General features: G+C 68.4%; 107 protein-coding genes, 1 pseudogene and 2 riboswitches (1 of these 110 cut by a window edge). Of the genes and pseudogenes, 58 read left to right on the forward strand and 50 right to left on the reverse strand.

The genetic code is table 11. The features are described 5' to 3' along the window. Positions 1-121: 121 nt before the first annotated feature. The 5 genes from ACSGC5_RS07900 (at position 122) to ACSGC5_RS07920 (ending at position 5,694) form a co-directional block, all read left to right on the forward strand. Entirely contained in the window at positions 122-1,465 is a 1,344-nt protein-coding gene (locus tag ACSGC5_RS07900) for a DUF222 domain-containing protein (RefSeq protein ID WP_434970100.1), read from the forward strand. Positions 1,466-1,604: 139 nt separating this feature from the next. Beyond that, complete coding sequence (locus tag ACSGC5_RS07905) at positions 1,605-2,834, forward strand: alanine racemase (protein WP_434970101.1); 1,230 nt, start codon at positions 1,605-1,607, stop codon at positions 2,832-2,834. Beyond that, on the forward strand, positions 2,831-4,144 hold the full coding sequence (locus ACSGC5_RS07910) for a D-arabinono-1,4-lactone oxidase (protein ID WP_434970102.1): 1,314 nt from the start codon (positions 2,831-2,833) through the stop codon (positions 4,142-4,144). The genes ACSGC5_RS07905 and ACSGC5_RS07910 overlap by 4 nt, the downstream gene beginning before the upstream one ends. Before the next feature lie 68 nt (positions 4,145-4,212). Continuing rightward, positions 4,213-4,782, forward strand: a complete 570-nt coding sequence (locus ACSGC5_RS07915) for a LemA family protein (protein WP_434970103.1) — start codon at positions 4,213-4,215, stop codon at positions 4,780-4,782. 21 nt (positions 4,783-4,803) lie between these two features. Then, the gene (locus ACSGC5_RS07920; RefSeq protein ID WP_434970104.1) at positions 4,804-5,694 is read left to right on the forward strand and encodes a M48 family metalloprotease; all 891 of its coding nucleotides are present in this window, start codon (positions 4,804-4,806) and stop codon (positions 5,692-5,694) included. Positions 5,695-5,720: 26 nt separating this feature from the next. On the opposite strand, the gene ACSGC5_RS07925 is transcribed toward ACSGC5_RS07920, so the two are convergent. Then, entirely contained in the window at positions 5,721-6,632 is a 912-nt protein-coding gene (locus tag ACSGC5_RS07925) for a hypothetical protein (RefSeq protein WP_434970105.1), read from the reverse strand. Between the two features lie 59 nt (positions 6,633-6,691). On the opposite strand from ACSGC5_RS07925, the gene ACSGC5_RS07930 reads away from it, so the two are divergent. Both ACSGC5_RS07930 and ilvA read left to right on the forward strand, forming a co-directional pair. Next, positions 6,692-7,885, forward strand: a complete 1,194-nt coding sequence (locus ACSGC5_RS07930; RefSeq protein WP_434970106.1) for an AI-2E family transporter — start codon at positions 6,692-6,694, stop codon at positions 7,883-7,885. After that, the gene (ilvA, locus tag ACSGC5_RS07935) at positions 7,882-9,108 is read left to right on the forward strand and encodes a threonine ammonia-lyase (protein ID WP_434970107.1); all 1,227 of its coding nucleotides are present in this window, start codon (positions 7,882-7,884) and stop codon (positions 9,106-9,108) included. The genes ACSGC5_RS07930 and ilvA overlap by 4 nt, the downstream gene beginning before the upstream one ends. Positions 9,109-9,117: 9 nt before the next feature. Here the strand turns inward: ilvA and greA are convergent, their stop codons facing one another. Further along, entirely contained in the window at positions 9,118-9,609 is a 492-nt protein-coding gene (greA, locus tag ACSGC5_RS07940; protein ID WP_434970108.1) for a transcription elongation factor GreA, read from the reverse strand. A gap of 79 nt (positions 9,610-9,688) precedes the next feature. After that, positions 9,689-10,108, reverse strand: a complete 420-nt coding sequence (locus tag ACSGC5_RS07945; RefSeq protein WP_434970109.1) for a DUF4307 domain-containing protein — start codon at positions 10,106-10,108, stop codon at positions 9,689-9,691. 63 nt (positions 10,109-10,171) lie between these two features. Between ACSGC5_RS07945 and ACSGC5_RS07950 the strand changes: the two genes are divergently transcribed. After that, positions 10,172-10,474: a hypothetical protein gene (locus ACSGC5_RS07950; RefSeq protein WP_434970110.1), complete on the forward strand. Its 303-nt coding sequence runs from the start codon at positions 10,172-10,174 to the stop codon at positions 10,472-10,474. A gap of 26 nt (positions 10,475-10,500) precedes the next feature. Here ACSGC5_RS07950 and trhA read toward each other — a convergent pair whose 3' ends face one another. After that, a complete protein-coding gene (trhA, locus tag ACSGC5_RS07955; RefSeq protein ID WP_434970305.1) occupies positions 10,501-11,190 on the reverse strand; it encodes a PAQR family membrane homeostasis protein TrhA in 690 nt (229 codons plus the stop codon). Positions 11,191-11,371: 181 nt separating this feature from the next. On the opposite strand from trhA, the gene ACSGC5_RS07960 reads away from it, so the two are divergent. From ACSGC5_RS07960 to ACSGC5_RS07970, 3 genes are all read left to right on the forward strand, one after another. Further along, positions 11,372-12,163 (forward strand): isoprenyl transferase, encoded by a 792-nt coding sequence (locus ACSGC5_RS07960; protein ID WP_434970111.1) that lies wholly within the window; start codon positions 11,372-11,374, stop codon positions 12,161-12,163. A gap of 72 nt (positions 12,164-12,235) precedes the next feature. Next, positions 12,236-13,360, forward strand: coding sequence for an aminotransferase class V-fold PLP-dependent enzyme (locus ACSGC5_RS07965; RefSeq protein WP_434970112.1), 1,125 nt, complete (start codon positions 12,236-12,238; stop codon positions 13,358-13,360). Positions 13,361-13,548: 188 nt separating this feature from the next. Next, positions 13,549-14,913: a PhoH family protein gene (locus ACSGC5_RS07970; RefSeq protein ID WP_434970113.1), complete on the forward strand. Its 1,365-nt coding sequence runs from the start codon at positions 13,549-13,551 to the stop codon at positions 14,911-14,913. 211 nt (positions 14,914-15,124) lie between these two features. Here the strand turns inward: ACSGC5_RS07970 and ACSGC5_RS07975 are convergent, their stop codons facing one another. Genes ACSGC5_RS07975 through xseA form a run of 7 tightly spaced genes read right to left on the reverse strand, consistent with a single transcriptional unit; the run spans position 15,125 to position 21,197 of the window. Further along, the gene (locus ACSGC5_RS07975; protein WP_434970114.1) at positions 15,125-15,781 is read right to left on the reverse strand and encodes a response regulator transcription factor; all 657 of its coding nucleotides are present in this window, start codon (positions 15,779-15,781) and stop codon (positions 15,125-15,127) included. Further along, entirely contained in the window at positions 15,778-16,875 is a 1,098-nt protein-coding gene (locus ACSGC5_RS07980) for a sensor histidine kinase (RefSeq protein WP_434970115.1), read from the reverse strand. The genes ACSGC5_RS07975 and ACSGC5_RS07980 overlap by 4 nt, the downstream gene beginning before the upstream one ends. A gap of 46 nt (positions 16,876-16,921) precedes the next feature. Continuing rightward, entirely contained in the window at positions 16,922-18,316 is a 1,395-nt protein-coding gene (locus tag ACSGC5_RS07985; RefSeq protein ID WP_434970116.1) for a class II fumarate hydratase, read from the reverse strand. 50 nt (positions 18,317-18,366) lie between these two features. Beyond that, positions 18,367-19,002 carry a carbonic anhydrase gene (locus tag ACSGC5_RS07990; RefSeq protein ID WP_434970117.1) on the reverse strand — a complete coding sequence of 212 codons (636 nt, stop codon included), beginning with the start codon at positions 19,000-19,002 and terminating at the stop codon, positions 18,367-18,369. Next, entirely contained in the window at positions 19,002-19,643 is a 642-nt protein-coding gene (locus tag ACSGC5_RS07995) for a DUF4245 family protein (RefSeq protein WP_434970118.1), read from the reverse strand. Before ACSGC5_RS07995 ends, ACSGC5_RS07990 begins: the two co-directional genes overlap by 1 nt. Further along, on the reverse strand, positions 19,643-19,891 hold the full coding sequence (locus ACSGC5_RS08000; protein WP_434970119.1) for an exodeoxyribonuclease VII small subunit: 249 nt from the start codon (positions 19,889-19,891) through the stop codon (positions 19,643-19,645). Before ACSGC5_RS08000 ends, ACSGC5_RS07995 begins: the two co-directional genes overlap by 1 nt. 10 nt (positions 19,892-19,901) lie before the next feature. Beyond that, positions 19,902-21,197, reverse strand: a complete 1,296-nt coding sequence (xseA, locus tag ACSGC5_RS08005; protein WP_434970120.1) for an exodeoxyribonuclease VII large subunit — start codon at positions 21,195-21,197, stop codon at positions 19,902-19,904. Positions 21,198-21,278: 81 nt separating this feature from the next. Between xseA and ACSGC5_RS08010 the strand changes: the two genes are divergently transcribed. Both ACSGC5_RS08010 and ACSGC5_RS08015 read left to right on the forward strand, forming a co-directional pair. Continuing rightward, positions 21,279-22,298 carry a 4-hydroxy-3-methylbut-2-enyl diphosphate reductase gene (locus ACSGC5_RS08010; RefSeq protein ID WP_434970306.1) on the forward strand — a complete coding sequence of 340 codons (1,020 nt, stop codon included), beginning with the start codon at positions 21,279-21,281 and terminating at the stop codon, positions 22,296-22,298. Then, positions 22,295-22,852: a DUF6264 family protein gene (locus ACSGC5_RS08015; protein WP_434970121.1), complete on the forward strand. Its 558-nt coding sequence runs from the start codon at positions 22,295-22,297 to the stop codon at positions 22,850-22,852. Before ACSGC5_RS08010 ends, ACSGC5_RS08015 begins: the two co-directional genes overlap by 4 nt. 32 nt (positions 22,853-22,884) lie before the next feature. On the opposite strand, the gene fbaA is transcribed toward ACSGC5_RS08015, so the two are convergent. Then, entirely contained in the window at positions 22,885-23,916 is a 1,032-nt protein-coding gene (gene fbaA, locus ACSGC5_RS08020; protein ID WP_434970122.1) for a class II fructose-bisphosphate aldolase, read from the reverse strand. 182 nt (positions 23,917-24,098) lie between these two features. On the opposite strand from fbaA, the gene ACSGC5_RS08025 reads away from it, so the two are divergent. The 4 genes from ACSGC5_RS08025 to ACSGC5_RS08040 all read left to right on the forward strand — a co-directional run bounded on the left by ACSGC5_RS08025 (position 24,099) and on the right by ACSGC5_RS08040 (position 26,262). After that, the gene (locus ACSGC5_RS08025; RefSeq protein WP_434970123.1) at positions 24,099-24,428 is read left to right on the forward strand and encodes a hypothetical protein; all 330 of its coding nucleotides are present in this window, start codon (positions 24,099-24,101) and stop codon (positions 24,426-24,428) included. A 99-nt stretch (positions 24,429-24,527) separates the two neighbouring features. Then, entirely contained in the window at positions 24,528-24,881 is a 354-nt protein-coding gene (locus ACSGC5_RS08030) for a hypothetical protein (RefSeq protein ID WP_434970124.1), read from the forward strand. A 99-nt stretch (positions 24,882-24,980) separates the two neighbouring features. Beyond that, complete coding sequence (gene glpX / locus ACSGC5_RS08035) at positions 24,981-25,970, forward strand: class II fructose-bisphosphatase (RefSeq protein ID WP_434970125.1); 990 nt, start codon at positions 24,981-24,983, stop codon at positions 25,968-25,970. A gap of 67 nt (positions 25,971-26,037) precedes the next feature. Then, positions 26,038-26,262, forward strand: coding sequence for a UDP-N-acetylmuramyl pentapeptide phosphotransferase (locus ACSGC5_RS08040; protein WP_434970126.1), 225 nt, complete (start codon positions 26,038-26,040; stop codon positions 26,260-26,262). On the opposite strand, the gene ACSGC5_RS08045 is transcribed toward ACSGC5_RS08040, so the two are convergent. Together ACSGC5_RS08045 and ACSGC5_RS08050 are read right to left on the reverse strand one after the other, a co-directional pair. Beyond that, on the reverse strand, positions 26,243-27,580 hold the full coding sequence (locus ACSGC5_RS08045) for a DNA recombination protein RmuC (protein WP_434970127.1): 1,338 nt from the start codon (positions 27,578-27,580) through the stop codon (positions 26,243-26,245). The genes ACSGC5_RS08040 and ACSGC5_RS08045 overlap by 20 nt on opposite strands. A 72-nt stretch (positions 27,581-27,652) precedes the next feature. After that, positions 27,653-28,252, reverse strand: a complete 600-nt coding sequence (locus ACSGC5_RS08050; protein ID WP_434970128.1) for a 3'-5' exonuclease — start codon at positions 28,250-28,252, stop codon at positions 27,653-27,655. 83 nt (positions 28,253-28,335) lie between these two features. On the opposite strand from ACSGC5_RS08050, the gene ychF reads away from it, so the two are divergent. The 5 genes from ychF (at position 28,336) to ACSGC5_RS08075 (ending at position 32,987) form a co-directional block, all read left to right on the forward strand. Next, the gene (gene ychF / locus ACSGC5_RS08055; RefSeq protein ID WP_434970129.1) at positions 28,336-29,409 is read left to right on the forward strand and encodes a redox-regulated ATPase YchF; all 1,074 of its coding nucleotides are present in this window, start codon (positions 28,336-28,338) and stop codon (positions 29,407-29,409) included. Positions 29,410-29,684: 275 nt separating this feature from the next. Continuing rightward, positions 29,685-29,996: a TetR family transcriptional regulator gene (locus tag ACSGC5_RS08060; RefSeq protein WP_434970130.1), complete on the forward strand. Its 312-nt coding sequence runs from the start codon at positions 29,685-29,687 to the stop codon at positions 29,994-29,996. Positions 29,997-30,164: 168 nt separating this feature from the next. After that, positions 30,165-31,133, forward strand: coding sequence for an alpha/beta hydrolase (locus ACSGC5_RS08065; RefSeq protein WP_434970131.1), 969 nt, complete (start codon positions 30,165-30,167; stop codon positions 31,131-31,133). An 84-nt stretch (positions 31,134-31,217) separates the two neighbouring features. Next, complete coding sequence (locus ACSGC5_RS08070) at positions 31,218-32,174, forward strand: hypothetical protein (RefSeq protein WP_434970132.1); 957 nt, start codon at positions 31,218-31,220, stop codon at positions 32,172-32,174. Positions 32,175-32,312: 138 nt separating this feature from the next. Beyond that, positions 32,313-32,987, forward strand: coding sequence for an alpha/beta fold hydrolase (locus ACSGC5_RS08075; protein ID WP_434970133.1), 675 nt, complete (start codon positions 32,313-32,315; stop codon positions 32,985-32,987). A 29-nt stretch (positions 32,988-33,016) separates the two neighbouring features. Here ACSGC5_RS08075 and ACSGC5_RS08080 read toward each other — a convergent pair whose 3' ends face one another. Then, positions 33,017-33,727, reverse strand: a complete 711-nt coding sequence (locus ACSGC5_RS08080) for a DUF981 family protein (RefSeq protein WP_434970134.1) — start codon at positions 33,725-33,727, stop codon at positions 33,017-33,019. A gap of 188 nt (positions 33,728-33,915) precedes the next feature. Here ACSGC5_RS08080 and ACSGC5_RS08085 point away from each other — a divergent pair, with 188 nt between their 5' ends. The 4 genes from ACSGC5_RS08085 (at position 33,916) to ACSGC5_RS08100 (ending at position 36,363) form a co-directional block, all read left to right on the forward strand. Beyond that, a complete protein-coding gene (locus ACSGC5_RS08085) occupies positions 33,916-34,542 on the forward strand; it encodes a flavodoxin family protein (RefSeq protein ID WP_434970135.1) in 627 nt (208 codons plus the stop codon). Positions 34,543-34,571: 29 nt separating this feature from the next. Next, a complete protein-coding gene (locus ACSGC5_RS08090) occupies positions 34,572-34,988 on the forward strand; it encodes a hypothetical protein (RefSeq protein WP_434970136.1) in 417 nt (138 codons plus the stop codon). Continuing rightward, on the forward strand, positions 34,985-35,959 hold the full coding sequence (locus ACSGC5_RS08095; RefSeq protein ID WP_434970137.1) for a cation transporter: 975 nt from the start codon (positions 34,985-34,987) through the stop codon (positions 35,957-35,959). Before ACSGC5_RS08090 ends, ACSGC5_RS08095 begins: the two co-directional genes overlap by 4 nt. Before the next feature lie 86 nt (positions 35,960-36,045). Continuing rightward, positions 36,046-36,363: a hypothetical protein gene (locus ACSGC5_RS08100; protein ID WP_434970138.1), complete on the forward strand. Its 318-nt coding sequence runs from the start codon at positions 36,046-36,048 to the stop codon at positions 36,361-36,363. A gap of 10 nt (positions 36,364-36,373) precedes the next feature. Here ACSGC5_RS08100 and ACSGC5_RS08105 read toward each other — a convergent pair whose 3' ends face one another. From ACSGC5_RS08105 to ACSGC5_RS08115, 3 genes are read right to left on the reverse strand one after another with little or no spacing between them, the layout of a single operon-like run. Beyond that, the gene (locus ACSGC5_RS08105) at positions 36,374-37,360 is read right to left on the reverse strand and encodes a carbohydrate ABC transporter permease (protein WP_434970139.1); all 987 of its coding nucleotides are present in this window, start codon (positions 37,358-37,360) and stop codon (positions 36,374-36,376) included. Continuing rightward, complete coding sequence (locus ACSGC5_RS08110) at positions 37,357-38,322, reverse strand: carbohydrate ABC transporter permease (protein ID WP_434970140.1); 966 nt, start codon at positions 38,320-38,322, stop codon at positions 37,357-37,359. The genes ACSGC5_RS08105 and ACSGC5_RS08110 overlap by 4 nt, the downstream gene beginning before the upstream one ends. Before the next feature lies 1 nt (position 38,323). Beyond that, a complete protein-coding gene (locus ACSGC5_RS08115; protein ID WP_434970141.1) occupies positions 38,324-39,709 on the reverse strand; it encodes an ABC transporter substrate-binding protein in 1,386 nt (461 codons plus the stop codon). A 163-nt stretch (positions 39,710-39,872) separates the two neighbouring features. Here ACSGC5_RS08115 and ACSGC5_RS08120 point away from each other — a divergent pair, with 163 nt between their 5' ends. Then, complete coding sequence (locus ACSGC5_RS08120) at positions 39,873-40,034, forward strand: hypothetical protein (RefSeq protein ID WP_434970142.1); 162 nt, start codon at positions 39,873-39,875, stop codon at positions 40,032-40,034. Here ACSGC5_RS08120 and ACSGC5_RS08125 read toward each other — a convergent pair. The 3 genes from ACSGC5_RS08125 to ACSGC5_RS08135 form a co-directional block, all read right to left on the reverse strand. Next, positions 40,009-40,275: a DUF7218 family protein gene (locus ACSGC5_RS08125; protein WP_434970143.1), complete on the reverse strand. Its 267-nt coding sequence runs from the start codon at positions 40,273-40,275 to the stop codon at positions 40,009-40,011. The two genes, ACSGC5_RS08120 and ACSGC5_RS08125, sit on opposite strands and share 26 nt — an antisense overlap. A gap of 71 nt (positions 40,276-40,346) precedes the next feature. Beyond that, positions 40,347-41,237: an SDR family oxidoreductase gene (locus tag ACSGC5_RS08130; protein ID WP_434970144.1), complete on the reverse strand. Its 891-nt coding sequence runs from the start codon at positions 41,235-41,237 to the stop codon at positions 40,347-40,349. A 71-nt stretch (positions 41,238-41,308) separates the two neighbouring features. Continuing rightward, complete coding sequence (locus ACSGC5_RS08135; protein ID WP_434970145.1) at positions 41,309-41,734, reverse strand: hypothetical protein; 426 nt, start codon at positions 41,732-41,734, stop codon at positions 41,309-41,311. Between the two features lie 246 nt (positions 41,735-41,980). Between ACSGC5_RS08135 and ACSGC5_RS08140 the strand changes: the two genes are divergently transcribed. Genes ACSGC5_RS08140 through ACSGC5_RS08150 form a run of 3 tightly spaced genes read left to right on the forward strand, consistent with a single transcriptional unit; the run spans position 41,981 to position 44,913 of the window. Then, complete coding sequence (locus ACSGC5_RS08140; protein ID WP_434970146.1) at positions 41,981-42,316, forward strand: ATP-dependent DNA ligase; 336 nt, start codon at positions 41,981-41,983, stop codon at positions 42,314-42,316. Continuing rightward, positions 42,303-42,557 carry a hypothetical protein gene (locus tag ACSGC5_RS08145; protein WP_434970147.1) on the forward strand — a complete coding sequence of 85 codons (255 nt, stop codon included), beginning with the start codon at positions 42,303-42,305 and terminating at the stop codon, positions 42,555-42,557. The genes ACSGC5_RS08140 and ACSGC5_RS08145 overlap by 14 nt, the downstream gene beginning before the upstream one ends. Beyond that, complete coding sequence (locus ACSGC5_RS08150; RefSeq protein WP_434970148.1) at positions 42,526-44,913, forward strand: phosphoketolase family protein; 2,388 nt, start codon at positions 42,526-42,528, stop codon at positions 44,911-44,913. The genes ACSGC5_RS08145 and ACSGC5_RS08150 overlap by 32 nt, the downstream gene beginning before the upstream one ends. A gap of 15 nt (positions 44,914-44,928) precedes the next feature. Here ACSGC5_RS08150 and surE read toward each other — a convergent pair whose 3' ends face one another. From surE to ACSGC5_RS08205, 11 genes are all read right to left on the reverse strand, one after another. After that, positions 44,929-45,681: a 5'/3'-nucleotidase SurE gene (gene surE / locus ACSGC5_RS08155; RefSeq protein WP_434970149.1), complete on the reverse strand. Its 753-nt coding sequence runs from the start codon at positions 45,679-45,681 to the stop codon at positions 44,929-44,931. Then, positions 45,653-46,678 (reverse strand): PfkB family carbohydrate kinase, encoded by a 1,026-nt coding sequence (locus ACSGC5_RS08160; RefSeq protein WP_434970150.1) that lies wholly within the window; start codon positions 46,676-46,678, stop codon positions 45,653-45,655. Before ACSGC5_RS08160 ends, surE begins: the two co-directional genes overlap by 29 nt. An 11-nt stretch (positions 46,679-46,689) precedes the next feature. Continuing rightward, positions 46,690-47,238 (reverse strand): type 1 glutamine amidotransferase domain-containing protein, encoded by a 549-nt coding sequence (locus ACSGC5_RS08165; protein WP_434970151.1) that lies wholly within the window; start codon positions 47,236-47,238, stop codon positions 46,690-46,692. A gap of 123 nt (positions 47,239-47,361) precedes the next feature. Further along, positions 47,362-48,900 (reverse strand): DHA2 family efflux MFS transporter permease subunit, encoded by a 1,539-nt coding sequence (locus ACSGC5_RS08170; protein ID WP_434970152.1) that lies wholly within the window; start codon positions 48,898-48,900, stop codon positions 47,362-47,364. A 166-nt stretch (positions 48,901-49,066) separates the two neighbouring features. Next, the gene (locus tag ACSGC5_RS08175) at positions 49,067-49,276 is read right to left on the reverse strand and encodes a hypothetical protein (protein WP_434970153.1); all 210 of its coding nucleotides are present in this window, start codon (positions 49,274-49,276) and stop codon (positions 49,067-49,069) included. 2 nt (positions 49,277-49,278) lie between these two features. After that, positions 49,279-50,187 carry a glycosyltransferase family 2 protein gene (locus ACSGC5_RS08180; protein WP_434970154.1) on the reverse strand — a complete coding sequence of 303 codons (909 nt, stop codon included), beginning with the start codon at positions 50,185-50,187 and terminating at the stop codon, positions 49,279-49,281. After that, positions 50,184-51,320 carry a cysteine desulfurase family protein gene (locus ACSGC5_RS08185; protein WP_434970307.1) on the reverse strand — a complete coding sequence of 379 codons (1,137 nt, stop codon included), beginning with the start codon at positions 51,318-51,320 and terminating at the stop codon, positions 50,184-50,186. The genes ACSGC5_RS08180 and ACSGC5_RS08185 overlap by 4 nt, the downstream gene beginning before the upstream one ends. Positions 51,321-51,322: 2 nt before the next feature. Continuing rightward, on the reverse strand, positions 51,323-52,198 hold the full coding sequence (gene nadC, locus ACSGC5_RS08190) for a carboxylating nicotinate-nucleotide diphosphorylase (RefSeq protein ID WP_434970155.1): 876 nt from the start codon (positions 52,196-52,198) through the stop codon (positions 51,323-51,325). Beyond that, positions 52,198-53,751, reverse strand: coding sequence for an L-aspartate oxidase (gene nadB, locus ACSGC5_RS08195; RefSeq protein WP_434970156.1), 1,554 nt, complete (start codon positions 53,749-53,751; stop codon positions 52,198-52,200). The genes nadC and nadB overlap by 1 nt, the downstream gene beginning before the upstream one ends. Further along, positions 53,748-55,097 (reverse strand): quinolinate synthase NadA, encoded by a 1,350-nt coding sequence (gene nadA / locus ACSGC5_RS08200; RefSeq protein ID WP_434970157.1) that lies wholly within the window; start codon positions 55,095-55,097, stop codon positions 53,748-53,750. The genes nadB and nadA overlap by 4 nt, the downstream gene beginning before the upstream one ends. Continuing rightward, positions 55,094-55,885 carry an NUDIX hydrolase gene (locus tag ACSGC5_RS08205; RefSeq protein WP_434970308.1) on the reverse strand — a complete coding sequence of 264 codons (792 nt, stop codon included), beginning with the start codon at positions 55,883-55,885 and terminating at the stop codon, positions 55,094-55,096. Before ACSGC5_RS08205 ends, nadA begins: the two co-directional genes overlap by 4 nt. 137 nt (positions 55,886-56,022) lie before the next feature. Here ACSGC5_RS08205 and ACSGC5_RS08210 point away from each other — a divergent pair, with 137 nt between their 5' ends. The 4 genes from ACSGC5_RS08210 to gcvP all read left to right on the forward strand — a co-directional run bounded on the left by ACSGC5_RS08210 (position 56,023) and on the right by gcvP (position 62,089). Beyond that, entirely contained in the window at positions 56,023-57,207 is a 1,185-nt protein-coding gene (locus tag ACSGC5_RS08210; RefSeq protein ID WP_434970158.1) for a MarP family serine protease, read from the forward strand. Positions 57,208-57,272: 65 nt separating this feature from the next. Beyond that, a riboswitch (glycine riboswitch) is annotated at positions 57,273-57,364 on the forward strand. Position 57,365: 1 nt separating this feature from the next. After that, positions 57,366-57,480: riboswitch (glycine riboswitch) on the forward strand. Positions 57,481-57,528: 48 nt separating this feature from the next. Continuing rightward, the gene (locus tag ACSGC5_RS08215) at positions 57,529-58,797 is read left to right on the forward strand and encodes a glycine cleavage system aminomethyltransferase GcvT (RefSeq protein WP_434970159.1); all 1,269 of its coding nucleotides are present in this window, start codon (positions 57,529-57,531) and stop codon (positions 58,795-58,797) included. After that, positions 58,794-59,177, forward strand: a complete 384-nt coding sequence (gene gcvH, locus ACSGC5_RS08220) for a glycine cleavage system protein GcvH (protein ID WP_434970160.1) — start codon at positions 58,794-58,796, stop codon at positions 59,175-59,177. Before ACSGC5_RS08215 ends, gcvH begins: the two co-directional genes overlap by 4 nt. A 56-nt stretch (positions 59,178-59,233) precedes the next feature. Then, entirely contained in the window at positions 59,234-62,089 is a 2,856-nt protein-coding gene (gene gcvP / locus ACSGC5_RS08225) for an aminomethyl-transferring glycine dehydrogenase (RefSeq protein ID WP_434970309.1), read from the forward strand. Between the two features lie 154 nt (positions 62,090-62,243). On the opposite strand, the gene ACSGC5_RS08230 is transcribed toward gcvP, so the two are convergent. Together ACSGC5_RS08230 and ACSGC5_RS08235 are read right to left on the reverse strand one after the other, a co-directional pair. After that, positions 62,244-63,212 carry a hypothetical protein gene (locus tag ACSGC5_RS08230; protein ID WP_434970161.1) on the reverse strand — a complete coding sequence of 323 codons (969 nt, stop codon included), beginning with the start codon at positions 63,210-63,212 and terminating at the stop codon, positions 62,244-62,246. A gap of 203 nt (positions 63,213-63,415) precedes the next feature. Continuing rightward, positions 63,416-64,210, reverse strand: coding sequence for a CPBP family intramembrane glutamic endopeptidase (locus ACSGC5_RS08235; protein WP_434970162.1), 795 nt, complete (start codon positions 64,208-64,210; stop codon positions 63,416-63,418). Positions 64,211-64,392: 182 nt separating this feature from the next. On the opposite strand from ACSGC5_RS08235, the gene ACSGC5_RS08240 reads away from it, so the two are divergent. The 3 genes from ACSGC5_RS08240 to ACSGC5_RS08250 all read left to right on the forward strand — a co-directional run bounded on the left by ACSGC5_RS08240 (position 64,393) and on the right by ACSGC5_RS08250 (position 69,221). After that, positions 64,393-66,276: an ABC transporter family substrate-binding protein gene (locus ACSGC5_RS08240; RefSeq protein WP_434970163.1), complete on the forward strand. Its 1,884-nt coding sequence runs from the start codon at positions 64,393-64,395 to the stop codon at positions 66,274-66,276. 202 nt (positions 66,277-66,478) lie between these two features. Beyond that, positions 66,479-68,014 (forward strand): ABC transporter permease, encoded by a 1,536-nt coding sequence (locus ACSGC5_RS08245; RefSeq protein WP_434970164.1) that lies wholly within the window; start codon positions 66,479-66,481, stop codon positions 68,012-68,014. Position 68,015: 1 nt separating this feature from the next. Continuing rightward, positions 68,016-69,221, forward strand: coding sequence for an ABC transporter permease (locus tag ACSGC5_RS08250; protein WP_434970165.1), 1,206 nt, complete (start codon positions 68,016-68,018; stop codon positions 69,219-69,221). Here ACSGC5_RS08250 and ACSGC5_RS08255 read toward each other — a convergent pair. Further along, positions 69,212-69,823 (reverse strand): hypothetical protein, encoded by a 612-nt coding sequence (locus ACSGC5_RS08255; RefSeq protein WP_434970166.1) that lies wholly within the window; start codon positions 69,821-69,823, stop codon positions 69,212-69,214. The genes ACSGC5_RS08250 and ACSGC5_RS08255 overlap by 10 nt on opposite strands. Positions 69,824-69,852: 29 nt before the next feature. Between ACSGC5_RS08255 and ACSGC5_RS08260 the strand changes: the two genes are divergently transcribed. Together ACSGC5_RS08260 and typA are read left to right on the forward strand one after the other, a co-directional pair. Further along, a complete protein-coding gene (locus ACSGC5_RS08260) occupies positions 69,853-71,592 on the forward strand; it encodes a dipeptide ABC transporter ATP-binding protein (RefSeq protein ID WP_434970167.1) in 1,740 nt (579 codons plus the stop codon). Between the two features lie 113 nt (positions 71,593-71,705). Continuing rightward, positions 71,706-73,619, forward strand: coding sequence for a translational GTPase TypA (gene typA / locus ACSGC5_RS08265; RefSeq protein WP_434970168.1), 1,914 nt, complete (start codon positions 71,706-71,708; stop codon positions 73,617-73,619). A 31-nt stretch (positions 73,620-73,650) separates the two neighbouring features. On the opposite strand, the gene ACSGC5_RS08270 is transcribed toward typA, so the two are convergent. Then, on the reverse strand, positions 73,651-74,781 hold the full coding sequence (locus ACSGC5_RS08270) for a serine hydrolase domain-containing protein (RefSeq protein ID WP_434970169.1): 1,131 nt from the start codon (positions 74,779-74,781) through the stop codon (positions 73,651-73,653). Between the two features lie 72 nt (positions 74,782-74,853). On the opposite strand from ACSGC5_RS08270, the gene ACSGC5_RS08275 reads away from it, so the two are divergent. From ACSGC5_RS08275 to ACSGC5_RS08300, 6 genes are all read left to right on the forward strand, one after another. Next, positions 74,854-75,633, forward strand: coding sequence for an AzlC family ABC transporter permease (locus ACSGC5_RS08275; protein ID WP_434970170.1), 780 nt, complete (start codon positions 74,854-74,856; stop codon positions 75,631-75,633). Beyond that, complete coding sequence (locus ACSGC5_RS08280) at positions 75,630-75,944, forward strand: AzlD domain-containing protein (protein ID WP_434970171.1); 315 nt, start codon at positions 75,630-75,632, stop codon at positions 75,942-75,944. The genes ACSGC5_RS08275 and ACSGC5_RS08280 overlap by 4 nt, the downstream gene beginning before the upstream one ends. A gap of 33 nt (positions 75,945-75,977) precedes the next feature. Beyond that, complete coding sequence (locus ACSGC5_RS08285; protein ID WP_434970172.1) at positions 75,978-76,361, forward strand: histidinol dehydrogenase; 384 nt, start codon at positions 75,978-75,980, stop codon at positions 76,359-76,361. 10 nt (positions 76,362-76,371) lie between these two features. Next, positions 76,372-76,692, forward strand: coding sequence for a ferredoxin (fdxA, locus tag ACSGC5_RS08290; RefSeq protein WP_434970173.1), 321 nt, complete (start codon positions 76,372-76,374; stop codon positions 76,690-76,692). A 15-nt stretch (positions 76,693-76,707) separates the two neighbouring features. After that, the gene (gene dapC / locus ACSGC5_RS08295) at positions 76,708-77,814 is read left to right on the forward strand and encodes a succinyldiaminopimelate transaminase (protein WP_434970174.1); all 1,107 of its coding nucleotides are present in this window, start codon (positions 76,708-76,710) and stop codon (positions 77,812-77,814) included. 207 nt (positions 77,815-78,021) lie between these two features. Next, complete coding sequence (locus ACSGC5_RS08300; RefSeq protein ID WP_434970175.1) at positions 78,022-79,317, forward strand: citrate synthase; 1,296 nt, start codon at positions 78,022-78,024, stop codon at positions 79,315-79,317. A gap of 11 nt (positions 79,318-79,328) precedes the next feature. Here ACSGC5_RS08300 and dapD read toward each other — a convergent pair whose 3' ends face one another. Beyond that, positions 79,329-80,288, reverse strand: a complete 960-nt coding sequence (gene dapD, locus ACSGC5_RS08305) for a 2,3,4,5-tetrahydropyridine-2,6-dicarboxylate N-succinyltransferase (RefSeq protein ID WP_434970176.1) — start codon at positions 80,286-80,288, stop codon at positions 79,329-79,331. Positions 80,289-80,367: 79 nt separating this feature from the next. On the opposite strand from dapD, the gene dapE reads away from it, so the two are divergent. From dapE to ACSGC5_RS08320, 3 genes are read left to right on the forward strand one after another with little or no spacing between them, the layout of a single operon-like run. Next, positions 80,368-81,432: a succinyl-diaminopimelate desuccinylase gene (dapE, locus tag ACSGC5_RS08310; RefSeq protein ID WP_434970177.1), complete on the forward strand. Its 1,065-nt coding sequence runs from the start codon at positions 80,368-80,370 to the stop codon at positions 81,430-81,432. 23 nt (positions 81,433-81,455) lie between these two features. Continuing rightward, on the forward strand, positions 81,456-82,658 hold the full coding sequence (locus ACSGC5_RS08315; protein ID WP_434970310.1) for a hypothetical protein: 1,203 nt from the start codon (positions 81,456-81,458) through the stop codon (positions 82,656-82,658). 35 nt (positions 82,659-82,693) lie between these two features. After that, on the forward strand, positions 82,694-82,867 hold the full coding sequence (locus ACSGC5_RS08320; RefSeq protein WP_076490128.1) for a DUF3117 domain-containing protein: 174 nt from the start codon (positions 82,694-82,696) through the stop codon (positions 82,865-82,867). A gap of 90 nt (positions 82,868-82,957) precedes the next feature. Here the strand turns inward: ACSGC5_RS08320 and ACSGC5_RS08325 are convergent, their stop codons facing one another. After that, the gene (locus ACSGC5_RS08325; protein ID WP_434970178.1) at positions 82,958-83,590 is read right to left on the reverse strand and encodes an O-methyltransferase; all 633 of its coding nucleotides are present in this window, start codon (positions 83,588-83,590) and stop codon (positions 82,958-82,960) included. 79 nt (positions 83,591-83,669) lie between these two features. Here ACSGC5_RS08325 and ACSGC5_RS08330 point away from each other — a divergent pair, with 79 nt between their 5' ends. After that, complete coding sequence (locus ACSGC5_RS08330; RefSeq protein ID WP_434970179.1) at positions 83,670-84,074, forward strand: Sec-independent protein translocase TatB; 405 nt, start codon at positions 83,670-83,672, stop codon at positions 84,072-84,074. Positions 84,075-84,087: 13 nt separating this feature from the next. Here the strand turns inward: ACSGC5_RS08330 and ACSGC5_RS08335 are convergent, their stop codons facing one another. The 3 genes from ACSGC5_RS08335 to ACSGC5_RS08345 are packed head-to-tail and all read right to left on the reverse strand — an operon-like array spanning position 84,088 to position 87,111. Beyond that, on the reverse strand, positions 84,088-85,245 hold the full coding sequence (locus ACSGC5_RS08335) for a P-loop NTPase (protein ID WP_434970180.1): 1,158 nt from the start codon (positions 85,243-85,245) through the stop codon (positions 84,088-84,090). Between the two features lie 16 nt (positions 85,246-85,261). Next, entirely contained in the window at positions 85,262-85,831 is a 570-nt protein-coding gene (locus tag ACSGC5_RS08340) for a DUF1003 domain-containing protein (protein WP_434970181.1), read from the reverse strand. Further along, positions 85,831-87,111, reverse strand: a complete 1,281-nt coding sequence (locus ACSGC5_RS08345) for a magnesium transporter MgtE N-terminal domain-containing protein (RefSeq protein WP_434970182.1) — start codon at positions 87,109-87,111, stop codon at positions 85,831-85,833. The genes ACSGC5_RS08340 and ACSGC5_RS08345 overlap by 1 nt, the downstream gene beginning before the upstream one ends. Before the next feature lie 91 nt (positions 87,112-87,202). Here ACSGC5_RS08345 and ACSGC5_RS08350 point away from each other — a divergent pair, with 91 nt between their 5' ends. Beyond that, positions 87,203-87,877 (forward strand): general stress protein, encoded by a 675-nt coding sequence (locus ACSGC5_RS08350; RefSeq protein WP_434970183.1) that lies wholly within the window; start codon positions 87,203-87,205, stop codon positions 87,875-87,877. Positions 87,878-87,901: 24 nt separating this feature from the next. Here ACSGC5_RS08350 and ACSGC5_RS08355 read toward each other — a convergent pair whose 3' ends face one another. Together ACSGC5_RS08355 and ACSGC5_RS08360 are read right to left on the reverse strand one after the other, a co-directional pair. Further along, on the reverse strand, positions 87,902-89,329 hold the full coding sequence (locus ACSGC5_RS08355; RefSeq protein ID WP_434970184.1) for an aminopeptidase P family protein: 1,428 nt from the start codon (positions 89,327-89,329) through the stop codon (positions 87,902-87,904). A 33-nt stretch (positions 89,330-89,362) separates the two neighbouring features. Further along, positions 89,363-90,385, reverse strand: a complete 1,023-nt coding sequence (locus ACSGC5_RS08360; protein WP_434970185.1) for an endonuclease/exonuclease/phosphatase family protein — start codon at positions 90,383-90,385, stop codon at positions 89,363-89,365. Positions 90,386-90,468: 83 nt separating this feature from the next. Here ACSGC5_RS08360 and ACSGC5_RS08365 point away from each other — a divergent pair, with 83 nt between their 5' ends. Further along, positions 90,469-91,332 carry a PHP domain-containing protein gene (locus ACSGC5_RS08365; RefSeq protein ID WP_434970186.1) on the forward strand — a complete coding sequence of 288 codons (864 nt, stop codon included), beginning with the start codon at positions 90,469-90,471 and terminating at the stop codon, positions 91,330-91,332. 168 nt (positions 91,333-91,500) lie between these two features. On the opposite strand, the gene ACSGC5_RS08370 is transcribed toward ACSGC5_RS08365, so the two are convergent. Both ACSGC5_RS08370 and ACSGC5_RS08375 read right to left on the reverse strand, forming a co-directional pair. Continuing rightward, positions 91,501-91,935: an SHOCT domain-containing protein gene (locus ACSGC5_RS08370; RefSeq protein WP_434970187.1), complete on the reverse strand. Its 435-nt coding sequence runs from the start codon at positions 91,933-91,935 to the stop codon at positions 91,501-91,503. Positions 91,936-92,049: 114 nt separating this feature from the next. Beyond that, a complete protein-coding gene (locus ACSGC5_RS08375) occupies positions 92,050-93,477 on the reverse strand; it encodes a DEAD/DEAH box helicase (RefSeq protein WP_434970188.1) in 1,428 nt (475 codons plus the stop codon). A 182-nt stretch (positions 93,478-93,659) separates the two neighbouring features. On the opposite strand from ACSGC5_RS08375, the gene ACSGC5_RS08380 reads away from it, so the two are divergent. Beyond that, the gene (locus tag ACSGC5_RS08380; RefSeq protein ID WP_434970189.1) at positions 93,660-94,379 is read left to right on the forward strand and encodes a ferritin-like fold-containing protein; all 720 of its coding nucleotides are present in this window, start codon (positions 93,660-93,662) and stop codon (positions 94,377-94,379) included. Between the two features lie 15 nt (positions 94,380-94,394). Here ACSGC5_RS08380 and ACSGC5_RS08385 read toward each other — a convergent pair whose 3' ends face one another. Further along, positions 94,395-94,619 carry a DUF3107 domain-containing protein gene (locus ACSGC5_RS08385; protein WP_434970190.1) on the reverse strand — a complete coding sequence of 75 codons (225 nt, stop codon included), beginning with the start codon at positions 94,617-94,619 and terminating at the stop codon, positions 94,395-94,397. 98 nt (positions 94,620-94,717) lie between these two features. Here ACSGC5_RS08385 and ACSGC5_RS08390 point away from each other — a divergent pair, with 98 nt between their 5' ends. Next, positions 94,718-97,945 carry an ATP-dependent helicase gene (locus tag ACSGC5_RS08390; protein ID WP_434970191.1) on the forward strand — a complete coding sequence of 1,076 codons (3,228 nt, stop codon included), beginning with the start codon at positions 94,718-94,720 and terminating at the stop codon, positions 97,943-97,945. Further along, positions 97,942-101,523 carry a UvrD-helicase domain-containing protein gene (locus ACSGC5_RS08395; protein WP_434970192.1) on the forward strand — a complete coding sequence of 1,194 codons (3,582 nt, stop codon included), beginning with the start codon at positions 97,942-97,944 and terminating at the stop codon, positions 101,521-101,523. Before ACSGC5_RS08390 ends, ACSGC5_RS08395 begins: the two co-directional genes overlap by 4 nt. A 344-nt stretch (positions 101,524-101,867) precedes the next feature. On the opposite strand, the pseudogene ACSGC5_RS08400 reads toward ACSGC5_RS08395, so the two are convergent. Beyond that, positions 101,868-102,617 (reverse strand): annotated as a pseudogene (locus ACSGC5_RS08400) (phosphotransferase); the annotation flags it as partial. 68 nt (positions 102,618-102,685) lie between these two features. Here ACSGC5_RS08400 and nudC point away from each other — a divergent pair. Both nudC and ACSGC5_RS08410 read left to right on the forward strand, forming a co-directional pair. Continuing rightward, complete coding sequence (nudC, locus tag ACSGC5_RS08405) at positions 102,686-103,597, forward strand: NAD(+) diphosphatase (protein WP_434970193.1); 912 nt, start codon at positions 102,686-102,688, stop codon at positions 103,595-103,597. Continuing rightward, positions 103,573-105,315 carry an ATP-dependent helicase gene (locus ACSGC5_RS08410; RefSeq protein WP_434970194.1) on the forward strand — a complete coding sequence of 581 codons (1,743 nt, stop codon included), beginning with the start codon at positions 103,573-103,575 and terminating at the stop codon, positions 105,313-105,315. Before nudC ends, ACSGC5_RS08410 begins: the two co-directional genes overlap by 25 nt. 769 nt (positions 105,316-106,084) lie before the next feature. On the opposite strand, the gene ACSGC5_RS08415 is transcribed toward ACSGC5_RS08410, so the two are convergent. Next, positions 106,085-107,479: a zinc-dependent metalloprotease gene (locus ACSGC5_RS08415; protein WP_434970195.1), complete on the reverse strand. Its 1,395-nt coding sequence runs from the start codon at positions 107,477-107,479 to the stop codon at positions 106,085-106,087. Positions 107,480-107,600: 121 nt separating this feature from the next. On the opposite strand from ACSGC5_RS08415, the gene ACSGC5_RS08420 reads away from it, so the two are divergent. Together ACSGC5_RS08420 and ACSGC5_RS08425 are read left to right on the forward strand one after the other, a co-directional pair. After that, a complete protein-coding gene (locus ACSGC5_RS08420; protein WP_434970196.1) occupies positions 107,601-108,719 on the forward strand; it encodes a YlbL family protein in 1,119 nt (372 codons plus the stop codon). 93 nt (positions 108,720-108,812) lie between these two features. Then, entirely contained in the window at positions 108,813-111,731 is a 2,919-nt protein-coding gene (locus tag ACSGC5_RS08425) for a UPF0182 family membrane protein (RefSeq protein ID WP_434970197.1), read from the forward strand. Positions 111,732-111,737: 6 nt separating this feature from the next. On the opposite strand, the gene ACSGC5_RS08430 is transcribed toward ACSGC5_RS08425, so the two are convergent. Next, entirely contained in the window at positions 111,738-112,652 is a 915-nt protein-coding gene (locus ACSGC5_RS08430) for a prenyltransferase (RefSeq protein ID WP_434970198.1), read from the reverse strand. Then, positions 112,639-112,795, reverse strand: partial view of a lycopene cyclase domain-containing protein gene (locus ACSGC5_RS08435; protein WP_434970199.1) — the 3' end only. Its footprint extends 167 nt past the window's final position; 157 of the gene's 324 nt are visible here — the last part of the coding sequence; its start codon lies beyond the right edge, outside the window; the stop codon is at positions 112,639-112,641. Before ACSGC5_RS08435 ends, ACSGC5_RS08430 begins: the two co-directional genes overlap by 14 nt.

Consider the following 112,795-nt stretch of genomic DNA (forward strand, 5'->3'; position numbering starts at 1 on the left):
GGAACGTCTCGAGCTCATCGATGTGACCCACGCGACACGGCTCGAATCCCACGCGCCAAGTCAATCACCGACGGGATGGATGGGCGCGTGAATGTCGGAGCCCCCTCGTAGTGTCGGGGGTATGGAAGAGGTTGGCGTGGGTGAGTCGGGGACTGGGGCTTCGGATGCTGACGCGTTCCTGTACGAGCACGATGTGTGTGAGTGGGATGGTGAGGCCGGGTGGGTTCCGCCGCGTCCGGATGCTGTCGCTCTGGTGCTCGAGGCGGCTGATCTGGAGGCGGTGCTCGCGGCGCAACGGTTCGCGCGGGTCGATGACCTGCGCCTGGAGGCTTTGGATGATGTGACCCGGTTTGGGGGTGGGTCGCGGGAGCTGGTGATGCGCTCACTCCGGTTGGAGTTGGCGTCGGCGTTGCGGGTGACGGAGAGCGCGGCGGGGATGATGCTCGCCCGTGCCGAGTCGCTGGTGCACTCTTATCCGAGCGTGTTGGAGTCGCTCTCGCACGCGGGTGTGACGGTCCGGCATGCGGAGATCCTCGTTGATGACCTGGATGTGCTCGACCCCGATCTTGCGGCACGCCTGGTGGGGCGGGCGTTGGGGTTGGCGGAGTCGTTGCCGGTGGGGTCTTTTCGGCGGGCGTTGCGGCGGTTGATTGACCGGGAAACCGCCCCGACTCTGACGGAGCGCCATGAAGCCGCGGTGCGGGGGCGTCGGATCGTGGTGGAACCGGTGGGGGATTCGATGGCGTGGGTGCATGCGTTGGTTCCGTCGGTGGAAGCTCACGCGATCTACACCCGGGTCACCCAGCAGGCGGTGGTGATCCGTGACCACGACCGCGGTTCGACCCGCGGCGGCTCGCCCGAAGGTTCGGGGGAGCGGTCGTTGGATGAGATTCGTGCTGACGTGTTCTGCGACCTGCTCATCGATGGGGTCGTGGCCCAGCACCCGGAGGGTGCGCGGGGGATCCAAGCGACCGTGGTGGTCACCGTCCCTGCCCTTGCCCTGCTCGGGGTCGAGGGTGTGACCGATCCGGCGGAGGTGGAGGGGGTTGGTCCGATCCCGATCGAGACCGCCCGGCAGCTGGCCGGTAATGCGTCGGGGTGGATGCGGGTCCTGACCCACCCTGAAACCGGGGCCGTGGTCTCGGTGGGCCGCACGAGGTATCGGCCACCGCCGGAGCTGGTGAAGCTCGTGAAGTGGCGGGCTGACCGGTGTATGGGACCGGGATGCGGGAAACCGGCCTCGCAGTGTCAGATCGACCATACGATCGCGTGGGAACACGGGGGCGAGACGAGTGTGACCAACACGGCCCCGCTCTGTCAGGGCCACCACACGGTGAAACATCATGGCGGGTGGCAGATCACCCACCTCGATGACGGGTCCCTGGAATGGGTATCCCCACACGGGCGCAGGTATGTCGTCCAGCCTGAACGACACCTCCCCACCTTCTACCCCCACGCCGCCTAAGCGCGCTTGGCGCCGGGCAACGGTCGGGTTGTGCCTGGGCGCCGCGATCAGTCCGCGAGCGGGGGTCGGTCCAGCGGCTAGCCGTCGGCACCGCGCTGAGCCGCCAGAGTCAGAACGACAGTCCGAGTAGAGTGCCGTCATGGTGTCGTTTGGTCAGGCGATGGCGGATGCGAAACAGCCGGCTCACGACTCCGCCACCTTCTGGCAAAGGCAGACGGATGCCGTAGCCGACGTCTCCGGCCCCGTGGCGACGCTTCACCTCGGGGCGCTGCGGCACAATGCGCTGGACATGGCGGTGCGTGCTGCAGGCGTCCCGATCCGGGTTGCCAGCAAGTCCATCCGCGTGCGGGAGGCCATCGACGCCACCCTCGCGCTCCCGGGCTACGCCGGGATTCTCGCCTTCACACTGCCCGAAGCGCTCTGGCTCGCCGAAACGCACGACGACGTCGTTCTCGGGTATCCGACAGTTGACCGCGCGGCGATCGCTGCCCTGGCCCAGAGCGACCAGGCATGCGCGCGCGTCACGCTCATGGTCGATGATCTTGCCCAACTCGACGTCGTCGATGCTGTCGTGCCGCCGGGCGCGCGGCCCGTCATCCGTGTCGCAATCGACGCCGACGGGTCGTGGCGTGCTCCCGCTCTCGGTCACATCGGCGTCCGCCGCTCACCCGTGCATGAACCGGGCGAGGTGGCGAGCCTCGCCCGAGCGATCACACGCCGCGACGGTTTCCGACTCGTCGGACTCATGATGTACGAGGCGCAGATCGCCGGCCAGGGGGATGCCACGGGCTCGGGCGATGGCCTCATTCGATGGATGCAGCAGCGCTCGTCCGCTGAGCTTCTGCAGCGGCGTCAGGCGATCGTCTCAGCCCTGCGACCGATCGCCCCCCTCGAGTTCGTCAACGGCGGTGGAACCGGATCGCTCGAGTTCACGGCATCCGACCAGGCAGTCACGGAAGTGACGGCGGGAAGCGGCCTGTTCGCCGGCCACCTGTTCGATGGATACCGCGCCTTCGCCCCCCAGCCAGCGGCCGCCTTCTCGCTCGAGGTCGTGCGCAAGCCCACCCCCGACATCGCGACGGTCCTCGGTGGTGGATGGATAGCGTCGGGCCCGTCCGTCGCGTCGCGCCAGCCCCGGCCGGTCTGGCCGACCGGTCTTCGAACGCTGCCTCGCGAAGGAGCGGGGGAGGTGCAGACCCCCCTGCAGGGCGAAGCGGCTCGACACCTGCGCGTGGGGGATCGGGTGTGGTTCCGGCATGCCAAGAGCGGCGAACTCGCCGAGCGAGTCGAGCATTACCTGCTCGTCGACGACGACACCGTCGTCGGCGAAGCACCGACGTATCGCGGCGAAGGGAAGGCGTTCCTGTGACACGACCGGGTGGCACCTGGCAGAACTGGGGGCGCTCGGCACGCGTGCGACCGCAGAGCGTCGAGTTCCCGGCATCCGCAGATGCCGTGCAGCGGTCGGTGCAGGCGGCGCTCTCCCGCGGCCGTCGTATCAAGGCGGTGGGCTCGGGCCACAGCTTCACCGGGATCGCCATCGCCCCGGACGTCCTGCTCGATCTGAGCGATCTGACAGGGCTCGTGTCCGTCGACGCGCAGCGGCGTCGCGTGACGCTGCGTGCCGGAACGCGGCTGCACCAGATCCCGGGATTGCTCGCGCCACACGGCCTCGCGATGGAGAACCTCGGTGACATCGACCGGCAGACGATCGCCGGCGCCATTTCCACGGGAACACACGGCACCGGTGCCGCCTTCGGAGGGATTTCCACCCAGATCGTCGGGGCGACGCTTGTCACGGGGACCGGCGAGCTACTGCGGGTCACAGAAACCGAGAACGCGGAGTTGCTCCCGGCCGTCGCGCTCGGACTCGGTGCTCTCGGCATCCTGGTCGAGGTGACGGTGCAGTGTGTCCCCGCCTTCCTCCTCGACGCGACTGAGCGTCCGGAGCCGCTGCTCGATGTGCTGGACGGCCTGGACGACCGGGTCGCGGCGACCGATCATTTCGAGTTCTACTGGTTTCCTCACACGGATGTCGCGCTGACGAAGTCGAACACACGACTGCCCGAGTCTGCGGTGCGCTCGCCGCTGCCGGTGGTCGGGAAGTGGGTCGATGAAACCCTGCTCGCCAACGGCGTCTACCGTGCTGTCTGCGGCCTCGGTGCGCGGGTTCCGGCGATCGTGCCGCCGTTCTCCCGCCTCGCGGTCAACCTCACCGGCAATCGCGACTACACCGACCGGTCGAACCGCGTCTTCACGCAGCGCCGGACGGTGCGGTTTCGCGAGATGGAGTACGCCCTCCCGGCCGCGGCGGCCCGCCCCGCGTTCGACGAGATGCGGGCGCTCATCCGTGCCCGAGGGTGGCGGATTTCGTTCCCCGTCGAGGTGCGCTTCGCGGCCGCCGATGACCGGTGGCTCTCGACCGCGCACGAGAGAGACTCCGCGTACATCGCGGTGCACCGCTACTGGCGGGAGGACCCCACCGAGTACTTCACCGCCGTCGAGCAGATCATGCTCGCGCACGACGGCCGGCCGCACTGGGGAAAGATGCACACGCTGGATGCCGAGGCGCTGCGTGTTCGCTATTCGAGGTTTGACGACTTCGTGACACTGCGCGATCGGCTCGATCCGCAGCGGGCCTTCCAGAACGCCTACCTGGAGCGCGTGCTCGGAAGCTGAGTGTGCCGCGCGCGAACACCCGACGCACTCACAGTCAGCGGTGAGGCCCGTCCCCTAGGATGGCTGGCATGTGGGAGTGGCTGATCCCGGTTCTGATCATCGTGGCGCTGGTCGTCATCGTTGGCATCTATCTGTGGGCGACGTACAACTCGCTCGTGCAGCTCAATGTGCGCGTAGACGAGGCCTGGAGCGACATCACCGTCCAGCTCAAGCGCCGCGCGGATCTGATACCCGGGCTCATCGAGACCGTGAAGGGCTACGCAGCCCACGAGCGGGCCGTGTTCGAGAACGTCACTCAGGCGCGAGCCGAGACGCTGTCGGCGTCCGGCCCCGCAGAGGCCGGTGTCGCAGAGGGGCACGTGCAGCAAGCGCTGAAGTCCCTGTTCGCCGTCGCGGAGGCCTACCCGCAGCTGCAGGCGAGCACGAACTTCCTGCAGCTGCAGCAGGCTCTCGTCGACACCGAGGACAAGATCCAGGCATCCCGCCGCTTCTACAACGGCGGTGTTCGCGAACTGAACACCAAGATCAAGGTCTTCCCGAACAATCTCTTCGCCAAGAACCTCGGGTTCACCGAGCGGGAGTTCTTCGAGGTCGTCGACGGGGCAGCGATTTCCGAGCCGCCGCGTATCCAGTTCTAGTCGGCTCCGGCGAGAGGCCGCATGTACAGCGCCATCGCGCGGAACAAGCGCAACACCTGGTTCATCCTGATCCTGTTCGTGCTGGGACTGGGCGCCGTGGGCCTGCTCGCGGGCTGGCTCATGGGCAACAACTGGTGGGTCACCGCTTTCGTGCTGATCTTCGCCGTCGGATACGCAACGGTGCAGTACTTCGCCGCAGACCGCGAAGCGCTCGCGTTGGCAGGCGCGATCGAGGTCTCGCGGGAGGAGGCCCCGCGGTACTACCGGCTGGTCGAGAACCTGTGCATCACGACCGGTACGCCCATGCCGCGGCTCTACGTCGTTGAGGACTCAGCTCCGAACGCCTTCGCCACGGGCCGCAAGCCCGAAGAAGCGGCGATCACGGTGACGACGGGACTGTTCGAGATCATGACCGACCGGGAGCTGGAGGGAGTGCTCGCGCACGAACTCGGACATATCCGCAACTACGACATTCGAGTCTCACTGATCGTGTTCGGCCTCGTCGTCGCGGTGGGGCTGCTCGCCGACATCCTCATGCGCATGGCCTTCTTCGGCGGACTCAGGCGCTCAGGAGGCAACAGCCAGGCGCAGCTGTTCTTCCTCATCTTCGGCATCGTCGCGGCGATCGTCGCGCCGCTGCTGGCCGGCGCGGTGCAGGCGGCTATCTCCCGTCAGCGCGAGTACCTCGCCGACGCCACCGGAGCGCTCACCACGCGCGACCCCGACGGTCTGGCATCCGCGCTCGCCAAGCTCGAGTCCCACGCCCAGCCGCTGAACCGAGCCAATACGTCGATGGCGCACCTGTGGTTTGCGAATCCGCTGAGCGCAAAGGGCATGTCCCGCCTGTTCGCCACGCACCCACCGATCCCCGCGCGGATCGAACGCCTGCACACGATGGGCGCAGAATTCTGACGGACAGCTCGTGCTGCCGCCCGTTCTCAGTCCACCGACAGGACCAGCCGATTGCCGGTGAAGGTCATGCCGCCGCGGAGCGACCATTCATCCGTGCGATAGGTGAAGCTTCCCGCTGAACCGTCGCGGGTCGTGCCGCTGGCAGTCGCGACCAGCACACCGCCGGTCGCCGCGAAGCTCGACAGGTCGTCCGAGAAGGCGAGCGTCGGCGCGGATTCGACGCGAAACGCCAGCGAGGCCAGAGCGGCGAGGTCGGCTGCCCACGGCACACGGATGCCGCAGCTCTCCGGTACCGAGTCGGTGGGCGCGACGCACGCGTCGAGGTACGCCTGGACCTGCGTGGCCGCCGCCTCGACCGCGCCGTCCGCGACCCGCGGCTGCAGGTCCACGGCCGCGGCGCCGCCGGGAACTACCGCCGCGGACGCCTCGCCGGTCAGGATGCCGACAGGAGCGGGGATGACGTCATAGCGCGCGGGGAGGAGGAGCATCGGCTCGTCCGCCGCGACGATCGCGGTGCCGAGCGCCGCGGCGTCTCCGAGCGTTGAGCTGATCGCCATCGATCCGAGCCCGCTCTCGGTCACCTTCCATCCGTCGGCGGTGCGAACGAGCCCCACCGCCGCCGTGCCGGGCTGGGAGTCGAGGGAGAACGCAACCGACACTGTCGCCGTTTCGCCGTCCTCGTCCACCCCTGAGACGGTCACTCCCGAGATCCTCCCCGACGCGCCCTCGAACGCCGCCTGGGCGACGGTGGCATCCACATCCTCAGCGGCGACGAGGGCGAGCGCTGACGCGGCGTCGCCACGGGTGAGAGCCTCGAAGTAGTCCTCCGCGACCGCCTGCGGCCCCGCCGGGCGAAGCAGTACCCAGACCAGTGCGGCGCCCAGCGCAAGCAGCAACGCACCCCCCGCGACAACGGCGATGAGAGGACCACGTTTCACACCCCCACGCTAGTGGGCCTGCTGCCGGCTGGCGGTGCGCCCGGTTCTAGACTGAGCGGATGAGCGCTCCCGACGACAAGCCCAAAGGATCGTTCTTTGACGCGATCCGGGACCGACGTCGGATCGTGTCGATGGAGGCGACGCGCGGCATCCCTCCCGGGTACCATCTCGCCGCGGCGTACGCATGGCGATTCCTCGTGATCGCGGCCGCCGTCGGCGTCGGTGTCTGGATCGTCATCCAGCTCAAACTGCTGGTGATCCCGCTGCTGATCGCGATCCTGCTCACGGCCCTGGTATGGCCTGCGTTCACCGGAATGCTACGCCTTCGCTTCCCGAAGTGGCTCGCGATCCTCCTCACCGTCGTGGGCACTGCCGCCATCATCACGGGCCTGCTGTGGCTGGCGATCTGGCAGATCACGCGCGAGTGGCCGTCGGTTCAGCAGCGCACCATCGAGGCCGTGCAACAGTTTCGCCAGTACCTGATCGATGGACCGCTTCACTTGACGGCCGAACAGATCGACGACCTGCTCGCGCAGGCGTGGACCTTCATTCAGCAGCAGGCCGAACTCTTGTGGACCGGCGCTCTGGCGATCGGGACCACCGTGGGACACGTGGCCACGGGCGCTCTGCTGACTGTCTTCATCCTCCTCACCCTCCTCGCTGACGGATCAGGGATCTGGCGGTGGACCACGCGGCTGTTCCCGCGGGCGTCCCGTCCCGCGGTCGACGGCGCCGGGCGCGCCGGCTGGGTCACCGTCGCCAACTACGCACGGACGCAGTTGCTGGTCGCGACGATCGATGCGGTCGGTATCGGTCTGGGGGCGTTCCTGCTCGGGGTGCCCCTCGCGATCCCCGTCGCCGTCCTGGTCTTCCTCGGCTCCTTCATCCCGATCGTCGGTGCGGTCCTCACCGGAGCGCTCGCCGTCTTCCTCGCGCTCGTCTACAACGGCCCATGGATCGCGCTGTGGATGCTGGTGGTCGTGCTGGGCGTCCAGCAGCTCGAGGGGCACGTTCTGCAGCCGCTTCTGATGGGATCCGCGGTGAAGGTCCATCCGCTGGCCGTCGTGCTCGTCGTCGCGGGCGGCGCGCTCATCGCGGGCATCCCGGGCGCTCTGTTCGCGGTCCCGTTGGCCGCGTTCGTCAACGTCGTGGCCGTCTACATCGGTGACCGGGCATGGGAGACCGGCGCGAGACCCGACGCGCCCGACCTGATTTGGTCGACGGTTCCCCGGCCGAGGAGAATCGGGAGGTGAGCATCCCCACCCTCGCCGACGTCGAGGATGCGGCCGCAACTCTTTCGGGCGTCATCCGCCGCACGCCGATGGACGAGTCCCTGCATCTGACTGACCTGCTCGGCGTTCCCGTCGCCCTCAAACTCGAGAACCTGCAGCGCACCGGCTCGTTCAAGATCCGTGGCGCCGCGAACCGGCTCTCGCGGCTGACCGACGCTGAGCGCGCGCGCGGCGTCGTCGCGGCCTCCGCAGGAAACCACGCGCAGGGCGTCGCCCTGGCCGCACAGGAGCTCGGGATCGCGGCGACGATCTTCATGCCCCTCGGGGTGCCGGTTCCGAAGCTGCTGGCCACACGCGGGTACGGCGCCGATGTGATCCTCGAAGGTGCGACGGTGGAGACCCCCCTTCGCCTGGCCGCCGAGTTTGCGGAGCGCACGGGGGCGGTGCTGATCCACCCGTTCGACCACCCCGATATCATCACGGGCCAGGGAACGCTCGGGCTCGAGCTCATGGACGACGTCCCCGACCTCGACACGGTCATCATCGGCATCGGAGGCGGGGGACTGATCTCCGGTGTCGCCGCAGCGGTCAAGGCGCGCGCAGCGGCCGTGGGCCGGTCCGTCCGCGTCATTGGAGTGCAGGCCGAGAACTCTGCCGCCTACCCCGCGTCACTGGCGGCCGGGCACCCCATCGAGGTCGCCACCCGCGCAACGATCGCCGACGGGATCGCGGTCGCGCGCCCAGGAGACCTGCCCTTCGAGATCATCAGCCAACTGGTCGACGAGGTCGTCACCGTGTCCGAAGACGACATCGCTCGGGCGCTGCTGGTGCTTCTGGAGCGCGCCAAGCAGGTTGTGGAGCCAGCCGGAGCCGTCGGTGTCGCCGCCATTCTCGCCGGCAAGATCACCGCTCAGGGCCCGACGGCGTGCGTGCTGTCGGGGGGCAATATCGACCCGCTGCTTCTTCAGCGCGTCGTCGCCCACGGGCTGTCGGCGTCGGGTCGATACATGACGATGCGCATCCCGCTGCCGGATCGGCCCGGACAGCTTGCGCGCGTGTCAGAGCTGCTGGCGCTGGCCGGAGCGAACGTGATCGAGGTGCTGCACACGCGCCACGGGCAGGGGCTTCAGATCAGCGAGGTGATACTGCAGTTGAGCGTCGAAACCCGAGGCGAGGAGCACAAGGCGCACGTCATCGCGACGCTCGAGAACGCCGGGTTCGTCGTTCATGTCGCCGCGGACTGACAGGGCGACTCACTGTCCGTCGTAGGTCTCGACCTTGACGATCTCCACGGTGATCTCCCGGCCATTGGGCGCGGTGTAGGAGGTCTTGTCTCCCTCGCTGAGGCCGAGGATGGCGGCCCCCAGCGGCGACGCCTCGCTATAGACATCCAACTCGGAACCCGCACCGATCTCGCGATTGCCCAGGAGGAACACCTCCTCGCCGCCCGCGATGATCGCGGTGACGACAGTTCCCGACTCGACGACCCCCATGCTCTCGGGTGCTTCGCCGACCTTGGCGTTCTTGAGCAGCGCCTGGAGGGTACGGATGCGGGCCTCCTGCTTGCCCTGCTCGTCCTTGGCGGCGTGGTAGCCGCCGTTCTCCTTGAGGTCTCCCTCTTCGCGCGCCGCCTCGATACGCTTTGCGATCTCTTCGCGGCCGACCGTGGAGAGGTGCTCGAGTTCGGCGCTGAGGCGATCGAACGCCTCCTGGGTGAGGAAGGTCACCGGGGCATCGCTGGACACGAGCGTCTCCTTTCGTCGGCGCCGATATGGCAAGACGCCCCGGCAGCGCCAGGGCGTCGTGGATTACGGTCTGGCTAGATTACGTCACCCAGCAGGAGTTGATCAAACCCGTCGTGGCGCCGGCCGTCGTGGGGATCGTCTCGACGAATCCCCTCGTGTGTTCGGTCGAGGGCGGGATGACGAGCACGCGCCACCCGACGATCCCGTGATCCTCGTCCTGCGCCTCCAGCACACACGCGACCTCGCGTCCGACGGGAGCCGTCACCTGGAAGCGAAGGTTCACGACCCGATCGTCGATCACCTCGAACCCCGTGGTGTCGGCATCCACGCTCTCGAGTGAGCCCGCGACCGTCATCCATGCGAACCAGCCGATCGCGGCGCCGACCGCCACGAGCCCGAGAGCGATCGCCCAGCGCGGCGCGCGACCGCGCGATCTCCCGTAGCGGTCATCGAGCTTGGCGCGGATCGCGTCGGCGGATGCAGAGGAGGCGGTCGTCATGGGGGTGTCTCGAGGGTCGTAGGCTGGAACTCCAGGCTAGACGCTGGCCACCCGAAACGAGACATGATGCGCATTCCGATGGTCACCGCGACCCCCGTACCGAGTCCGTCATCGACGGTCGATCCGAACCTGGTCACTCCCGGTCCGTGGGGCTTCCTGGTGATCGCGCTGCTCGCGGTGGCAGTGATCCTGCTCATCACCGACATGATGCGACGGATCCGACGCGGCCGCGTGCGCGCCGACATCCGGGATGAACTCGACGCCGAGGCCCGAGCGGAGGCGGAGGGCCTCGGCGTTTCGGACGAATCCGCGACCGAGACGGACGAGGTCGATCCTGAGCGAAACTCGCGGCCCGAAGGCTCCTAACGCGGCGTTCTCGAGGCCGGCGGGGTCTACCCGTGATAGGCCGGGCTGAGCCCGATGAGAAGACACGCGGTCCAGTGGCACAGGAACGCGAGCACGGTGCACACGTGGAAGATCTCGTGGAACCCGAAGTGGTTCGGCCAGGGATTCGGGCGCTTGAGCGCGTAGACGACAGCGCCGAGCGTGTAGAGAACACCGCCGACGGCCACGAGCACCATCATTGCGGCGCTCGCCTGGAACAGCGGAACGATGTACATGACGGCTGCCCAGCCGAGCACCAGGTACAGGGCGACGTAGAGCCAGCGCGGCGTGTCGATCCAGAACACCCGGAACAGGATGCCGAGCACAGCGCCGCCCCACACCAGGGAGAGCAGGATGGTCGCCTCCCTCGTCGGGAGCGCGAGCACCGCGATCGGGGTGTACGTCCCTGCGATCAGCAGCAGGATGTTCGCGTGATCGATGCGCTTGAGAACAGCGCGGGTCGCGGGCTTCCACCGGAACCGGTGGTACAGCGCGGAGTTTCCGAACAGCAACAGCGACGTCAGCATGAACACCGTCGCCGACCACTTCGCGGCGGCACCCTGCGACAGGACGATCAGGACGATGCCGGCCGCAAACGCGATCGGGAAGGTCGCCGCGTGGATCCACCCGCGCCAGGAGGGCTTCAGTTCGTCGCGCGTGACGGACTCGGCTTCTTCGACCAGCGGGATCCGCGGCATTTCCGCGCCCTCGACCGCCTCGTCCCAGTCGGGGGTCGGGGGAGGGGGCTGATGGTCCGCGCCGGATGGGGTCACTCTTCGAGCCTACGAGTCCGCGTATGCCAGTGGGAGTACGCTCGCGGCCTCTCGTCGGCGACGTGCCTCGCAGATGAGTCCGCGGCGGCAGGAGTAACGTTGCCGTGTGGCATCGGGAGTGCGGGCAACGGCGCGCGGTAAGGGGCCGTTGTATCGGCTCTACACCGCTCGACTTCGCCGTCAGCTGACGCCGGAGAACATGCCGCATCACATCGCGATGATGATCGACGGCAATCGCCGCTGGGCGCGCCAGCTCGGCTACGAGACCGCGGCGCACGGCCATCGCGCGGGCGCCGCCAAGATGCGGGAGTTTCTCGAGTGGTGCGACGACCTCGGGGTTCGTGTCGTCTCCCTCTACCTCCTCTCGACCGACAACGTGCGAAAGCGCGACGCCGCGGAGCTGAACGATCTGCTGCAGATCATCGCCGGTCTCGCCGAAGAGCTCTCGCGAGTCCGCGATTGGCGGGTCAAGCACGTGGGGCGGGCTGACCTGCTCCCGCCGGAGCTGAACACCGTGCTGGGTGCTGCCGAAGCCCGCACGGCGGGCAATACCGGGCTCCACGTGAACCTCGCGGTCGGGTACGGGGGAAGATCCGAGATCGTCGACGCCGTGCGAAGCATCATCGCCGCCCACGACCGCGACGGAGGTTCGCTCGAAGAACTCGCGGCGAGCCTGACCCCGGAGCAGATCGGCGAGCACCTCTATACCGGCGGACAGGCCGACCCCGACCTCGTCATCCGCACCTCCGGAGAGCAGCGCCTGAGCGACTTCCTGCTGTGGCAGAGCGCGCACAGCGAGTTCTACTTCATGGAGGCCCTTGGACCCGACCTGCGCGAAGTGGATTTCCTACGGGCGCTGCGTGACTACGCGAGTCGGGAGCGTCGGTTCGGCGGCTAAGCCCCTCTCCCGGGCGTCCTGTCGACGCATCGCGCACGCCCCGTCGGTGCCAGGCCGTGCCAGAATGTGACCGTGACGGGTGACATCACAACGTATATCGAATCGTTCGATTCCGAGCCCGGCTACCTCGACTGGGCCGCGTTCGGTCCGCTTTCGCCCGTCGTGCGCAGTGAAGTGCACGCGGATGCCGAACTCCTTGGAACGGGGCGCCGCTCCAGCGTCGACCTCGTGAACGAGCACGTCGACCAGTCGCGTGCTCACGCGGCATCCGTGCTGGGTGTGCCTGCCGAGCAGGTCGTCATCCAACCCTCTACCAGCCACGGCTTGCAGCAAGCCATCTATGGCCTCAGCGGAACCATCCTGCTCTCGCGTGCGGAGTATCCGGCGCTGACGATTGCCGCCGCGCGCGCCGAGGCCTCGATGGACACCGTTCGCGCAGCCTGGCTCGACCCCGAGCACGGGTACATGACGCCGGATGCTGTGCGCGATGCGCTCACCGACGAGATCACGGCCGTCGCGGTGAGCCTCGTCGACTTCCGCACCGGATTTCGTGCCGATCTGACCGCGTTGCGCGAGGTCATCGGTGACCGTCTTCTGATCGTCGACGCGATCCAGGGACTCGGGATCGTGGATGCCGACTACAGTGCTGCCGATGTCGTCTGCGCGAACGGCTACAAGTGGCTTCGCGCGGGACGCGGTACCGGAGTGGCCAGCTACAGCCAGCGCGCGGTCGACAGGCTGACCCCCGTGCTCTCGGGCTACGCGGGAGTGGCCGACGGGCTCCCCGTCGACGCCCTCCCCGCGCCGGCCCCTGACGCGCGAGCCTTCATCGTCTCGAAGGCTGACTCGCTTGCTGCCGCGCGGCTCGGGAGCGCGCTGCAGGAGATCCATGACGTCGGTGTCGCGACCATTTCCGAGGTCGTCGCCGACCGGGCGACGCGAGTGATCGAGATCGCCGACGAGAACGCCATTCCCGTCCTCACCCCTCGAGAGCCCGAACGTCGCGCGGGCATCGTGACCCTCGCTCCCGATCCGCAGGACGCCGGGCCCCTCGCGGCGGCGCTGGCCAACGCGGGCGTGACCATCACGCCGCGCGGCGGCACGATCCGGGTGTCGGCTCACGCCGGAACGGACGATGAATCGCTCTCGCTGTTCGCGTCCGCCGTGTCGGCGTTCGCGGCATCCCGGTCCTGGTAGCGGTCGAGGGAAATTTACCTCGACGTAACGGTGCCGACAGCGTGTCGCCGCCCGCGGCACCCGGGTGGCGTCGTACGTTCAACTCGTCGGGCAAGGCGCCCGACCGGGTCGGCCGTCAGGATCGCGACTCGTGACCCCTGGTCGACTCGCTGGGTACCGGGATTTACCACCCGGGGCGGGAGTGGGTTGTGACCACACGGGCAGCACAGGCACAGGATCGGGCCCTCCAGGACCACCGGATCGAGGATGCCGAGCAGGATCAGACGCTGCGCACCTACGTGCTCGACACATCGGTGCTGCTGAGTGATCCTCGCGCGTTCTTCCGATTCGCGGAGCACAACGTCGTGGTTCCGGTTGTCGTGATCACCGAGCTCGAAGGCAAGCGGCACGATCCCGAGATCGGCTACTTCGCGCGACAGGCGCTGCGTCACCTCGACGAACTCCGGGTAGAGCACGGGCGACTGGACTTCCCGGTTCCGGTCGGTGCGGGCGGCACGCTGCGCGTCGAGCTCAACAACACGAACCCCGACGCTCTGCCCTCAGGGATGCGGCTGGGCGACAACGACAGTCGAATCCTTGCCGTCGCGATGAATCTCGCCTCCGACGGTCAAGAGGTGACCGTCGTGTCCAAGGACCTGCCGATGCGCGTCAAGGCCGCTTCGCTGGGGATCTCGGCCGAGGAGTACCTGGCCGAGCAGGCAGTGGATTCCGGATGGACGGGCATCGCAACCATCGACATCTCCGGCGACGAGCTGAGCGATCTCTACGAGAGCGAGGTGGCCACCAGCGAGCAGGTCACCGGACTGCCCGTAAACACCGGCCTCATCATCCACTCCGAACGCGGATCGGCCCTCGGGCGAGTCACCGGCGACGGGGGCTTTCGCCTCGTCCGCGGCGACCGGGAGGTCTTCGGACTGCACGGCCGCTCCGCGGAACAGCGTGTCGCCATCGATCTTCTCCTGGATCCCGAGGTGGGCATCGTGTCCCTCGGGGGCAGGGCGGGCACCGGCAAGTCCGCGCTCGCGCTCTGCGCGGCGCTCGAGGCAGTGCTCGAGCGGCAGCAGCAACGCAAGATCATCGTGTTCCGCCCTCTGTTCGCTGTCGGCGGTCAGGAGCTGGGCTACCTCCCGGGTGACCAGAGCGAGAAGATGAACCCCTGGGGGCAGGCGGTCTTCGACACGCTGGGTTCGGTCGTCTCGGGCAATGTCCTCGACGAGGTCGTCGAGCGCGGCTTGCTGGAGGTCCTGCCGCTGACCCACATCCGCGGGCGCTCGCTCCACGACGCGTTCGTCATCGTCGACGAGGCGCAGTCGCTCGAGCGGAACGTCCTCTTGACGGTCCTCAGCCGCATCGGCCAGAACTCACGGGTTGTCCTCACCCATGACGTCGGTCAGCGCGACAACCTCCGGGTCGGTCGGCACGACGGCGTGGCGTCGGTCATCGAGACGCTCAAGGGCCAGGAACTGTTCGGTCACGTCACGCTCGTACGGTCGGAGCGTTCGGCGATCGCGGCGCTGGTCACGGACCTTCTCGAATCCGGAGAGTTGTCCTGATCTGACGGGATCGGCGCGCTCACAGCAGACCCGTATCCAACCATGAGAAGAGTCTCATCGAGGGGCGGGTCTGTGGTGACCGGGTGTCTGACACCATGGAGCTAAAGGGTTCCGCGAGCCCCCCAGATCGCGAGGCCCCCGGTCGGTGACCCCCCAATAGCCGACCCGCCCCCGGCGACTCCCCAGACGCCGGGGGCATTCTCGTTGGTCGTCACTCCCAGCGGTAGCCTGCACCGCGGACGGTGGCGATGTGGTGCGCCCCGAGTTTGCCGCGAAGGTACCGCACATAGACGTCGACGACGTTCGAGCCCGGATCGAAGTCCATCTCCCACACGCGGCTGAGCAACTGTTCGCGCGAGAGCACTGTGCCGGGGCTGCGCAAGAATTGCTCGGCGAGGGCGAACTCCCGTGCTGACAGCTCGACTTCGCGGCCGCCGACCAGCGCTCGCCGGGAGAGCAGGTCCAGCGACACTTCGCCGTGAGAGATCTTCGTCCCGGGGCTGGTCGGCAACTCCCGAAGTCGGGACCGGACACGCGCGAGAAGCTCCTCGAAGGTGAAGGGCTTGCGAATGTAGTCGTTCGCGCCCGCTTCCAGGCCCTCCACGGTGTCCCGCGTGCTCGTGCGGGCGGTGAGCATGATGATGGGCACGGTGCCACCCTCGCGCCGGATCTGACGGAGGACGTCGAAACCGTCCAGCGTCGGCAGACCGATGTCCAGGAGCACCAGGTCGATGCCGCCCGCGCGCAGCAGTTCGAGCGCGGGCGGACCGTCGTCCACGATCACCGTCTCGTACCCCGCGGCGCGCAATCCGCGCGCCACGAAGGCCGATATCTGCGGCTCATCCTCGGCGATGAGAATCGTCGTCACCGGCTCCCCCCTTGGTGAATCACGTCATCGGCGCGTACCGGCGCCGGGTAGGCCGCGCCGCTGGTGTGCGGCACATGGATGGTGAACGTTGCCCCACCCCCGGGGCTGTCGCTCACCTCGCATCGGCCACCGTGGCCTTTTGCGATGGCGTCGACGATCGCCAATCCCAACCCTGATCCTCCTACACTACGGCGTCGCCCCGCGCGGTCGAAACGGCGGAAGATCCGATGCCTCATCGCCGGCGGGACACCGGGGCCGTGGTCGCGGACCCAGAGCCGAACCTCGACAGCATCCGTCTCGCTCCCGATTTCGATCGGAGTTGTCTCGGGGGAGTACTTCGCCGCGTTGTCGGCGAGCTGGAGCCACGCCTGCAGGAGGCGATCGGCGTCGCCCCGCATCCGTCCGGTCGCCCGCGCGGCGACACGCCAGTCGTGCCCGGGGATGACCGCGACCATGTCACCCATCCGCGCGGTGAGCACGGCCAGGTCGATGTCGCCGTGCTCGTACGTGTCGGTCTCGGCCGCCGCGAGCAGATCGATGTCCTCGACCAGACGGGAGAGGCGATCGAGCTCGGCGATCCCGATCGCCCGGGTCGCATCGACATCCGCCTGATCGAAAGCGTCCATGATCTCGAGGTGCCCGCGCACGATGGTGATCGGGGTCTTCAGCTCATGACGGACATCGTCCAGAAGCTGACGATGCGAGTCGACCGAACCTTCGAGTCGGTCGAGCATGGAGTTGACGGTCTGGGACAGTTCCGCGAGACCGTGCTCGCCGTCGGAGGGGAGCCGGCGGCTCAGATCGCCCAGAGTCATGCTCTCGGCGGCGGTCCGCACGCCCTCGATCGAACGGACGGCTGCGCCGACGACGTACCACCCGACGATCGCCACGATCCCGATCGCCACGAGCGATGCCGCGCCGAACACGACCATCGGAAGCAGGAGGTCATCGAGCCGCGCCGGATCGTTCCAGACACCGACCGCCTGAACCGTGAACGTGACGCCTCCGACAAGCGCGAGCGCGACAGCGCACGCCACCGTCGACCCCGTGACGATGCGACGCCGAGCAGTACTCGGCCGTTGCGACCGCGCCATGTCGTGATTATCGCGCGGCACTCGTGCCGAGCGCATCCACGCGCTGTCAGCCCGCGCGGGTCATCGACAGGAGGTCGAGCTTCTCATCGAGCTGCTCGAGGGTGAGCTCGCCCCGGTCGATGTAGCCCAGAGCGATGACCGCCTCGCGGATCGTGATGCCCTCAGACACCGAATGCTTGGCGATCTTCGCGGCGGCCTCATAGCCGATGAGCTTGTTCAGCGGGGTGACGATCGACGGCGACATGCCGGCGAATGCGGCAGCGCGCTCGACGTTCGCCTCGAGGCCGACGATCGTCTTGTCGGCCAGGACCCGAACCGTGTTCGCGAGCAGCCGGATCGACTCCAGAAGCGCGGTACCCATGACAGGGATCGCGACGTTGAGTTCGAAGGCTCCGGAGGCGCCCGCCCACGCGATCGTCGCGTCGTTGCCGATGATCCGTGCGCAGACCATGAGTGTGGCTTCGGGAACCACCGGGTTCACCTTGCCGGGCATGATCGATGACCCGGGCTGGAGGTCGGGGATGCGTAGCTCGGCCAGCCCCGTGTTGGGACCTGACCCCATCCAGCGCAGGTCGTTGTTGATCTTGGTCAGTGACACCGCGATCGTCCGGAGCGCGCCCGATGCCTCGACGAGCGCGTCACGGTTTGCCTGGGCTTCGAAGTGGTCCTTGGCCTCCGTGATCGGCAACTCGGTCTCCGCCACGAGGATCTCGAGGACCCGCTGAGGAAAGCCCAGCGGAGTGTTGATACCGGTGCCCACCGCCGTGCCTCCCAGCGGCACTTCAGCGACATGAGGGATCACCGCCTGCACCCGCTCGATGCCGAGACGGATCTGGCGCGCATAGCCGCCGAACTCCTGGCCGAGCGTGACCGGAGTGGCATCCATGAGGTGCGTGCGTCCGGACTTGACGACGCTCTTCCACTGCTCCGCCTTTTCCTCGAGCGCGACCGCCAGATGGTCCAGAGCCGGGATGAGGTCGTCGATGAGCTCCTGTGTGACGGCGACGTGCACCGATGTGGGGAAGACATCGTTGGAGGACTGCGACGCGTTGACATGGTCGTTCGGGTGCACCGTCTGGCCGAGGCTGCGGGATGCGAGGGTCGCGAGCACCTCGTTCATGTTCATGTTCGACGAGGTCCCGCTGCCGGTCTGGTAGACGTCAATGGGGAACTGGTCGGCGTGAGCGCCGCCGATGATCTCGTCGGCCGCGGATGCGATCGCGTCCGCGATCTGCGGATCGAGCGTGCCGAGGTCCTTGTTGGCAAGCGCGGCGGCCTTCTTGATGCGCGCCAGCGCGACGATCTGCGCGGGGTCGAGCGCGTCGCCCGAGATGGGGAAGTTCTCGACCGCGCGCTGCGTCTGCGCGGCGTAGAGCGCGTGCGTGGGGACCCGCACCTCGCCCATCGTGTCGTGCTCGATGCGGTACTCGATGTCAGTCACGTCCTTGTTCCTTCGCTTCGGTTCTGTCTGGGGCATCCGCCCCGCGGTGATCAGGAGTTCTCGGCGGCGCCCACGATGACGTCGGGTACCGCCGTCCCCTCGGAGAGTCGATAGTTCGCTCCGACGATCGCGAGCGTGCCCGCGGCCACGGCGTCGCTGATCAGCTCGGACGAGTGGAGGAGCTCGGCGACCGTGTCTCTCAGATGCTCGCGGCCGACCTCTTCGGCATCGACAGCGCCGCCCTCGGATGCTCGGATGACCCGTCGTACCGCGGGGACGATGGGGGCGATCTGCCGCCAGATGTGCGGGGGAAGTGAGGGAGCATCGACCGTCGTGGATTCGATGGCTGCCGCAACGGCGCCGCACTCGTCGTGGCCGAGCACGACGATCAGGGGAACCTCGAGCACCGCCACCGCGTACTCCAGGCTCCCGACGACAGAATCCGAGATCACTTGTCCGGCGTTTCGGACGACGAAGAGGTCGCCAAGGCCCTGATCGAAGATGATCTCCGCGGCCAGGCGCGAGTCTGCGCACCCGAACAGTGCGGCACGGGGGCGCTGGCCGCTGGCGAGTTCATGACGACGCTCGACATCCTGCCGGGGGTGGGAAGGATCTCCCGAGACGAACCGGGCGTTGCCCTGGCGCATCTCGTTCCACACCTCGGCGGGCGTCGCGGTCGGCGTCATCAGCTCTCCTCCCGGGCAGCGATGATCTGTTCGGTGAGCCCCTCGGCGACCACGCGCAGCGTTGCGGCATCCGTGGCGCCGTAGACGAGCACGGTGTCGTCGCCGAGCGTGGTGCTGATCGCCGCCGAGATGTTGCCCGCCCTCGCGGGGTCGGGGATGTCGTACTCCACCCATTCGACGCCGTCGATGACGATCGTGCCGGCCGGATCCGCGCCCGAGAGTTCCCGGGTCGCCCACGTCTGGTCGGCGCCGAATCCTTGCGCGACGCGAACGAAGCCGGCATCGCCATCGGGGACATACAGCACCGTCCAGGTGCGCGGGTCCTCGCCCGCGACTGTTGCGGAGGTGACCAGCCAGCTGTCGGGTACCGCTGGAACCAGCGCGGTCGACCCGTCGAGGGTCAGCGATACCTCTCGTGCCACCGCTTCGACATCGATCGGTTCCTGCGGAGCCGGCTCGCCGCGCGGCACCGCGAAGATGACGATCGCGACGACGCCGAGAGTGATGACGAGAGCGGCGATGAGATTGCGGAAGGTCTGGCTCGAGCGGTAGACACGCGAGGACTCGGCCTTGCGCGCTGCCGCCTCAGCGGCCGTTTCGGGTCGGCCGAGTTCGGCGACGATCCGTTCACGCTGCGCCATTACCCCTCGTTCCCGCTCTCGGTACGGCTGGATGATGCGCGCGCCGCATCCAGCCGTTCCTTCGCACCGACGAGCCACTGCTCGCACCGTGCCGCGAGCGCTTCGCCGCGCTCCCACAGTCGGAGTGACTCCTCGAGGGTTGGGGCACCCTGCTCCAACTCCGCGACCACGCGCACGAGCTCGTCGCGCGCCTGCTCGAAAGACAGGCCGTCGATGTCCCCCGAAGCGGAAGGGTTCGCGGCGGTCATGGACTCCATCCTAGAGCGGCGGATCGGGCGTGCTCGCCTCGGCGATCTCACCCGCGGAGCGGGCCGCAAACGATCCCCGTCCGACAGTGACCGTGACGTCGGAGCCGGGGGGTGCCTGCCCGGCGTCGCGCACGATGACGCCGCCAGCGAGGTGCGCGATCGCGTACCCGCGGGCGAGGGTGGAGGCCGGAGACAGCGCCCGTACCGCCGCCCGCAGCTCGGCGGTACGCCGGGACTGCGTCGCCACGGCGCGTTCCGCGTGATCGCGACCTCGCGCAACCAGCAGCTCGATGTGCTGGGCGCGCTGCGAGAGGGCATGCTCAGGATTGCGCAGCACAGGCCGGGAGCGCAGCTGTTCCAACTGGGAGATGTCGTGGGACAGTCGCTGCGTCACCCGCGTTCGCGCTCGACTGAGCAGCTGCGCCACCAGCGCTCGTTGTTCGGCGACATCCGGGACGACGCGCTTTGCGGCATCCGTCGGCGTGGACGCACGAAGGTCGGCCACATCGTCGAGGATCGGGTGGTCGTTCTCATGACCGATCGCGCTGACGATCGGGGTGGATGCCGCAGCGACGGCGCGCACGAGCCGCTCATCGCTGAAGCCGAGGAGTGTCTGTGGGTCGCCGCCGCCACGCGCGATGATGATGACGTCGACCTCGGGGTCGGCGTCGAGGGCCTTCAGCGCGGCGATGGTCTCGGGGACGCAGCGGTCGCCCTGGACTGCCGCGTAGCGCGTGCGGAACCGGACCCGCGGCCAGCGCAGCTCGGCATTTCGGTGGACGTCCTTCTCGGCATCGGAGTTCTCACCCGTGATCAGTCCGATCAGATGCGGCAGGAAGGGAAGCGGCCGCTTGCGGGCGGGATCGAAGAGGCCTTCGCCGCGCAGCTGGGCTCGCAGCCGCTCGAGCCGTTCCAACTGATCCCCCAGACCCACGTGCCGCATAGCCGACACGGCGAAACTGAAGTCACCGGTCCGGGTGAAGTAGTCGGCCTTGACGCACGCGACGACCCGATCGCCGACCGCGAGGTCGGACGGGAGTCGTTGGCGTGTGCTCGACCAGATGCGGATCGAGATCGTGGCGTCGGTCGTCAGATCTTTGATGCGCCCGAAGACGTTCCCGCCGCGAAGGTTCCATGACGTGATTTCGCCCTCGACCCACACCGAGCCCCACGTCTCGACGAAGCCGCGGATCGTCTCGCCGAGACGAGCGACCGACGTCGGAGACTGGGCGTTGGAGTCTCGGGGGTGCACCGAATCCGGGGGAGGGGACTGCCCAGGAACTGCCTCGGGCTGAAACGTCGTCATAGTCCCTCTCGGTTTCCCCGTCCCCGCTCAGACCACGCCCGTAGAATCGGAGCGATGAGCACTCCCGCGGTCCACATGCCCATGCCCCGCGTCCCGCGGCGCCGAGAGCGCCTCCAGGATATCCCGGTCGACCGACCCAAGCGGGTGCTGCTCGCTGCGCCCCGGGGATACTGCGCCGGCGTCGACCGTGCCGTGATCGCGGTCGAGAAGGCCCTGGAGCGGTTCGGCGCCCCCGTTTATGTCCGCAAGCAGATCGTTCACAACATCCACGTCGTGACCGAACTCGAGCAGAAGGGTGCGATCTTCGTCGACGAGGTCGACGAAGTGCCCGAGGGAGCTCACGTGGTCTTCAGTGCGCATGGCGTTTCCCCAGCCGTCGTCCAGTCCGCGGCGGACCGCCAGCTCCAGGCGATCGATGCGACGTGTCCGCTGGTCACCAAGGTGCATCGCGAAGCCGTGCGGTTCGCCCGCGATGACTTCGAGATCCTGCTCATCGGGCACGTCGGTCACGAAGAGGTCGAGGGGACCGCCGGCGAGGCACCCGAGCACATCACGGTCGTGAATTCGCCCGAGGAGGCCGACACTGTGCAGGTGCGGGATCCATCGCGCGTCGTGTGGCTATCGCAGACGACACTGTCGGTCGACGAGACGATGGAAACGGTACGTCGACTGCGTGAGCGTTTTCCCGAGCTGCAAGACCCGCCCTCCGACGACATCTGCTACGCCACGCAGAACCGCCAGGTCGCCATCAAGAAGGTCGCCCAGGACGCTGACCTCGTGATCGTCGTCGGCTCCGCGAACTCTTCGAACAGTGTGCGACTTGTCGAGGTCGCGCTGGAGTACGGTGCGAAGGCCGCGTACCGCGTCGACTATGCCGACGAGATCCGGCAGGAGTGGCTGGAGGGTGTCGCCAGCGTCGGCGTGACCAGCGGCGCATCCGTGCCCGAAGTTCTCGTTCAGCAGGTGCTGGAAGACCTTGCCTCGGCGGGCTACCGAGACGTGGCCGAGGTTCGTACGGCTGAGGAGGACCTGATGTTCTCGCTCCCCAAGGAGCTTCGCCAGGGTGCCGCCGGTCACCGGGGCGGGCGAGTGCGCGCATGAGCGAGGACGAGCGGCCGGAGCCGAGGTACGGCGTCTACGCGACTCCCGAAGAGCAGCGTGCCCGGATCCAGAAACCGGATGCGACGTGGTCGCTTGAGACCGGCGAATCGGTGACCGATGCCGCATCGGCGGCGTCCCCCGACCGTGCTGCGCCCGGGTCCGGCGCCTCGAGCGTCGGGGCGCGCTCCGGCGCGATCGATCGCATCGTCACGTTCGCGCTGCTGGCCTACGCGCTCGTGAATGTCGCGGTTGCGGCGCTGGCGCTTCTCGACTTTCCGCAGTACGCCGCCACGGTCTTCGAGGTGATGGGGATCCCCGGCGAGTACACGAATCTCGACGGCGGACGGGTCTGGGGGACTGCGGCGGCGATCTCGCTCGTGCTCGGCTACCTCATCACCGCGTGGTTTTCGGTGCGTCGCACGATGGCCAGGAAACTCGCGTGGTGGGTTCCGCTGGTCGGTGCGGTCGTCACACACGTGATCGTGGGAGCCCTTGCCGTCGTGCCGCTGATGTCCGACCCGGCGTTCACGGCGTACCTGTCCTCGATGGGGTGAGCGCAGGTACGCCGTGAACGGCGTACACGACCTCAGGCGCCGTGCGACTTGCCTGCCGACCCGAGCTGCTGCGTCGCCTCCACGACACGGGCGGCCATCGCCGACTCGGCGATCTTGCCCCACGCTCGCGGGTCGTAGGCCTTCTTGTTCCCGACCTCGCCGTCGACCTTGAGCACGCCGTCGTAGTTGCTGAACATGAAACCCGCGACCGACCGCGTGAACGCGTACTGGGTGTCGGTGTCGATGTTCATCTTGATGACGCCGTTGGCAACGGCCAGGGCGATCTCCTCATCGGTCGAACCGCTGCCGCCGTGGAAGACGAGATCGAGCGGCTTTGCCGAGGTGCCGAACGCGGCGGCGATACCCTCCTGGATCTCGCCGAGCAGCTCCGGCTTGAGCTTGACGTTCCCCGGCTTGTAGACGCCGTGGACGTTCCCGAACGTGAGCGCCGCGATCCAGCGCCCCTGCTCGCCCAGGCCGAGCGCTTCCACGACCTGCGTCACGTCGCCGGTGGTGGTGTAGAGGGCGTCGTTGGTGCCCTCGTGCTTGACGCCATCCTCTTCCCCGCCGACGACACCGATCTCGACCTCGAGGATCGCGTTGATGTTCTTGAGCCGCGGGAGAAGTTCCTTGGCGATCTCGATGTTCTCGGCGAGCGGCACCGCCGACCCGTCCCACATGTGGGACTGGAAGATGGGCTCGCCGCCTGCCTTCACCTGCTCTTCGGATGCCGCCAGCAGCGGAAGAACGAAGTCCTCCAGCGCGGGCTTCGGGCAGTGGTCGGTGTGCAGAGCCACGGTAATGGGGTAGTTCTTGGCGACTTCGGTCGCGAACTTCGCCATCGCCAGCGCGCCCGTTGCGCGCGCCTTCACGGTGTGGCCGGCGAAGTAGTCCGCGCCGCCGGTGGTGACCTGCAGGATGCCGTCAGAGCCAGCCTCTGTCAGACCCTGGAGCACCGCATTGATCGACTGCGAACTGGACACGTTGATGGCCGGATATGCGAACCCGCCCGCTTTCGCGCGATCGAGCATCTCGGCGTACTGGTCGGGGGTTGCCACGGGCATGAGTGCGCTCCTTGTCGGGGGGATTCACCTCGGTGGGGGTCACGGTCACTCTAGCGAAGCGCGTGCGCGCTCACGCAGACGGGAGCCGTGAGATTGATCGAGCCCGCACAGACGCTGAACCGGAACATGAAGGTTCTGCCATCTTGGCGCGAACTCGCCGCTCGACGCCTAGGGTGGCGCACATGGGAACTGTCTACTACGGAGGGTCGGCGACCCCGATCTACATCGATGACCTCGCGCTCGCGCATCTCAAGGTCGTGATCGCGACCAAGCTGCGCCGCGGCGAAAGTTTCACGGTGTCGTGGCAGCACCCCGATGATCAAGAACCCGGTCGCACCACGCTGTGGCTGCATCCGTCCATTCCGCTCCGGTTCGTGTTCGATGAGCCCGAGCCCCCGCCGCTGAGCCGCGAGTGGATCGAAGACCTCGCCAACTCCGCGAACTCCTCTGGCGGGATTCTCTTGGTCGCGCAGCACTTCGATGCGAAAAGCGAGCCCGTCGTGCGATCGTGAGTCGCGCGGTCGTGAGCCGTGCGGCCGGGTGATCGAGAGCCGACGGGGGCTCTGTCAAGGGGTGTGCGGACTGCGGCCGGCGGTTCTACCGTCACAACGGTGACTGATCCGAAGGAAGACGACCCCACCAGCCTACGCAACCAGCCCGCCATGCGGGAGGGTAGCGAGAAACGGTGGCTGATCGCCGGCGGCATCCTGCTCGTCGTTGCCGGAACCGTGTTCGCGTTCCTCATGCCGTTGCAGTTCGCCTCGGCGGGGATGGCGTTGGCGCTCCTGGTTGCCGGATACCTCGCGATGATCACCAGTGCGATCTACATCCGTTCGCCGCGGGCCAAGAGCATGACCCTCGCGTGGCTCATGGGCGCGATGGCGCTTTCGGCGGTCATCGGCCTCATCGTGCTGATCGCGCTCGAGTGGGCGGCGGGAGTCTCGAGCGGACACAGCGGCGCATAGCCGGCGCGCGGTTTCGCGAGCGGAAAGAACCGTGATTGTTGCGCGCGACGGCGCGCGAAAGAGGGCGGAGAGCGCAGGTGCCGTCGCTAGGGTGAAGGCATGGTGAGCCTGACCGCAGACATGAGCCCCTTGCATCCTGATCGGAACCTCGCTCTCGAGCTGGTACGCGCGACGGAGGCCGCCGCGATCAGATCCGTTCCCTTCATCGGCCGCGGTGCCAAGGAGGCCGCCGACGGGGCGGCCGTTGACGCGATGCGGGCCTTTCTCACGACGGTGAGCTTCGATGGCACGATCGTCATCGGCGAGGGCGAGAAGGACAACGCTCCCATGCTCTTCAACGGCGAGAGCGTCGGGAACGGGCGCGGCCCTCAGTGCGATGTCGCCGTCGATCCGATCGACGGGACATCCCTGACCGCGGCGGGACGCAACAACGCCCTTTCTGTGATCGCCGTGTCCGATCGCGGCACGATGCTTGACGCGTCCTCGGTCTTCTACATGGACAAGCTCGTCACGGGCCCGGCGGGCGTCGGCGTCGTCGACATCCGCCTGCCGATCGGTGAGAACATCCGGCTTCTCGCGAAGGCGCTGGGAAAGCCTGTCGACGAGATCGTGGTGTCGGTCCTCAACCGCCCTCGCCATGACCAGCTCATCGCTGACATCCGCGAGGCGGGGGCGGGCACTCGGCTCATGACCGACGGTGATGTCGCGGGCGGGATCAATGCGGCGCGCCATAACGCGCGCACCGATATGTGCGTCGGGATCGGCGGCAGTCCCGAGGGAATCGTGACCGCGTGCGCGATCAAGGCTCTGGGAGGACACATCCAGGGCAGGCTCTGGCCGCGCGATGACGACGAGTCGCAGCGCGCGATCGATGCCGGACTCAAGATCGGCGGGCACGTGTACGAGGCAGACGACATGGTGCAGGGCAGCAACACGATCTTCGTGGCGACCGGGGTGACCAACGGTGAACTCGTCGCCGGTGTTCGACGCGAGGGCGGTTATGTCTACACCGAGAGCGTCGTGCTGCGCGGGGCATCGGGAACACTCCGGCGCTTGTCTTCGGAGCATCTCGTGTCGAAATGGCTGTGATCGGCCGGCAGAGCTGTGATCGGCTGGCAGAATCGGGGGAGGCCGAACAGAAGCGAGGAGTGACGCGATGTCGACACCGCCGAGCGAGGACCGGAACCCGCGTACGGGTCCGCACACCGGGGCGCAGGCCGTGATCGCCGATGCCAGCGATCCCGCGCGACGACCCGACGTGTTCTTCCGGGTCCGTCGGCCGGAGGGTCACCAGCCGTCGGTGTGGTGGTCGATCGGCGCCTTCATCCTGGTGTCAGGCACCGTCATCGCGCTGCTCAGCCTCATTCCGGGCGGCGCGTAGGCGACTGGATCCGGCCGCGGATGTCGCCGAGATCGGCGGCGATGCGCACGCGAGTATCGGTGTCCGCAACGGTGCCGCCCGGTTCGTCGCCATCGCGGTCGTCAAGGAACTCGATCGCGGTCAGGTGACGCGGGGCCGACTCGATGGGGGCGGGTCCTGTCGCGGCATCCAGCTTCGTCTCATCGATGCCGGGGAACTTGCGCGCCGTGACGAGAACCCGAGACTCGAGCGTTCCTGCGAAGCGGTTGAAGGACTCGACAGTGCGCTCGATGGAGCGACGGAGATCGTTCGCGTGTGAGGCAAGGCCACCCAGACGCGCGAACAGCTCGTTGCCGAGATCGAACAGGCGACGTGCATCCGCGGTGACGTCCTGTTGGGTCCAGGTGTAAGCGACGGTCTTCAGTACGGCCCAGAGGTTGACCGGCGAAGCGAGGGCGACCCGCCTGCCGAACGCGTAGTCCAGCAGCGCCGGGTCGGCATCCAGTGCTGCCGACAAGAGCGATTCGCTCGGAACGAAGCAGATGACGAACTCCGGGCTCGAGGAGAGCCCTGCCCAGTAGGTCTTCTTCGCGAGCGCGTCGACGTGGGCTCGCACCGCCTTGACATGCTTGTCCATGAGCGTGCGCCGGGTCGCTGCGTCAGCGCCGGTTGCGGTGTCGGGGACGGCGACGGCCTCGAGGTACGCGTCGAGGGGGACCTTGGCGTCCACCGCGATCGCCTTGTCTCCGGGGAGCCGGATGATCATGTCGGGACGGCCGGTGCCGGCATCCGTGTCGATCGTCGACTGGATGTCGAAGTCGACGTGGCGTGTGAGACCGGCCGCTTCGACGACTCGGCGTAGCTGCGTCTCTCCCCACACGCCGCGCGTGCTCCCCGATCGCAGCGCGCTCGCGAGGCTCTCGGTGGTCGCACGCAACGCTTCGTCGGATTGCTGCGCCCGGCGCAGCTGCTCGGCGATCGTGCCGTACTGGCTCTGCCGCTCGCGCTCGAGCTCTGCGACAGTCAGCTGCATCGACTGGAGCGTCTCGCGTACCGGCTCCAGGGCGCGAAGCACCGACTGCTCTCGGCGTTCCCGTTCCTCGCGGGCTGCCTGATCGGCCCTCGTCTGTGCGATGAGCTCCCGGTACAGTTCCTTCTGCCCGTCGAGCTGCGCGAGCGCCGCCGAGTGCGCGGCTTCGGTCGCGGCGAGCCGCTCTCGGAGCGCGCTCAGCTGCACGGTTCCGCGCGCTCGCGCCCCTGCCGCGCCGAAGACCCACCCCGCGATGAGCCCGGCGAGCAGACTCCCGAGGATGATCGCCGACATCAGTAATGCGTCCATGTCGTCAGGATGCCGCGAGCCACCGACATCGTCGCCTCACCGCGCCGCGGCGTACTCCAGCCGGCCGGGGCCTCAGCTCAAGACCGTCTCGGTCGCTGCAGCAAACCCTTCCAGACGACCGAGCCGCACGCCGAGCGTCTCGGCAAGAGTGGTGATGTCGTGCGCACCCGCACGGCGCGCCGCGTCGATCGCGATGTGCGCGCACGCCACGGCATCCGCCGTCGCCTCGTGGTGCACAAAACCGGTGTATCCCGCCGCCGCCGCGGCAGCGGGCAGGCGATGAGAGGGGATGTCGTACGTGCGCCGGGACATCTGGACGGTGCAGGCGTAGACGAGATCGGGACACGGCGTCCCGGTCGCCTCGCACGCGCGGCGGATGACGCTCATGTCGAACCCGGCATTGTGCGCGATCGCGATGTCGCCTCCGATGAAGGCGACCACATCCGGAAGCTGCTGCGCCCACGTCGGGGCGTCGGCGACGTCCTGCTCGCGGATTCCGTGGATCCGGGTGTTGATCTCGAAGAATCGGTCATGGGGGAACGGGGGCCGGATGAGCCACCCCGCCGTTTCGACGACGACGCCGGCGCGCACGCGTGCCATGCCCACCGCGCACGCGGAGGCAGTACTGGAGTTCGCCGTCTCGAAATCGATAGCGGTGAAATCCAGTGGCACGGGTTCAGCTTCGCGCGCACCGCCGACATCCGCGCTCAGGCACGCCGGGGTCTGCCTGCCCCGCCCACGTAGACTGGTCCCTCGTGGCTCTCACCATCGGAATCGTCGGACTCCCCAACGTCGGCAAGTCGACCCTTTTCAACGCGCTGACCAAGAACCAGGTGCTCGCGGCGAACTACCCGTTCGCCACGATCGAGCCCAACGTCGGAGTCGTGAATCTGCCTGACCCGCGGCTGGCGACGCTCGCGGAGATCTTCGGTTCCGAGCGGATCCTGCCGGCTGCTGTGTCGTTCGTCGACATCGCCGGCATCGTGCGCGGGGCATCGGAGGGGGAGGGGCTGGGCAACCAGTTCCTCGCGAACATCCGTGAGGCGGACGCGATCGCGCAGGTGGTCCGCGGGTTCGCCGACTCCGACGTGGTCCATATCGACGGGGCGGTCGACCCCAAGAACGACATGGAGACCATCAACGCGGAGTTGCAGCTCGCCGACCTGCAGACCCTCGAGAAGGCGATCGTGCGCTACGAGAAGGAGGTCAAGGGCAGAAAGACCGAGCCGGTCGTGCTCGAGACCGCCCTGGCCGCCAAGGACGCGCTCGAGCGCGGCGCGCTGCTGTCGGCATCCGGCATCGACCTCGCCCCCATCCGGGAACTGGGACTGCTCACCGCCAAGCCGTTCATCTTCGTCTTCAACGTCGACGAGTCGGTGCTCACGGATGCCGCCCGCAAGGCCGAGCTCGAAGCCCTCGTCGCTCCCGCGAAGGCCGTCTTCCTCGACGCGAAGATCGAGTCCGAGCTGATCGACCTCGACCCCGAGGATGCCGCGGAGCTGCTGGCCTCGACGGGGCAGGAGGAGTCGGGGCTCGACCAGCTCGCCCGGATCGGCTTCGACACCCTGGGGCTGCAGACGTACCTCACTGCGGGGCCGAAGGAGGCGCGTGCCTGGACGATCGGGAAGGGCTGGAAGGCCCCGCAGGCGGCGGGCGTCATCCACACCGACTTCGAGAAGGGCTTCATCAAGGCCGAGGTCATCTCGTTCGCCGACCTCGTCGACGCGGGGTCGGTCGTCGAGGCCCGCGCGCGCGGCAAGGCGCGCCTCGAGGGCAAGGACTACGTCATGCAGGACGGCGACGTCGTGGAGTTCCGCTTCAACAATTGAGTTTCGCCCGGGCGAGAGTCCCCGGCATCCGCTCATGAACTTCGGAGAATGTCACCAAACTCGGAAGACTGCGCGTGAATCCTCCGATCTTGGTGACACTGTCCGAAGCTCGTGTCTGTCTGGTCCACCCTTCCCAGGTCGATGTCCGTGCCGGACTCGCCGCGCACCATGCTCCGGCCGGTATCAGCTCGCCCCGGCCTCTTCGGCAATGCCAGCGCACGAGGGACGGCGCGGGCATCGAGCAGCAGCCAGGCCAGGATGACGGTGTTCACGCTGTGACCAAGGCCCTGTCCGACGAGGATGCCGCGGCCGACCTGGCGGACAAGGTCCGGCTCGATGCCACCAGCATGCGGAGGGTCGCGGACTCGCTCAGGGTCACGGCGACGGCGCTTTACAAGCACGTCGCGAACCGCGAAGAGTTGATCGGTGGCATGCTCGACCGGCGCGTGGCGAGAATCGATGTGCCCGCAGGCCGCGTTCCCTGGCAGAACGCGCTGCGGGCGCGCATCCGGTCGCGGCGTGCGACGAGGATGCAGAGTCGCGTTTGCGCCGGATCTCCTCATCGACCGATTCGCGAGAATGCATGAGCAGGGATGGAGCCCCGGTCCGTAGCAGAGTCTCCCGCGATGCGGGCACGCGCGCCGCATGGCGGGTCCAGGACCTCTGATCCGCCGCGTTCGGCGGTCGCAATGACGTCTTCGACGATGGATCCTTGGGGGCACAACCCTATTCCGTCGGAGAACAAAGGAGTTCCCATGGCAACCACGCTCGCACGCCCGCCGTTCGACCCCGAGCTGGAGGCGGTGCTGGCCGTCCTGGCCGACATGCTGCCCCCGGCCATCACGCCGGAGATGATCCCGATGCTCCGGCAGGGGCTCCCCGGTGCTGTCCCGATCGAGGATGTCCTCGCCGAGGCCGGCGTTGAACGCGTCGACCACACGATTCCCGGTCACGGGGGCGACCTCATCGACGTGAGCGTCCTGCGAAAGATCGGCCACGCTGGCCCCGGCCCCGGCATCTTTCATACACACGGCGGCGGCATGATCATCGGTGACCGCTTCACGGGTATCGGCGGAGTCCTCGCGTGGGTCGTGGAGCACGACGCCGTCGCCGTCACCGTCGAGTACCGTCTCGCGCCAGAGTTCCCCGACCCGTACCCGGTGGAGGACTGCTACGCGGCCCTGGTGTGGACGGCGGATCACGCCGAAGAGCTCGGTATCGACCCCGAACGGCTCATCATCGCCGGTGCGAGTGCGGGCGGTGGTCTCGCGGCGGGCACCGCCCTCCTCGCGCGGGACCGTCGGGGCCCCGCGCTGGTCGGTCAGGTGCTCATCTACCCGATGCTCGATGACCGCGATGCCACGGTGTCGACAGCCCAGGTCGACGGCGTCGGCGTGTGGGACCGCACGAGCAATGTGACCGGGTGGTCGGCACTCCTGGGCGACCGTCGCGGGACCGACGACGTCTCGATCTACGCTGCGCCCGCCCGGGCGACCGACCTGTCGGGTCTCCCGCCTGCGTTCATCGACTGCGGGTCGGTCGAGGTGTTCCGCGACGAGGACGTCGCCTACGCGACGTCCCTCTGGCACGCGGGCGTACAGGCCGAGTTGCACGTGTGGCCCGGTGGGTTCCATGGCTTCGACCAGATGGCGCCCCAGTCCGCAATCGCGCAGGCGATGATCGCCGCTCGCGACGCGTGGGTGGCCAGGCTCCTCGCCCGGTAGCACCCGCGGTGGCCCCGCGTTCGCCCGGCGGGCTAGGGTGAGCGCGGAGCCTCATCGCGGAGGACTCCGAGGCAGGTGAGGCGTATGCAAGAGCTCGTTGGCCGCATCACGGCCCTCGATCCCGAGGTGAGCGAGACACTCAAGGTCATCACGTACTTCGACGCCCTCGTCGGCGCGGGAGCCGGGATCGATGCACTCCTGCGGGCTGCGGCCACCCTGTCCGGAGTCACCGCGGGCATTGTGCACCACGACCGAGTTCAGCGCCGTGACCCGTCCGGTCGGCGCGTCGACGGTGATCCGGTGATCCAGGCGCCGACGCGGGGCATCCCGGGTGGCCGCGTGTGGCTGGAACGCGGTGACACGCACATCGTCGGCGACGAGATGGTGGTCGAGCGGCTTGCGCTTGCGGTGACCCTGACTCTCGCCCGCCACGAGCCTGACGCGGCGGTGGAAATCGTCGTCGACGCCGATCGCCCGTTGGTCGATCGCGTCGCTGCACTCGCGCGCCTCCGGATGGATGGCTCGCGGCGTGTGCGCGCGGTTGCCTTGCCGCTTGACGACGACGCACCCGGTTCGGTGCCGCTGACCGCCGCGGCGGGTATCGTCCGAGTCCTCCTCGATGACGGCACCCGGGCAGCGCCCGCGCGCGGAGGGGTGGGCCCGTGGGTGTCTGCCGACCGACTGCCGGAATCGTGGGACGCGGCGACGACGGCTCTCCGCCTCACCGACTCCGCGCACCCGATGGTCGATGCCGGCGAACTCGGCGCTCTCCTGCTCGTTGCCAAGGCGTTCGATCCGGCTGCCCCGCCCGAAGACGTCACCGTGCTCGCGGGTCTCCCACGGCGCTCCCGCGAGATCCTCGACGCCCTGGTCAACACCGAAAGTCTGCGCGCCGCATCCGCCGCGCTCGGCATGCATCATTCGACGGTACAGGCGCGGCACGGGGCGCTCACCCAAGAGCTCGGCTACGATCCTCGTTCGTCGCTGGGTCGCGCTCGTTACCTCACGGCGGAATTGCTGCTGCGACTCTCGGAGCGCTGACGATCACGTCGGCGCCCTGGACGAACCCTGCGGCATCGCTCACGCGAGTCCGTTAGGGTCGTCCAGGATGCACGCCGCGCCGGGACTCCCCTCCCGACGGCGCGACGACAGGCACCCACCGCGAGAGGACTGAGACGGATGGCCGATACCGAGACGTTCGAGCCCGACGGGCGGGCGATTCCATACGCGGATGATCGTCGAGATGGACCCTCGCTCGTGCTGGTTCCGGGTGAGGGACTCAACATCGCCTACCTGGGTCCGCTCGCCGAGGCGCTCACGGAGGAGGACTTCCGTGTCGTGCGGATCGGTGCCCGTCGCCCCGAACCGGGAGCGAGCGTCACGATGCGCGAGCTCGCTCAGGATGTGGTCGATGTCATGGATCATCTCGGGCTCGAGTGCCCGTGGGTAGGTGGGCACGGCTTCGGCGGGACTGTCGCTCGTTCAGTTGCGATCGACCACCCGACACGCGCTGCGGGTCTGCTTCTGCTCGGCGTCGAGACCGGCGTGGATGCGTCGCCGGCCACATCGGAGATCCCCGCCTCGGCGCGGAACACGCAACTCGTGGCAATGCAGCGCACCGCGCGGGCGGAGTGGTCGCGAACGGAGGGGATCCCCTTGCCCCCGGCGATCCCGATCCTCGTGATCCAAGGCGCGATGGATGAGGTGATGCCGCCCGCGAACGCCGAGGCGCTTCGCGCGACCGCGCCGGAGCGGGTCAGCGTCGTCACGATCGACGGTGCGCGTGACCTCTTTCCCCTGACCCACGTCGGGGAAACTGCCTGGCCCATCGAGGACTACCTCGACTGGGACTGACCCGGCGTCGTCCCGTTGTCTCGTTGTCCTCACATCGTGTTCACGATGAGGCCGATGTGCGTGTAGAAGTTCAGCGCTCCGAAGAGCAGGAACGCGATTCCCGACAGGCCCAGGGCGATCCCGGTCACGTATTGTGCCGCGGTGCCGGCTCGCCCCCGACCGGTGTCGCGTGCCGCGAGCGGGAAGGTCAGCGCGCCGAGGCCGGTGATCGCGTACAGACCCGAGATGAAGATTGTCTCGACCCACGGCCACTGCGCGAAGAAGCCGGTCAGCGGCTCTTCGGGCGGTGCGGTAAACAGTTGGAAGGCGATGCCGGCGGCGGCGATCGCGATGAGTGAGAGCCCGAGGCCGACGATGATGATCGCGAGCGGTGCGGCCACCGCGGCGAGTGCCGCGCCGGGTCGTTCCGCCTCGCCCAGGGCTGTGCGCCTGCGCCACAGCACGATCGCGGCCGCCAGCAGCAGGACGCCCAGCGCCAGGCTCGGCTCCCCGAAGATGATGTTGTCGAACGGGAAATAGGCAGCGAACGGCCAGGTGAGGGTCATGTGCGCTCCCGTGATCGTCAGGATCGCTCCGAGCACCCCGAAGTTCACGGCGTGGCCTTCGGCCGAGAACGCCTGCCCGCGCGAGACCCGCCAACCGAGCAGGACGATCGAGAGCAGGCCGGCCCCGGCGGCGACAGCCATGATGGTGTTGTAGGTCGGCATCACTGTCCAGTCGATGGTCAGTCCGTCATCCATTTCGCCTCCTCAACGGGTGGGGTTCGCAGCGCCGGGTGACGCGGCGAACGAAAACCCTCCGCACGATACGGATGCCCCTCCCCGCTGTCAGGGGGGCTTGACAGTCCTCGCGCACCGTGAAGAGTACGGTGAGCGCAGCCCTGTCAAGGCCCGAGACGGCTCACTCGGCGGCCGGTTGACTGGCCGGTATGACGGACGCCACTACTGACACGACCGTGCGCGCCATCGCGCTCAACTGCACCCTCAAGCCATCGCCCGCCGCGTCGAGCACCGAACTGCTCAGCGAGCTGGTGATGGATGCGCTGACGGACCAGGGCGTGACCAGTTCGCGGGTGCGCGTGGTCGATCTCGACATCCGACCCGGGGTGGAAGCCGACATGGGCGACGGGGATGAGTGGCCGCGGGTTCGCGAGCAGATCATGGCTGCCGACATCCTCATCCTCGCCACCCCCACATGGGTAGGCCACATGTCCAGCGTCGCGCAGCGGGTCATCGAGCGGCTCGACGCCGAGATCTCGAAGACGGATGACGAGGGCCGGGCTGTGCTGGCCGGCAAGGTCGCCGTCGTCGTCGTGACGGGCAACGAGGACGGCGCGCACGCGATCATCGCGAACGCGTTCCAGGCGCTCAACGACGTGGGCTTCACGGTGCCCAGCCAGGGAGGTCTGTATTGGAACGGCGAAGCAATGCACTCGACCGACTTCAAGGATCTGGATCAGACCCCCGAGAACGTCGTGACGACGGCGAAGACGGTGGCGATGAACGCGGCTCATCTCGCGCGCACGCTACGGGCCAGGCCGTATCCCGCGCCCTGAAGCGCGCGTGGCTGCTCTGCCTGGGAGCTGTGCTGTGCGTCGCGCTCGTCGGATGCAGCATTCCCGCCGACCCCGACGGCACGACCGACCGCGTGCGGCACGGCGTGCTCCGGGCCGGGGCCTCCGCGGCCGGCGATATGGTCGTCATCGCCGGGGATGAGGTATCCGGGCCCCTTCCTGAGCTCATCGAGAGCTTCGCGACCGAGCTCGGCGCACGGGTCAGCTGGTCGATCGGCAGCGAGGAGCAGTTGGTTGATGCGCTCGAGCGCGGCGTTCTCGACGTGGCGATCGGCGGGATGAGTACCCACACGCCGTGGATGGACCGTGCCAGCGTGACCAGAGAGTACTGGTTGCCGTCCGGCGAGTCGTTCGTCGTTCTTCTTCCGCTCGGGGAGAACCGCTTTCAGTTGACGCTCGAAACCTACCTCGACGGAGTCGCGCCGTGAGGACTCTCGGTCGCACCGACCTTCCCGAGCAGCAGCAGACCGCGCTGCGTGCGGCGGTGCGATGGGAGTGGTTCACGATGGGCTTCACCGTCGTGACGATCACCCTGATGGCGTTCATCCTGGGCGGCTCGCAGGCCATGCGCACCGCGTGGATCGAAGACATGCTCTCGCTGCTGCCGCAGATCTCGTTCCTGCTCGGTCTGATCCTTGTGCGTCGGCGCCCGAACAAGGCCTTCCCTTTCGGGTACCACCGCATCATGGGGGTCGGTCACCTCGTGGCCGGCGTTGCATTGCTCGGCGTCGGCGGCTCGCTCGCAACCCAGTCCGTCATCGGTCTGATCACGGGCGAGCATCCGGCCATCGGAACGGTGCGGATCGCCGGCCACACCATCTGGCTCGGCTGGATCATGATCGCGTTCATGGCGCTCATTGCCGCTGTCCCGCCCCTCTACGGGCGCGCCAAGGCGCGGCTCGCCCAAACCCTTCACAACAAGGTCTTGGCCGCGGATGCCGACATGGCCAAGGCCGATTGGACCAGCAATGCCGCGACCATCGTCGGCGTGCTCGGCGTGGGGATCGGATGGTGGTGGCTCGACGGGGCTGCGGCGCTGTTCATCTCGCTCGGGATCGTCCGCGACGGGTGGACCAACTCTCGCGGCGCGATCGTTGACCTCATGGATCAGCGGGCGCGCTCCACGGACGACGCACGGGTCCATCCGCTTGCTGCGGAGTGCGCGGCACGGCTTCGTTCCCTCCCGTGGGTCGCGGATGCGGCGATACGCATGCGGGACATGGGGCAGGTCTTCCACATCGAGGCGTTCGTCGTTCCCCGCCGCGGCCGAGTCACCCTGTCCCAGTTGGACGACGCCCATGAGCAGCTGGTGGCAGCAGACTGGAAGGTCCAGGATGTCGTGGTGATCCCGGTACGCGTCCTTCCGGCGGAGGCGACCCGGGCTCTCGGCGAGCGCTGAACGCTCGCTGCCGGACGATGAGTGTCGCGCGCGCGGTTGTCAACCGCCTGCCGCATCACCGGTGATCCCGCGTAGGTTCTGGGCGTATGAAGCATGTGCATTACGCCGGTAGGTCGCTGTTCATGCACGACGACACGGCCCAAGCCCTGATCGATTACGCCCGTGTGCTCAGCGAGCACCAGACCGCGGATGCGATCACGGTGCCCGCGGTGAGCGCGGAGGGCAACCGGGTGAGCGCCACATTGCTCCTCAGCGAGGCAACCGCGTTCATCGTCGAATCCGTCGCGGGCGGCATCACTGTCGAGCCCGATCATGCGGCGCTCGAGGAGATTCAGCGGCGCACCGCGCGACTCGACGGCGCGCAGGGAGCAGCCCCCGACGACCCCTGGCCGCTCGAACTGTGATCGCGGGCGCTCATCCCTTGACGGCGCCGGCGCTGACTCCATCGATGATCTGACGCTGAGCGAAGAAGAACACCACGATCATCGGGATCGTCGCGATCACACTGGCGGTGACGATGATCTCCCAGTGCCACTCGCCGCCGAAGCCGTAGGCGTCCACGAGCCACTTCAGGCCCCGGGGAATCGTGAACGTCGTCGAGTCCCGCAGATAGATGAGCGCCCGCATGAGGTCAGTCCAGACCGCCTGAACCTCGAAGACCATCGTCACGGCCAGCGCAGGGCGCGTGAGGGGGAGTGCGATCCGCCAGAACACTGTCCACGCGTTCGCGCCGTCGACGCGCGCCGCATCGAACAGGTCCCGCGGTAGCCCGAGCATGAACTGTCGCAGCAGGAAGATGTAGAACGCGCTGCCGAAGAGGTTCTGCGCCCACAGCGGATAGAGAGTGCCCACGGCTCCGAGCGAGTTCCAGATGAGGAACGTCGGAATCATTGTGACGGCGCCGGGCAGCATCATGGTCGCCAGGACCAGTCCGAACAGCAGACCCCGCAGGGGGAACCGGTAGTAGGAGAATCCCCACGCGACCATCGCGCTCGAGACGGTGACGGCGACCGCTGCAAGAACCGTGACGATCACGGTGTTGAGGATCCACAACGCCAGGGGCGCCTCCTGCCACACGGTGATGTAGTTCTCGAGCGTGAAGGTCTTCGGGATGAGCGCATTGTCGAAGACCTCGCCGCGGGGCTTGAAGGATGCGCTGACGAGCCAGATGAAGGGGTAGGCGAAGATGCCGGCGAGCACCGTCAGGGCCGCGGTGATGCCGATCCGGGAGGCGCGCGCTCGTGGCTGCCGCCGACCGAACCCCTGAGGGCGACGGGTGCGTGGACGCTCGTCGGGCCTTCCGTCGGTATCGGCCGAGGTCCACAGCTCAACCGCCCCGGCACCGGGGGCTTTCTGCGCATCCGTCTCGGACTCGCTCGGCGGCGGAAGGACCTGGGTCATCGTGCGTCCTCGGCTTCGTAATAGACCAGCCGCCGCGAGACCACGAGCTGGATGACCGTCACGAGCATGATGAGCGCGAACAGCAGCCACGCCATGGCTGAGGCGTAGCCCATCTGGAGGAATTCGAACGCCTGTTGGAACAGATAGATGACGTAGAACAGGGCGGCGTCGTTGCTGTAGGTCGTGTTGCCCGCGCCGAAGAACGCCGTGTATGCCTCATCGAAGGTCTGCAGTCCGGCGATCGTGTTGACGACGACGATGAAGAAGATCGCGGGACTGATCAAGGGAAGAGTCACCGACAGCGATTGCCGCCAGAATCCGGCCCCGTCGATCTTGGCCGCGTCATACAGGTCATCGGGTACGCCCCGCAGGGCCGCGAGCAGGATGATCACAGAGGCCCCGATCGTCCACAGGCTCATGATGATGAGCCCCGGCTTGACCCATGCCGGGTCGGTGGTCCACGACGGACCGTCGATTCCGAACCAGCCCAACACCACGTTGATGAGCCCGTTCTGCCCGTTGAACAGCAGCAGGAACAGAACGCCGACGGCGACGGGGGGAGTCATCTTCGGGAGGAAGAAGACGGTGCGGAAGAACCCGGCGCTACGCCCCGCGCGATTGAGCAGGAGAGCGAGAACCAGCGCCACGATGATGTACAACGGCACCTGGAGTGCGGTGAACAGCACCGTGTTGCCCAGGGCCAGGGCGATCTTCGGGTCGGAGAACAGCTGCACATAGTTCTCGAGGCCGACGAAGCCAGGATCGTTGATCACGTCGTAGTCGGTCAGGGAGAGATACGCGCTGTAGATCAGCGGCCACGCGGTGAAGACACCGAAACCCAGAAGCCAGGGGCTCAGGAACAGGAACGCGGCTGCCGCGTTCCGGCGTCGTGCGCGCCGACGAGACCGTGCGCGGTCAGGTGGACGTGGCGGGAGCGAGACCCGGGAGGCGGCCAGTGCCACCTCACTGCTCCCCGTCGATCGCAGCCCATCCCGCGTCCAGTGCGTCCTGCGCGGTCCGCTGAGCTTGCGCGAGAGCGTCGGCCGGCTCAGCCTGATCGTTCAGGACACGGTTGATCGCGTCGAACAGGGCAGTTTCGAACTCGGCGTCGGCGGGGTTGGCCGGGAGCGAGAAGGTGTGGTCATTCGCGTCGTACATCGCGTCGATGCCCGAGTCCCAGGGTTCCCCCGCGGACGTCGTCAGCTCTCGGATCGCCGCATCCGCCTCAGCGTTTCCGGTGAGGATTCCGGTGAATGGCTTCCCCTCCGCCTCGCGCGCCGTCAACCGTGCGTCGGCCGCGGCCATCCACGCGTCGAGAGAGGTCATGCCGCGCGCGAATCGGCACGCCGCCTCGGGGTTCTCGGCGCCCGCAGGGATCGCCCAGGCCGAGCCCGACGCGTAGGCAAGCGGCTCTCCCGTGCGGTCGCGCACCGCATCGAAGGTCATCGGAGCGTCCGGGGACACATCGTTGAGCACGTTGATGTACCACTGCTCCATGGGCATCGCCCCGAGCGTGCCGCTGGCGAACTGGTTGCCGCTGCCGAAGAAGTCCGCCGAGTCACGGTACGCCTTGACGGCGCTGAACCCGCCTTGAGCGTCGTAGATCCCGGCAGCCCACTCGAGAGCTTCGACGGCCGCGGGATCGTCGAGCATCGCGGTTCGGCCATCGTCAGAGATCAGCGGCGCCCCGTTAGCCCGTGCCCACAGGGGGAAGAACTCGGGCAGTTTGCTGTCGAAGCCGATGACGCTGAGCGAACCACCGGTGCCGCGCGTGAGAGTCTCCGTCGCGGCCGTGACGGCGTCCCAGTCGGATCCGTTCACGTCCTCGATCGAGAGCCCCGCCTGCTCGAGCAGAGCCGAATTGGCCATCGTGACCTGCACGGAGTTGAACTCGGGAATCCCGTAGACCTGCCCGCCCAGTGTGACCTGCTCCAGCGCCGCATCCACGTAGGAGTCGGTGGGGATCTGCTCACCCTCGATACAACGGTCGAGAGGCAGAATGGCTCCCCGCGCCGCCAGCGAGCCGATCTGATCACGATTGGCGTAGACGATGGCAGGCGGGGACCCGGTAGCGACCGCGGAGAGGAACTGCTGCATGTCCAGTTCTCCCTCGATGAGCGAGACATTCACGCCGCTGAGGAGCCCCTTCGTGTACTCGAGGCGCGACGTTGCCACCTCGTCCACCCCGGAGAACCCCATGACACTCAGTTCGCCGGACAGCTCGGCATCCCTGTCGTACGAGGCATTGTCATCTCCGGCGCCCGCCGTGCCGACCGCGCAGCTCGAGAGGGTCAGCGCGGCCGTCGTCAGTCCGGCGACAGCCAGCGCCAGGGTCCGCGGTGCTCGCATGATTCTCCTTGCTTCCGGGCGGTCTCCGGTCGCGAAACGCGGCCGGAGAAGTGGGCAATAGAGCGACCGTAGAGCCGCGAAGCGTCTCTCTCCCCGGGGATTGACACCGCCGAGAAGACGGCGTAGCGGCGCCTGCACACTGACAGCGCGCTAGCCTGGGCACATGAAGGCACTCCGAACCGCCGGAATCTGGGCAGGCGTCATCGCCGCGATCATCACGGTGCTCGGGGTTCTCGCGACCGAACTCGTGTCGCTGCTTGCGGCGGTGTTGGGCGCGGTCGTGAAGACCGTGCCCAATCTCAGTGGTTCCGCAGCGCGTCGATGAGTTCGCCCTTGCGCAACGACGAGTAGCCGGAAAGCCCCAGCTCCTTCGCGCGCTTCTTCAGCTCATCGACGGTCCAGTCCTCGTAGCTTCCTGACTCGCCGCCCTTTCGACCGACGTCTGAGCGACCGCGATTGGCTGCCGCGTTGGAGATCCGTGCTGCCTTCTGCTTCGAGGCGCCGTCGTCGCGCAGCTCCTCGTACAGGTCGGGATCCTTCAGACTCGAGTTCCGACGTCCAGGCATGATGTCCTCTTCTCTGTCGGTGGCCGTCCGGCCACGGATGGCGGAGACGGGTGCGGTTTCCGCGTCCCCCGTTACAGTGCTCGTCCTCCCGTCACGGGGAAGACACCGCCTGACACGTACGACGCGTCGTCGCTGGCCAGGTACACGTAGATCCCTGCGAGCTCCGCGGGCTGTCCCGCACGGCCGAGCGGGGTGTCGCTTCCGAAGGTCGTGAGCTTCTCCTCGTCGAAATCCGTCGCCGGAATCAGGGGCGTCCAGATCGGACCCGGGGCAACAGCATTGACCCGGATGCCGCGTGGCCCGAGCTCCTGTGCCATGGCCCGCACGAAGGCAACCTGCGCCGCTTTCGTCATCGCGTAGTCCACGAGGCCGGGCGACGGATCGAAGGCCTGAATGGACGAGGTGACGATGATCGCCGACCCCGCCCCCAGGTGCGCCATGGCGGCCCGCGCGGAAAAGAGCATCCCGTAGAGGTTCGTGCGGAACGTCCGATCGAACTCTGCCGTCTCGAGATCCGCGAGGCTGTCGCGGTCACGCTGGTACGCGGCGTTCAGGACCAGGATGTCGATTCCGCCGAACTCGGTGACGGTGTCGGCGACGATCTCCTCCGCGAACGCCTCGTCGCGCACATCACCGCTGAACGACGCCGCGCGCACTCCTGCGTCTCGAACGAGGGACACGGTCTGCTCGGCATCCTCGTGCTCCTCCGGCAACGACGCGATGGCGACATCGGCTCCCTCGCGAGCAAACGCGATCGCGACCGCGCGGCCGATCCCCGAGTCGCCGCCGGTGATGAGGGCGCGACGGCCAGCGAGCCGGCCGTGCCCGACGTAGGTCTGCTCGCCGTGGTCGGGGACCGGGGCCATCTCGGTCTCCAGCCCGGGCTGTTGCTGTTCCTGCTCGGGGAAGTCGTCGGCGGTGTGGGCGGTCCGAGGGTCCTGGGGGGTGTCGTGTGAAGTCACGGGGCGACGATATGACCGGTCGGAAGGCCTCGCGCAGGGACTTGACCATTCCGCTTGACCCGGCTAGCGCATCACCGCGGGAGCACGTCGTCGGGGAGGTCACCTTCCTCAACGAGCGAGGTGGCCAGGCATACCGCCGAGAGGGCCGCGGTAACGGCGACCTCGGGCAGCGCAACCCCATGGGCGAGTGTCCCGAACCCGTGGGGGTCCACGAGCGTGATCGCGGCCAAGGCGCCGGCGACAATCGCGACGAGCCGGAGGCGGACACGCAGCGAGGATGGCGGGCGGCGGAGCCCGTCAAGGAGCATGACGACGAGGACGATGCGGGCCAGCGTCAGGGGAGGGTCGGCGCTGAGGAGCCCGAGGAAGACCGTGGCGCCGGGCAGGATACCCGCGAAGGCCGCAGCGGCCAGCCACGCCGCCACGGTGATCGCGACGATCCGCTGGATGTTCCGCGCCACCTGTGCGGGCGAGAACGAGCGGCTAGAATCGGACATGAGACCTCCCCGTGTCAAGACGTGACGGTACGCCGGGGACAGTCGAGTAGTTCGGGGGTTGCGCGCTAGCCAGGAGCGTGCCATCGTCCGCGGGAAACGAGTGGTCCGAACAGTGCCATAGGGGGTCCCGGGGGTCCTGGTCAAGACCCTCGCGCGCCGGCGCTTGCCGTGCGACGGTCAACCAGATCCGCACCACGGGGCGTCCCGATACGTCGGGCTGCATCCACCAATGGGAGAAGAAGCGGAATGGGAAAGTTCATTTACGACGGAAACGTCAAGGTCGATTTCGATGATCGGACGTTGGCTCACCTGCAGGTGGTCATCGGGACGAAGCTCAGACGCAACGAGGCCTTCCACTTCACGTGGAAGGACGACGCGAGCATCGGCAACGGCCGCACCACGGTGTGGGTCCACCCGCGGTGCTCACTGGTCTACAAGTTCTATGGCGGTAGGCGTCCGCAGCTGAACATGGCGTGGGTCGATGCCCTTGCGTACACGGCCAACTCTCCATCCGGCTTGTACGTCGTGCCCGAACCGAAGGAAGGCGACCCCGTGCCCGGAGGGAACCATGAAGCGCATTGACATCGTCTACGGCGGAGAGCTCTACAGCGTCGGCGGAAGAGAGTTCGAGGAGGTGCGCCAGGAGGTCGCCGACGGGATCGCCGACGGGTCGAGTTGGCTCCGAGTGAACGACGGTGAGGGCATGCGCCGCGAGGCGTATCTCTTGCTTTCTCCGGGGGTGCCGATCGCCCTCATCCCGGTTCCGGACGACGATGTCGAGGTGGCAGGCAATGGCGAGTGGAGTTCTGGCGACGATCGCTGAGCAGGACGGGACGGATGTCTTCGCCAGGCTCGACGCGTGGTGGCGAGCGGCCACGTACCTGAGCGCCGGGCAGATCTATCTGCGCGAGAACCCGCTGCTTCGCCGGCCTCTCACGCCGGCCGACATCAAACCGCGGCTTCTCGGGCACTTCGGCACCGTCCCCGGCTTGACTCTTGTCTACGCCCACCTGAACCGGGTGATCGTGGAGCGCGGGGCGGAGATCCTCTTCATCGCAGGACCCGGGCACGGCGGTCCCGCCCTGAACGCGGCAAGTTGGCTCGACGGCACCTGGAGTGCAACCTACCCGGACACGCCCCGGACGGAGGAGGGAATGCGCCGCCTGTTCGCGCAGTTCTCGGCGCCCGGCGGTATCCCCAGCCACACGTCCCCGCACGTTCCCGGGTCCATCCAGGAAGGCGGGGAACTCGGGTACTCGCTGGTGCACGCCTATGGTGCGGCCCTGGACGATCCCGATCTCGTCGTGGCGTGCGTGATCGGCGATGGTGAAGCCGAGACCGCCGCGCTGTCGGCGTCGTGGCAGTCGACGGGGTTCCTCGACCCGCGCACCGACGGTGCCGTGCTGCCGATCGTGCATCTCAACGGCTGGAAGATCGACAACCCCACCGTGATGGATCGGATGCCCGAGCATCAGCTGCGCGATCTCATGAGCGGTCATGGGCATGAACCGATCGTCGTCGACCTTCGCGACGCGGCCGACTCGCGCGAGACCCACGGCGTGCTCGCGCACGCGATGGACCGTGCATTCGACCTCATCGCGCAGATCCAGCGTCGCGCGCGAGGTGGGGGCGCACCGACATCCCCTCCGCCGCGCTGGCCCATGATCGTCCTGCGGACACGCAAGGGGTGGACCGGACCGGACGAGGTCGACGGCGAGCCCGTCGAGGGGACCTGGCGGTCGCACCAGGTTCCCCTGGAGGACGTCGCCTCCTCGCCGGAGCGGCTGGCGCTGCTGGAGCGGTGGCTGCGCTCGTACCGTCCGGAAGAGCTCTTCGACGAGCGGGGCACGCCCGCGCTCGCGGTGCGCGCGCTCGTGCCCGGGCCGATGGAGGCGACGATGAGCGGCACGCCCCGGGCCAACGGCGGTCTGCGACGACGAGAGCTCACCGTCCCTGCTCTTGCCCAGGAGGCCGTTGACGCAGGGCCGAGCGGCTCGGAGGCGTCGGCGACGACGGTCCTGGGGGACTGGCTCGGCGACCTGCTGAGAGCAAATCCCCGAGACTTCCGTATCTTCGCCGCCGACGAGTTGCGCTCCAATCGGCTTGCCCAGGGGGTACTGTCGGCCACCGCGAAGCAATGGAACGAGGGTCACCGGGAGGTCGATCAGGACCTGGCGACGCACGGCCGGGTGCTGGAGGTGCTCAGCGAACATCTGTGCCAGGGGTGGCTCGAAGGCTACCTCCTGACGGGCCGTCATGGCCTCTTCACCTCGTACGAGGCCTTCGTCCATGTCGTCGACTCGATGTTCAACCAGTACGCCAAGTGGCTCGAAGCTGCGGACACCTACCCGTGGCGCGCGCCGCTCGCGAGCTTCACGTACCTGCTCACCAGTCATGTCTGGCGTCAGGACCACAACGGGTTCACTCACCAGGACCCGGGGTTCCTCGACCTCGCCGCTCGCAAGAGCTCCGACATCGTGCGGCTTTCGCTTCCCGCCGACGCCAACACCCTGCTGGCGACGATGGAGCGCGCGGTGACCGAACCGGGCCGGATCAATGTCATTGTGGCGGGGAAGCACCCCGAAACGCAGTGGTTCTCGCTCGAGGCCGCGCGTCGGCTCGTCGAGGACGGCGCCGGCATCCTGTCCACCGCGAGGGATGACGACGCGCCGGACGGTGACGCCGACGACCCCGACGTGGTCCTCGCCTGCGCCGGAGACGTCCCCGCCCAGGAAGCGGTAGCCGCCACGGCGTTGCTGCGGGACGTTGCTCCCGCTATCCGGGTGCGGGTCGTCAACGTCGTCGACCTGCTGCGGCTTCGACCGGGTGAGCCCCAGAGCCTGGACGACGATGCGTTCGCGGCCCTCTTCGGCGTCGGCATCCCTGTGGTGTTCGCCTTCCATGGCTACCCGCATCTGATCAGGGAACTGCTGTTCGATCGGCCGCTCACCGGGGGCGTCACGATTCGGGGCTACCAGGAGCGGGGGTCGACGACGACGCCGTTCGACATGTTGCTGCAGAACCGGATGGACCGCTTCACCCTCGCCGCCGACGTTCTCGAGCGCTGCCGTGACGATGACGCGGACCGAGCGCAGGCCGTGCGCGTTCTCGCACAGCGGCGGCAGAACGCCGCTGAGTACCTCCACCGGCACGGAACGGACGATCCCTCGCTCACCTGAGCGGATCCCGCGTGATCACCCGTGAGACAGGCCGCGGGTCAGAGGAACGCCCGTGACGGACGCGAGGCTCGTGACGGTCACCCACCCGGCGGCCAGCAGCGCGGCATCCGTCCCGGGCTCAGGCGTGTTCGGGAGATCCTCGACCGCCAGGCTGATGTGGTGCTCGTCGCGCTCTGCGAGGGTCGTCTGAACGATGCCGAATGGCGCGAGGGCAGCCTCGACCACCCCGAGTGGATGTTCCCGGTTGGGGACGTTCACGTTCAGGATCGTGCCGACCGGCTCGGCCATCAGGTGCGGCAACAGGTCGTCCACAACGGAGACAGCGGTCTCCCACGCGAACGTCTTGGGCGCCAGCCCGACATCCAACGACACCGCGATCGCCCGGGCGCCGTGCAAGCCCCCGGTGAGCGCTGCGCCGACCGTCCCGGAGTGGATCACGGCACGTCCGACGTTCGCGCCGTGATTGACCCCCGAGATCACGATGTCCGGAGGTGTCCCGAACGCGCCACGGGCGGCAATGAGTGCGATCAGACCCGGTCCTGCGTGCACCGCGTGCGCCGGCACACCGTCGGCGCCAGCGAGCTCACGCCGGTCGACTCGGATGCGCCCATCGGACCGCGCCGCCATGATCGACGCGCTCGATCCGCTGGACTGAGCCGCGGGCGCTGCGATCACCGGATCGAATCCGACTCGACGAAAACGGCGTGCGAGGGGAGCGAGCCCCGCAGCGTCGATGCCGTCATCGTTCGTGATCAGGATGCGTGTCATTGGACTGCGCCCCGTTCGCGGTGTCTTCGGGGGTTGTCATGGAAGCGAGTTCGTCGGGCGTAACGCGGCCATCGGCGGGGGTGTGAGCGGACTCGAGCGCGCGAACGCTCACGTGCTCGCGAAGCCCCTCGATCGCATCGCGGTGCCCCGTCCCCAAGCCGTGTCGCGTGACATTGAGCGCGCCGGCTGCGGCGCCCAGCGTGAGGGCATCGCGGATGGTCTCACCACGCGCAATGCCAGCCACTACGCCGGCAGTGAGGGAGTCGCCCGCGCCGCGGTGATCGGCGATCTCGAATCGCGGCACAGAGATCTCCGCGAGTCCCTCGGCGTCCAGCAGAAGCGCCGGTTCGCTGGCCCGGGTGAGGATGACCGTCTGCGCGCCGCGCGCGCGCAGCTCGTGCAGGCGCTCGGTGACCGTGGCCGCTGAACCGCGCGCCTCGGTAGCTGCGAGCTCCTCGTCGCTGATCTTCAGAACACTCACACCCCCGCGCAGCGCGGCATCGAGTCGTGGACCCGCGAGATCGACGACGACTGTTGCTCCACCCCGCCGCAGATCGGAGGCGAGCCGATGGTAGATCTCCGCGGGGATCTCGTCGTGCGGCGGGCCGCTGAGGACGGCGAGCCCGCTCTCGATACCTCGGCTCAGCGCGAGCGAGTACAGCTCGTCCATCTCGTGACGGCCGGGTGCTGTCGCGTGCTGCTCGGCGATCGTGCGGCGCTCCCCGTCCCGTCGGTCGTGCACGTACGCGCCCCCGTGGTCGCCGCGGACGACAGCTTCGACGGTGATCCCCTCCCGCTCGAGGAGTGTGCGGATCACGAGACCGCTCTCCCCGCTCAGAAGTGCGCACAGCGTGACGTCCACACCGAGCAGAGTCAGCATCCGGGCCTGCCACACGCCCTGGCCTCCCGCGTGGAGGTGGATGTCATCGCCCGAGGCGTGGCTCTCGATCGTGACGGTGAGGCTGGGGGAGGGGGCGAAGACGGTCGCCGCGTTCACCGGCGCTGCCCTCAGGCGGTCTGGCCCGCGTGTGTGCCCTCGCCGATCTCTTCCACGAGCTTGTCGTTGAATGCCGGAAGGTCGTCGGGCGTGCGGCTCGAGACCAGACCCTGGTCGACGACGACCTCCTCGTCGACCCAGTGCGCCCCGGCATTTCGGAGGTCGGTCTGCAGGCTCGGGTAGCTTGTCAGGGTGCGGCCTTCGACGACGTTCGCCTCGATGAGGGTCCACGCGCCGTGGCAGATCACGCCCACCGGCTTGTGCTGCTCGAAGAAGTCCCGTGCGAAACCGCAGGACGCGGCATCCATGCGCAGATGATCGGCGTTCACGACGCCGCCCGGCAGGACCAGAGCGTCGAAGTCGGCAGCGTTCGCAACGGAGCTGTCGACATCGACGCTTTGCGTATGACCGTTCTTGCCCGTCACACTGTCCCCCGCGGGGGAGACGAGGCGTGCCTGTGCTCCGTGGGAGGTCACCGCTTCCCACGGTGAGGTCAGCTCGCTGTCTTCGAAGCCGTCGGTGACCAGGAACGCGACAGTGGTGCCGGTGAGATGCGACATGGGGATCCTCCGTTGTGCGAGAGTTCGTACTCAGTTGTGCGTGAGTTCGTACGCACACGACGGTAGGCAACCTGACCAGCGCGGGGCAGGGGCTTGCACGCGAGTGACCCACTCGCTACGGGGTCAGTGCGCGGGGATGGCGCCTTCCGGCTGATCCGCGGGCTTACGGATGAGGAACGCGCCCACAAGGATCGGAAGCGCCACGATCGCCGAGACGAGAAAGGCGCCCCGCGCCCCGGCTGCGGCGGCTTCGTCTGCCGCAACGCCCGCCTCGACCGCGGAGGCGGCGATGGCCGACATCGTGGTCACCATGACCGCGACACCCGCCGCTCCAGCCACCTGCTGGACAGTCCCCAGCACGGCCGAGCCGTAGGAGTAGAAGCGCGGCTGGAGAGAAGCGAGGGAGGCCGTGAACAGCGGCGTGAACGAGAGGGCGAGACCGAGCGAGAGCACGATCTGGGTGACGAGGATGACCCAGATCGAGGTGCCCGCGCCGTAGGTCGCGTATGCCCACAGAGCCGCCACGGCAAGGATCGCGCCGGGCACGAGCAGGACTCGCGTGCCGGATGCGTCATAGATCCGACCGACGATCGGTCCGGCGAACCCCATAGCGAGCGAACCGGGCAGCAGCAGGAGGCCGCTTTCGAGAGCCGTCGCCCCGACTGCCTGGCTGAGATACAGCGGCAGGACCGTGATCGCGCCGAAGAAGGCCATCGACAGCACACCCATCTGGGCGATCGAGAGGGAGAAGTTCAGGGAACGGAACACACGCAGATCCATGAGCGCATCGTCCTTGCGCTGCAGCACGAGCTGGCGCCACACGAACAGCGCGAGCGCGATGATGCCGATCGCGATTGCGATCACCAGTGTCATCGTCGAACCCGCCTCTGCGGCCGCGTCGGCCTCCGTCCCACCATGGCTGGCCGCGCCACCGATCTGGCTGAGCCCGTAGACGAGACCGCCGAATCCGAATGCCGACAGGATCACCGAGAGCACGTCGATCGGCGCTCGCGTCGTCTCACCGAGGTTGCGGACCCAGATCGCGCCGGCCACCAGAGCAGCGATCGAGATGGGCAGCACGATCCCGAAGATCCAGTGCCAACCCAGCGAGTCGAGGATCAGTCCCGACAGCGAAGGCCCGATCGCGGGGGCGAGGGCGATGACGATGCTGACGCGTCCCATCATCCGCCCGCGCGCGTGCGGCGGCACGATGGTCATGAGGGTCGTCATCAGCAGCGGCATCATGATCGCCGTACCGGACGCCTGGATCACGCGCGCCGCCAAGAGCACCTCGAAGCCCGGAGCGACGAACGCGACAGCGGTTCCCGTCGAGAAGAGGGTCATCGCTGCCAGGAACACCTGGCGGGTCGTGAAGCGCTGCAGCAGGAAGCCGCTGATAGGGATGACGACGGCCATCGTGAGCATGAACGCTGTGGTCAGCCACTGCGCGGCAACACCCGTGATACCGAGGTCGACGATCAGGTGCGGAATCGCGACGCCCATCGTGGTCTCGTTCAGGATTGCGACGAAGGCAGCGGCGAGCAGGAGCCAGATGATGCGGCTCTCCTCGGGGCGCAGATTCATGCCGCGCGACGCCGGCGCAGGAGCTGCGGCCGGCGTCGGGATCGATCCGGTCTGCGGAGTCGCGTTGATCGCTGCCACGGGGCGGTTCCTCACTATCCAGGCACGTGTCGTCAGCCGGTTTCACCGGGGAGACACCGACAACACAGGCGTCATTGAGCCACGCTCGGTGGCGGCATTCACCCTAACGGCCGGAGCCGACATTCGATTCCCCAGCGGGGGAAGGAGTTTCGCCCGTCGAGGCGACTCAGTCGTCGAGGGTCTCCTCGTCCACCGACTTGTCCCACTGCTCCGACCCGATGGCGTTGGTCGGATGCGGCGTGGGCTCGTCCTCCAAGAGGTCTGCCGGCGTGGGCGAGATGAGCTGCTCCTCGGGGATCGACGACAACTCGTCGATCTCCTTGCGAAGCGCGTCGAGGTCTTCGCGTCCGGTGCCGGCGCCGTCGTTCGCAGTCATGTTCACACCCTATCGGTGTCATCTGTGGCGACGTGATCCAGGCGTGCCTCGAACGCCCTCAGCAGGTCGCGGTACTGCGGATCAGGGTGGTTGGCCGCGATACCGCGAAGGCGCGGGAGGTCCATCGCGTGAATGAGATCTCGCCGCGCACGGTAGGCCCCGTCGTGGTCTGCGAGGACCTCCAGACCGGCGGCCATCGCGTCCAGGCAGTCGCGGAGCACGGTGAGATCCGACTCACGCTGCGTGATGGAGGAGCCGTCGGGGCGCATCCGCCACCGCACCACCACGTCGGGGATCGTGTCGAACGCGGTTGCCGAGACCAGCATCCGTTGCGCGACGACCTGGTCTTCATACAGGCGGCCCTCGGGGAAGCGCAGGGTGTCCCAGACGTGCGCGCGGCTGACCTTCGCCCAGGCGACGATGCTCCCCGTCGCCGCCGGATGCTCACTCAGTCGGACGCGGTGGCGCTCCGGGGCCGTTGCGGCGACGACCCACGGTTGGACGGAGCCCTCGCGGTAGGTGCCGTCGGCTTCCGGCCGCAGTCGCGTGTAGGCGCCGATGACGAAGTCGCTCCCGGTGCGTTCGAGTGTTCCGATCATGCGCTCAAGGGCTCGGGGCGTGAACTCGTCGTCGGCGTCCAGGAACCCGACGAACGGCGTCGTCACGAGATCGAGACCTGCGTTGCGTGCCGCCCCGAGGCCCCGCGTGCGAGGCTGCCGCACAACCTGGAACCGGTCATCGCGGGCTGCGGCATCCGCGAAGAGGTCTCCTGTCGCATCGACTGATCCGTCATCGACGAGGACCGCTCGCCAGTCGCTGCGGGTCTGACGTCGAAGCGAGTCGAGCGCGGCCGGAACGTAGGGGGCCACATCAAGGCCCGGAACGATCACGGTGATCGCCGGGTCTGTCATACCCCGGATCTTACGGCTGCGACCGCTGCCTCTATCGCATCCACGATGGGTGCGACGGAGCCCTCGGCATCGTGCCCGAAGGTCACGCGCACGGCCGTGCGGGCCTGGTCGGGAGGGACGCCCAGGGCGAGAAGCACGTGGGAGGCCTCGTCGCTGCCCGCCGCACAGGCGGAGCCGCTGGAGGTGACAAGTCCCCGCCGTTCGAGCTCGAGCAGCACAGTCTCACCGTTCACGCCGGCGAATGTGAAGCTCGCCGTTCCCGGGAGGCGATGCATCGGATGGCCGGTCAATCGCGCGACCGGGATCCGCTCGAGCACTCCGGTGATCAGTTCGTCCCGCATCGCCGCGACCCGCGCGGCGCCCGAGGCGCGCTCGGATTCCGCGAGCTCGAGCGCGCGCGCGAGTCCGACCGCACCCGCAACGTTCTCCGTGCCGCTGCGCCGCTCGCGCTCCTGTCCGCCGCCGTGCAAGACCGGCTCGAGCGGGATGCGGGCGCGGATGCCGAGCACACCGATCCCCTTGGGAGCGCCGATCTTGTGACCGGCGATCGACACGGCGTCCGCGCCGGTGGCGGCCAGCGGGAGCCAGCCCGCGGCCTGCACCGCATCCAGATGCAGCGGAGCGCGTCCCCCGACGGCCCGGACGAGGCCCGCGACATCCTGAACCGTGCCGATCTCGTTGTTCGCGTAGCCGATGCTCACGATCGCGGTGTCATCGCGCAGCGCGTCGGCCACCGCCGTCGGGTCGACCCGTCCCGTCGCGTCGACGGGGACGAGGCTCGCGTCGAATCCGTGGATCCGGACGAGGTAGTCAATCGAGGCCAACACCGACTCGTGTTCAATCGGGGTGGTCACGATGTGCCGGGCGCCACGACGCTGTTGCGCGGCGATGGCGACCCCTTTGATCGCGAGGTTGTTGGCCTCCGTGGCGCCCGAGGTGAAGACGATGTCGGTGGAGCGCATCCCCAGGACTGCGGCGATGCGAGCTCGGGCGTCGGCCAGTGCACGAGCCGCCTGCTCGCCGATCGTGTGGTGGCTCGACGGGTTGCCGAAGTGCGACGTGAGATACGGGGTCATCGCCTCGAGGACCTCGCGACGCACGGGCGTTGTCGCCGCGTTGTCGAGGTAACGGATGCTCACGACGTGGCGGCTTCGGGCGCGGCGTCGACGCGGATGTCCAGACCGAGATCGATCGCGCGGGCCGAGTGCGTCAGCGCACCGACCGAGACGACGTCGACCCCGGTTGCGGCGATGGCTTCGACGGTCTCCAAAGACACGCCGCCGGATGCTTCGACCACCGCCCGCCCGGCGATGAGGGCCACGCCTGTGCGCAGGTCGTCGAGGGCGAAGTTGTCGAGCATGATGATGTCGACTCCCGCGGCAAGGACCGCCGGGATCTGCTCGAGCCGGTCGACCTCGACCTCGACGCGCATCGTGTGCGGAACGCTCTGCATACCCGAGCGCAGCGCGTCGGTGATCGAGGTCCCCGCAGTGGTGAGGACCGCGAGGTGGTTGTCCTTGACCATGACGGCATCCGAGAGCGAGTGCCGGTGGTTGTGGCCGCCGCCACAACGCACCGCGTGACGTTCGATCGCGCGCAGCCCCGGGGTCGTCTTGCGCGTGTCGGCGATGCGCGCGCCCGTGCCGGCGACTGCCGCGACATATCGCGAGGTCAGCGTCGCGATCCCCGACATCCGTTGCACGAAGTTGAGTCCGATTCGCTCGGCCGTGAGCACACCGCGCGCGGGACCGGTGACGGTCGCGAGCACGTCGCCGGCCGCGAAGGTGTCGCCGTCCGCGACATGGACCGTCACGGCGATCGCCGCATCCGTGAGGGCGAACGCGGCAGCGAAGACGTCGCCGCCGCTGAAGGTGCCGGCTTCACGCGCGACGAGCTCGGCTCGGGCCTGCGCTGCGGCGGGCACGAAGGCTTCTGCCGTGACATCGCCCCACGGTGCGTCCTCGGCAAGCGCCGCCGCGACGACGCGTTCGATCTCGGGCCGCGTCAGCATCAGCCCACCGCCGCGAGTTCGGCGTCGCGCCGATAGTGGGCCCCAGCCGAGGCTGTTCGTCGGCGTGCCGCCGCGACGACGTGCTCGGCGACCAGAAGCAGATTCTCGTCCTCGTATTCGCGCTCGGTACGGGCAGATCGCGCCTGTGAGCGCCACCCGGCGATCACGCCGGCGGCGTGTGCGAGGCCGGCTTCGTCGCGGACGAGCGAGGCGCACTCCCACATGAGCTCCTGCAGTGCGGCGCGGGAGAATGTCGGCCGCGAGCTGTCCGCGGCCGAGCTGGTGGTCGCCGCCGGGGCGGGCGGCGGGCAGACGAACGGCGGCCATGCGCCGGATGCGGCATCCGCGGCGATCGTGTCTCCGGCGCGCGCCCCGAAGACGGCTCCCTCGAGGAGGGAGTTGGATGCGAGCCGGTTCGCGCCGTGGACTCCCGTGCGGGCGGCCTCGCCCACCGCGTACAGTCCCGGCAGCGACGAGCGGCCGTCGGGATCGGTGACGATCCCGCCCATGAGGTAATGGGCGGCAGGGGTGACCGGCACCGGAGTCCGCGCCCAGTCCAGGTTCCGCTCACGCATTGCGGCGTCGATCGTCGGGAACCTCTCGCGCAGCCACGCGGCGCGCATATCGGCATCCGTCGAGTGGATGCCGGTGGCATCCAGCAGTACGGGCCTACCGTCCTGCTGCCGCATGACCCGGGCGATCGCCCGGGCGACGACGTCGCGGGGGGCAAGCTCCCCGTCCGGGTGATCGTCGAACACGAACCGGCGCCCATCCTCGTCGATCAGAACAGCGCCTTCGCCGCGTACCGCCTCGGACACCAGGAATGCGTCGCCGGCGGCGAGCACGGTCGGGTGGAACTGGACGAACTCGAGATCCGCGACCGCCGCACCCGCGCGAAGCGCCGCGGCGATGCCGTCGCCGGTGGCCACAGCGGGATTGGTCGAGTGCGCGAACAGCTCGCCGATCCCGCCGGTGGCCAGCACGACGGCATCCGCTCGCAGGGTCTCGAGCGCGTCCCCGTGACCGTCCCGCGAGGTCCGCAGGATCCGAATGCCGCGCACGCGCCCGCCCTCCACGACGAGGTCGACGAGGAAGGCGTGTTCGATCACGGTTGCTGCCGTCGCGCGTACGGCAGCAACGAGGGCCCGCTCGATCTCGGTGCCGGTCGCATCCCCGCCCGAGTGCAGGATGCGCGGGTAGGAGTGTGCCGCCTCCAGGCCCTTGCGGAACTCCCCGTGCTCGTCGCGGTCGAAGGCGACTCCGAGCGTGACGAGCTCGCGAATGCGGGCGGGCCCCTCGGTCGCGAGCACCCGCACGGCGGCTTCGTCACCAAGGCCCGCGCCCGCAACGAGGGTGTCGCGGATGTGGTCCTCCACGCGGTCGTCGTCGAACATGACCCCGGCGATCCCGCCCTGCGCGTAGCGGGTGTTCGCGTGCTCGAGCACGTCCTTGGTCACGACGGTCACGCGGCATCCGCTGGCGGCGGCGTGAAGGGCGACAGTCAGGCCCGCGATCCCGCTTCCGACGACGATCACGTGCGCGGGGGATGTCATGACGCCTGCTCCCAGGCAGCGGCGGGAGCTCCCGGAGGCTTGGCTGCGAGCATCCGTTCGAGGGCGACCCGGGCGGGATCGGCGACCTCGTCGGGCACCGTGATGCGGTTGACGACCTCCCCGGCAACGAGGGACTCGAGCACCCAGGCCACGTATCCGGGGTGGATACGGTACATCGTCGAGCAGGGGCACACGACCGGGTCGAGGCAGAAGATCTCGTGCTGCGGATGCTCGGCCGCGAGCCGCTGGACGAGGTTCACCTCGGTGCCGATCGCGAAGGTCGTCGGCTCGGTGGCAGCCTCGATCGCCTTGCGGATGTAGTCGGTCGAGCCCGACTCGTCGGCGGCGTCCACGACCTCCATGGGGCACTCCGGATGCACGATGACGCGCACCCCCGGGTGCTCGGCGCGGGCCTTGTCGATCTGGGCGACCGAGAAGCGCCGGTGGACGGAGCAGAACCCGTGCCACAGGATGACGCGCGCGTCCTCGAGAGCTGTCTCGTCGTTGCCGCCGAGGGGTCGGCGGGGGTTCCACATCGGCATCCGCTCGAGGGGGACGCCCATCGCCTTGGCGGTGTTGCGCCCCAGGTGCTGGTCGGGGAAGAACAGGACGCGACGGCCGCGCTCGAACGCCCACTCGAGCACCGTCCGGGCGTTCGACGAGGTGCACACGATGCCGTGGTGGCGTCCGACGAATCCCTTGATGGCGGCGGAGGAGTTCATGTAGGTGACCGGGATCACCGGCAGCAGGCCCTCGGTATCCGGGGTGTCGAGGTCGCCGTAGACGTCGGTGAGCTCCTCCCAGGCCTGCTCGACCTCGTCGATCGAGGCCATGTCGGCCATCGAGCATCCGGCCGCGAGGTTGGGGAGGATGACGGCCTGATCGGGTCCCGAGAGCAGGTCGGCGGTCTCGGCCATGAAGTGCACGCCGCAGAACACGATGGCCTCGGCATCCGTTCGTGCTTTCGCGGCGTTGGCGAGCTGGAACGAGTCCCCGACGTAGTCGGCGTGACGGACGACCTCTTCGCGCTGGTAGAAGTGGCCCAGCACGACGACGCGGTCACCGAGCGTCTTCTTCGCCGCGACGATGCGCGCATCGAGCTCTGTCTCGCTCGCCTCGCGGTACTCGCGCGGCAGCTCGCCCTGGCGCGGCGAGCCGGTAGGGATGACGTCGCGCTCGGACGCGCCGGGACCGTAGCCGGGCACCGCGTCGAAGTTCCACGGCGCGGTGGCGAGGTCGGTGTTGCAGGTCTCACCGGGTTGGGAGCCCTCCACGATCGCGCGGATCTCGTGATCGATCGACGGGTCGATGGTGCGGGGGGTGAGGGCGATGTTGACAGCGGTCATGAGGTGCTCGATTCGGGCGAGGGACGGCGGGCGCCGCCGGCCACGGTCTCGGGCGGGCATGCGCCGAGCGTGGACAGCTCCGCCGCCGAAGGGCTTAGAGGCCCCCGGTCGGCGAGTTCGACGTCCTGGTTGTATCGGTAGAGACGGGCGGGGCGGTGGCTTCCCGTGCGGAAGCGGTCGGTGGGGATGAGGGTTCCGGAGTTCTCGACCTGGCGCCGGAAATTCGCGGGGTCGAGGCGCCGATCGAGGATCGCTTCGTACACCTCACGCAGGTCGGCCAGCGTGAACAATTCGGACAGAAGGCCGTGTGCGATGCGGCTGTAGCCGACCTTGTTGCGAAGTCGCCAGAGGGCGTACGACACGATCTCGTTGTGGTCGAACGCCAGCACCCCCGGTGCGCCCGCGTCGAACCATGCGACGTTCTCGGGAGCATCGCCAGCGGCCTCGTGCGCCGCGCGCTGCGCATCCACGTCATCGGCGCGTAGGAGCGCCCAGTACACGATCGACACGACTCGGGTGGGGGAGCGGTCAACGTCGCCGAATGCGTACAGCTGTTCGAGGTAGCTCGGGGTGAGTCCGGTCGTCTCCGCCAGCGTGCGGGACGCCGCGGCATCCAGCCCCTCGCCGGCGTCGAGCCACCCGCCGGGCAGCGCCCACAGTCCTTCATGGGGTTCGCGAGTGCGACGCACGAGAGGCATCATGAGGCGCGCGGATGCCTCGCCCGGCGCGCGGCGGACCGTGAAAATGACGGTCGACACGGCGACGCGGATGGCATCGGTGGAGGCCATCCGTCGGGGACCGGGAGCGAGGCTGGTTTGTGTCATGGTGACCCTAAGTTCTGCGACGATCTTAGAGTCACCCTGACCCGAACCGCAACTCCGACCCGTGTGAAGAAATCCCTCAGGGTGATGGACAGACTTGATACGTGGTCCTGGGCATCCTCACCGACGTTCTCGTCGTGATCGTGCTGCTCGGCGCGCTCGCGTGGGGTATCGGAAGTGGGGTGCTGGCGATTCTCGGCGCGGCAGCGGGGCTTGCCGCGGGCGGCGTCGCGGTGTGGTGGCTGCTCCCGGTCGTGGCGCCGCTGCTGCCGGAATCCGAATGGCGGGGGCCGGTCCTGATCGCGGGGGTCATCGCGCTCCTGGTCGGTGGTGCCATCGTGGGCGGCGCGATCGGGGGCGCATTACGTCGTGGCGCCGAGAAACTGCATCTCCACGTGTTCGATCGGCTGTTCGGGGGTGCCGTCGCGGTCGTCGTCACAGCGCTCTCGTTCTCGCTTGTCGCTCAGAGCGCCGCGGTGTCGGGGGTTCCCGTGGTGACCGCGGCCACCTCGTCCTCGCGCGTACTCTCGGCCATCGATGCACTCACTCCCGAACCGGTCAGCGCCGCGCTGGCGCACCTGCGACAGGCGGTGTTCGTCGATGCGCTCCCGCGGGTGGGGACGCTCCTGGACCTGCCCACGACCGCACCCACCGCGCCGCCGGTCGCCCTCGACGATCCTGCGCTCAGCACCGCAGCCCAGTCCGTAGCCCGTATCTCGGGGACCGCGTTCAGCTGCTCGCGGGGCATGACCGGTTCGGGCTTCGTCATCGCCGACGATCGCGTGCTCACCAACGCCCATGTCGTTGCCGGGATGGAGCAGATCGTCATGGAACTACCGGGACGCACGGCGCAGGCGGGACGGGTCGTGTGGTTCGATCCCGATCAGGACCTCGCAGTCGTCGCGGTCGAGACCGACGACGCCGCACCGCTGACAGTGTCCCCCGCACTGGCGGCGGGGGACACTGCGGCGGTCGCCGGCTACCCCTACGGCGGTCCGTTCACGCTCGGACAGGCATCCGTCCTCTCGGTCGGCACCGCCCGTGTGCCCGACATCTATGACCGCGGGGAAGCGACCCGCGAGATCTATGCCCTCAGCGCGCGGGTGGCGCCGGGCAACTCGGGAGGACCCGTGCTGACCGCCCGTGGCGAGGTGGCGGGAGTCGTGTTCGCGCGCGCCGACGACGGTGCCGAGGTCGGCTACGCGGTGACCTCGGGCGTGCTCGCCCCGCTTGCGCAGCAGGCGCCGGGCCTCGCTGAGCCCGTTTCCACCGGTTCGTGCACGCCGTGACGCGCGTTGCCGGCCGCAGCGGCATGCCTGGGATATGCTGGCCGCGCAACTGAAGATCCGGCCACATGACGGGTGCGGGAGAGCCCCGGGTCGCACCGGGCACCGAAGGAGCAAGCCTCCCCGCCAATCTCTCAGGTCCGCGTACCGCGCACGTCCGGCCACTCTGGAAAGCGACATCTCCCGCCAGGCGGAAGATGCCCGCCGACGGTGAAAGCGCAGCATCCGTGTGCATCGGGTGCCGGGCGAAGCTCTCAGGCCACAGACAGAGGGGGAGTTCACGGGCGTCGTACGGCGTCCCCCGTCCGACGACCGGGAGAACTCATGTCACACCCCGCTCCACCAGGGAACGCCTCGACACCACCGGAGCCGAGACGCTCGCCGCTGCACGATCGGCACGTCGCGCTCGGCGCCGCCTTCACGGACTTCGGCGGCTGGCAGATGCCCGTGCGCTACGCATCCGACCTCGCCGAACACCGCGCCGTGCGTGAGGCGGCTGGCCTGTTCGATATCTCCCATATGGCGGAGTTTCTGGTCACCGGACAGCCCAGCGGCATGTTCCTCGACTACGCCCTTTCGGGTGATCACTCGGGCATGCGGGTCGGCAAGGCGAAGTACTCGCTCGTCCTCGCCGAAGACGGCGGCATCATCGACGATGTCATCGTCTACCGCACCGCCGAGGACCGATACCTGGTCATCGCCAATGCCGGGAACCGGGATGCCGTCGCCGAGGCGTTCGCGCAGCGCGCCGCGCGCGCGCCTGTCGCGGCATCCTTCCTCGCGCCCCGTGAGCGCGGCGAGGGAGCCGCGTCGTTTCTCTTCGTCCCGGGCCCGTCCGACACCGCACAGATCGAGGACGTGACCGATCAGCTGGCGCTCATGGCGGTCCAGGGTCCCGCAGCGCAGGAGATCCTCGAGGCGACGCCCGGGATCGACGACCTCTCTCCCACACTCGCGGCCGTCGGCTACTACGCCTGGGCGGCCGGGTCGTTCCGCGGAGAGCCACTTTTTCTCGCGCGCACCGGCTACACCGGCGAAGACGGCTTCGAACTGCTCGTGTCCCACCGCGCGGCGGGAGCTCTCTGGGACGCTCTGTTGACCGCGGGAGCGCCGCGTGGTCTCGTCCCAGCGGGACTCGCCGCCCGCGACACGCTGCGGCTGGAGGCCGGCATGCCGCTGTACGGCCACGAGCTGTCCCGCACGACGGCGCCCGCGCAGGCGGGGCTCGGCTGGGCCGTCGCCGCCGGCAAGGCCGAGTTCGTCGGCAAGGATGGGGCGCTGGCCGCGGATGCCGACGCTCGCGTCCTCGTCGGGCTCGTGTCCGAGGGCCGTCGCGCGGGGCGGGCCGGCTACCCGGTCGTCGCCGTGCCCGAGACGGATGCCGCGGGTCCCGGCGCGACGGATGCCGCGGGCCCCGTCGTCGTCGGTGAGGTGACCTCGGGCGCGCTGAGCCCGACCCTCGGGCATCCGATCGCTCTCGCCTATGTCGACCCCGCGTACGCCGCACCCGGCACCGTGCTCGCGATCGACGTGCGCGGCACCCTCATTCCCGCATCCGTGACGACCCCGCCTTTCTACCGGAGGAAGAGATGACCGACCTGACGGCCCTGAAATACACCGCCGAGCACGAGTGGCTGCGCCTGGACGGCGACGAAGCCGTCATCGGGATCACCGACTACGCCGCCGAGAAGCTCGGCGACGTCGTGTTCCTCGAACTGCCCGAGGTCGGCGCAGACGTGTCGGCCGGACAGGTGTGCGGCGAGATCGAGTCGACGAAATCGGTGGGGGAGCTGTTCGCACCCGTCAGCGGCGAGGTGCTCGCCGTCAATCACGAGGCGGTCGACGACCCGTCCGTCGTGAACTCCGACCCGTTCGGTGCGGGGTGGCTCATGAAACTGAAGGTCTCGCCCGCCGACGTCGACGCGCTGCTGGACCGCGACGCGTACGTGGCGCTCACGGGCGGCGACGCGTGACCGGCGGCTCCTTCGCCGAACGCCACATCGGCACCGACGACGCCGCGCAGCGCGCGATGCTCGAGGCCCTCGGGTACGAGAGCGTCGATGCCCTCGTCGAGGCGGCGGTTCCGGCATCCATCCATGCCACATCTCTGGAGTCCTCGCGGATTCCGCACGCGGCGACTGAGGCCGAGGCGCTGGGGGAACTGCGCGCGCTCGCCGGGCGCAACCGCGTCTCGCGCTCACTGATCGGGCTCGGGTACTACGACACCGTCACGCCGGCCGTCATTGCGCGGAACGTCTTCGAGAACCCCTCGTGGTACACGGCGTACACGCCCTACCAGCCTGAGATCTCGCAGGGGCGGCTCGAGGCGCTCATCACGTTCCAGACGATGGTGACCGACCTCACCGGGATGGCGACGGCGGGCGCGTCGATGCTGGACGAGGCCACCGCCGTGGTCGAAGGGATGCTGCTGGCCCGGCGGGCGTCGAAGAGTGCGTCGAACGTCTTTCTCGTCGATGCCGATGCACTGCCGCAGACGGTCGCGCTGCTGCGTCACCGCGCCGAGGCGCTCGGGATCGAGATCCGTGAGGTGCGGTTCGGCGCGTCCGAGGCCCTTCCCGAGGCCTTCGGCGCGTTCATCCAGTACCCCGGTGCCTCGGGGCGGGTGTGGGACCCGACCGACGCGATCGCCGCCGTGCACGAGCCCGGCGGGCTCGCCATCGTCGCGGCGGACCTGCTTGCCCTCACACTGCTGCGCTCGCCGGGTTCGATGGGCGCGGATGTCGCCGTCGGCACGACGCAGCGCTTCGGGGTGCCGATGGGCTTCGGCGGTCCGCACGCCGGCTACCTCGCCGTGCGGGCGGGCCTGGAGCGTCAGCTCCCGGGGCGCCTGGTCGGAGTGTCGGTGGATGCCGCCGGGCATCCGGCCTACCGGCTCTCGTTGCAGACGCGCGAGCAGCACATCCGGCGTGAGAAGGCGACCTCCAACATCTGCACCGCCCAGGTGCTGCTGGCGGTCATGGCGGCGATGTACGCGGCGTATCACGGGCCGGAAGGGCTGCGCCTGATCGCTCAGGCCGTGCACACGCGGACGGCGCTCGTCGCCGGTCTGCTGCGTGCGCGGGGGGTCGAGGTGCTGACCGAGGCATTCTTCGACACGCTCGAGGTCCGGGTCGCGGATGCCGATGCCGTCGTGTCGGCGGCTGCCGGGCTCGGCATCCTGCTGCGACGGACTGATGAGCGCACGGTCGGGATCTCGTTCGACGAGGTCAGCGCTGTGGACCCCTCGATCGAGACCGATCTGCTCGCGGTGTTCGGAGCGACGGGTGATGCCCGCGCCGGGGACGTGCCCACCGAGCTTCCCGAGGGCTGGTCGTGGACCGCACTCGACGCGGTGCGCCTGTACCCCGAACAGCTGCGGCGCACGGATGCCTACCTCACCCACGAGGTGTTCCACGCGCACCGGTCCGAGACGGCGATGATGCGCTACCTGAAGACCCTCGCCGACCGCGACTACGCGCTCGACCGCGGCATGATCCCGCTCGGGTCCTGCACGATGAAGCTCAACGCCGCCACCGAGATGGCGGCGGTCTCGTGGCCGGAGTTCGCGCGGATGCATCCGTTCGCCCCCGCCGCCGACGTCGACGGCTATCTCGCGCTCATCGATCAGCTCGAGACCTGGCTGGCCGACGTGACCGGATACGACGCGGTCTCGGTGCAGCCCAACGCCGGGTCGCAGGGCGAGCTCGCCGGTCTCCTCGCGATCCGCGGCTACCACCGCTCCCGCGGCGACGAGCAGCGCACGGTGTGCCTCATCCCGTCGTCGGCGCACGGCACGAACGCGGCATCCGCGGTGCTCGCCGGGATGCGGGTGGTCGTGGTCGCGTGCGACGAGGCCGGCAACGTCGACCTCGGCGATCTGCGCGCGAAGATCGCCGAGCACGCCGACACGCTCGCGGCGCTGATGATCACCTACCCCTCGACGCACGGGGTGTACGAGCACGACGTCCTCGAGATCACGGGGGCCGTGCACGACGCGGGTGGCCAGGTCTACGTCGACGGCGCGAACCTCAACGCTCTCGTCGGATACGCCCGGCTGGGCGATCTCGGCGGCGACGTGTCGCACCTGAACTTGCACAAGACGTTCGCCATTCCGCACGGCGGCGGCGGCCCGGGCGTCGGTCCGGTGGCGGCAAAGGCGCACCTCGCGCCGTTCCTGCCGTCGCATCCGATGGCGCAGCGGGATCGGCATCCGTCGCTCGCAGATGCCGAGGGCGCGGTGTTCGCCGGGGGGCCGATCTCGGGCGCGCCGTACGGTTCGGCGTCCATTCTGCCGATCTCGTGGGCGTATGTCCGGATGATGGGCGCCGATGGCCTTCGGCGTGCGACCGGCGCTGCCGTGCTCGCCGCGAACTACATCGCGGCGCGGCTGCGGGCGCACTTCCCCGTGCTGTACGCGGGCGAGAACGGTCTGGTCGCGCACGAGTGCATCCTGGATCTGCGCCCGCTGCGCGAGGCGACGGGGATCACGGTCGACGACGTGGCCAAGCGCCTCATCGACTACGGCTTCCACGCGCCGACGATGTCGTTCCCCGTAGCGGGCACACTCATGGTCGAGCCGACCGAATCCGAGGACCTCGGCGAGCTCGAGCGGTTCATCGAAGCGATGATCGCGATCAAGGCCGAGGCTGATGCCGTCGCGGCAGGGGAGTGGCCCGCAGACGACAACCCGCTCGTGAACGCGCCGCACACGGCCGAGTCGATCGCGGCCGGCGACTGGCAGCATCCGTATTCGCGGGAGCGCGCCGTGTACCCCGTGCGCTCTCTGGTGCGCTCGAAGTACTGGCCCCCGGTGCGCCGGATCGACCAGGCCTACGGCGACCGCAACCTCGTCTGCGCCTGCCCCCCGCCCTCCGCCTTCACCTAACCCCGCCCCCCGCGCCGCCGCCCCGCCCCCGCCCCCGCCCCACCCACCCCGCCCCACCCACCCCGCCCCACCCACCCACATCCGCGAACAAGCCGCTCGTTGCCGAACCAGCCCGCATTGCCGGCTTGTTCGCGGGAGGCCGGCTTGTTCGGCGTCAGTGTCCGACGGACCGAACCCGCCGGAGCGTCGCGAGGAGAGCGTGGTCGGGTGGGGCGATCGGGGTGAGCCCGGCTGCGACGAAGCGATCGCGCAGTGTCAACCCGGCGAAGAGGTCAGCCCAGGTCCACCGGGTGAATGCGCGTACGCGGGCACGGACGCGGTCCTCTCGCCGTTTTTCTTCGATGAGGCGGCGGGCGGCGAGATCCGGAGCTACCGAAAGGTATTTGAGGTAGCCGTCGGATTCTCCGACGAATGATGCGTCCCGCCACCAGAAGTCGACCCGGTCGATTCCCTCGCGGTGAGGGAATTCCGCCTGCAACTGAGGAGCCGGAAAGCCGAGCCATCCGATGACTGCGCGGCTCACCGACTCGCCCGCCGACTCAGCGAGTGTTGTGGCGTGCGCGAAAAGCCAGGTCAGCTGCCGTGCATTGCGTGCTCGGGCTTGGCAACGCGCGAGGAGCCGGAGGTCGGAGATGGTGGTTCGGTCTCGGCGCTCACCCTGAATCGCCGCATCGACGACGGCGAGGGCATAGGCCGGGCTGAGGACGCGTGCCAGATCGAGAGCCGTCGTTGCGACATCCGCAACGCGAACCCCATCGCGAGTGATGGTTGCCCTGTCGATTTCTCCGGCGTGCTCGACGATCCCCGACCGTCGCCGCGTCGCGGACCCGGGAGGCAGAAGGATGTGGATGTCTCGCGGTTCACCGAAGATCGGCAGACCGAGGCAGACGGCCGCGGACTCGAATCCGAGGGTGTCGCCTGGCCGCACAAGCGTGTGGGCGCGTACTCGCTCGGTGTACCGCTCGTGCGCGGCCAGAGCGCGCCACTCGTCGGGGGCAGCGTATACGCCCGGACGGACGCGAATGAACCGTCCCGATGCGAGGCCATCGCGAAGCCGGCGGGGAAGCAGCGGATCCGGGTTGGCGCTCAGCATCCATCCGTCTCGGTGAGGTAGCGCGTGCATCGCCCCACCCTCCTGCCGCGCGCCACCACACCCGCCGCCCCTGGGCCCACGACCCGAACAACCCGCCCGAAACCCACCCTGGGGAGGGGTGGGTCCAACGCGAACGAGCCGCGCTACGCCGAAGCATCCGGCAATGCGGGCTCGTTCGCGACGACGTGGCTTGTTCGCGGTTCTTTGCGCGAGGGGGCGGCGCAGGCGCGGGGTTAGAAGACGGAGGGGAAGAGGGTTACCGCTAGGGGGTAGCCGATGAAGGCCACGATGTCGATGAGGGTATGGGCGATCACGAGGGGCATGACGCGGCCCCAGCGGCGATAGCACCAGCCGAAGACGACGCCCATCGCGAAGTTGCCGATGATCGCGCCGAAGCCCTGGTAGGCGTGGTAGGCAGCGCGCAGGCCCGCGGTGGTGAGGATGATGGCCCACCAGTTCCAGCCGAACCGGCGGAGGCGATCGAACAGGTAGCCCAGGAAGATCACCTCTTCCGTGAGTCCAGCTCGGAGGGCGGCGAGGATCAGCAGCGGAACTGTCCACCACGCGGCATCCAGCGGCGACGCGCTCACCTGAAGTGTCACGCCGAGCGCGCGCCCGACGATGTAGAGTGCGAGCCCCGGGATGCCGATCGCGGCGCCCAGCAGCAGGGCGCGGCCGAGGTCTCCGCCGAAGCGAGAGAAGTCCAGACCGATCCGCCGCAGGGCGTTGGACCCCGGCTCCCACAGCAAATAGACGACCAGCGCCACGAGTGCCACACCGAAGAAGATGTTCAGGAACTGGTACAGCGCATTCCACAGCGCCTCAGCGTCCCGGTTGGGGTTCAGCTGAGTCTGCTGTTGCGCGAGCGTCTGGTTTTCCTGAGCGGCGCGAATGAGCGAGCGGATGAAGGACAGCACGCTGTAGAGCGCGGACTGGCCGACGGTGATCGCGAGAACGATCCACAGTTCCCAGGTCAGCCGCAGACGCGCCTGCCCCTCCACCCGAGGAACGTTCAGCACTTCGCTCACAACAGGAGGCCGCTTCGGGGGGTTCACCTTGTCAGATTGCCACATACAACTGCTGTCGAGTTAAGGGTATGTAACTTTTCGGCCTCAGGTTTTGAACAACTCACAGCCCGCGCTTAGGGTTTTTCCATCCGTGCCGGGGTCGATCGCGCCCCCGGCACACAACCCCTTGCACAGGAGGAAATGTGAAGATCGCACGTCTTGCGGCGGGCGTAGGCGTCGTTGCGGTGGGAGCCCTCGTGCTCGCCGGCTGCAGCAACCCCTATCAGTCGGATGTCGTGGAGAACACCGAGGTCACCGTTGCGTACAACGAGGGCTTCTTCCACTTCAACGACGACAGCTCGGCTGGCAACAACACGGCCAACGGCAACATCAAGTACATGACCGACACCCCGTTCGGGTACTACAACAACACCCCGGAGTTCGTATCGAACACGGACTTCGGTACATATGAGAAGGTGAGCGATGACCCGCTCACCGTTGAGTACACGATCACCGCCGATGCGGTGTGGTCCGACGGTGTGCCGATTGACGAGGCCGACATGCTGCTGCAGTGGGCAGCGATGTCGGGCAATGTGAGCGACGCATTCTCGCCTGCCTCAACGACCGGGTTCAATCTCATCACCTCGACGCCTGAAACCGGCGACAAGACGATCACCCTCGTCTACGACGAGCCGTACGTCGACTGGGAGCTGATCGGCGGCGCCTCGGGTGGAATCCTCGGCGTCTCGGCGCACGGCACCTACGCGCTCGCGTTCCCCGAGGAGTACGCAGACGTCCAGGCAGCGTGGGACACCTACTCGGCTTCGGGCGAGCAGGGCGACTGGGATGCCTACAGCGAAGCGGCAAAGAGCTTCGCCGAGACCGCGAAGCAGAACGTGGTCGACGCGATCACCAACGGTGACGACGCGGTTCTCGACGCTCTCGGCACCGCGTGGAACGACGGCTACGCCTACACCACGCTGCCCGATAGCCCCGCGGCCGCCCTGACCAGCGGTGCGTACACGATCGAGGAGACCGCTGAGGACCAGTACACGACCCTCATCGCGAACCCGCTGTACACGTGGGGTCCCTCGCCGAAGTTCGAGCGCATCACGGTTCGCGCCATCGGCGACGCAACGACGGCGCTCCAGGCCCTCGAGGCCGGCGAGCTCGACATCTGGACGGGTCAGCCCACCGCTGACATCCTCCAGGTCGCCGAGGGCATCGCGACGGCGGAGGTTCAGACCGGCGTTCAGGCCTCGCACGAGCACGTCGACCTCACCGTCAACAACGGCGGTCCGTTCGACCCCGCGACCTACGGTGGCGACGAGGCCAAGGCTCTCGCCGTCCGCCAGGCGTTCTTGAAGACGATTCCCCGCCAGGAGATCGTGGACAAGATCATCAAGCCGCTCAACCCCGACGCCGAGGTGCGCAACACGAACCTCGTGAGCCCTGCTGACACCGTGCGGTACCCGATCCTCACCGCCGACAACGGCTCGGCCGACTACGCGGACGTCGACATCGAGGGCGCGATCCAGCTCCTCGCCGACGCGGGTGTGACGACGCCGATCGAGGTGGGCTTCTGGTACCCCGAGGGCAACGTCCGTCGCGGCCAGGAGTTCGAGCTCATCGCCTCGTCGGCTGCTCAGGCGGGCTTCCAGCTCGTCGATCAGAGCGAGCCGAACTGGGAGTTCACCGACCCGTCGATCAACCCGATCAACCCTCACGACGCGACGATCTTCGCCTGGTCGCAGACCAGTCTCGCCGTGGGTGGCTCGGACCAGATCTACGCCTGCTACGACTTCGCGGCTCCGGACACGAAGGGTGGCAACTACAACGGCTACTGCAACGAGGACGTCACGGCTGCGCTGGAGACACTCAACGTCACCTCGGACTACGACGCGCAGACCGACCTCCTCAACGAGGCCGAGATGGGCATCTGGTCGGATGCAGTGACGATCCCGATCTTCCAGTTCCCCGGCCTGCTCGTTTCGAGCGACCGCGTGACCGGAGTGAAGGCCATGCCGCTGAGCCCGGACTACTTCTGGAACTTCTGGGAGTGGGCGCCGGTCGACGCTGAGGGTTGATCCCTGCTTCGTCGGAAGCGGTGAGAGCCGCTTCCGACGAAGTCGACAGCAATAGCGTGGGCGCCGAGGTGACCCCTCGGCGCCCACAGCTGTGTCGGGGCGACCCGCCGCGACACCGCATGCCGTAGTACCTTTGGGCAAAGCTTTGCCCCGAACGGAACACCCCCATGACACCTGAGTCTGCGAACCCGCGAGGCCGAACGTGCTGACATTCCTGCTGAGGCGGCTGGGCGCAATCCTGCTCGTCCTCCTCGTCGCGTCGTTCATCGTCTACACCCTCACCGCGATCGGCAGCGACCCGCTGCGAGACCTCCGCGGGAGCAGTGCACCGAACCGCGAAGAGCAGATCGCGTATCGCATCGAGATCCTCAACCTCGACCTTCCGCCGGTCGTCCGTTACTTCACGTGGCTGGGCGGAGCGGCGAAGTGTCTCATTCTGCAGTGCGACCTCGGCGTGGCCTACACCCGTGGTAACCAGCCTGTGACCGAAGCGCTGGCCTCGGCAGCCGGATCCACCATCCAGCTGGTGACGGCCGCGACGATCATCGCCATCCTCGTCGGTGTCACGATCGGTATCCTCACCGCGCTGCGGCAGTACAGCGGGTTCGACTACAGCGTCACCTTCTTGACCTTCATCGTCTACTCGCTCCCGATCTTCTGGGTGGCGGTGCTCCTGAAGGAGTACGGTGCCATCCGATTCAATGAGTTCCTCGCCGATCCCAACGTCACCTGGCTCGCCGTTCTCATCACCGGGCTGATATCCGGAGTCGTGTTCATGAGCCTCCTCGGCGGCAGCTGGCGAACACGCCTCATCACTTTCGGATCGGCGTTCGTCGCCGGCGCGGGCCTTCTGGGACTGCTCGGCGTGACGAACTGGTTCGCTCAGCCGACGATCGGACTGATCGGCGTCATCATCACGGGTATCGGTGCCGCCGTCGGTGTGACGGCGATCTCGACGGGGCTGGCAAACCGCCGGGCCCTGCTCGCCTCGCTGATCACCGTGGCCATCTGGGTCGCAGCGTACTTCCCGCTGCAGTACCTCTTCTTCTACGTCCCCGAGGGCTGGATGCTTGTCCTGCTCGGCATCGCCGCGATCGGCATCGGCATCCTCGTGGGGATCCTGGTCGGCGGAGACGGCAAACGGGAAGCCGCGCGAACCGCTGCGATCGTGAGCTTCATCGCGTTCTTCGTGATCGTGATCGACCGCGTCCTGCTGGTGTACCCGGACTACGTGCAGCGGATCCCCCAGAGCGGTGTCATCGCCACGATCGGCTCGCGGACGCCCGGCCTACAAGGCGATATGTGGTTCGAGATCCTCGACGGCTTCTCGCACCTCGTCCTCCCGACGATCGCGCTCGCGGTGGTCTCGATCGCCGCGTACACGCGCTATACCCGGTCGAGCCTGCTCGAAGTCATGAACCAGGACTACGTCCGTACCGCCCGGGCGAAGGGCCTTACCGAGCGCACGGTGGTCGTGCGCCACGCGATGCGAAACGCCCTCATCCCGATCGCGACGATCATCGCCTTCGACATCGGAGCGCTGATCGGTGGTGCGGTGATCACCGAGACGATCTTCGCGTGGAAGGGCATGGGGTCGCTCTTCGTCGACGGACTGGAACACGGCGATGTGAACCTCGTGATGGGCTTCTTCGTTGTCACCGGCGTCCTGGCAGTGATCTTCAACCTGATCGCCGATCTTCTCTACTCCGCTCTCGACCCACGGATCCGGGTGAACTGACATGGCGACTCCGATTCCCACCGACGCTCCGCAGGACCGCGGGTCCGAGCAGACGATCGAACAGAAGGCCGTCGCCGGCATGAGCCAGGGCGCGCTCGTGCGCCGCCGGTTCTTCCGTCACAAGCTCGCAATGACCGCGCTCGTCGTGCTCGTGCTCATCATCCTGCTGGCGTTCACCTCGGTCGGTACGGTGATCGGCGGAACTGGCGCGTTGCAGGCAGACGCGTCCGGCGTTCTGACGATCAACGGATGGCGCATCCCAGGGTGGTGGCCGCTCGACTGGTGGACCGCCTACCCCATCGTCAACGGCGGGCAGCCGACTCTCACGCTGTGGCCGTTCAGCCTCGGGGAGCACCCGTTCGGTCAAGACACCCTGGGCAAGGACGTGTTCGCCCAGGTCATGCGCGGTACACAGCAGTCGATCACCGTGATGTTCCTCGTCGGCCTGGTCTCGTTGATCGTCGGCGTGAGCCTGGGCGCGGTCTCCGGGTACTTCCGCGGCTGGTCGGACTCGCTCATCATGCGGTTCACGGACGTCATCATCATCATCCCGATCATCGTTCTCGGCTCGATCATGGGGAAGCTGTTCGGCGGAAATGCGTTCGTGTTCGGTCTGTTCCTGGGCATCCTGAGCTGGACCGGACTTGCCCGGCTCGTGCGCGGTGACTTCCTGTCGCTGCGAGAACGCGAGTTCGTCGATGCCGCCCGCGTCGCCGGTGCGAGCAACGCGCGCATCATCTTCCGGCATATCCTTCCGAACGCCGTCGGCGTCATCATCGTCAACACGACCCTGCTCATGAGTGCCGCCGTGCTGACGGAGGCGGCGCTGAGCTTCCTGGGCTTCGGCATCCAGTATCCGGATGTGTCCCTCGGCCAGATCATCTCCGAGTATCGCGAGGCATTCCGCACGCGCCCGTGGCTGTTCTGGTGGCCGGGTCTGTTCATCATCCTCTTGGCGCTGTGCATCAACTTCATCGGTGACGGTCTGCGCGACGCGTTCGACCCACGTCAGCAGGCGAAGGTCAGCCGTCGCAAGGCAGCGCGCGCGGTCGCCGCGATCCCTTCGGTACAGGCGGTCACGATGGTGGAGGGTCCGACCTCGGCATCCGACGCGCCGTACATCGACGAGTTCACCGATCTGGGGGAGAGATCGGGTCCACCCGATGCGCGAGGCGACCGCGGTGATAGGCCGGGTGATCAGCCGTGAGGCAGGACCAGGCTCAGCACCGCGGCAGCCGTCAGGACGGCCGTGCCGGCGATCAGCAGCGGATGCCACGTGACCACCGCCTCACCGGCAGCAGGAGCGCTGCTGAGCGGGGAGTCCTCGCGACGGTGCCGGTCGAGTTCGCGGCGCACGAGCCCCGCCGCATCGCCCGAGGCGGTTCCCTCGGCATCGGACGGCCGGCGGGTGTCGTCGTCTCCCGGCGTGTGGGCGACGTCCGCGCGCTGCGTCGACAGGGCCTGGCGGGCACCGGGAGCCGGCGCCGCCCAGGCCCGGATGGTGCGGCCACTGCGTGTACGGATCGTGAGTGCGAAGCGCGACTCGATCGTTTCGATGTCGCTCCACGGCACGCGGTACGTGCGAACGATGTTGCTCACCTCGACGAAACCTTCGGATACGCGCACGAACGGGCGCAGGTACAGCAACCATGCGCCCCACCCGAGCAGGACGACCGGCCACGCCCAGCGGGCGAGCTCGAGCAGACCGCCGTCCACGACGATGAACACCAGTGCTGCTGCCGTGATCATCAGGGCGATCGCGGCGATGATCATTCCGCCGCGAGGGCGAAGAGTGACCGGTTCGGGCATGCGCCCATCCTGACACGGGAGAACGAACGATGACCTCTGACCAGCCGCGCACGGGCGGCCGTTCCAGCCGCCGTGACCGGGCCGCGGAGACCGCCTCCGCATCGACCGCAGGCCCTGCGCTGTCGGTCTCGAACCTCGGAGTGGAGTTCTTCGTCGGGGGGAGCTGGGTCGCGGCCGCCAAGCACGTCAGCTACGACCTGATGCCGGGGAAGGTCCTGGCGATCGTGGGCGAGTCGGGCTCGGGAAAGAGCACCAGCAGCATGGCCATCATGGGTCTGCTCCCCAAGAACGCCCGCGTGCACGGCAGTGCCAAGCTCGCCGGCAAGGAGCTCGTCGGCGCCCGTCCCGAGGTCCTGCGGAAGGTGCGCGGTGAGGGAATCGCCGCGATCTTCCAGGAGCCGATGACCGCGCTCAATCCGGTGTACACGGTGGGCTTCCAGATCTCCGAAGCGCTCATGACTCACCGACCCGGCATGACCCGCAAGCAGGCGAAGGAGCGCTCGCTCGAGCTGCTCCGCCTGGTCGAGATGCCCGATCCGCTCAAGGCGTTCAACTCGTATCCGCATCAGCTCTCGGGCGGTCAGCGTCAGCGCGCGATGATCGCGCAATCGATCTCGCTGGAGCCCCGCGTGCTCGTCGCCGACGAGCCCACGACCGCGCTGGATGTGACGGTTCAAGCCGAGATTCTCGACCTGCTTCGAAACCTCCACACGAAGCTCGACTCCGCGATCATCCTCATCACGCACGACATGGGGGTCGTCGCAGACATGGCCGACGACGTCATGGTGATGAAGGACGGCGACGTCGTCGAGTACGGTCCCGCATCCCAGGTGTTCGGCGAGGCCGAGCATCCGTACACCCGCGCGCTCATGGCATCCGTGCCGCACCTGGGCCTGGGCGAAGCCAAGACCGAGGAGGAGAGCCGGCGCGACGAGTCCACTGCCGCGCTGCGTCTGGAGAACGTCTCGATCGAGTACCCCAAGCGGGGACGCGTTCCCGCGTTCCGGGCGGTGTCGGATGCCACACTCTCGATCCAGCCGGGTGAGGTGCTGGGCCTGGTGGGGGAGTCCGGATCCGGTAAGACGACGATCGCCCGCGCCATTGTCGGCCTCGTGCCGATCGCAGAGGGAAGCCTTCGTGTCGCCGGCCAGGACATGGTCGGCGTGAGCGCCAAGGAGTTGCGCGCGGTGCGTCGCAAGCTCGGGATCGTGTTCCAGGACCCGGGATCCTCCTTGAACCCGCGCTGGCCCGTCGGCGAGTCGATCGGTGAGCCGCTCGAACTGGCCGGTCGTGGCCGTCAGGAGATCTCCCGGCGGGTCGAAGAGCTCCTGGATCTCGTCGAGCTGCCCCGCGACTTCCGAAACAGGTATCCCCACGAGCTCTCGGGCGGCCAGCGCCAACGTATCGGTATCGCGCGAGCCCTTGCCCTGGACCCGACGGTTCTCGTCGCCGATGAACCGACGAGTGCGCTCGACGTGTCGGTGCAAGCGAGGGTGCTCGAGCTGCTGCAGGCGATCCAGAAGGAGAAGCAGTTCGCGACGTTGTTCGTCACTCACGACCTCGCCGTGGTGGACCTCCTCGCGGATCGCATCGCGGTCATGCAGCACGGCAAGATCGTCGAGCAGGGCACGAAGGAGCAGATCCTGCGCAACCCGCAGGATGACTACACCAAGCGCCTGATCGCCGCGGTCCCCGTGCCCGACCCCGCCGAGCAGCGTCAGCGACGCGAGGCTCGGGCAGCGCTGCTGGCGGAACAAGCCTCCGGCTGACGGGTCCGCCCCCGCGTCCAGGGCGGCTATCGGTTCCGCGGGCACGAAGCCTGCCTGAGATACCCTGGAGGGTGCCGGCATCCCGGCAGCACCCCACCCGCAAGGATTCCCTCATGGCGCATGCCCTCCGTTCGGACCTCCGCAACGTCGCGATCGTCGCGCACGTCGATCACGGCAAGACGACCCTCGTGGACGCCATGCTGCGCCAGACCGGCTCGTTCGGGGAGCACGCGCACGTCGAAGAGCGCGCGATGGACTCGAACGATCTCGAGCGCGAGAAGGGCATCACGATCCTCGCGAAGAACACTGCGATCACCTACAACGGCGCCCACACCGACGTTCCCGTGACGATCAACGTCATCGACACCCCCGGCCACGCCGATTTCGGCGGCGAGGTCGAGCGCGGCCTGTCGATGGTCGACGGCGTGGTGCTGCTGGTGGATGCCTCGGAGGGCCCCCTGCCGCAGACGCGCTTCGTGCTGCGCAAGGCGCTCGAGGCCAAGCTTCCCGTCATCCTGCTCGTGAACAAGACAGACCGGCCCGACGCCCGCATCGCCGAGGTCGAGGAGGAGTCCCACGACCTGCTGCTGGGGCTTGCCTCGGACTTGCAGGAAGATGTGCCCGACCTCGACGTCGACGCCCTGCTGGACGTGCCGGTCGTGTACGCCTCCGGACGCGCGGGCGCGGCATCCCGCAATCGGCCCGCCAACGGATCGCTTCCCGACAACGACGACCTCGAGCCGCTGTTCGAGGCGATCCTCGAGCACGTCCCGGCCCCCTCGTACGACGACGAGGCTCCCCTGCAGGCGTGGGTCACGAACCTCGACTCCAGCCCCTTCCTCGGTCGCCTGGCCCTCCTGCGCGTCTTCAACGGCACGCTGAAGAAGGGCCAGACGGTCGCGTGGGTGCGCCACGACGGCTCGCACTCGAACGCGCGGATCACGGAGCTGCTGAAGACCCGGGCGCTGGAGCGCTACCCCGCCGAGTCCGCCGGTCCCGGCGACATCGTCGCGATCGCGGGCATCGAGGAGATCACGATCGGCGAGACGATCGCCGACCCCGAGGACGTGCGCCCGCTGCCGGCGATCACGGTCGACGACCCCGCCATCTCGATGACGATCGGCACCAACACCTCGCCCCTGGTCGGCAAGGTCAAGGGCCACAAGGTCACCGCGCGCATGGTCAAGGATCGCCTCGACCGCGAGCTCATCGGCAACGTCTCCATCAAGGTCGTCGACATCGGCCGGCCGGATGCGTGGGAGGTGCAGGGCCGCGGGGAGCTGGCCCTCGCGATCCTCGTCGAGAACATGCGCCGCGAAGGTTTCGAGCTCACCGTCGGCAAGCCCCAGGTCGTGACCCGCAAGGGGCCGAACGGGCAGGTGCAGGAACCGTTCGAGCACCTCACGATCGATGCTCCCGAGGAGTACCTCGGCGCCATCACGCAGCTGCTTGCCGCGCGCAAGGGCCGTATGGAGACGATGGTCAACCACGGTACGGGCTGGGTGCGGATGGAGTTCATCGTCCCCTCCCGCGGTCTCATCGGCTTCCGCACCGAGTTCCTCTCGATCACGCGCGGCACCGGTATCGCCAACGCCATCTCGCACGGCTACGACGACTGGGCCGGTCACATCGTCGCCCGCCAGAACGGCTCGATCGTCGCCGACCGCGCCGGCGTCGTCACCCCCTTCGCGATGATGGCGCTGCAGGAGCGGATGAGCTTCTTCGTCCAGCCGACCGAAGAGGTCTACGAGGGCATGGTCGTGGGCGAGAACACGCGCGCTGACGACATGGACGTGAACATCACCAAAGAGAAGAAGCTCACGAACATGCGCTCCTCCACCGCGGACGAGCTCGAGCGTCTCACGCCGCCGCGCCAGCTTTCGCTCGAAGAGAGCCTGGAGTTCGCCCGCGAGGACGAGTGCGTCGAGGTGACGCCCGAGAAGGTGCGCATCCGCAAGGTGATCCTCGACCAGACCGAGCGTGGCCGCGCGGCGTCGCGCCTGAAGCGCCAGGACGCGAACGCCTGACGCGTCCTGTGACCGGCTCTGGACCCGCTGCTCAGTCGGCGAGGATGAGATCCGCCAGCTGTTCCAGAAGATGCGCGGGCAGGTCGGAATCGGGTCCCGTCGCGTTGAGGACGATCGCGGCCGCCGTCTCGGTCTCCGGGTGGTACATCGCGAGCGCCTGGTAGCCGAGTCCGTTCCCCGTGTGTCCGATCCATTCGCCGATGCGTCCGATGCCGAAGCCGTACTCGTCGTAGTAGGGGCTGTGCGGATCCGGCGACGTAGTGCGCAACGCACCAAGCCGGTGCGCGTGCGCAGAGGCAGACACGAGCGTGCCGGAGCCCAGCGCTTCAGCCCAGGTCGCGAGGTCGCCCGCCGTGCCGAACAGCCCACCGGCGGCCGAGAACGCGCTCGCGCGGACCTCCGGCAACGCCTCGACGCTGCCGTCGGCATCCACCTGGAACGGCGCAGCGGTGCCCTCGGGCGGCAGCGCGTTCCCGGGGTAGACCACCGTCTCGAGCTGTAGCGGCTGGAGGATGCCTGTCTGGATCGCTTCGGGCCAGCTCTCCCCGGTCGCGGTGTCGATGATCTGCCCGAGCAGGACCGTGTTCGTGTTCGAGTACTCGTAACTCGTTCCGGGCGAGAACTGCTCGGATGCGCTGTCGGCAAGCCCGTACAGGGTCGTGTCGGTCCAGCTGCGAGTCCATTCCTCGCGCAGCAGGTCGATCAGCCCTGGTTGCGCCGAATAGTTGGCGATTCCCGAGGTCATGGTGGCGAGGGCATCGATCGTTGCGGTCGTCTCGACCCCGGTTCCCGCCGTCGGGGCGGGAGCGTCCAGGTCGAGGATGCCCTCGTCCGCGAGCTGGAGCACGACGGTCGTGACGAACGACTTGGTGACACTGCGGAACCCGAAGAGGGTGTCGTCGGTGACCGGAGTGCCATCGAGGTCAGCGACGCCCGCCGGGTACACCGCGCTTTCCCCGTTCCGGTGGACCGCGAGCGCGCCGCCGGGCACGGATGCGGCGGCCAGCGCTTCCGCGAAGGCCTCGCCCAGGGGCGTCGACGGCGCCGCGGGGCTGCATCCGGAAAGGAGCGGGGCAACGAGCGTGGCGGCGGAGATGGCGGCGGCGGTGGCCCGGCGGACTCCCGCGAGGGAGCGTCCACGGTGGCGGGGAGAGCGGGTCATCTGTTCAGCCTACGGGCGCGCCTCGCGCGCCTTCGGACTCACGGAGGCGCGCGGACTGGGAGGATGGCGAGCATGCGGTCGCCTCATGACCCGTCGGCACACGACGAGACAGACACGGCCCGTGGTGCGTGGCGCCAGGGTGTGGGTGTCGCGATCGCCACGAGCGCCTACGGGATCTCGTTCGGCGCATTGGCCGTCGCCGCGGGGCTGGATGTCTGGCAGACCTGTGTGCTGAGCCTCGTCATGTTCACCGGCGGATCGCAGTTCGCCTTCGTCGGCGTCATCTCCGCGGGAGGACTGGCCGCCATCCCCGCTGCGATCGCCTCGGCGGCGCTGCTCGGCGTGCGAAACGTCGCCTACGGGATCCGGATGTCGACGCTGCTGCCACCGGGACGGTTCACCCGGATCGCGGCGCCCCAGTTCACGATCGACGAGTCCACGGCCGTCGCTCTGGCACAGAGCTCGCCCCGAGCCCGAACCGTCGGCTTCTGGGTCACCGGCCTCGGCATCTACATCGGGTGGAACCTCTCCACCCTGGCGGGCGCGTTGCTGGGCGACGTGCTCGGTGACCCGCGAGCGTATGGGCTGGATGCCGCGGCGGCGGCAGCTTTCCTCGCTTTGCTGTGGCCGCGGTTGCGCGGGAGGCAACCCATCGTCGTCGGTGTCGCCGCCGCTGTCGTCGCCACGGTGCTGACCCCCGCCCTGATGCCCGGACTCCCGGTCCTCCTTGCCGCTGTGGTGGCCATCGTCGTCGGGTGGCTGGACTGGGGAAGCGGAGCGACCCGAGGCCCCGGCACCGCCGAGGGTCTCGACGAGCCCGACGATCTCCCCGAGCGAGAGGGGCTGCCATGACCCTGTGGAGCGCGATCGCCCTGGCATCCGTCATCTGCCTGGCTCTCAAGGCCACCGGGTATCTGGTGCCTACTCGCGTGCTCGAGGCGCCGCGACCGGCGAGGATCGCCGATCTGCTGACCGTTGCCCTCCTCGCGGCGCTTGTCGCGGTCCAAACCCTCGGGGTCGGGCAGCAGATCGTGGTCGATGCCCGCGTGCCCGCAATCCTCGTGGCGGCGGGCCTGCTGATGCTGCGTGCCCCGTTCCTCGTGGTCGTGGTCGCCGCGGCCGCGGTCGCTGCAGCGCTGCGGTGGTGGGGTTTGGCGGTCTGAGTCCACGGGGGCACGGCGCGGTACAGTGAAGCGGTGCCACGCTTCTCGTTCCTGCGACTTGCCGCGTGGGCAGTTGCGTTGGTGGTCGGTGCCATCTACGGCGCCGCGGGAACGATCAGTCACGCCTACCGCGTGTTCGGCTTCCCAGTCGGGCTGATACTCGCGATGGTCGCGGCGGGTGCCGTCATCATCGCGGTACGCGCGCTCACGGCAGACAGATGGGCTGCCCTTGCCACGGGGCTCGGCGCGATGATCGTGTCGCTCGTGCTGTCGGGAACCGGAGCGGGTGGATCGGTGATCGTGCCGCAATCGATTCTCGGCATCGTGTGGACGCTGTGGCTTCCCCTGGTCACGACGTTCGTCGTGGCGTGGCCCGAGCGGATCGATCGCGGCCGGGCGGTCGGAGTGGCCGACTAGACTTGTTGCCGTGACGTATGTGATCGCCCTTCCGTGCGTCGATGTCAAGGATCGCGCCTGCATCGACGAGTGCCCCGTCGACTGCATCTATGAGGGGGAACGCAGCCTGTACATCCACCCCGATGAGTGCGTGGACTGCGGCGCCTGCGAGCCTGTCTGCCCCGTCGAGGCGATCTACTACGAAGACGATCTGCCCGAGGAATGGCAGGACTATTACAAGGCAAACGTCGAGTTCTTCGACGACCTGGGCTCGCCGGGAGGCGCCGCGAAGGTCGGGGTGATCCCCAAGGATCACCCGGTCATCGCTGAGTTGCCCCCGCAGAGTCACTGACCGCGGATCTCGAGGATGGGCGTCGCCGATCTGGCCGATTACCCGTGGGACGCAATGGCGCCGTACGCGGCGCAGGCCCGGTCCCACCCCGATGGCATCGTGGATCTCTCGATCGGATCGCCGGTGGATCCGACCCCCGAGGTGGTTGCGCGGGCGCTCGCGGCGGCGACCGATGCGCATGCGTATCCGCAGACCGTGGGAACCGTGCCGCTGCGCGAAGCGATCGTGGACTGGTACGAGCGTCGGCGTCGCGTGCCGGGGCTCACGGTGGACCAGGTGCTCCCAACGATCGGCTCCAAGGAGCTGGTGGCCCTGCTGCCGCTGCTGTTGGGGCTCGGGCCGGGCGATGTCGTCGTGCACCCGGTCGCTGCGTATCCGACCTACGAGGTCGGCGCACGTCTCGTGGGGGCGACCCCGCTGGCCTCCGACGACCCCGCCCAGTGGCCGGAGCCGACGCGACTGATCTGGGTGAACTCGCCGGGAAACCCCGATGGCGCGGTCCTCGATGTCGCCGGGCTGCGCGCGGCGCGGGAGCGTGCTCGCGAGCTCGGCGCCGTGCTCGCCAGCGACGAGTGCTACGCAGAGCTCGGATGGGACGCGCCGTGGGACGGTGAGGCGATCCCCTCGGCCCTCGACCCCCGGGTGACCGATGGCGACCCCGCCGGGGTGCTCTCGGTGTATTCGCTGAGCAAGCAGTCGAACCTCGCGGGATACCGTGCTGCCTTCGTCGCGGGCGACCCCGTGCTCGTCGGTCGGATGCTGACAGCCCGCAAACACCTGGGGCTCATGCCGCCCGCCCCGGTTCAGGCGGCGATGACGGCGGCGCTGCGCGATGACGCCCACGTCGCCGAGCAGCGCGAGCGCTACCGGCGTCGCCGTGAGGTGCTGCGCCCTGCCGTGGCGCAGGCGGGTTTCCGCGTCGATCGCAGCGAGGCAGGCCTGTACCTCTGGCTCACTCGCGATGAGGACGCATGGGCGTCGGTCGAGTGGTTCGCGCAACGCGGCATCCTCGTCGGGCCCGGGGTGTTCTACGGGGCTGACCACGCGCGCCACGTGCGGCTCTCGTTGACGGCGACGGATGAGCGCATCGCCGCGGCAGCAGACCGCCTCCGTGCGGGCTGATACCGGATGCCGTGACGTGCCGTCAGGACGAGATCGCGAGCTTATCTCCATCGAAACGGCCCCTGCTTTGGCGGTGCGCACAGTAGGCCGAGCGGACTACTAGGCTGTAGGGGCAGCCCGGGCACGTACTCGTGCGCGGACGGCTCCGCGAGGCGGCGAACCCGACTCGCGTGCCGACGACAGCCCCAGACAACGCAAGGAGGCGCCGTGGACGACGCGCAGACCCCGCAGCAGAAGGCCATCCTGACCGTCGGCGAGCGGACCGCCGAGTTCCCCGTGCTTCAGGGCACCGACGGCGTCCCGAGCATCGATGTCGCGACATTCACGCGGCAAACGGGGTTCACGGCCCTGGACTACGGGTTCGTCAACACGGCGTCGACCAAGTCGGCGATCACCTACATCGACGGCGACGCCGGCATCCTGCGTTACCGTGGCTATCCGATCGAGCAGCTCGCGACTCACAGCACGTACCTGGAGGTTGCGTGGCTGCTGATCTATGGTGAACTGCCCACCGCCGACGAACTTGCGGCGTTCGACACCCGCATCCGTCGGCACACCCTGCTGCACGAGGACCTCAAGCGTTTCTTCGGCTCCCTGCCGCCCACCGCCCACCCGATGTCGGTGCTGTCGGCGGCGACGGCGGCCCTCTCGACCTACTACGAGGACGAGTCCGACCCGCACAACCCCGAGCACGTCGAAGTCAACACGATCCGCCTGCTGGCGAAGCTCCCCGTGATCGCGGCCTACGCGCACAAGAAGAGCATCGGTCAGGCTTTCTTGTACCCGGACAACTCCCTGAGCTTCGTCGACAACTTCCTGAAGCTCAACTTCGGCGTCCTCTCCGAGATCTACGAGGTCAACCCCGTCATCTCCCGAGCCCTCGAGCGTCTGCTCATCCTGCACGAGGACCACGAGCAGAACGCTTCGACCTCCACCGTCCGCCTGGTCGGTTCAACCGGCGCCAACCAGTTCTCCTCGATCTCGGCGGGCATCAACGCGCTCTACGGACCGCTGCACGGCGGTGCCAACGAAGCGGTGCTCTCGATGCTCGCCCAGATCCGCGAGTCCGGCGAGAGCGTGCAGCGCTTCGTCGAGCGGGTCAAGAACAAGGAGGACGGCGTCAAGCTCATGGGCTTCGGCCACCGGGTGTACAAGAACTACGACCCGCGTGCGAAGCTCGTCAAGGAGTCCGCGGACGAAGTCCTCTCCGAACTCGGCGTACACGACCCGCTGCTGGACCTGGCCAAGCAGCTCGAAGAGATCGCCCTCAACGACGATTACTTCAAGGAACGTCGTCTCTACCCGAACGTGGACTTCTACACGGGCGTCATGTACAAGGCGATGGGCTTTCCGACGCGCATGTTCACGGTGCTGTTCGCGATCGGGCGCCTGCCGGGCTGGATCGCGCAGTGGCGTGAGGCGATCACCGACCCGCAGACCAAGATCGGGCGCCCTCAGCAGCTCTACATCGGCTCACCCGAGCGCAACTACCCGGGCGTGTAGCGCAGCCGCCGTCAGGCGTGCAAGGCGTCATTGAGCGTGACGCCGACGCCCGCCCGCCGGACCGCTTCGACCGCTCCGGTCACGGAGTTGCGACGAAAGAGGATGCCGCCCCGCCCGGAGAGGTCGGCGCCCTTCACCGTCGGGCGGCTGCCGTCGGCGCGCGCGGGCTCGTCGGCGAGGACGATCTTCGATCCGGCCGTCACGTACAGACCCGCCTCGACGACGCAGTCATCGCCGAGGGAGATCCCGATCCCGGCGTTCGCGCCCAGCAGCGTCCGCTGACCGATCGAGACCCGGTGTGCGCCACCGCCGGAGAGCGTGCCCATGATGGATGCGCCCCCGCCGATGTCGCTTCCGTCACCGACGACGACGCCCTGCGAGATCCGCCCCTCGACCATGCTCTGGCCGAGAGTGCCGGCGTTGAAGTTGACGAATCCCTCGTGCATGACCGTCGTGCCGGGGGAGAGGTATGCGCCCAGACGGACCCGCGACGCGTCGGCGATCCGCACTCCCGGAGGTGTGACGTAGTCGGTGAGGCGCGGGAACTTATCCAGACCTTGCACCTGGATGCCCGCGCGGCGAAGCCGAGCCCGCAGCGCGGGGAGCTCGCGCGGGTCGACGGGACCGGCGTTGGTCCAGGCGACGTTGGGAAGCGCGCCGAAGATGCCGTCGAGGTTCAGGTCGTTGGGTGCGACGAGCCGGTGCGACAGCGCGTGAAGGCGAAGGTAGGCATCCGGTGTGTCTCGCGGGGCCGTGTCGAGGTCGATCTCGACCTCGACCGCCTCGATGCGCACGGCGCGCACATCATCGGCGCCGGTCGCCTGTGCGACGAGGGTTCGCGCCGCGTCGTGGGCTGCCGCGTCCGCACGCAGCGGGCCGAGCTGGGGCGCCGGGTACCAGGTGTCGAGAACTGTGCCGTCGGCCGCAACCGTCGCCGCACCGATTCCGCTGACCATCCGCTGTGCCGTCATCGTTCCAGGCTATCGAGTCCCACGCGTCACGCGTGCGCCGCCCGGGCGGCGGAGCACGCCCGCTGGCTAGACTCGAGGAGTGCTGGACCTGACCTCGGACTCTGTCGATCTGACCCGCGCGATCTGTGACATCCCCAGTGTGTCCGGGGAGGAAGGACGGCTCGCAGATCTGATCGAGCAGGCAGTGCGGACCCTGCCGCACTTAGAGGTCATCCGAGACGGGGACACGGTTATTGCGCGCACGCAACTAGGCCGGCCGCGTCGCGTCGCGATCGCCGGCCACATCGACACCGTGCCGATCAACCGGAACGTGCCCACGCGCACTATCGAGATCGACGGTGAGGAGTTCATCTGGGGACGCGGCACCGTCGATATGAAGGCCGGCGTCGCTGTGCAGGTGAAACTTGCCGCGGACCTTGTCGCACCGAAAGCGGACATCACGTGGATCTGGTACGACCACGAGGAGGTGGCGGCGGCCCTGAACGCCCTCACCCGCATCGCCGCGACGCGCGCAGACCTGCTCGCGGCCGACTTCGCCATCCTCGGAGAGCCCTCCAACGGGCAGGTCGAAGGGGGGTGCAACGGTCACATGCGGGCAATCATCAGAACCCATGGTGTGCGATCGCACAGTGCCCGTTCGTGGATCGGTGAGAACGCCATCCACAAGGCCGCTCCGATCCTCGAACGGCTCGCCGCCTACACGGCGCGAGAGGTTCCCGTCGACGGTCTCGTCTACCGCGAGGGACTGAACGCCGTACGCATCGCGGGTGGTGTGGCGGGCAACGTCATCCCGGACCTGTGCGAGGTGGAGGTCAACTATCGCTTCGCCCCGTCCCGCAGCGGCGCTGACGCCGAGGCGCACGTTCGGGAGGTCTTCGACGGCTTCGAGGTCGAGGTGATCGACATGGCAGAGGGTGCGCGTCCGGGGTTGGACGACCCGCTGGCTCAGGAGTTCGTCGCCGCAGTCGGCGGCCAGGCGTACCCCAAGTACGGCTGGACGGATGTTGCACGCTTCTCGGCGCTGGGCATCCCGGCTGTCAACTACGGACCCGGCGATCCGCAGCTTGCGCACCACGACGAAGAGCGGGTCGCGGTCGCGCAGATCCGGGACGTCGAGCGCGGGCTGCGCGCGTGGCTGAGCTGACACGCGAACAGACACGCGAGGGGATGCCGCCGCGGACGCGGCATTCCCTCCCGCCGGCGTTAACGATCGCCCTGGTGTACCTCGCCGCCCGCGCCGTCACTCTCGGCTTCCTCGTCCTGGCGGCCACGCTGTCGGCCGAGGGCACCCGCTTCGGCGCAGGAGCGAGCGTGCAGGACCTCGCCGTGGGATGGGATGCGCAGTGGTACTGGTATCTGGCGGTCAACGGGTATCCGACGGAGCTTCCGCTGACCGACACGGGTGCTGTTGCCGAGAACCAATGGGCATTCATGCCGATCTACGCATACCTCGCTGCGGCGCTGGCTCCGCTCGTCGGCGGCTGGTGGGGAGTCGCCGCCGTGCTGATCTCGCTCGCGGCGGGCTACGGGGCGACCTACGTGCTCTACCGCATGCTCCGTGGCCGGATCGGCGGGAACGCGGCGGTATGGGCTGCCGCCTTCTTCGCGACAGGGCCGCTGGCTGCCCTGTTCCAGGTGGGATACGCCGAGGCGCTCTTCCTACTGTGGCTGTTCTTGGCGCTCTGGGCGGTGTCCGCCCGACGCTACGGATGGGTCTACCCGCTGGTGATCCTCATGGGGTACACCCGCCCTGGTGTGCTCGCGTTCGCGCTGTTTCTCGGCCTGTTCGGAATCTTCCGGTTCTTCTCGAGGGCGCGTGAGCCGCTGCGGGTTGTCGAGGTCGTGCACATCGTCGCACTGGGTGCGCTGGCAACCGTGGTCGGGTTCTCGTGGCAGCTGATCGCCGCGGTCGTCACGGGCGACCCCGGTGCCTATCTGGCGACAGAGCTGGCATGGCGCCGCAACTGGCTTCTCGACGACGAGGGGCACTTCATTCCGTTCGACGCATTCGTGCGTGGCGCTGCGTTCTGGGGCCAGACCTGGGGCTGGGGTGCGGTCGGTGGCATCATCCTGCTCGTCGTTCTTGTCGTCGGGGTCGCCGCAGCACTGCTGTGGGCGCCGCCTGTCCGAGCACTCGGGCCCGAGATCCGCCTCTGGTCGGTCAGCTATGTCGTGTACCTGCTGGCTGTCTTCTTTCCGCAGTCGAGCATCTTCCGACTTCTCGTTCCGCTCTCACCGCTCTGGGGTGCGTTCGCCGTGCCGCGCTCGCTCCTCTGGCGCGTCGGCGTTCTGCTCGCATGCTTGGCGGGGCAATGGTGGTGGATCTACAACATGTATGCCCTCGGCAACCGTTTCTGGCAGATCCCCTAAGCTTGATAGGCAGACCACGACGAAAGGGAGCCGCCATGGCAGCCATGAAGCCGCGAACCGGAGACGGACCGATGGAGGCCGTGAAGGAAGGACGCCTCATCATCGTGCGTGTACCGCTCGAGGGCGGCGGACGCCTTGTCGTCTCGGTGAACGACGCCGAGGCGAAGGAACTGTACGACGTGCTGGGTGGAGTCGTCGGAGCCGCGTAGCGGGGGCCATTGTCTCAGAACGCGGAAGCGGCCGGTTCCTCACCGGCCGCTTCCGCGTTCTGGTCGTTGAGCCTGGTCAGGCAGCGCTGGTCAGGCAGCGCCGCGAGTTGTCAGCTGCAGGAGACCTTCGCGCGCGGTATTGAGCGCGCCGAGGACTGCCGGTGATTGCGCCACCTCCTGGATCAGCGAGCGGTAGGCGGTCGTGACCTGATCACGTTTGACCGGGTCGGCGACCGCGCCACCTGCCAGCACGCGAGGGATCAGCACTGTCCCTCCCGGGCGGACCAGTCGCAGTCCGTGCTCGACGTACTCGATGACGCCCTCCGGCTCGGCGTCGACCAGCACGATGTCATACGACGCCTCGTTCATGCGGGGGAGGACCTCGGCCGCTCGACCCGTGATGAACCGTGCGCGTGCGGGCGGGACCTTGGCCTGGGCGAAAGCGAGACGTGCCGCGGCGAGGTGCTCGGGCTCGACATCGATTGTCGTCAGGGTCGCCTGGGGCGCTCCGCGAAGCAGCCACAGCCCGGAGACTCCGCCGCCGGTGCCGATCTCGACGATGTTGAGAGCGCGGCCGACGGCGGCGATCGTCGCGCACTGCACACCGACGGCGGCGCTGATCGGCTCGGCACCGAGCTCGAGCGCGGCTTCGCGGGCGCGGGCGATCGAGTCAGGTTCGATCGTCACCTCTTCGACGAATCGATTGACCGCGTGATCGCTCATGCACTGCTCCTTCTCTGAGGGGCAAGCCTACGTGCGCGTGAGCAGAATTCCGCTGAGGCGCGAGGGGTAATCTTGACCCATGTTCAACGGGATCACGATCGAGAAGCTGTTGCTGATCGGTCTGATCGCGGGCATGATCATCGGCCCTCAGCGCCTTCCGCGCTACGCTGCTGCCCTCGCGCAGTTCACCCGCCGCGTCCGCGACTTCGCGCGCTCGGCGGGATCCCGGGTGAAGGAGGAGATGGGCGAGGATTTCGACGACGTCGACTGGCGTACGCTCGATCCCCGGCAGTACGACCCGCGCCGCATCATCCGTGAGGCGCTGCTCGACGACCCGCCGACACCGCCGGTCAAACCGCAGTCGGCCGCGATGGCCCCGGCGGCTGCCGCCGGTGCCGCAGCAACGGTGAATGCGACGGCGACGCGATCGTCGTCTCCTCTTGCGGCCGGTGAGCTCCCGCCGTTCGACGCCGAAGCCACCTGAGCCGCCGGGGACGTCAGTCGCTCCGGTGCACGCTCATCGGAAGCGGACGCCCGGACAGGCCGCGGCCGGACGAGATGACGGCATCCGCCACCCGCGCGATGGCTGCCGCGGCAGGATCGGTGGCATCCGTCGCGAGGTGCACGTCCCCGGCATCACCGGATGCCCGAAGCCCCGGGCTCAGCGGAATCGAGCCCAGCAACGGCACGGCCTCGGCATCAGTCCGCAGGGCTTCAGCCACGAGGCCGCCGCCGCCTGATCCGAACAGGTCCAGCACCGTGCCGTCGGGCAGGGTCAGCGGGGCCATGTTCTCGACGACCCCGAGCACTCGTTGACCGGTCTGCCGCGCGACAAGACCGGAGCGGATCGCGACATCCGCGGCGGCGCGCTGCGGTGTGGTGACGACGATCACCTCGGCATGCGGCAGGAGCTGCCCGACCGAGATCGCGACATCGCCCGTTCCCGGAGGCATGTCCAGCAGCAGGATGTCGAGGTCCCCGAAGTGAACATCGGTGAGGAACTGCTGCACGGTCCGGTGCAGCATGGGTCCGCGCCACGCGACCGCACCGAGGGGCGCATCGTCCGGGCCCCGGCGCAGGAACATGCCGATCGAGATGACCTTCACACCGTGGGCGACGGGGGGGACCATCAGATCGTCGATCCGGACGGGCTGCGGGGGAGCACCGTCTGGACCGACCAGTCCCAGGATGCCGGGAATCGAGAAACCGTGGACATCGGCGTCGATGAGCCCGACGCGAAGCCCGCGGGCCGCCAGCGTCGTCGCCAGGAGCGCCGTGAGCGTGGACTTGCCGACGCCGCCCTTGCCGCTGGTGACGGCAATCACCCGGGTCAGCGAATCCGGGCCGAACGGCATCGACCGCGCCGGACGGCCGGCGCGCAGCATCTCCGTCAGGCGGCTGCGCTCCTGCGCATCCATCACCCCGACGACGATCTCCGCCGAAGCGACGCCGGCAACCGACAGCGCTGCCGTGCGCACATCCGACTCGATCCGTGCGGCAGCGGGACACCCGGCGACGGTCAGAGCGATCTCCACCCGTGCCGCCTCGCCGTCGATGCTCGCACTCCGGACCATCCCGAGCTCGCCGAGGGGGCGTCGCAACTCGGGGTCGATCACGGCGCCTACCGCGCGCGCGACGTCGTCTCCGGATGTCACCGTGGGCCTCCGCCGGTCACGCTGGGGTGTCCTTCGTGTGCGTTGCCTCGCTCGGGGGAGCAGTGCTGTCGCCGGTATACGATGGCGCGCGCTCGTCCAGCTTCTTCAGGAGCGACTTCAACTCCGATCGCAAGGTGTCGCGCGTGACGACCTCGGACGAGATCTCCGTCAGCGCGATGCGCAGCGCCACGATCTCGCGAGCCAAGTACTCGGTGTCGGCGAGGTTTCGCTCGGCGCGCTGACGGTCCTGCTCGATCTGCACGCGGTCCCGGTCGTCCTGACGGTTCTGTGCGAGCAGGATCAGCGGTGCCGCGTACGAGGCCTGAAGCGAGAGCATCAGCGTCAGCGCGGTGAAGCCGTTGGCCGCCGAGTCGAACCGCAGGTTCTCGGGCGCCGCCGTGTTCCATGCGATCCACGCGACACAGAACAGCGTGAGGGCCACCAGGAACCATGGCGTGCCCATGTTGCGGGCGATCCACTCGGTGGCGCGACCGAAGCGATCCCGGGACGGCTGCGGCGGACGACCGCGCATCGGCATGCTCGACCGGCCGCGGGGGGCATCCAGCCCCCGAGGGGCGCGCGCCATCACAGCTTCACCGGTCCCGTCCACGGAAAGGCGGTGGGTCGCTGCTCGGTCGAATGCGAACGCCAATCCTCGGGGAGCAGGTAGTCCAGGACATCGTCGACGCTCACGACCCCGACCAGGCGGTGGACCTGATCGACGACGGGCACCGATACGAGGTTGTACGACGCGAGGATGCGCGCGACCTCGGCCGCCGTCGCGGTCGCCTGGAGCGGCTCGATCGTGTCGTCGATGAGCGAACCCAGTCTCTCGTGCGGCGGGTAGCGCAGCATCCGCTGGAAGTGCACCGTCCCGAGGAACCGCCCCGTCGGGGTCTCGTACGGCGGCAGGGTGATGAAGACGGATGCCGCCAGAGCCGGATGCAGTTCGTGGCGACGGATGAGCGCGAGCGCCTCCGCGACCGTCGCCTCCGCCGACAGCACGATCGGCTCGCTCGTCATGAGGCCACCGGCCGTGTCGGGGCCGTACTTGAGGAGCTCGCGGACATCTTCCGCCTCCTCGGGCTCCATGAGGTCCAGGAGCTGCTCGGAGCGGAGAGCCGGCAGCTGACCGAGCAGGTCGGCGGCGTCATCCGGCTCCATCGCATCGAGGATGTCGGCGGCCCGTTCGTCGCCGAGCTGTTCGAGGATGTGCGCCTGATCGTCCTCGGGCATCTCCTCGAGCGCGTCGGCGAGGCGATCATCGGGAAGCTCCTCGGCGACTTCCAGCAGGCGCGCGTCCGGCAGATCCAGCAACGTGTTGGCCAGGTCGGCGGGCTTGAGCTCGCTCAGGGTCGCGACCAGCTGCTCGGCCGACGGCTCCTGTGTCGAGTCGAGCTGTTCCGTGACATCCTCCCAGCCGGCGAGGGTCGTCGGCCCCTTCGTGAACGGGGACGCGCTCGTGCGCGGTCGCCGAAGAAACAGCTGACCGATATCCCACGCGCCGAGCCGGTTCCGCTCGATCGCGGCATCCTCGATCACGGCCTCGCCGGATCCGTCTCGGAAGTAGACGCGACGGCCCAGCAGCTCCGCGAGGACCCGTACTTCGCCGCCGCGCTGCTGGAAACGCCGAACGTTGATCAAGCCCGTCGTGATGACCTGGCCCGGAGCGATCGAGGTGACCCGTCCGATCGAGACGAACACGTTGCGGCGGCCCGGAATCTCGACGACGAGCCCCACCACGCGAGGCGGGTCATCCGCGCGATAGACCACGACGACGTCCCGGACTCGCCCCAGGCGGTCTCCGGCAGGGTCGAAGACGGCGCAGCCCGACAGGCGCGCGACGAAGACCCGCTGCGTGTTCACCCGTCCAGCGTAGCCCGCACCCGTCGTCGCGCCCGGCGGCAGCGAGGGCTGACTCACCGGATGCCCGGAGCAGGCATGGGAAGATGGACGAATGAGCATGATGGGGGGACAGTTCGCCCGCAACCTCGAGGACGTCGGTCAGACCGTCGCGACGTTCTCACAGTATGAGGCGGCGCAGAAGGCGGTGTCCAAGCTCATCGCCGAGGACATCCCGGCGCGGGAGATCACGATCGTGGGTCAGGGGTTGCGCTCGATGGAGCGGGTCACCGGCCGACTGGGCTACGCGACTGCCGCCCGCTCGGGCGCCATCAACGGGCTTCTCCTGGGAATGCTGTTCTCCGCTGTCTTCGTGCTCGGGATGCCGAACGTGCCGGTCCAGGCCTTCGTCGGCGTGCTGTTCGTCGGCATCGCGATCGGCATGATCGCGAGCCTGCTGACCTTTGCCATCGTCCGTCGCCGCCGTGATTTCGCCTCTGTCATGCAGTTCGTCGCCGATCACTACGACATCGCGGTGGCAGCGGGCAGCGCGGGCAAGGCACGCCAGATCCTGGGGCCGCAGGCCGCCGCGCCGGCCGCGCCGCGTACGCAGGTCGTCGCGCCGCAGGTCGAGCGCCGTCCCGCTTCGCAGGAGCCGCCGCGCTACGGCCAGCGGATCGAGGACGTGACCGAACCCGAGTCACCCGCGGACACGGAGCCGGACGCCCCGGCCGCGTCTGCGCTGGACGGCGGCGACACGCCCGCCGCGAAGGAGGACCGGGAGGCCTGAACCCCGGTCACCCGCGGCGTTCCCTCATTCCGTGGTCGGAGCGAGCCGCGCGATCCACGCCTCCACCTCATCGGCGGTGCGGGGGATCGCTGCGGACAGGTTCACGGGGCCATCCTGTGTCATCAGAACGTCATCCTCGATGCGCACGCCGATCCCGCGAAGCTCTTCGGGCACCGTGAGGTCATCGATCTGGAAGTACAGCCCCGGCTCGATCGTGAACACCATGCCGGGCTGCAGGATGCCGTCGTAGTACATCTCACGTCGAGCCTGCGCGCAGTCGTGCACGTCGATGCCCAGGTGGTGGCTGGTGCCGTGAACCATGTAGCGGCGGTGCTGTCCGCCGGTATCGGCCGCGAGCGCCTCCTCGGCCGTCACCGGAAGAAGTCCCCATTCCGCGGTCCGGGCGGCAATGACCGCCATCGCCGCTTCGTGGACGGAGCGGAAGGTGACGCCGGGGCGCGCCGCCGCGAACGCCGCGTCGGCCGCCTCGAGCACCGCCTCGTAGACCCGACGCTGCACGTCGGTGAAGCGGCCGCTCACCGGAAGCGTGCGGGTGATGTCGGCGGTGTAGAGGCTGTCGAGCTCGACGCCGGCATCGATCAGGATGAGGTCGCCGGGAAGCACCGCGCCGTCGTTGCGGGTCCAGTGCAGATAGCAGGCATGGGGGCCGGACGCGGCGATCGTGTCGTATCCTTCGCCGTTGCCGTCGGTGCGTGCTCGAAGGTGGAAGACTCCCTCGACGATGCGCTCGCCGCGCGGGTGCGCGCTGATCCGCGGGAGGTCGGCGACGATGTCGTCGAATCCGGCGGCAGTGACGGCGACGGCTTCGCGCAGCTGTGCGATCTCGTCGTCATCCTTGATGAGTCGCAACTCCGACACAGCGCGGGTCAGGTCGGCGTCCGCATCGACGACCCGCTCACCGTCAGTGGGCTGGAACGCGGCGATGTGCTCGGTGCGGATGCCCAGATCCGCGGCGACTGCCGCCAGGGCCGGTCGCGGTCCGATCCAGAACTCGCCGATGGATGCGTCAGCGTAGAACTCCGCGGTGGTCCGGTCTGCTCGCTCCCGGAAGTACAGGACGGCGTCGTGGCCGGTCTGCGGAAGCGGGTTCATCACGAGGACGGCGCCGGGCTCGGCATCCGACCCCCACCCCGTCAGGTGTGAGAACGCGGAGTGCGGACGGAACCGGTAATCGGTGTCATTGGATCGCTGCTTCAGGTCCCCCGCGGGGAAGACGAGGCGCTCGCCGGGGAACATCTTCGAGAGAGCCGCGCGTCGACGTGCGGCGAACGCTGCGCGGGGGCGCGGTTCGGGGAGCGTCTCGGGGCGCTCCGCCCACCCCGCCGAGATCGTATCCAGGAAGCCCTGGGGGAAGGGCTGCCTGCGATTGGTCGTCCCGTCGGCACTCGCCGGGGCGGTCGTGGTCGTCTCACTGTCGCCGGTCGCGCTCATCCGTCAAGTCTCGCACGCGACGATCGTGTGCGTTCAGCGTGTCGCGGGCTCCAGCTGCACCACGAGAGGCCGGTGATCGCTCCCGCTGCCGTCGACGGACGAGAGAACGAGCGATCCTGTCACCGTCCAGGCATCGGTCGTCATGACGTGGTCGATCGGAGTGCCCAGCAGCGGAGGCCAGGAGGTACTCCAGGTCCCGACCGAGCCCGTACCGCTGTCGGCCGCCGCGTCGATGCAACGGCCGAGCTGTCCGCCGTCGACACCGAGGCCGCTGAAGTGATCGATCGTCGCATTGAAGTCGCCCGCCATGATCACGTTGTCGGCGGCACACTGGTCGCCGAGCCAGCGCAGATCCGCGCGCCACTGGTCCATGTACCCGTTGCGCGGCGCGACGGCGTGCGCCGCAACCACAATCGGGCCGACGCCCGAGACCGGCATCGCGACGGCGCTCGGCACCGTCGAGGTCGTGCTGGTGCCGTCCTGGGATGACTCGATCACGGCGTAGTCGCCCAGGTCGGGGGTGATCAGCAGCGTGGTCGATCCCGCGTCCCACGGCGTCGAGGGATCCTTGGCGTGGTGCGCCCACATCGGATGCCCGAGCTCGCGCATCCGGATCGCGACCTGCTCGCCGGTCTCGATCGTGGTCTCGGGCAGGGCGACGATGTCGGCATCCATCGCGACCGCGAGTCGGGCGATCTCATCGGCCGAGGTTGCCGGTCCCGCCGTGTTCCATGTCATGACCCGGATGGCGTGATCCGTCTTGGCGGGGAGGCTCTCGGTGCCGATCCCGCGATCCAGGACGACTGCCCCGTTCGCGACGGCGCCGATCAGCGCGACGACAAGGATGGTGACGGCAAGCGGCCGGATCGAGCGGGCAAGCGCTGCGAGGAGCGCGAGGAGCGCGGCGATGCCGAGCGCGAGGACGATGACACTGCGGAAGGCGATGATCTGGGCGATCGGCGCGACGCGTTCGACACGGAAGAAGTCGGGCGCGGTGAGCACCGCGACAGCGGCGATCCAGAGCACCGCAACGAGGATCCCCAGAGCCCGACGCACGAGCGCGAGCCTATGACAGCGGTCTGAGAGAACAGTACGAGCCGCGCCGCAGGGAGCCGGGAGACCGGCGCTACGCTCGGATGATGGACGACGCGCGGCTCTTCGAGGGACCCGCCGACCTGCACCTGCACTCCACCCAGTCCGACGGTACGGATGCTCCCGCCGACGTCATGCGTGCAGCTCACCGCCACGGAGTGCGCATCGCGGCCCTCACCGATCACGATACGACAGCGGGCTGGGCCGAGGCGGCCGAGGCCGCCACGTCCCTCGGCATGGTGTTCGTGCCCGGGATGGAGATGTCGGCGCGCGATGACTGGCGGAGCGTCCACGTGCTGGCCTATCTGTGTGATCCCGACGACGAGCAGCTTCGCTCGATGACCGAGCGGGTGCGCAGTTCCCGGCTCGAGCGGGCGCGACTGATCGCGGACCGGATCGCGCGGGACTTCGACCTGGAGTGGGAGGACATCCTCGCGCAGACCTCGGACGGGGCCACCGTCGGGCGTCCGCACATCGCGGACGCGCTGGTCGCGCGCGGACACGTGCACGATCGCGACGAGGCTTTCCGCAGCATCCTGAGCCCACGAAGCCCGTACTACGTCGCGCTGTTCGCTCCCGACCCGGTCACGGCGGTGCGTCTGATCGTCTCCGCCGGTGGCGTGCCGGTCCTCGCGCATCCCGCGGGACGGGCGGGCCCCTTCCCGCCGCCGCTCGTGACCCGGATGCTGGATGCCGGCCTCGCCGGGTTCGAACTCGGTCACCGCGACAACACCGCGGCCGGCATCCGGCAGCTGGAGTCACTGGTCGCCGAGCGCGACCTCATCGTCACGGGCTCGAGTGACTATCACGGTCTGGGAAAGCCCAACCTGCCCGGCGAATACACGACGGCCCCGGAGATGGTCGAGCGCATCCTGGCCGCGGCAACCGGAAGCGCCCCCGTCTATCCGTAGACGCCGCGCGCCCCACCGACGTCGCAGAATCGCGCGAACTGCGCACCCCTGCGCCAGAATCCTCCGAAGTTGGTGCGATTCTGCGGGTTTCACAGGTCCCGCGCCAGCCACAACGAAGCGCCTCCGTCTCAGGGGAGATGGAGGCGCTTCGTTTCTGAGCGAGGTCGGTCAGCTGAGGGCCTTGGCCTTGAGCTGGTCGTACTCGGCCTGCGAGATGGTGCCGGCGTCCAGGAGCGCCTTGGCCCGGGCGATCTCCTCGGCGGGGCTGTGCTTTGCGCCGCCGGCGACGGACTGGATGTAGGCATCCTGGGCCTGCTTGATCTGCTCGGCCTCCTTCGCGGAGCGCTCGCTCATGCCGCGACCGCGGGCGATGAGGTAGACGAGGGCCGTGATGAACGGGAGGAACAGCAGGAAGATGATCCACACCGCCTTCCACCAGCCGTTGAGCTTGTGGTCGCGGAAGAGGTCACCGATGATCGCAAAGAGAACGAACAGGTAGGCGACGAAGACGAAGATCCACAGGAACCACCAGATGAGGTCCCAGAACGAGCCCCAGAACCCCTGGTACTCGTATCCCGTCGTCACAGCTTCGAAGAATCGCATGACAGCCTTTCGGGGTTTGCGCGGCCACATGCCGCAGGCATCACCCTAGCGCTGTCGGTGGTCAGATTTCGAGAGCGTCGTGACGGGGTGTCACGACGACGTCAGTGCGTGATCTCACGCTGCGTCGGGACGGGGGCCACGACGCCGGCGACGGCGCCGCGGCGTCGTGGTTCCATCGCGGTGTTCCGTGCCACCGCCATCGTGTGTGCCGGCGCCATCAGCCCCGCGCGACGGGGTGCCCGAGGACCCGTGAGATCCGGTCGCGCTGCCGCTGCGCGAGCGGCGCCGACGCGACCCCGAGCGTCCACTCGGTGAGGATCCACCCTCGGTCGTCGTGACGGCCTCGGTGCGGGGCGCCGTCACGATACGGCCCTTCGTTCCTTCGGGGATGTTGAGATCGCTGTACAGGTGCGGGCTCGACGAGTAGGTCTCGATCGGCTCCGGCTGACCGAACTCCAGTGCGCGGTTGATGAGGGCCCACTTGTGCAGGTCATCCCAGTCGACGAACGTGACCGCGATGCCCGTGCGCCCCGCACGTCCGGTACGTCCTGCTCGGTGCAGGTACGTCTTCTCGTCATCCGGAATGGTGTGGTTGATCACGTGGGTCACATCGTCGACGTCGATGCCACGAGCCGCGACGTCTGTAGCGATGAGGACATCCTTCTTGCCGGCCTTGAACGCGGCCATGGAACGCTCGCGCGCCTCCTGGCTCATGTCGCCGTGCACCGCGACAGCCGAGAACCCGCGATCCTGCAGCTCGTCGACCAGCTTCTGTGCCGCGCGCTTGGTGCGCGTGAAGATGACCGACTTGCCGCGGCCCTCGGCCTGCAGGATGCGGGCGATGACCTCGTCCTTGTCAAGGGAGTGCGCGCGGTACACGAGGTGACGGATGTTGGCCTGCGTGAGACCCTCATCCGGGTCGGTTGCCCGGATGTGGATCGGGTTGCTCATGAACCTGCGGGCGAGGGTGACGATCTGGCCGGGCATCGTCGCCGAGAACAGCTGCGTGTGTCGGACGGCGGGCACGCGCTGGAAGATCTTCTCGATGTCGGGCAGGAACCCGAGGTCGAGCATCTTGTCGGCTTCGTCCAGCACGACCTCGGTTGCGTGTGAGAGATCCAGCAGGCGCTGGCCGGCGAGGTCGATGAGTCGTCCGGGTGTTCCCACCACGATCTGCGCACCGGCCTTGAGCTGATCGATCTGACCCTCATAGGCCTTGCCGCCGTAGATGGCAACGACCGAGGTCGTGCGGTTGCTCGTGAGCATGTCCATGTCTTCATAGACCTGCACCGCCAGCTCACGGGTGGGTACCACGATGAGCGCCTTCACGCCCGGTTCCGGATCCAGGCCGAGCCGCTGCACGACGGGGATGCCGAAGCCGAAGGTCTTGCCGGTTCCGGTCTTGGCTTGACCGATGATGTCCTGGCCGGGAAGCCCCAGTGGAATCGTCTGTTCCTGGATGGGGAAAGCGTCCACAATCCCGCGCTCAGCGAGAGCGTCGACGATGTCCTGATCCACGCCGAGCTCGGCGAAAGTCGTCACGATAAGTGCCTGTCTGGCAGCCCCTGCTGCCGCTGATGTCGGATCCACGCCCTTCACTCAGCCGCAGGCGCGGGGCTCCGGTCCTACGCCGGAGACGCCATCAGTCTACCGGGGAGCCCTGTGCGCCCCCTCGGAGCGGGTCTGCTCGGCGGGTCGTACCCGGCTGGCCCTAGGCTGTGTGCGTGGTCGACTGGAAGTTCTGGCGCAAGAGCCGTCCGCTCGCCGCGACGCTGTCGTTGCGGTCCCGGGGGGACTTCGGCGACGCCCACCGCGTCGATTTCGAGGAACTCGCTCCCGACATCGAGGTGTTCCTGGGTCAGGCCGCCTACCTCCAGTTGGGCTTCTTCGAGACGCTGAGCGAGCTCATCGCCCTGACGCCGTCCCTGGAGAAGAAGGAGGCGCTCTCGCGCGCCGCGGGAGCCGCGCTGACCAAACACGAAGCGCTCGTGGACGTCATCCGTGATCGCGGCGATGACCCGACCGCGCTCATGCTTCCCTTCCGCGAGCCGCTCGACCACTTCCGTCGCGCAACCCACGGTGTGCGGCCGCAGGAGACGATGCTCTCGGTGCACATCATCGCCGGCATGCTCGACGACTTCTATCTCGCACTCGCGGCGAGCTACGGCGAGACCGGCCGTCGCGTCGCGCGCATCCTCGGCGCGGATGCCGACCGTCAGGCCGTCGTCGAGATCCTCACCGAAACGATCGACAGCGACGACGAATGGCGGTCGCTGCTCGCGATGTGGGGCCGTCGCCTCGTGGGCGACACGCTGCTTGTCGCCCGGGCGGCGCTGCGTCCGAAACAGCTCCAGGCGCAGGACGAGCAGAAGGTCGAGCCGGTGTTCACTCAGCTCATGGCAGCGCACTCGCGCCGCATGGATGACCTGGGGCTTGCCGCGTAGGCAGAGCTTGTGGGGTCAGGCGACGAAGCCGACCCGCCGAGCCTCTTCCGTGCCCACCTCGACGTATGCCAGGCCGGCCGTCGGCACGATGTAGGCGTTTCCTCGCACGTCCGTGAACGTGACGTGCGTCGCGCCGGAGTCCAGCGCTTCCGCGACGGATTGGCGCACGTCGGCTGCGGACTCGTTCGTCTCGAAGTTCAGCTCGCGACCCGAATTCGTGATGCCGATGCGAATCTCCACGTTCCTGCCTTTCTGATGCCGTCCGTTCGGCCGATGCCGCGGGCGCATGGCAACTCTACGACACCGCGATGTCCCCGGGGCTGGGTAGCGTCGACGTTATGGATCCGCGCCCCATCCCCTCCGAGCAGGCGAGGTCGGTGGCTCCGGAGGCGATGCTGTTGGATCCCTCCCAGGCACGCGTCGTGCAGTTGCCGGCAGGAACCAGTGGGCTCGTGATCGGTGCCGCCGGCACCGGCAAGACGTCCGCGATCCTGGCGAGAACCGCGCGGCTGCTGCGCGAGGAGGACGTCCGACCGGACGATGTGCTCATCCTCACGCCCACGCGACAGAGCGCGACGGCAGTGCGGGATCGCGTCGCCGCCGATCTCGATATCGCCACCCCGGGTCCGCTCGCCCGGTCGGTTGCGTCGTTCGCGTTCCAGATCGTGCGGGCCCATGCTGTTGCGTCAGGCGAGGCGCCGCCCCAGCTTCTGACCGCTCCCGACCAGGATGCCGTGATCGCCGATCTGCTCGAGGGCGATGAGGCGGACGACGAAGAGGGGCGGTCACGGTGGCCGGAATCTCTCGGACCAGCCGTGCGCCGTTCGCGTGGGTTCCGGTCGGAGCTGCGCGCGTTGTTCGCGCTCGCGGTGGAGCTCGGGCTCGCGCCGGCCGACCTCGAACGGCTCGGGGCTGAACGCGACAACCCCGTGTGGTCCGCTGCGGGATCCTTCTGGGGCGAATACCGGTATGTGCTTTCGCGGCTGCGCCCCGCGCATCGCGACCCCGCCGAGTTGCTGCGGGAAGCGACGGACTGTCTTCACGACGTGCCGACCGCGGCGGCGCCGCGGGTTCTCATGATCGACGATGCACAGGAGCTCAGCTGGGGCGGCGTCGCCCTCATCGAGGCGGCACGGATGCGCGGGATCGCCGTGGTCGCTTTCGGTGATCCGGATGTGGGTTCCGGCGCGTTCCGCGGGGCGGGCCCCGAGACGTTCGCGCGGCTGTCGTCGCTGTTCTCCGAACGGTTTGTGTTGCCGCATCCACATCGCGCCCGCCCGGCGCTCGTGCGCGTCGCCCGTGTCGTCGCCGAGTCCATCGGCACGGCCGGAATCGTCGGGCACCGGCTCCCTCCGGATGCGGGGCTCCCGCTGGTCGATGACGCGCCGCACACGGCGGGTGAGGTCGCGACGCTCTGGGCATCCTCACCACACGAAGAACTGGATGCGATCGCGCGCGCACTGCGCTCCTGGCACATCACCGACCGCCTGCCGTGGCGCTCTCTGGCCGTGATCGCCCACGACACCCGCCAGATCGCCCGGTTGAGCGCCGAACTCGCGGCGCGTGAGGTTCCGACTCGCGCCGCGAGCGCCGCCAGACCCCTCGGGGAGGAGCCCGCTGTCCGGGGGCTACTCCACCTCGTGCGTGTGGGGATCGCCTCGCCGGCGGAGCGCTCGCCGGACGAACTGGCCGCGGCGCTGACCTCGCCCTTCGGTGGCCTCGATGCGATCGGGCTGCGGCGCCTCCGGGCGGCCCTGCGCGCGCAGGAGTTCGCGGGGGAGAGTCGACGTGCTGCCGCGACGCTGCTGGCCGAGGCGATGGCGGAACCGGCGACGCTGATGCTCATCGACACCCCGCAGGCGCGGGTGGCGCTGCGACTGGCGCAGACGCTCGCCCAGATTCATGAGGCAGCGCGGCGGGGGGAGTCCGCGCACGACCTGCTGTGGCGGGCGTGGGATCGGTCCGGCCTGGCCGGACCCTGGCGGGAGCGGGCTCGGCTGGGCGGAGCGGAGGGCGCTGAGGCGACCCGATCCCTGGACGCCCTTGTCGCTCTGTTCGCCGCGGCCAAGCGCGCCGCGGAGCGCGAGGACGAGGATCCGGAGCGATTCCTGAGCGACATCCTCGGCAGCGAGGTGCCGGAGGACTCGCTCGCGGCCGTGCAGCGCCGGGACGTTGTCGAGGTGCTGACGCCCGCTGCATCCCTGGGTCGCGAGTTCGACGCGATCGTGATCGCCGGTGTGCAGGATGGCGTATGGCCCAACACTCGCCTTCGGGGGAGCCTCCTGGGCGGCTGGCGGCTGGCGGATGATGTCGAGGCCTGGCGTCACGGCGGCGAACCTGCGCCGCGCGATGTGCTCGACCGGCGTCGCAGTGTCCTGCACGAGGAGCTCCGTCTCTTCGAGCGAGCCGTCACGCGAGCCCGGTCACGCGTCCTCGTGACGGCGGTGGATGACGAGGACCAGTCGCCCAGCCCTCTGTTCTCCTACCTTCCCGAACCGCCGCCGCGCCGGGTGGACCGGCATCCCCTCACCCTCCGCGGCGCCGTCGCCTTCCACCGGCGCCGGCTCACGGAGACGTCCGATCCGGACGTTGCCGACCATGCCGCGACGCAGCTCGCGGCCCTGGCTCGCGCAGGTGTGCCCGGCGCGGACCCGGAGTCTTGGTACGGAGTTGCCGAGCGTACGGGCAGCGGCGGAATCCATGATCTGACGCGTGCGCCGGTATCGATCTCCCCCTCACGGGTCGAGGCCTTCGAGGACTGCGGTCTGGACTGGGCGATCCGGGAACTCGGCGGCGATTCCCGAACATTTTCGGCGGGACTGGGCACGATCCTGCACGCCGCGATGGAGGCGGCTCCCGACGGGACATTCGAGCTTCTGGACGCGATCGTCGAGCAACGGTGGGCTGAACTCGACTTCGAAGCGGAGTGGCTCTCGCGGCAGGAACGTCAGTGGGCGAAGACGCTGACGGGTCGGCTCGCGAGCTATCTTCGGGAGTTCGCCTCGCAGGGCGGGCGCGTGGCGGGCGCGGAGGCCCGATTCCGCATCGCGATCATGCCCACCGGCGACGGTCCTCGGGTGGTCGCGGCTCCCTCGCCGGCGGCCACCCCGGACGGCGCCGTCGCTGTCATCAGCGGGTCGATCGACCGCGTGGAGCGGTGGGATCCAGCCGCGGAGGATCCGGACGGGCGCACCCGATTCGCGGTCGTCGACCTGAAGACCGGTCGGTCCGAAGCGCGGCTGTCGGACGACAAGGTCACCGACGATGCGCAGTTGGCGTCCTATCAGCTCGCGGTAGCAGCCGGTGCGGTCGCCGGCGCGGAGGCGGGAGATCTCCTCGGGGCTCGGCTGTTGGTGCTCTCGAAGACGCTCAAGAACACCGACTATCGGATGGCGCAGCAGTCGCCGTTGGACGCCGCCGCCCGCGACGGGTTCCTGCAGCGCATCATCGCCGACGCCGGCGCGATGGCCGCCACCACGTTCTCCGCCTACCCGGACGTGCACTGCAATCACGACCATTTCGCGGTGTGCCGCCTCCACACCGTCAAGCCGGTGAGTTCGCCGTGAGCGCCCCTGCGTCTGCTCCGGACAGCGCGAGCACGCCGCTGTCGGCCCTTCGGATCGCCGAACTCCTCGAGCTGCCTGCGCCCACTCCCGCCCAGCAGCAGGTGATCGAGGCGCCTCTGAGCCCCGTCCTCGTCGTGGCCGGTGCGGGAAGCGGCAAGACGGAGACCATGGCGGCGCGCGTCGTGTGGCTCGTCGTCAACGGCATCGTTCGCCGCGACGAGATCCTGGGGCTCACGTTCACACGCAAGGCGGCCGGCGAACTGTCCGAACGGATCGAGCGGCGCCTCGCCCGGATCGACGCCCTCGTGCGCGACGGGCGGATCGACGGGCACGAGGGGACGGAGGCCGACCACGCCCTCCTGCGCCCGCGGGTGTCGACCTACAACGCGTTCGCCGATTCCCTCGTGAGAGAACACAGTGCCAGGATCGGGCGAGATCCGGATGCGGCGCTCCTCAGCCCGTCCGCGTCGTGGCTGCTGGCCCGGCGCGTCGTCATCGCCTCGCGAGACCCCCGGCTGTCCGAACGTGAGGATCGATTCGGGACGGTCGTCGACAGCGTTCAGCGGCTGGCCGGCGACGTGCTCGACCACGGCGTCGACCTCGACGAGCTGGCCTCGTACGGCGATCGCGTCGCTCGCGCCATCCACCCTGCCTGCAACCCCGCCCTCGCCACGCCGAGCGATATCGAGAAGTTCCACACGGCGATGAGTGCGATCCCGGTGCTCGCGGGGCTCGTGCGTGACTATTCGCGGGCCAAGATCGCTCAGGGCGCGGTCGACTTCGCCGATCAGGTGGCGGGAGCGCTCGAGATCGTGAGAAGCGCTCCGTCGGTCGCTCATGAGGTGCGCGGGCAGTACCGCGTCGTGCTGCTCGATGAATACCAGGACACGTCGGTACAACAGACGCAGTTGCTCGCAGAGTTGTTCGCCGACGGCGCGGTGATGGCCGTGGGCGACCCGCATCAGTCGATCTACGGGTGGCGTGGCGCCAGCGCCGACAACCTCGCGTCCTTCCCCGCCGCGTTCGCCCGGCAGACCGCGTGCGTGAACGTCGCTCTGATGACGAGCTGGCGAAACGACAGGACGATCCTCGACGCTGCGAACGCCCTGATCGCCGACCGCGGTACCCCGGGCATCCGCGTTCCGCCTCTCCAGCCACGTCCCGGCGCGCCCGCGGGCCGGGTCGGTCGCGTGTATGCTCCCACGATCGATGACGAGGCCGCGGAGGTGGCGGAGTTTTTCGCCCGCGTCCGGGCTGAACACGAGGCCGCGCTGCCGAGCGTGCCCGCCGCCACAGGTTCCTCCGCCGCGGGTGGGTCCGCGCCGGCGCACTCCGGCGCGATCCTGTTCCGTACCAAGCGCCACATGACCGTCTTCGCCGACGCGCTGGCCGCACGCGGCATCCCTCATCGCATCCTGGGGCTCGGAGGACTCCTCTCCACGCCGGAAGTGGTCGATGTCGTCGCCGTGTTGCGGGTGCTCGATGACCCGAGGCAGGGCTCGGCGCTCATTCGCATCCTCGCGGGACCGCGTTTCGGGGTCGGTCTTTCCGATCTTGCAGGTCTGCGCCGTCTCGCTGATGCCCTCGCCCGTCGCGGCGCTGATCTCACCCCGCTGGCCCCCGACGTGCTCGATCGGATGCGCGATTCGGTCGGTCCCGATGAGCAGCCGTCGATCATCGACGCCCTCGACAGGCTCCGTTCGCTGCGTCCGGACAATCCCCTGCTCGCCGAGCTGAGCGCCGAGGGAGCCGAGCGGCTGCGGGCCGCGTCCGCCATGTTCCACCGGTTGCGTGGAGTGCTCGGTGGTCCGATACCGGAGGTGATTCGTGCGATCGAGCGCGAACTCCTGCTCGACATCGAGTTGTCTGCGCACGAGACCCGTGGTCCTGCCGGGCTCGCGACAGCCCAGTTGCGATCGTTCCTCGACGAGATCCAGAGCTTTCTGGCCATTGATGAGCGTGGATCTCTGTCGAGCCTGCTCGCGTGGCTCGATCATGCGGAGGAGACCGACGAGCTCATGCCGCGCACGGAGCCGCCGGAACCCGGGGTTGTGCAGCTGCTGACGATCCACGGCGCGAAGGGTCTGGAGTGGGACGCGGTCGCGGTCGTCCGTATGGTCCAGGACGAGTTGCCTGCCCGGCCGCGTTCGACGCAAGGGTGGATGGGGTACGGCACGCTTCCCTACCGCTTCCGCGGTGACCGTGCCGCGCTTCCGGTGCTGGAGTGGGAGTCTGCCACCGACCGCAAAGCCTTGCGGAACGCGATCACCCAGTTCAAGGCATCCGTCAAGGAGCACCTCGCCGCCGAAGAGCGCCGGCTCGCCTATGTCGCGGTCACTCGGGCGCGTCACGATCTGCTGCTCACCGGATCCCGGTGGGGAGGGCAACGCGAGCAGCGCGCGCCGAGCGTGTTCCTGAACGAGATCGGTGGGGCTCTGGGATGGCCCGACGTGGAATCGTTCGATGACAGCGCCAACCCGTACGAGGGACGGCGGGGAGCGGCGGTGACCTGGCCCATCGACCCGCTCGGGTCGCGCTCGGCTCGGGTGCGCCGCGCCGCAGCGCAGGTGCGCCGCGTGCTGGAGCGATCGACAGCATCGCCGGTTGCGGCCGATGACGACAGGGTCGATCCCGAGATCCTGCGGCTGCTGGCTGAGCGCGACGAGCGCGCCGCGGCGGGTCTGGTCGACGGTGAGGGGCCGCGACGGGTCGCCGCCTCGCGTTTCAAGGACTTCATCGTCGACACAGACACCGCGATGCAGGAGTTCGCTCGCCCTATGCCGGAGCGCCCGTACCGCGCGACAACGCTCGGGACCCGCTTTCACGCGTGGGTCGAGTCCCGTTCCGGGCGCACCGGCCGGGGACCGTCCCTCGATGATGTGCTGTGGGAGTCCGATCTCGACGACGACGAGGACGTGACCGCCCATGAGGCTCGCGATCACCCCGCGGGTGGCGGCGAGGACCCGACACTGCGGCGGTTGCAAGAGACGTTCCTGCGTTCGGAGTGGGCCGAGCTTGCGCCCCTCGAGGTCGAGACCGAGATCGACATCTCGCTGCGCGGGGCCGACGGCGTGGAACAGATCATCTGCAAGCTCGACGCGGTGTACCGTCGCGAGGATCGCGGGGGCAGGATCGAAATCGTCGACTGGAAGACGGGCGCGTCCCCGCGGTCAGCATCCGACCGGAACAACCGGATGCTGCAACTCGCCCTTTATCGCCTCGCTTACCACAAGCGCACGGGCGTTCCCCTCGACCAGATCGACGTCGTGCTGTACTACGTCGCGGAGGACCTCACGATCCGCTCCGATCGGGTCTATTCGGAAGCCGAGCTGGCCCATCTCTGGAACGCGGCGCGGGCTGCGCGCGCCGGTTCATCGGCGTCGGCTCCTTCATCCGGCGGGAACAGCGCGGCCGAGTCGTTTCCGGGAAGGATGATCGGCGCCGTGATGACATCCGAAGCGGCGGTTTCACGCGCTGCAGCGGCGTCGACAGGTGCGGCCGGCTCGGAGGGCTCGTCAGCTTCCGACACCTCTCCTGCCGGCGGTGACCCGTCGGCAGGAGAGGTGTCGTCGAGCTGATGCTCGTCCTCCGCGGGGAGCCACATCGCCAACTCCTCGGGGTCGTACGCATCGGTGTGCATCGAGGTGTCCGCGGGACGGGTTGCCGTATCGGTGAGCCCGGAAGATGTATCGGCGACGCTGTCCAGGACGGCCATTGCGTCGTCCATGCCAGAGGTGGTGCGCAGGACCAGGTCGTCGCTGCCGACGGTGTCGGCAAGCGAAGACAGCAGCGACTCCGCGTCCGCGAGAATCGTCGCATCGTCGGTGTCGTGCCCGTGCACGAGCCACGCGGCGAACTCGAGTTCGGCGTGGAGGCGCGCGCGCGAGCGCAGGAGGCCGTCCGGTGCGCGAGTGCTGGCCGCGACGTAGGCGTCGAGGACGTCGCCGGCAGCAGTTGGCGCCGACGCAAGCCATTGCAGGTCGACGGCAGGGTCGCCAACGGCGACGCCGTGCCAGTCGACGACACCGACGACCGTGGGAACGCCGCCGCGGTCCTCGAGGAAGAAGCTCGAGGATGACGCGCCACCGAGCATCACCGTCGGCTCGAAGCGCCAGAGCTCGTCGTCTGCGATCGCGCGGCGCCAGCGCGTGACCAGCGCCCGCGGCACCCGCTTGGTGTGCTCCGCGCGATCGACAAGACGTGAGGACTCGTCCCTCGCCTGCTGCGCCGACCGTACGACGAGTCCGGCCTCGCGAGCCCAGGACACAGGCAGCGCATGGATGGCAGCGAGAGCTTCCGCGAGCGCAGGTGCAACACCGGGCCCCGGCGGCACGTCGGCCGGATCGACCCGATAACCGGCGATGTAGCTCGTCACGACGGCGGTGTCCTCGCCGAGCGGTACCTCGCCGAGCAGGTCAGGCGCGGCGTAGGGCAGCAACGCCCGGACGCCCGGTGTCAGCGCTCGCAGGGCTCGCGCGTCGGCGCGGAGCTCGTCGACGGCCTCGGAGGTGGTGCCCACGCGGACCACGACGTGTGCACCCGTGTCGAGGGTTGCTCGAACGGCATCCACGCGACCGGACCCATGTTCGGTCAGGGGAGCCACGGCGACGATGTCGGCATCCGGCGCGACGGCTGAGACCGCCGCGGCTAGAGTGAACAGGGTGCGCGCCATGTGCCCAGGGTAGGTCTGGCTGGCGTCGCAGCCGTCGCGCCACGCCCTTGAGGGAGGTCCCCGTTCCCATGCGCTCCTCCGCCGTGCCGCCGATCGGTCGCAGCGGGTTCGACCGCGCGGAACACCGCCGGGCCGTGGTCGGGGCGACCCCGGGTGACGGATCGCTCGTGCTCGTGGTGGACGCAGACCGCGCTCCCGTGGTCAGAACGGACGGCGAATCCGCTCCGGTGCTGCAGTGGTATTCGAGCGGGGATGCCGCGCTCGAGGGCGCCGACGGCGAGTACGCCTTCCTCGGTGTCGGACCCGACGGAGTCGATCGCTGGGTGCTCGCGTTGCGTGAGGTTCCCTCTTCGCTGAGTGCACCGGACTCGTGGGTCCCGCTGCGCGTCGTGGGTGGTGACCTCGGCGAGGGCGATGGCGCCGCGTTGGTTGCGGCCGTGAGCCTTGGTCGCTGGCTGCTGGATTCGGGGCACTGCCCCCGGTGCGGTGCGGCGAGCCCGCTTCAATCGGGCGGCTGGTCGCGACGATGCGGTCCCTGTGAACGCGATCTTTTCCCCCGCACCGACCCCGCCGTCATCGTCGCCGTGACCGATCGCGCTGGCACTCGGCTCCTCCTGGGCTCCCACGTCGCGTGGGGAATGGGGCGGTTCTCGTGCTTCGCGGGCTTTGTCGAAGCCGGGGAGTCGTTGGAGGCGACGGTCCGGCGCGAGGTGCTCGAAGAAGCGGGCGTCCGCGTCGAGGACGTGCGCTATGTGGCATCGCAGGCGTGGCCCTACCCGCGGTCGCTGATGGTCGGATTCACCGCGTCGACGACCACGGAGCACGCGAGAGCCGACGGTGAAGAGATCGTCGAGGTGCGGTGGTTCGACCGCGCCGACGTGGGCGCGGCACTTGCCGGCGAGTCGGACGTGCAGCTTCCCGGGCCGAGTTCCATCGCGCGCACCCTGATCGAGCAATGGCACCGGTCGGCGCAGCCGTGAGCTCACTCGAGGGCCTCGACGAGCAGCAGCGTGAGGCGGTGACGGCGCTGCGCGGACCCGTCGCGGTGCGTGCCGGCGCCGGCACCGGGAAGACGCGGGTGATCACCCGGCGGATTGCGCACGGCGTCGATACCGGGGCGTACTCGCCGGGGCGCGTCATGGCCCTCACCTTCACCAGCAAGGCTGCCGGTGAGCTACGGGGCAGGCTGCGAGCGCTCGGTGTGGAGGGAATCGCTGCCCGCACGTTCCACAGCGCTGCGCTCGCTCAGCTGAACTACTTCTGGCCGACGCTCGCGGGGGACCGGCCTCCCGCCATCGTCGACAACAAGGTTCGTCTCCTCGCTCACGCCGCGGACGGGATCGGATTGGATCCCGACACCGCAACGCTGCGGGACGTCGCCGCCGAGATCGAATGGCGCAAGGTCACGATGCTCAGCATCGACGACTACGCGCGGGTGCGCGCCGGCGTATCGATCGGACGGTTGGCCTCGAGTGCCGTCGTCGACCTGCAGCGCGCGTACGAGGCGCTCAAGGATGAGCGGCGGCAGATGGACTTCGAAGACGTCCTCCTGGCGTGCGCCGGGATGCTGGAGACCGAGACGCACGTGGCCGCGGCCGTGCGGGAGCAGTACCGGCACTTCACCGTCGATGAGTACCAAGATGTGTCGCCGCTTCAGCAGTACCTGCTGGAACTGTGGGTGGGGGAGCGGCGTGACCTGTGCGTCGTGGGTGACGCGAGCCAGACGATCTACTCCTTCGCGGGGGCCGACTCGAGGTTTCTCCTCGAGTTCCCCCGGCGGTGGGATGACGCGCGGATCATCGAACTGCACAGTAACTACCGTTCTGATGCCGCGATCCTCGCGGTCGCCAACGACCTCATGCGGGGTCGCCCGGGCGCCGTCGAACTGGTCGCGGCAGCCGCTGGCGACTCACCATCGCCGCCACCGACCGTGCACGCCTATCGAGACGAGGCGGCCGAGGCGCGCGGCGTCGCAGCCCGTGTCGCCGCGCAGATCCGGGATGGTGCGGATCCGACGACCATTGCCGTCCTTTATCGTGCCGGCGCACAGTCGGCCGAGGTCGCCGCGGCGTTGGCGGACGAGGGTATCGCGACGACTGTCCTCGGCGGGCGACGCTTCTTCGACATGCCCGAAGTGCGCCAGGCCATCTTGGCGCTTCGGGGCGCATCCGTTGCACCCCTCGATCGCGGTTTCGTCGATGCCGTCCGCGACATCCTCCGCTCGCTGGGCATGACCGAGGACGCGCCGCCCGCGGGAGGGGCGGTGCGCGAGTCGTGGGAGGCGCGTCAAGCGATCCTCCGCCTGGCCGAGGAAGCGCCCGCACAGACCACGATGCGTTCGTTCACGGATGACCTCATGGCGCGCGCGCGGGCGCAGGACGAGCCCGCCCTGCGGGCGGTGACCCTCGCCACCCTGCATGCCGCGAAGGGGTTGGAATGGGATCACGTCCACCTCATCGGTCTCGCCGAGGGGGTACTGCCGATCGGGTACGCGACGCACTTCGAGCAGATCGACGAGGAGCGGCGGCTGACCTACGTCGGTATCACGCGGGCACGGCGGTCGCTGTCGCTGTCGTGGGCGGCAGGCTCACGGGGACGTGCGCCGTCGCGGTTTCTGGGAGAGATTCGCACGAGCATTCGGGATGCCGGTCCCACGTCCGCTGCTCGACGCCGGTCGCCAGGGTCGCCCGCAGACTGAGCCCGCCGCGACCGGCCAGCAGCAGCCTTCCCGCGTGCAGCGCCGCCTCGGACGCAAGCGCCGCAGGACCTGCAGGTTCCCGGCGGCCGATCAGCTGTGCTGCAACCAGCGGCCAGGACGCGTCGCGGTCTCGCTCGTGCGCCGCGACGCACTCCAGGCACGCGCTCTGCCCGGGAACGACGAGCGGACCGACCTCGACCTCGCCGTGCCCGAGGACGATCCCGACGTGCGGCGTGTCGTCGCGCATCCAGGCCGCCGCTCGTCGGGGATGCAGTCCGTGTGCCGCGAGCATGACGACGGCATCCACGGTTGCGTTCGTCGACGCGACGAGCGAGGTGTCGATCCCGAGGTCGTGCAGTCCGTCCCGGATCTGCGGCGCGTATCGGGCGGCTGGGTCATCGGCGATCTCCACACCGACGCGCAGTGCGCGCCCGGTGCGGACAAGAACCGGACCGAGCGCGATCAGCAGTGCGTCGAGGTCGGCTCTCGTGACGCCGAGGGATCGCGCGAGGGCCGCCACGCCCACCTCGGGCACCCCTTTCGCGAGCTCGTGGATGACCTGTAGTTGCCAGAGGGCCGGCTCATCCAGCCGTACCCGGCCAGTTCTGCCGAACTGAAGGGTCGTCGGCGTGCGCCACAGGGGAGGGTGCGTGGGGTCGATCCGGAGCATGCCCCCGATTGTGGTCGGCGCGGGACGCGGGTGCTCCCGCCTGTCCACAGTCCTCGCTCTTCCGGGCTCCGCGGCGGACTGGGGAGGAACGGGCTGCGCTCAGACGGGCCGTTCCTCCGGTCCGTCGTCGGGGCTGTCGGGATCCTTGCGGTCGCCCGCCTCGCCTGCGCTGGGCTCGTCACCGGAGAGCAGTCGCGCCAGCGCGTCGTCGAACTCGTCAGGGGCGGGCTCTTCTCCGCGGGCGCGCGCTTCGAGGCGGGCGATGAGGGCGGTCGGATCGTCGATATCGTCCGCGGTCGGGACAAGATCCGGTGAGTCCCACAACTCGTCGCGCACGTCGACGCCGACGGCATCCGTGATCGCCCGCCACATGGCTGCGGCCTCACGGATGCGGCGGGGTCGGAGTTCGAGGCCGACCAGGGTGCCGAGTGCCTGCTCGGCGGGCCCGCCGACGGCGCGTCTGCGGCGCACCGTCTCGGCGATGCGATCCGCCGCGGGCAGTCGCGTGGTTGCCTGCGCGGTCACCACATCGACCCAGCCCTCGATCGTGGCGAGCGTCGTCTCCAGACGAGCGAGGGCCGCCTGCTGGGACTCCGATCGCTCGGGCAGCAGTGCGCCGCTTTCGAGGGCCTCGCGCAGTTCCTCCGGATGCTGGGGATCAAAGCGCCCGGCCAGGTCCTCGAGCGCTCCGGTGTCGACCCGGACCCCGCGGGCGAAGTCCGCCACCTGGGAGAGCACGTGCAACCGCAGCCAGCGGGCGTGACGGAACAGCCGCGCGTGGGCCAGCTCGCGGGTGGCGATGTAGAGCGCGAACTGGTCGTCGGGGATCTCGAGGTCCTTCGAGAGCTGTGCATAGTTCTGCGGCACGACGGCTGCCTGACCGTCCGGCAACAGCGGAATGCCCACGTCCCCGCCGCTGACGACCTCCGTCGACAGGTTGCCGACGACCGTGCCCAGCTGCGCCGCGAACAGCGATCCGCCGATCGTGCGCATGATGCGTCCTGCGCCGGCGATCATCTGCTGCATCTCGGGCGGCGACTGCTCCTGCAGCGCTGTCGTGAAGGCATCCGCGATGCTCGTCGCGACGGGCTCGGCGAGCTCCTGCCACACCGGGAGCGTCGCCTCCACCCATCCGCCGCGGGTCATCGTCACACCCGGGGACGGGAGCTCGGAGATCGTCGTCGCCTCGCCGAGCCAGAGGGATGCGAGCGTGAAGGCGTCGTCGGCCGCGGCCCGGTCGGCTGCGCTGATGCTCGCGCCGTCCTTGTTCGCGATGTGCAGCGCCTGCGTCGTGGCGGCCTCCCAGGAGATGCCGCCCTCGCCCGCGGAGGCGAACGCGCCCTGGAGCTGCTGCATGGCGCGCTGCAGCATGGCGGGGTCGAACCCCATCTTCTGCAACTCGGCGAACTGTTCGCCGCCCATGCCTGCTTGGCCGAACAGCTGTCGGAACAGCTCGGGGAGGTCGTCGTCGGGGCTCCGGTCGTCGTCAGCCACGGGTGCCGCCTTTCAGCCGGTTCTTGAGGATGGCCTCTACGCTAGTCGCACGAATGATCGCACCCGCGGGCCCCACCTGAATCGCCTTACGCCGGTCGCGAACGACGGCCGAGAGGATGATGTGGCGCTGTTCGACGAGAACGTTTCGGTGACGCCTGCCCCGCGGCGCGTCATCAGCCGGCGCACGCGCCTGGGTCTGTGGGCTCTCGTGGTCGCGCTGCTGGCGCTGCTGGCGATGTCGTTCCTCCCGACCGCGTATGTGATCCAGCTGCCCGGGCCCGTGTACAACACGCTCGGCACCGTGAGCACGAGCGACGGCGAGGAGGTACCGCTCATCGAGGTCTCGGGTGCGCAGACCTACCCCACGACCGGCGCGCTCGACCTCCTGACCGTGCAGATCGCGGGGAGCCGGGAGCGACCGCCGTCCTGGTTCGATCTGGCCGTCGCCTGGTTCGACCCGGCCCGCGCGGTCGTCCCCATCGAGACGGTCTTCCCCGACGGTCAGACCAGTGAGCAGCGCAGCGAGGAGTCGGCGGCGCTGATGACCGACTCTCAGGAAGAGGCGACTGCTGCCGCGCTCTCCGAACTCGGGTACGACGTCGGAGTCCAGATCACGGTGTTCTCGGTCGGGGAGGATGCACCAGCACGAGGCATCCTCGAAGAGGGTGATGTCGTGCTGCGCGCCGACGAGGAACCCGTGACGGATGCCGCGGCGCTGCGCGATTCCGTCCAACAGAGCGCCGGCGCGCCGTTGACGCTCGACATCCTGCGCGACGGTGAAGAGACGACGGTCGAGGTCACCCCCGCGCCCACCACGGTGGACGGTCAAACGGTGTGGCTCATCGGCGTCACCCTCATCACCGACTACGACTTCCCGATCGATGTCACGATCCAGCTCAACAACGTCGGTGGGCCAAGCGCCGGGATGATGTTCGCGCTAGGCATCATGGACACCCTGACCCCGGAGGACCTCACCGGCGGTCAGAGCATCGCCGGCACCGGAACGATCACGGCGGACGGAACGGTCGGACCGATCGGAGGCGTCCAGCAGAAGATGTGGGGGGCGGTGCGCGCCGACGCCGACTACTTCCTCGCACCCGCCGCCAACTGTCCCGACGTGGTCGGCGAGATCCCCGGCGGCCTCCAGGTCTTCTCGATCGCGACGCTGGATGACGCCCTCACCGCCCTCGATGCGATCAGCACCGGCGGCGACCTCTCGCAGCTTCCGACGTGCGGGTGACCGACGGATCCGGCGCCGCCTGGTCGCTCAGGGCGAACACGGTCTGGGCGTCTGCACGGCGATCGCTCAGAAGCGGCCGCCTAGGATGAAACGGTGACCACGACCTCAGCGCCGAACAGGGCCACGCCTTCGCCGTCCCGCCGCATCCTCGCCATCTCCCTCGCGATCATCGCCGCGCTCGTCGTCGGCTTCTTCATCTTCGCGAGCCTCTACGCGGACTGGCTGTGGTACGAGCAGCTCGGATTCCAGGGGGTCCTGTTCACCCAGTGGGTCGCGCGCGTGATCATGTTCGCGATCGGATTCCTCGGGATGGCCGTTCCGGTGTGGATCGCGATTCAGCTTGCCTACCGGCTGCGGCCCGTCTACGTGCGACTCAGTTCGCAGCTGGATCGGTACCAGGAAGTGGTCGAGCCGCTGCGCCGCCTGGCCATGTGGGGAATCCCCGTCTTCTTCGGCTTCTTCGCCGGGTTCGCCGCATCGACTCAGTGGCAGACCACGTGGCTGTGGCTCAACGGTGTGCAGACGGACGTCACCGACCCGATCTTCAATCTCGACACCGGCTTCTACATGTTCGCGATGCCGTTCTACAGCGCCCTGCTCGGCTTCGTGTCCGCCGTGCTGCTGGTGAGCCTGCTCGTGACCGTGGTGGTCTCTTACCTGTACGGCTCCGTGCGAGTCGGGCAGCGCGAACTGCGCATCTCCAAGGCTGCCCGCATCCAGATCGCCGTCATCGCCGGCCTGTATGTGCTCGTCCAAGGCGCGAGCCTGTGGCTTGACCGGTACCTGCTCATGGTGCAGAACGACGACCGCATCACGGGCCCCGCCTACACGACCGCGAATGCCGTCATTCCCGGGCTCGCGATCCTCTCGATCAGCGCGATCGTCGTCGCGATCCTGTTCTTCGTGACCGCCATCATCGGGCGGTGGCGCTATCCGCTGGTGGCTACTGCTGTCCTCGTGGTCGCAACTGTCGTCGTCGGGGTCGGATACCCGTGGGTCGTGAACACGTTCCAGGTCACGCCGAACAAGATCAGCTACGAAGCGCAGTACTACCAGCACAACATCGATGCCACCAAAGCCGCGTACGGCGTCGGCGGGCTCGAGCAGATGGAGTTCTCCGCGGCGACGGATGCCGAGGCGGGTCAGCTGCGGTCGGATGCGGCGACCACCGCGCAGATCCGGATCATGGACCCTGCGATCATTCCGCCGACCGTTCGACAGCTGGAGCAGTACCGCGCGTACTACCAGTTCCACAACCCGCTGGATGTCGACCGGTATGAGATCGACGGCGTCTCGCAGGACACGATCGTGTCGGTTCGCGAACTCGACGTGAACCAGCTCGACTCTGCTGCTCAGACGTGGCAGAACATGAGCCTGATCTACACCCACGGCTACGGCATCGTCGTCGCCAAGGGCAACGACCGCACCACCGAGGGCGAACCTGTCTTCCTCGAGCGCGGGATCCCGGCGTCAGGGTTCCTCTCCGACCAGGAAGACTTCGAGCCGCGCGTCTACTTCGGCGAGATGTCGCCGCAGTACTCGATCGTCGGGGCTCCGGAGGGAACTCCTCCCGTCGAGCTCGACTACCCGACGGGGGCGGACGGAGCAAGCGAGACCAAGACGACGTTCGAGGGCGACGGGGGGCCGAGCGTCGGCAACGTCTTCCACCGCCTCATCTACGCGCTGAAGTTCCAGTCCGAGCAGATCCTCTTCTCGGATGACATCAACGAGGACTCCCAGATTCTCTACGACCGGGATCCGGTGCAGCGCGTCCAGAAGGTCGCGCCGTACCTCCAGCTGGACTCCGACCCCTACCCGAGCGTCGTCGACGGCCGGATCGTGTGGATCATCGACGGCTACACGCGCAGCGCGAACTACCCGTACTCCTCGACGGTGAGCCTGCAGGAGGCGATCTCGGACTCCAACACGGCGCAGCAGCGGTTCGGTCTGGACAACATCAACTACATCCGCAACTCGGTCAAGGCCACAGTCGATGCCTACGACGGGTCGGTCACCCTGTATGCATGGGATGAGACCGACCCGGTGCTGCAGACGTGGCAGAAGATCTACCCGTCGACGCTGAAGCCGGTATCCGACATGTCGGCAGATCTCATGAGCCACGTGCGATACCCGACCGACCTCTTCAAGGTGCAGCGGGCGATCCTCGGGGTCTACCACGTCGACGATGCCCAGTCGTTCTATCAGCGAGACAACGCGTGGGAGACACCGAACGACCCTCAGAACGACGCCGAGCTGCAGCCGCCGTACTACCTGACGATGCAGATGCCGGGCCAGACGTCGCCGACGTACTCGATGTTCACCACGTTCATCCCGTCTTCGGAAGCCGGCAACGCGCGCAACGTCCTCATGGGGTACCTGGCGGTGGATTCGAACGCGGGTGATGCAGCCGGGACGCCCCGGGATGACTACGGGAAGCTCCGGATGCTCGTCATCTCGGCCGATACCACCGTGCCCGGCCCCGGTCAGGTGCAGAACACGTTCGACGCCGACCCGTTCGTCTCGTCGCAGATCAACCTGCTCAAGCAGGGTCAGTCCGACGTGCTCAACGGCAACCTGCTTACCCTCCCTGTCGGTGGCGGTCTCCTGTACGTGCAGCCCGTGTTCGTGCAGTCCTCCGGTGCGACGAAGCTCCCGACTCTGCAGAAGGTTCTGGTCTCGTTCGGTAACGACATCGCGTTCGAGGACACGCTCACCGAAGCGCTCGACTCGCTGTTCGGCGGTGACGCCGGTGCGACCGGCGGCGACAACGACGTGACGCCCACCCCGGGCGCCACGGCCGCGCCGACGCCGGAGCCGTCCCCGTCCGACACGGGCACGCCGAGTGAGCCGACGGAGCCGACGGATGCGTACCAGGCGGCGTTGCAGGACGCGCAGCAGGCGATGCTGGACCGGGATGCTGCGCTGAAGTCGGGCGACCTGACGGCGTTCGCCGAAGCGGATGCGCGGCTGACGGCGGCGGTGGAGACCCTCATCCAGCTGGGCGCGCAGTAAACGCGCTCAGTCGGTGAGGATCCACCACCAGATCAGCAGCAGCGTCACGATGAAGCCGGCGAGCTGGTTGATCCAGAGGAACCGCCGCCAGCCGGTGGTCGCCTGTTCGGCGTCGGCGTCGCGAATCGACCGGTAGGGCCACACCGCCAGCAGGTAGGGAATCGCGGCGAGCGCCGCGAGCGGGCCGGGCCAGGCGGTTCCGAGCATGACGACGCCGGAGAGGGCGTAGCACACGAGGGCGAACCAGACAGTCCATCGCGCGCCCCGAGCCGTGGCGATCGACGAGATACCCGCCTCGCGGTCCGCCACGACATCCTGCACGGCGCCGAAGGCGTGCGAGGCGACACCCCACAGCGCGAAGGCGAGGATGACGAGTCCGAGCTGCCACGTCCAGGTCGCGCCGGCCAGGACGAGCCCGTAGACGGCGGGGGAGAAGAAGTGGATGCTGCTGGTGACGGAGTCGGCGAAGGGGCGCTCCTTCAGGCGCAGCGGCGGAGCACTGTAGAACACGACGAAGAACATGCTCAGGATCAGCACCAGCCAGGACAGCGGCGATCCGACGACCACGAGGTAGATCACGAAGGGTGCGCACGACACTCCGGCCGCCCAGAGCGTGATGGCGTGCATTCGTCGGTCGAGCACGGCTCCGTGCGCGCCGCCCTTGCGGGGGTTGCGCAGATCGGATTCGTAGTCGAACACGTCGTTGATGCCGTACATCGCGAGGTTGTACGGAATGAGGAAGAACAGCGTGCCGACCACGAACGTCACGTCGATCTGTCGAGTGGTCAGCAGGTAGGCCGCGGCGAACGGGTAGGCCGTGTTGATCCAGCTCACCGGTCGCGACGAGACGAACAACTCGCGCACGACTCGGCCGGGGCGCAGCGCGGGGCCGGCGGCGTTCTCGGGATCAGGGGTGCTCACGCCGCACGTCTTTCGAGGATCTCGGTAGCAGGACGTACACGGCCGGGACGAGGTAGGCGGCGCAGATCGCGTACGAGAAGTCCTCGATCGGCGCGACCCCGATCCGGATGCCGCTGGAGGTGCCCTCCGGGTAGGCGACCAGG

Source organism: Microbacterium sp. bgisy207, assembly GCF_965345035.1.
Lineage (GTDB): Bacteria > Actinomycetota > Actinomycetes > Actinomycetales > Microbacteriaceae > Microbacterium.

What these genes read in the sequence shown, in the direction of transcription:
- ACSGC5_RS08080 (WP_434970134.1), bottom strand. Translation starts at nt 33,727, where the DNA reads ATGGATGACGGACTGACCATCGACTGGACAGTGATGCCGACCTACAAC.
- ACSGC5_RS08340 (WP_434970181.1), bottom strand. Translation starts at nt 85,831, where the DNA reads ATGGCGCGCGCCCCTCGGGGGCTGGATGCCCCCCGCGGCCGGTCGAGC.
- ACSGC5_RS08230 (WP_434970161.1), bottom strand. Translation starts at nt 63,212, where the DNA reads ATGCACGCGCTACCTCACCGAGACGGATGGATGCTGAGCGCCAACCCG.
- ACSGC5_RS08135 (WP_434970145.1), bottom strand. Translation starts at nt 41,734, where the DNA reads ATGTCCGATTCTAGCCGCTCGTTCTCGCCCGCACAGGTGGCGCGGAAC.
- ACSGC5_RS08410 (WP_434970194.1), top strand. Translation starts at nt 103,573, where the DNA reads ATGGCACCGGTCGGCGCAGCCGTGAGCTCACTCGAGGGCCTCGACGAG.
- dapD (WP_434970176.1), bottom strand. Translation starts at nt 80,288, where the DNA reads ATGACGGCACAGCGGATGGTCAGCGGAATCGGTGCGGCGACGGTTGCG.
- ACSGC5_RS08275 (WP_434970170.1), top strand. Translation starts at nt 74,854, where the DNA reads ATGCGGTCGCCTCATGACCCGTCGGCACACGACGAGACAGACACGGCC.
- ACSGC5_RS07995 (WP_434970118.1), bottom strand. Translation starts at nt 19,643, where the DNA reads ATGGCGCAGCGTGAACGGATCGTCGCCGAACTCGGCCGACCCGAAACG.
- typA (WP_434970168.1), top strand. Translation starts at nt 71,706, where the DNA reads ATGGCGCATGCCCTCCGTTCGGACCTCCGCAACGTCGCGATCGTCGCG.
- ACSGC5_RS08150 (WP_434970148.1), top strand. Translation starts at nt 42,526, where the DNA reads ATGGCGAGTGGAGTTCTGGCGACGATCGCTGAGCAGGACGGGACGGAT.
- ACSGC5_RS08315 (WP_434970310.1), top strand. Translation starts at nt 81,456, where the DNA reads ATGCCGCCGCGGACGCGGCATTCCCTCCCGCCGGCGTTAACGATCGCC.
- ACSGC5_RS08180 (WP_434970154.1), bottom strand. Translation starts at nt 50,187, where the DNA reads ATGACAGACCCGGCGATCACCGTGATCGTTCCGGGCCTTGATGTGGCC.
- ACSGC5_RS07905 (WP_434970101.1), top strand. Translation starts at nt 1,605, where the DNA reads ATGGTGTCGTTTGGTCAGGCGATGGCGGATGCGAAACAGCCGGCTCAC.
- ACSGC5_RS08100 (WP_434970138.1), top strand. Translation starts at nt 36,046, where the DNA reads ATGAAGCATGTGCATTACGCCGGTAGGTCGCTGTTCATGCACGACGAC.
- ACSGC5_RS08320 (WP_076490128.1), top strand. Translation starts at nt 82,694, where the DNA reads ATGGCAGCCATGAAGCCGCGAACCGGAGACGGACCGATGGAGGCCGTG.
- ACSGC5_RS07990 (WP_434970117.1), bottom strand. Translation starts at nt 19,002, where the DNA reads ATGACGCCGACCGCGACGCCCGCCGAGGTGTGGAACGAGATGCGCCAG.
- ACSGC5_RS07980 (WP_434970115.1), bottom strand. Translation starts at nt 16,875, where the DNA reads ATGGCGCGGTCGCAACGGCCGAGTACTGCTCGGCGTCGCATCGTCACG.
- nadA (WP_434970157.1), bottom strand. Translation starts at nt 55,097, where the DNA reads ATGACCGCTGTCAACATCGCCCTCACCCCCCGCACCATCGACCCGTCG.
- ACSGC5_RS08125 (WP_434970143.1), bottom strand. Translation starts at nt 40,275, where the DNA reads ATGCCTGGACGTCGGAACTCGAGTCTGAAGGATCCCGACCTGTACGAG.
- ACSGC5_RS08025 (WP_434970123.1), top strand. Translation starts at nt 24,099, where the DNA reads ATGGGAACTGTCTACTACGGAGGGTCGGCGACCCCGATCTACATCGAT.
- ACSGC5_RS08015 (WP_434970121.1), top strand. Translation starts at nt 22,295, where the DNA reads ATGAGCGAGGACGAGCGGCCGGAGCCGAGGTACGGCGTCTACGCGACT.
- ACSGC5_RS08330 (WP_434970179.1), top strand. Translation starts at nt 83,670, where the DNA reads ATGTTCAACGGGATCACGATCGAGAAGCTGTTGCTGATCGGTCTGATC.
- ACSGC5_RS08325 (WP_434970178.1), bottom strand. Translation starts at nt 83,590, where the DNA reads ATGAGCGATCACGCGGTCAATCGATTCGTCGAAGAGGTGACGATCGAA.
- ACSGC5_RS08390 (WP_434970191.1), top strand. Translation starts at nt 94,718, where the DNA reads ATGGATCCGCGCCCCATCCCCTCCGAGCAGGCGAGGTCGGTGGCTCCG.
- ACSGC5_RS08085 (WP_434970135.1), top strand. Translation starts at nt 33,916, where the DNA reads ATGACGGACGCCACTACTGACACGACCGTGCGCGCCATCGCGCTCAAC.
- ACSGC5_RS08105 (WP_434970139.1), bottom strand. Translation starts at nt 37,360, where the DNA reads ATGACCCAGGTCCTTCCGCCGCCGAGCGAGTCCGAGACGGATGCGCAG.
- ACSGC5_RS08355 (WP_434970184.1), bottom strand. Translation starts at nt 89,329, where the DNA reads ATGAGCGCGACCGGCGACAGTGAGACGACCACGACCGCCCCGGCGAGT.
- ACSGC5_RS08250 (WP_434970165.1), top strand. Translation starts at nt 68,016, where the DNA reads ATGGCGACTCCGATTCCCACCGACGCTCCGCAGGACCGCGGGTCCGAG.
- ACSGC5_RS08350 (WP_434970183.1), top strand. Translation starts at nt 87,203, where the DNA reads ATGAGCATGATGGGGGGACAGTTCGCCCGCAACCTCGAGGACGTCGGT.
- ACSGC5_RS07930 (WP_434970106.1), top strand. Translation starts at nt 6,692, where the DNA reads ATGAGCGCTCCCGACGACAAGCCCAAAGGATCGTTCTTTGACGCGATC.
- ACSGC5_RS08165 (WP_434970151.1), bottom strand. Translation starts at nt 47,238, where the DNA reads ATGTCGCATCTCACCGGCACCACTGTCGCGTTCCTGGTCACCGACGGC.
- ACSGC5_RS08215 (WP_434970159.1), top strand. Translation starts at nt 57,529, where the DNA reads ATGTCACACCCCGCTCCACCAGGGAACGCCTCGACACCACCGGAGCCG.
- ACSGC5_RS07945 (WP_434970109.1), bottom strand. Translation starts at nt 10,108, where the DNA reads ATGACGACCGCCTCCTCTGCATCCGCCGACGCGATCCGCGCCAAGCTC.
- gcvP (WP_434970309.1), top strand. Translation starts at nt 59,234, where the DNA reads ATGCTCGAGGCCCTCGGGTACGAGAGCGTCGATGCCCTCGTCGAGGCG.
- ACSGC5_RS08175 (WP_434970153.1), bottom strand. Translation starts at nt 49,276, where the DNA reads ATGACTGCGAACGACGGCGCCGGCACCGGACGCGAAGACCTCGACGCG.
- ACSGC5_RS08370 (WP_434970187.1), bottom strand. Translation starts at nt 91,935, where the DNA reads ATGCGATTCTTCGAAGCTGTGACGACGGGATACGAGTACCAGGGGTTC.
- ACSGC5_RS08270 (WP_434970169.1), bottom strand. Translation starts at nt 74,781, where the DNA reads ATGACCCGCTCTCCCCGCCACCGTGGACGCTCCCTCGCGGGAGTCCGC.
- ACSGC5_RS08070 (WP_434970132.1), top strand. Translation starts at nt 31,218, where the DNA reads ATGCAAGAGCTCGTTGGCCGCATCACGGCCCTCGATCCCGAGGTGAGC.
- ACSGC5_RS07950 (WP_434970110.1), top strand. Translation starts at nt 10,172, where the DNA reads ATGATGCGCATTCCGATGGTCACCGCGACCCCCGTACCGAGTCCGTCA.
- ACSGC5_RS08260 (WP_434970167.1), top strand. Translation starts at nt 69,853, where the DNA reads ATGACCTCTGACCAGCCGCGCACGGGCGGCCGTTCCAGCCGCCGTGAC.
- ACSGC5_RS08045 (WP_434970127.1), bottom strand. Translation starts at nt 27,580, where the DNA reads ATGGACGCATTACTGATGTCGGCGATCATCCTCGGGAGTCTGCTCGCC.
- ACSGC5_RS07900 (WP_434970100.1), top strand. Translation starts at nt 122, where the DNA reads ATGGAAGAGGTTGGCGTGGGTGAGTCGGGGACTGGGGCTTCGGATGCT.
- ACSGC5_RS08075 (WP_434970133.1), top strand. Translation starts at nt 32,313, where the DNA reads ATGGCCGATACCGAGACGTTCGAGCCCGACGGGCGGGCGATTCCATAC.
- fbaA (WP_434970122.1), bottom strand. Translation starts at nt 23,916, where the DNA reads ATGCCCGTGGCAACCCCCGACCAGTACGCCGAGATGCTCGATCGCGCG.
- nadB (WP_434970156.1), bottom strand. Translation starts at nt 53,751, where the DNA reads ATGACATCCCCCGCGCACGTGATCGTCGTCGGAAGCGGGATCGCGGGC.
- ACSGC5_RS08115 (WP_434970141.1), bottom strand. Translation starts at nt 39,709, where the DNA reads ATGCGAGCACCGCGGACCCTGGCGCTGGCTGTCGCCGGACTGACGACG.
- nadC (WP_434970155.1), bottom strand. Translation starts at nt 52,198, where the DNA reads ATGCTGACGCGGCCCGAGATCGAACGCGTCGTCGCGGCGGCGCTTGCC.
- ACSGC5_RS07915 (WP_434970103.1), top strand. Translation starts at nt 4,213, where the DNA reads ATGTGGGAGTGGCTGATCCCGGTTCTGATCATCGTGGCGCTGGTCGTC.
- ACSGC5_RS08010 (WP_434970306.1), top strand. Translation starts at nt 21,279, where the DNA reads ATGCCCCGCGTCCCGCGGCGCCGAGAGCGCCTCCAGGATATCCCGGTC.
- ACSGC5_RS08205 (WP_434970308.1), bottom strand. Translation starts at nt 55,885, where the DNA reads ATGGCCTCCACCGATGCCATCCGCGTCGCCGTGTCGACCGTCATTTTC.
- xseA (WP_434970120.1), bottom strand. Translation starts at nt 21,197, where the DNA reads ATGACGACGTTTCAGCCCGAGGCAGTTCCTGGGCAGTCCCCTCCCCCG.
- ACSGC5_RS08255 (WP_434970166.1), bottom strand. Translation starts at nt 69,823, where the DNA reads ATGCCCGAACCGGTCACTCTTCGCCCTCGCGGCGGAATGATCATCGCC.
- nudC (WP_434970193.1), top strand. Translation starts at nt 102,686, where the DNA reads ATGCGCTCCTCCGCCGTGCCGCCGATCGGTCGCAGCGGGTTCGACCGC.
- gcvH (WP_434970160.1), top strand. Translation starts at nt 58,794, where the DNA reads ATGACCGACCTGACGGCCCTGAAATACACCGCCGAGCACGAGTGGCTG.
- ACSGC5_RS08280 (WP_434970171.1), top strand. Translation starts at nt 75,630, where the DNA reads ATGACCCTGTGGAGCGCGATCGCCCTGGCATCCGTCATCTGCCTGGCT.
- ACSGC5_RS08145 (WP_434970147.1), top strand. Translation starts at nt 42,303, where the DNA reads ATGAAGCGCATTGACATCGTCTACGGCGGAGAGCTCTACAGCGTCGGC.
- glpX (WP_434970125.1), top strand. Translation starts at nt 24,981, where the DNA reads ATGGTGAGCCTGACCGCAGACATGAGCCCCTTGCATCCTGATCGGAAC.
- surE (WP_434970149.1), bottom strand. Translation starts at nt 45,681, where the DNA reads ATGACACGCATCCTGATCACGAACGATGACGGCATCGACGCTGCGGGG.
- ACSGC5_RS08065 (WP_434970131.1), top strand. Translation starts at nt 30,165, where the DNA reads ATGGCAACCACGCTCGCACGCCCGCCGTTCGACCCCGAGCTGGAGGCG.
- ACSGC5_RS07920 (WP_434970104.1), top strand. Translation starts at nt 4,804, where the DNA reads ATGTACAGCGCCATCGCGCGGAACAAGCGCAACACCTGGTTCATCCTG.
- trhA (WP_434970305.1), bottom strand. Translation starts at nt 11,190, where the DNA reads ATGCCGCGGATCCCGCTGGTCGAAGAAGCCGAGTCCGTCACGCGCGAC.
- ACSGC5_RS08140 (WP_434970146.1), top strand. Translation starts at nt 41,981, where the DNA reads ATGGGAAAGTTCATTTACGACGGAAACGTCAAGGTCGATTTCGATGAT.
- ACSGC5_RS08040 (WP_434970126.1), top strand. Translation starts at nt 26,038, where the DNA reads ATGTCGACACCGCCGAGCGAGGACCGGAACCCGCGTACGGGTCCGCAC.
- ACSGC5_RS08365 (WP_434970186.1), top strand. Translation starts at nt 90,469, where the DNA reads ATGGACGACGCGCGGCTCTTCGAGGGACCCGCCGACCTGCACCTGCAC.
- dapC (WP_434970174.1), top strand. Translation starts at nt 76,708, where the DNA reads ATGGGCGTCGCCGATCTGGCCGATTACCCGTGGGACGCAATGGCGCCG.
- ACSGC5_RS08120 (WP_434970142.1), top strand. Translation starts at nt 39,873, where the DNA reads ATGAAGGCACTCCGAACCGCCGGAATCTGGGCAGGCGTCATCGCCGCG.
- ACSGC5_RS08000 (WP_434970119.1), bottom strand. Translation starts at nt 19,891, where the DNA reads ATGACCGCCGCGAACCCTTCCGCTTCGGGGGACATCGACGGCCTGTCT.